We start from the raw sequence: 115343 nt of genomic DNA on the forward strand, positions 1-115343 counted from the left end.
CCGGCTGCATGTGCACGTCCGGCCACAGTTTGTCGTAGGCGCCCGTCTCGATCATGGTCATGTCGAACGGGCCGTACTTGTCGCCGATCTGTTTGAAACCGTCGAAATAGCCGGAGTCGCCGCTGAAAAACACGCGCACATCCGGAGCGTCGATGACCCACGAGGCCCACAGGGTTTGATTGCTGTCAAACAGGCCGCGCCCCGAGAAATGCTGCGACGGCGTGGCGACGAGTTTCACGCCGGCAATCGTCGTGCCTTGCCACCAGTCGAACTGCTGCACCTTTTCCTTCGGTACGCCCCATTCGACGATGGTATCGCCCACGCCCAGCGGCGCAACGAAATGTTCGGTCTTGGCGGCCAGTTGCAGCACGGCAGCATAGTCGAGGTGGTCGTAATGGTTGTGCGACAGGATGATGGCCTTGATCGGCGGCAAGTCGGCGATGCTGATGGGCGGCTGGTGGAAACGTTTCGGTCCCGCCCACTGCACCGGCGAGGCGCGCTCGGAAAACACGGGGTCGGTGAGGAAGAATTCGCCGTTAAGTTTCAGCAGCAGGGTCGAATGGCCGAGGCGAAACAGGCTGTTGTCGGGCGCGGCCAGCAGCTGCGCCCGGGTCAAGGCTTGCACGGGAACGGCCGCGGCCGGCACCGTGCTATCCGGTTTATCAAAGACAAATGTCCACAGCAGCTTGAGCGTCGCTGTCGTGCCCAGCTTGTACATTTCCACGGGATTGCGGAACTTGCCTTCGTGGCGTTGCGGTGATTCAGCGGGCGCGGCAGGCGTGGCGCGCAAGGTGCAAGAACTCATGATGATCAGGACTCCCAGAAAGAAGAGACGACGTGCGGCTCGGTGCAAGTGCATATATGGCCCGGCAAGGAATTAACAAGGATTAAATTACACTACACAGTGTAGTTCCTATTTCTGGCAAAGTAAACCAAGAGGTGTAAAATATTGTTTTCAAAGGAGATTTTCAGCCATGGCCGCACCGCAACGCCTCACCGACCGCAAGCGCGTCGCCATCGTCGATGCCGCCATCGCCGAGTTCCGCGACCACGGCTTTGATGCGACCAGCATGGACAGGATCGCTGCCTCGGCCGCCGTTTCCAAGCGCACCGTGTACAACCATTTCCCCAGCAAGGACGAGTTGTTCGCGGAAATCCTGCAGCGCATGTGGGAAAGCAGCGTGTCCCAGCCAGCCGTGCCCTATGTGGCGGACCAGCCGCTGCGCCCGCAGGTGCTGGCCCTGGTCGAGCAGAAAATGGAATTGCTGTGCGATCCCGCCTTCATCGACCTGGCGCGTGTGATCTTTGGCGAAACCATCCACTCGCCCGAGCGGGCGCAAGCCATGGTGGCGCGCCTGAATGAAAAGGAAACAGGTCTGAATATCTGGATCCGCGCGGCGCAGCAAGACGGGCGCATCAAGGCGGGCGAGACCCTGGAAGTGGCGCATCTGCTGATGTCGCCTTTAAAAACCTTTGCCTTCTGGCCGCAGATCACCATGGGTGAGCCCCTGCTGGGCCCGGCACGCCAGCGCAAAGTAGCGGAACTGGCCGTCGATATCTTCCTGTGCTATTACGGCGTGGCGAAACAGACGGCATAAACGGGCGGCAAGTGGGCGGACAGCGTCTGCCAGTGTTCGCCCTCATCGCCGGAATACCAGGCGCCGCCCGTCGTCGACGCCATCAATAAACTGCGCCCGTCGTCGGCCAGCGCCAGCCCGTGGCGGTAGATGAGGTCGTAGCAATGCCGCTGCGGCAGTCCATCGCGCAACACTTCGAAAGTTTTTCCGCCATCGCGCGTGCGCGTGACGGCCAGCGCGCCGTCGATGGGAATGCGCAGCACGTCCGCCTGCGCCGGCACGAACCAGGCCGTATCGCCATCACGCGGATGCACGGCCACGGCAAAGCCGAAATGCGACAGCGGCGCCGTCGTCACTTCCTGCCAGTGCCAGCCGGCATCGTCCGAACGCCAGATGCCGTTATGGTGCTGGCACCACAGCGCGTCCGGCGTACCGGCGCAGCGCACGATGCGGTGCGGGTCTTGCACGGCTTCGTTTTCATCGAGCTCGGGCGGCATGTAGTCGGCGCGCATGCCCGTCGCGCTCAAGGCCCAGCTGGCGCCGCCATCGAGCGTTTGCCACACGCCGCCGCAGGACACGCCGACCAGCACTGTATTGCTGTCGCGCGGGTCGACGCAAATGCTGTGGATGCCGGGTACGTCATAGCCGCCGCCAAACCACTGCGCCCGCTGCGGCACGTTCCACAGCGATTCCACCAGCTGCCAGCTCTCGCCGCGGTCGTTGGAGCGGAACAGGCCGCCAGGCAGGGTGCCCGCCCAGAGCACGCCGGGCTGATCCGCGCCGCCGGCCGCCAGCGACCAGATTTGCCGCAAAGTCCAGTCCACGGTATCGGTGCTGTCCTCGGGCTTGGCGGGGTAGGCGGGCACGGCGACTTCCTGCCACGCGCTGGCGCCCGCATCGAGCCGGTGCAGCTTGGCGCCGAAGTGGCCCAGGTTCAGGGCCGCGTACACGGCGCCATCGCGGCCATCGTGCAACAGCATGGAGACGGGATCGCCGGCAAACTGCACCAGCACCAGCTGCCAGGCACCGGCCGCATCGACATCGAATTGAAACAGCCCCTTGCGGGTGCCGAGATACGCGCGTTGCGGAACTGCTGTCATGGCGTCAACCTCCGGAAAGTGCCTGCAAGATATAGACCTGGCTGTCGGGCAGCAAGACGTCGTCGAGCACGCGCCGCTCGCGGCAGCGCACGCCATCGATGAAGATCACCACGTTCGGGCGCAAGGCGCCCTGCTCGTCGAGCACATAACCGCGCAGGCGCGGCTGCTGCGCAAACGCGGCATCGAGGGCGGCGCGCAGGCATGGCGCGGCCACGTCCACCGTGGGGACGTCCAGGAAGCGTGCCAGTTGTTGCGTAAAATGCAGATGCGCCATGCTGCCCTTCGACGTCGTCGGCCTCGACTCATTCTAGTCCGCTTTGCGACCAATACAATTAAAATAGCGGCAAGCACACAAGGAGGCCAGGCATGACGATTACCCCGGAAGAACTAGCGGTGCTGATGCAGGAAGTGGAGGTGGCCGATCCCATCGATTTTGCCGACCTGCCCTTCAACGAGCAGGAATTGCGCGGACTGATCGCCAACCACCTGTGCGAGATGGCCGACGCCATGGAAAGTTTCAGCCCGGAAGACCGCAACCTGGCCCTGCTGGCCGTGGCGGCCAAGCTGGTGCTGGAAAACCTCGTCTTGCACGTGCAGCTGCTGCGCCGCCACAGCTTGCCCGTGAGCGACAGCGTGGATGCGCTGCTGCAGCGGCTCAAAAGCCCGGGCAAGCCCTAGCCGCCGCGCGGCAAGCCGCTACTGCAGGTTGATGGCGGTCAAGACCATTCTACTGCCAGGCAAATCCGTGCTCTGGCGGATGTACAGCACGCCATGGCGCGACAGTGCCAGGCTGCCGCCCATGCGATAGGTCCAGACGGCCTTGCGGCTGGCCAGGTCGATCGCATAGGTATTGTTGCGCCCGCCAACAAACAACAGATTGCCGGTGACGATCAGATCGCCGCCAAAGTACTCATCGAGGGCCGTATCGAGGGGCCAGCGCCACAGGAGCGCGCCATCGCCGAGCTGGCGCGCTTCGAGCGACCGGCTGGCCTGGTTGCCCACGTACACGATGCCCTGCGCCACCACCGGCTGCGTGCTGAACTGCCCCCGCACCGTCCAGCGCACGGCGCGGCTATCCACGTCAACCAGGCTCAGACTGTTATCCGCCGCCTCGCCGGCCGGCGGTCGCTGATTGAGTACCAGCACGCTGCCCGCATCGGCCAGCACGGGCGCCTGGCGCAAGCTGCTCTTGTTCAAGCCGCCCAGCACCTGACCCGGCACCGCCACGCTGAAGCGGACCGTGCCATCGGTGATATTGAACGCCGTCAATGTCCCTGCCGCATGGCTGTACACCGTGCCCCCGCTGACGGCGGGGGTCCAGTCGTTGACGTTACCCAGCGTGGGCAAACCGAGGCTGGCAGACCAGCGCGTCTGGCCCGCCGCCGCATCGATGCCGCTGATATCGTTATTGCCGCCCACGTAGACATTGCCGCCAAAAAAGGTGGGCGCCGTCGCCAGGGAAACGCCCAGCAGTACGCCATTCGTATTCGGCGGACGCACGCCGAGCGGCGCACCGCCAGCGAGCGCATCGAAGACATACACGGTATCGCTGCCGGCCATGGCCAGCTTGCCGCCCGCAACGGCCGGCGCGCCCAGATAGCCATCCGACGTGAGCGACTGGGTCCAGCGCGCCTGGCTATCGCTCTCGCTGAGCGCCGTCACGGTCGAGGTGGTCACATATTTGGTGCTGCTGCCGTCCACCGGCGCGGCGGACTGCTGGCTGACATACACGAGGCCGTTGGCAGCCACCACGGGACTGCCGACGAAGCCGCGCGGGGAAGTGGGGCCCAGCCAGGTCCAGCGCCGCGTGAAGCGGCGGCTGTCGAGGGTGACCGGCACCAGGCCCGTATGCGCGGCATTGCCATTCACGCCTTCCCAGTCGCCCGCGCCGGGCAAGGCCTGCAGCGCGCCCATGCTGCCGGCGAGCGGCGCGACAGTGACCTTGTAATCCATGCTTTCCGTCTTGTAGAGGCCCACTGTGGCGGGCAGGGCCAGCTCGATCTTGCCCGTGTACACGCCCGGTGCCAGGTTCGGCAGCGCCTTGAACGTCAGCAGCCAGCTGCCATCGGCCTGCTTCTGGCGGTCAGCCATCTGCAGCACGCTAGCCGTGCCGCTGGCCGGTTGTTCATGCGGCTGGGGACGCGCATCGGTCACGCCATCGGCCAGGCGAACTGTCACGCGGATGTCATCGCAGGTGGCGCCGGGCTGGGCGGTGCAGCTGCCGCTCACTGCCGACAGGGTCATGCCGGGTTTTTCCTGCAAGCCAGGCGGCACGCCAACGCTACTGCCGGAACCGCCGCCACAGGCGGACAAGGTAGTCATGATAGCCAGCGGCAATGCGGCGGCCTGCCACAACGAAGGGAGTAATGTACGCATGCAATATCCATGTTGAGGTTTCATTTCCTCCCCAATGGAGGTGTGCTGGAAACCTGGACTGAATGTTATAGCATGAGAAACATTGTTAAAATCTAACAGATACTCACGGCGACGCCTTACTTGCGCACGGCCCGCGCCTGCACCGTGAGATCGCTTTCGGCCACGGCCACGCAGGGCAGGATGTAGCCGTCGAGCCGTTCATCGGGGCTGATGCCGGGCCAGTCCACAGTGTACCGCACTTGGCCCGCCGGCATGTGGCAGAGGCAGGTGCGGCACGTACCATTGCGGCAGGAACTGAGCAGGCGGATGCCGGCCAGCTCGGCGGCGGCCAGGATGGTCGTGCCCGCTTCGGCCGGGAATTGCCAGCCTTGCGGGACGATGGTGATGGTAAAGGGAGGCGCGCTCATGCCTCCAGTTTAACAGTCCGCCAGCGCGGTCCAGCTGGCGCCCGCCGCATGGCTGCGCAGCACGGCCTCCGCAAAGGCCAGGCCCGCCACGCCATCGGCCACCGTCGGCAGCCAGCTTGCTTCCCTGGGCGCGGGCAAGCCCGATTGCAACGCGCGAATGCGCAAAGCCGCATCCAGGTACAGCTGGGCAAACGCTTCCAGATACCCCTCCGGATGGCCGGCCGGCACGCGCGTGGCGTGGCGCGCGGCGGCGCTGTCGACCCGCCCCGGACGCAGCAGCTGGCGGTTGCCGCCCTGCGGCGTACACCACAATTCGTTCGGTTGTTCCTGGTCGAAGTCCAGCTGCGCCTTGCTGCCGAACAGGCGCAGACGCACCGTATTTTCGCAACCGGTCGCCACCTGGCTGGCCCACAACGTACCCTTGGCCCCATTCGCATAGCGCAGCATCACCTGCACGTGGTCGTCCAGGGTACGGTTCGGAACAAACGTCGATAGTTCCGCCAGCACGGCCTGAGGCGTCAATCCGCTGACGAATTGCGCCAGGTGATAGGCATGCAGCCCCACGTCGAGCAGGGTGCCGCCGGGGCCGGCTTTCTGCGGGTCGTTATGCCAGTTGCCTTCGTTCATGCCGCCCGCCGCAATCGCATCGGCCAGCCAATCCTGCGAATACTCGACTTGCACGAGGCGCAGCTCGCCGATCTCGCCCGCCTCGACCATCGCTTTCGCGTGGCGCAGCAGCGGGTAACCGCTGTAGGTATGCGTGAGTGCAAACAGCAAATTTTTACGTTGCGCCAGCGCCGCCAGCTTTTGCCCTTCCGCCAGAGAGATGCCCAGCGGCTTGTCGCAGATCACGTGGATGCCCGCTTCCATGAACGCCGTGGCGACGGGCGCGTGCAAATGGTTGGGCGTGACGATGGCCACGGCCTCGATGCCGTCCGCCCTGGCGGCCTCCGCCTGCGCCATGGCGCGGTAATCGCTGTAGCAGCGGTCCGGCGCCAAATGCAGCGCGGCGCCGCTGTCGCGCGCGCAGTCCGGGTCGGACGACAAGGCGCCCGCCACCAGTTCGTACTGGTCGTCGATGCGCGCCGCGATACGGTGCACGGCGCCAATGAAAGCGCCCTGCCCGCCCCCTACCATGCCCAGCCGTAAGCGTCGCTGCATGTCGTTTCCTTATTTCAAGCCAAGCAAGTGATGAATTTGATCCTGGTCAACAGCGCTGCCCGCGAAATCGTCGAACGCGTGCTCGGCCACGTGGATGATGTGTTCGCGGATGAAACGCGCCCCTTCGGCCGCCCCGTCCTCGGGATGCTTCAGGCAGCATTCCCACTCCAGCACGGCCCAGCCCGGGAAATCGTATTGCGCCATCTTGGAAAAGATCGCCTTGAAGTCGATCTGCCCGTCGCCCAGCGAGCGGAAGCGCCCGGCGCGGTCTTGCCAGTCGGCATAGCCGCCATACACGCCCTGGCGCCCGTTCGGCCTGAATTCCGCATCTTTTACATGGAAGGCCTTGATGCGCGCGTGATAGATGTCGATGAATGCCAGGTAATCGAGCTGCTGCAGCACGAAGTGGCTGGGGTCGTACAGAATCGACGCGCGCGGGTGGTCGTTGACGGCGGCAAGGAAGCGCTCGAAGGTCACGCCGTCATGCAAATCCTCGCCCGGATGCAGCTCATAGCAAAGGTCGACACCGGCGGCGTCGAACGCATCGAGGATAGGCAGCCAGCGTTTCGCCAGTTCCGCGAACGCCGTCTCCACCAGGCCGGCGGGCCGCTGCGGCCACGGATACAGATACGGCCACGCCAGCGCGCCGGAAAACGTCACATGCGCCTTGAGGCCCAGGCGCTGCGAAGCGCTGGCCGCCCACAGCAGTTGCTGCGTGGCCCAGGCCGTGCGGGCCGCGCTGTCGCCACGCACGTGTTCGGGCGCAAAGCCGTCGAACAGCGCATCGTAGGCGGGATGCACGGCGATCAGCTGGCCCTGCAAGTGCGTCGACAATTCCGTCACCTGCAAGCCGTGGCGCGCCAGCAGGGCTTTCACGTCGTCGCAGTACTGCTGGCTGCCGGCTGCTTGCTCCAGGTCGAACAGGCGCGGCGCCGTCGGCAGCTGCAAGCCCTTGTAACCGAGGCCGGCCGCCCATTGCGCCAGGTGCTCGAGCGAGTCGAACGGCGGCTCGTCGCCGAGAAACTGGGCCAGGAAAATGGCCGGGCCCTGGATGGTTTTCATATCAATGTCCTGTTAGATAAAGCCGGGGTCAGACCCTCAATGCCGCTAGCGCAAAGGTCATTGCTAACGGGCGAGGGGGTCTGACCCCAGAATTTAAAAAGGCGAGTTCGGAAAGTAGAATTGCTTGGCGTTCTCGCGCGTGATCAGCACCGATGGGATGATCGTGTTGGCCGGCAATTTATCACCTTTCAGGCGCGCTTCCGTCGTCAGCTTGATGGCGTCGTACATGAACTTGGGCGAGTACGACACGTCGGCCACGATCAGCGGGTCGGAACCGTCCATGATCTTTTTCACGGCGCCCTTCGCGCCCGCGCCGCCGAACACTTGCTTGATGTCCGTGCGCTTCGCTTGCGCGATGGCTTTCTGCACGCCGATGGCCATGTCGTCGTCCGCGGCCCAGACGGCGTCGATCTGCTTGAAGCGGGTCAGATAATCCTGCATGACCTTGAAGGCATCGTCGCGGTTCCAGTTGCCATACTTGGCGTCCAGGATCTTGATCTCGGGATGGCCCTTCATCACGGCGCTGAAGGCATCATAGCGCTCGTTGTCGAGAGTGGTCGGCATGCCGCGCAGCACGACGATATTGCCCTTGCCATTCAAGCTTTTCGCCAGGTATTCGGCCGGCAGCTTGCCGAAAGCCGTGTTGTCGCCCGCGATGTAGGCATCCTGCGACTGCGTGTTCGTCAAGCCACGGTCGACCACGGTCACGTAGACGCCCTTGTTTTTCACTTGCGCGACGGGCTGCGTCAGCGAGGCCGATTCGATGGGGAAGATCACCAGGGTGTTGATCTTGTTCACCGTCAACATGTCCTGCAACTGGTTCGCCTGCTCGGGCGCCGTGGCGGCCGTCTTGACGATGATTTTCAGCCCCGGATGGGCTTTTTCCAGTTCCGCCTTGGCCTGGTTCGCCCACCAGACGATGCCCGACGTAAAGCTGTGCGTGGCCGTGGGGATGGCCACGCCGACCACCAGCTTTTCCGCCGCCTGCGCGCTCGGCAGCGCCCACGCCTGCATCACCAGCACTGCCATCCCTGCTACCCCTGCTACCCGTCTAAAGCTCTTCATGCTGCTCTCCTCCAAGGTTGTGGGCGCCCGTTGGCTGCCCTTTCAGAACGCCGCTGTGTTTTTATTTGCGGCCTCGCTGCAGGAAGGCGACGGCGATGATCACCACGCCTTGCACTGCGGCATTCAGGTAGACACTGATGATGCTGGTCAAATTCAGGATGTTGCTGATCACGGACAAGAAGATGGCGCCGATCACGGTGCCGACGATGCGTCCCTCTCCCCCCTTCAGCGCGGTGCCACCGACGACGACGGCGGCGATCGCTTCGAGTTCCCACAGCAAGCCCGTCGTCGGCGTGGCCGAACCCAGCCGCGGCACGTACAGCACCGTGGCGATGCCCACACAGACGCCCAGCAGCATGTAGGTGGCAATCTTGACTCTATCGACATTGATGGCCGCATAGCGCGCCACTTGCTCATTGGAACCAATCGCCTGCACGTGGCGGCCAAAGGTCGTGCGGTTGAGGATGATGGCGCCGGCCGCGGCAACGAATAAAAAGATCCAGATCGGTATCGGCGCGCCCAGCACGCTCGTGTAGTAGACGGGGCTGTACAGCTCGGACAGGGTGGCGTCCAGGGTCAGCGCGCCGCCATCGGCCAAGTACGTCAGCACGGCGCGGAAGATGCCAAGCGTGCCCAGGGTCACGATGAACGGTTCGATATTGCCCTTGCTGATCAACAAGCCATGCATCAGGCCGAATCCGGCACCCAGGACCAGGGCCATGGCGATGCCCAGCACCAGCATGGTGATCGGCGCCAGGTCGCCGCCCGCGCCTTGCGCCAGCGCATTCATGAAATAGATCATGCAGCCGGCGATCAGGGCCGCCATGGAGCCGACCGATAAATCGATGCCGCCCGAGATAATCACGAAGGTCATGCCGACGGCGATGATGCCGATGAAGGCCGTGCGCGTGAGCACGTTCATCAGGTTGTCGAGGGTGGCGAAGTCGCCATTGAGCAAGGTGCCCGCGATGCACAGAGATAACAGGCCCAACACGGGGCCAAAGCCCTTGATGCGCGCGCCAAATTGGGCCAGGGGGGATACGCTCGTATCAGTGCGTGCCGGTTGCATGGGCAATCAACTCCTCTTCAGTCAGGTGGTCAGCAGACAGGGTGGCTTGCAAGGTGCCGGAGCGCATCACGGCGACCCGGTGGCACAGGCCAATCAATTCGATCAGTTCGGATGAAATCACGATCACGGCGCGCCCTTCGGCGGCCAGGCGGTGGATCAAAAAGTAAATGTCGCGCTTGGCGCCCACGTCCACGCCACGGCTGGGCTCGTCGAGCACGACGACCCGCGGGTCCGAATGCAGGTATTTCGCCAGCGCCAGCTTTTGCTGGTTGCCGCCGGACAGCATGCGCGCGCGGCTGTCGAGGTCACCCGTGCGGATATTGAAATCCCCGACGGCCTTGGCCAACGCCGCCTTTTCCCCGGCCACATCGAGCCACGGCCGTGCATAGCGCTCCATCGTCATCATCGTGAGGTTCTCGCGCAATCCCAGGTTCACATGCAGACCTTTTCCCTTGCGGTCTTCGCTCAGATAGGTCATGCCATGCTGCATGGCTTGCTTGGGGGTGCGGATGTCCACCGGCTGGCCATTGAGTTCGATCGTGCCCGCGCTGCGCGGACGCAAGCCCAGCAGCGCCTCGAACGATTCCGTGCGCCCCGCGCCCACCAGGCCCGCAAAGCCCAGCACTTCACCGGCGCGCACCTCGAACGACAGGTCCCTGGACCAGCCGGGCACGCACAAGCCCTCCACTTTCAGCAACACAGGAGCGTCTTTCGCCAACGCCACCTTGACCGGGAACATGTCCGACAATTCGCGCCCCACCATCAGGTTCGCCATCTGCTGGCGCGTGAGGCTGGCCGTCGGTTCGCGCGTGACGAAACGCCCGTCGCGCATGACGATGACCTCGTCCGTGTTGCGCTCGACTTCATCGAGCTTGTGGGAAATGTAGAGGATGGTCACGCCATCCGCTTTCAGCTGCGCCATCACGGTAAACAAACGCTGCGTTTCCGACGACGTCAGGGTGGCCGTCGGTTCATCCATGATCAGGAAGCGGGCGCGGCGCGACAGGGCCTTGGCGATTTCCACCAGCTGCTTCTCGGCGACGATGAGGTCGCGGATTTTCGTGTCGGGCGACACGTCCAGGCCCACCTGTTTCAGGTAGCGCGACGCTTCTTCCTTCATGGCGCTCTCGTCGAGCAGCCAGCCGCGCGTCTTTTCGTGGCCGAGGAACATGTTTTGCGCCACCGTCAGGTGTTCGGCCAGGTTGAATTCCTGGTGGATCAGTACGATGCCGGCGCTCTCCGCCGCGCGCGAACTGGCAAAGCGCTGGGGCTGGCCATCGATCAGCAGCTGGCCTTCGCTGACGGCTTCATAGCCGGCGAGGATTTTCATCAGGGTCGACTTGCCGGCACCATTTTCACCGAGCAAGCCATACACGCGCCCCGGCGACAGGTTGAAACTGACGCCATGCAAGACGCGCACGGGGCCGAAATCTTTGCAGACCCCCTCGAAACCGACGGCAACGCTCACTATGCACTCCCTCGCAGAATTAATTGGTGTTGCAGCAGCACGCCAGGCACACTGGCCGCCGGGTCCGCCAAACGTTGCAGCAGCAAGCGGGCCGCCGTCTCGCCCAGTTCGCGCATCGGCTGGGCAATCGTGGTCAAGCCCGGGGCGATCTGCGCGGCGATGGCGATATCGTCGAAGCCGATGACGGCCACGTCTTCGGGCACGCGTTTGTTCAGCTGGCGCAGCGCGCTCAGCACGCCAATGGCCAGGGTGTCGGACACGGCAAAGATGGCCGTCGGTGCATCGGGCTGCGCCATCATCCGCAAAGTGGCAGCCGTGCCCGCTTCGTAATCGAGGCTTTGCACCGTGTGCACCCACTGCGGCTGCACGGGCAAGCCGGCCGCCGCCAGGGCGTCCAGATAGCCTTGCTGGCGTTGCCGCGCGTACAGATAGCGCTCATCCGAATTGATCAGGCCGATGCGCGTATGGCCGCGTGACAGCAGATGCGCGACGGCGTCGGACGCGGCGCGGTGGTTGTCGATGCCGACATAGGGCACGGCCACGGCGGGGTCGAACTCGCAGCACGCCACCCACGGCAGGGTGACGGATTCATGCGACAGGGCATGCTGTACCGTGTCCGGATCGAGGCAGATGGCGCCATCGGCGCGGTGCATGCGCAGCAGGTCGAAATACGAGCGCTCGCGGCCCGCGTCGGCGCCCGTGTCGCACAGCAGCACGAAGTAGCCGTGTTCGCGCGCCACCGTATCGATGCCGCGCACGATCTGCGCATAGAACGGATTACCCACGTCAGGCACCATGGTGAGCAACATGCGGCTCTCGGCCGTGCGCAGGCTGCGCGCCAGGTGGTTCATGCGGTAGCCGAGCGCGGCGACGGAAGCGAGCACCTTGTCGCGCGTGGGCGCCCGCACTCCCGCCTGCTCATTCATCACGCGCGAGACGGTGGCCACCGACACGCCCGCATGCGCGGCGACGGCGCTGATGGAGACGGTTTCTGTCGGCAAAGGGGATGGGACGGCTGCAGGCATGGCGCTTTTCAACAAAATGTAATCGATTACATTTATAAGCCAGTCGCGCGCGCGATGCAAACATTATCGATGCTGCGGTGCGCAAAAAATGAGCAAAAAGCGGCCCTGTACGGGCCGTTGGAAAAGCTATTTCTGGGGCGGCAAGGCATTCTGCTGCACGGCAAAACCGGCGCGCACGGCGGAGAGGGCCGCCACCCACAAGATCAGCCCGGCACCGAGACAGCCGGCGGGATCGAGGGGGCCATGGCGCAGAGTCAGCGGATAACCGACGGCCCACACGCACAGGGCCATGCCGATGGCCAGGTGGCGGCGCGCCTTGAACAGCCAGGCCAGCGGAAAGAAATGCAGGCCCACGATCAAAATGACGGCAGGGATGAACCACGCCTGCAAGCCCATGTTTTTCAAGACGTTGCCGACGATGAAGATGGCGATCCATTGCCCGGCGTTGACGACATTGAACAGCCGGCCCACGCGCTTGGCCTGCGGCGATTGTTCCGCCGCCGCATGCGCGGCGCGGTGGCGCCGGAACTGGCGCCACGCCAGCATGAGCAGCAAGACGGTGATTGCGGCCACCGGCAGCAGCCTTAAGGGATGCGCGCCATACGTCTGCACGCACCAGCCGGCCACCCACAGGCCGCCGAACAGGGAAAAGAACATGGCGCCGATGGCGCTGCCGGCAAGGTTGGCGGGGGTTGATGGTGGCATGGTCATGGCAGCACTGGGTGAGTGAAAAAACTTACTGCATCATCGCGCAAAACGTCTCGGGATTGCCGTCAAGGATGACGCCGCTGGGCCAGCGGTGGCTGCGCTGCTGCGCGCGCAACAGCGAGGCGGCCAGGGCCGAGTCGCCATCGACCGCGTAGACGAAGACGGGCATGTTCAGGCTGGCCGCATCGCTGAGCAGATTCGGATTGGCGTCCAGGCTGCGCGCATCGACGTGCACACCCGTGGGCATGCCGATCTGCTGCTGCACGCGCTGCAGCCACGGCTTGTCGAGCTTGGGCGGGCGGGCATTTTTCGCGATATAGCGGCTGACCCGGTTCGTACCGGCCGCCTGCGCATTGCGCGCGTCAAACACGAGCAAGCCCAGGTAGCCCTGCGGATCGGCGCGGCGCGCGCACGCGAGGTTGTTCGGCACGCCCGACGTCAAGAACCAGTTGCCGTGCTTGATGTTCGCGCGCAACTGCCCCACCAGGGTGGCGATCGGTGCGCACGACGACACGACATCCTTGATTTCCGCGTTCAGGGTTTTACTTGGGAACGCCGTGGCCAGGTCGGCGACATCGCTGACGAACGGCGGCGTTTCCGCCGTGGCCACGCCACGGTTCTTCATGCTGGCGGCGCGCCAGTCGTCGGCCGTCAATTGTTTCACGGTACGGGGCGAACCCGTGTCGACGACTCTGCCCGTCAACAGGTCGTGGTGCACCACCCAGTTGCCGTCGCCGAGCAGCTGCAAATCCGTCTCGACGCCGTCCCAGGTGCCGAAATACGTGTTGCGCAGCGCGCTCAGCGAGTTTTCCGGCGCATTGCCGGCGCCACGGTGGGCGTGCACCTTCATGCCCAGGCAGTCGGCCTGGACAGCAGTGCTGGCCATGGAAAGCAGCAAGGCCAGCGCGGCCGCCTTATTTTTGTCCCGGATGATAGCCATAGTGAATTCCCTGCAAAACGTGGATGCGGATCGCTTCGTTGACGGGGTAGCTGTAGCCCTGCCCCACCGCCACGACGTGCGTGATATTGGCCAGCAAGCCCTTGCCGGCGATTTGCCAGCGCGTGCTGTCGTCGGCGGCCTGGCGGTTCCAGTCCAGCATCTGGCGGAACAGCTCGCTCTTCGTGACATTATTGTCCGAGAGGGTAAAGATACCCCAGGTTCCCAGGAAGGCGCCAGCCAGCACGCCCGTGGCGATCCAGGCGGAACGGCGGCTCAGCTGGCCATCGGCGCCCGCCTGCTCGCCGCGGCGCGCCGCCAGCACCAGCAAGCCCACCGTGGCGATCAGGTACAGCAATTTCGAGAAGTGGCCGATGGCGCCCAGCAAGGAGAAGAACAGGGCGACGGGCGGCACGATGGCCGCGCGCGCCGCTTCCTTGCCCTCTTCAAAGTACTTGCCGCCCACTTCGAAGTCGTTGCGGCTGGCGCGGTATTCCACGAGCTTTTCCGCCGTTTGGCGCGCGGCGAACTGGTCGAACAGACGGCTGAACTCGGCCGGGCTCGCATACGCGTCCTGCACCACGGCGCCTTTGGGCAAACGCAAGCCCTTGCTCGCTTCGCTGCCATCGCCGCCATCCGGCCCGTCGCGCAGCACGGCCTGGATGCCGGGGCGCGCCACGAAGGCGGCGAAGGACAAGCCCGGCGGAATGCGGTCGCCCTTGATATGCAAGCCCTTGCTGGCCGCTTCCGACGCATAGCGGCGCTTGACGGCGGCGCGGAAGCTCAATTGGTCGGCAGGGTGCCAGTTGGCCGACACGGGCACCTTTTTGCGCACATTGTTGACAACGGCCGCCTTGCGCCGCGTCGGCACGGAATGCGGCTGCCAGCCGTGGCGCGACAGGCTTTGCCGGTAATCGTTCCACGCCGTTTCCTGCTGCTGGCGCAAGCCCGCATCGTCGTCGGGAATGATGCCCGAATACAGTTTCCACTTGTCGTGCACTTCGCCAATCGCCTTCTGATACTTGTCATAGTAACCGGCCGCGCCGCCGGCGATCTTGCGGACATTAAAATTGATCAACTGTTCCTTGGCCGGCTCCATGCGCTCATCGAGGTGGCCCACCGAGACGGCCAGGAAGGGGAACAGCGCGAGGAAGGCCTTGCCCTCGGGCTTGGCAAACAGGGTGGCGTCATCGACCAGGCCCTGTAATTGCAGGCTGCCGCCCACCAGCGAGCGCTGCATCAGGGTCGTGTTGAAGGCCAGGCGGCGAAATTGCGCATCGCGCGTTTCGACCAGCACCGTGACCGTGGTCTTCAAAATGCCGAACACGACCGCCGCCGTGGCAACACAGCAAAAGATGATCTTTTTCCAGCTGGGGCCGCTGCCATTGTTCTTCAGGCGGCGGCGCCACATCAGTTGCAGCACCACCAGCGCGGCGGCGATGCCAGACAGGCTGCGGCCATAGAATTCCACGCCTTCCACGTCCTGCGGCTTGACGTCGCCGCCCACCACGTCGAGCAAACGGGCATTGAAGCCCAGCTCGAAGCACAAATACATGATCGTCAGGACGATCAGGATCAGGGTCTGCCGGATCTGCAGACTGCGCAAGCTCGCGGCCATCTTATTTCCTCAAATCGATGACGACGGGCTTGATCTCTTCTGCCTGGAAGATCATCGGCGCCGCCGGAGCAGCCGCTGCGGCACGCGGCGCGGGCAGGCTGATGGCGGCGGGCGTTGCCACCTTGGCTGCGGTTTCCTGGCGGCGCGGCTTGGCGCTGGCGCGGCTGCCCGTTTTCGGCGCGACGGCAGGCGCCGGGGCCGATGCCGGTGCTGGTGGCGCCGGGATCACGCGGCCGCTGTCGCTGCCGCTCCCAGGCAGGGTGGCGATGGCCGGGCCCGTGCCGCGCAAAGCGTCGTCGGCAAACGGCTGGGCGCGCGTATCGACGCCGGGCGGCACGGCCACGCTGGCGTTGAGCAGGCGGTTGTCCGTGTAGATCATGCGCGACAGGCGGTTGTAGTTGGGGAAGTCGATATTGAGCGATTTGCCATCGGCCGCCACGTCCACGCGGGGGCGGTCCTTGCAATTGCCGACCGTCCACTGCAGCACGTCCGTGCCCTGGAAAGCCAGCACTTCATAGCGGTAGGCGCAGCCGCGTTCCTGCGTTTCCACGATCACCACCGTGCGCTCGCCCACGTTTTCCACGCGCGCCACGCGGGCCGTGATGGCGTTGGCCAGCGGCACGACGCGAAACGCCTGCGACAGCTTGATCGAATACTTGCCTTGCGGATCCTTGCGCAAGGTCCCTTCCGTGCCGTCGCGCAGGCGGAAGGTGGAAATCGGCGTGCCGAACAGCTCGGCCGTATCGAGGCCCATCAACACGCCGCCACGGCCGTTCGGCGTCATGGCGCAGCCCGTCAACAGGACGCCGGCAGCCACGCCGGCGATCAATGTGCGCCAGTGCGCGGATGCAAAGTTCTTATACGTTGTCATGCTTGATAACTTTCTCTTATTTCTGGGTCAGGGATTGATGACGGCCAGCGGATTGCCCGGGCCTGGCGGCGGCAAGACTTTCTGACGGTTGCGCGACAGCACGGTGAAGGCGCCCAGGGTGTCCGGTCCCGCGACGATTTCCAGCTGCTCGCGCTGCAGCCAGGTGCGGATTTCCGCCTCCGTTGCCTCGGCGCGGAACAGCACGCGCGTGCGCACGCCCGTCTCGACGCCGCTGCCGCCGTTGCGGAACTCCGCATTGCCGACGACGGCGCCCTCTTTCGGCAGGAACAGCCACGCCGATTGCACCACCATCACGCTGGCGGCCACGGCCGTGACGAGCTTCAGCCAGCGGTTGGCATTGGCCGCCGTCACCGGCGTCTTCACCTGGGGCGCGGCGGCATCGGCCGAGGCGATCTGCAATTGCTGCAAGCCCTGGCGCAGCAGTTGCCGGTAAGCCACGCGGCCATCCTTGCCCAGCTCGCTCGACAGCGGTGTGCCGGTCAAGGCGTAATCATCGCCGGGCAAGGCCACGCGGGCGATCACGCCGGGCGCCGCGGTGGCGCCATTCGCGCGGCCATGCAGCTCCAGCCAGCGCGCCGCCTGCAGGCGCTCCTGGCTGAACACGCCCAGGCAGGCGCCCAGGTCCGTCACGGCCAGGGCCACCGGCATGTCGCACAGCACCAGGCCCGCGCGCGGGTCGGCGGGCGCATCGCGCTCCTCGACCACGAGGCCGCAGGCATCGGCATATGCCGTGTCCGGCGTGACGAGCCAGCCGCGCCAGCGCTGCCGCGTGCTGTCCCAGGCGTCGAGCAGCACGGCGCCAAAGCCGGGAAGGCGCGCCAGCAGGTGAATCTGCCCGCCGGCGATGGGCCGCGCGGCCAGCGGCGCCGCGTCGCTGCGGCGCGCAAAACGCTCCATCAAGTGTTCCGGCACGGCGATGCCGCGCCAGTCGGGGGTAGTGCCCGCCACGTCCCCCTCCAGCAATTCAGCGGAAGATGGAGGCGACGGCAGGCGCGCGGCAACGATGGCCAGCGAGGGCGTCAATGCGTTCATGCCGATGGCCTTTCATCAGTGTTCGGGTGGATGGGCGCGGGGTCCATGTGCAGGGATAACGCGGCCACGCACAAGATATCCAAAACTATTTGCGCCGCCTGCATATCGCGCGCGGCCAGGGCGTCCCCCACGCGCAGCTTGAGCAGGTTCAAGACCCAGCTGCCCAGTAAGGTGGCGCGGTGGGCCGGCTCGACGATCTGTCGCCCCGCGCTATTGGCCTCGCCCTTCTGCCTGTGCACCAGGCCTAATTTTCCGCCGTGGTAATGCGCGGAAGCGATCTGTTCGGCCAGTTCCTTGACGGGCATGCCGCCGCAGCCGCAATGGCGCAGCAGCAAGATCAAGTCGTGCGGCAAGGTGGTGATGAACACGTCGGCCGCGTCGCGCACTTGCTGCGGCGTGAGCTGGTAGTCGCGCAGCGGTTCCGCATACGCATCGGGCGCGCGCAGCTCGCAGCCTTCTTGCGCATCGGCATCTTCGTCATCGCGCTGCTTGCGCAACTGGTCGATGATGAAGCGCTTGAAGTACAAAAACAGGGCGCCGATGTGGTGGGGCGCGGCCTCGCTGTCGCCGTGCAGGACTTTTTCAATGAAGAACTGGTGGCGCAAGTCGGCCAGCGAGTCGCCCAGCGACGCCGCCTCGCGCGGACGGCACGGCGTCAGCGCGGCGATGACGCGCTGGTAAAACTCGCCGAGTTCGCCTTGTGTCAGCTGCTGGCGGCGGGTCCAGAAAGCATGAATCCGTTCAAATTGTTCCGATTGCAAAGCCGGTCCGATCGTGTGTTGGGCGGCACGCGCCACTGGCCGGCGACGATGCGCACCGTGCGCTGGCCAGACAAGAGAAACTTGTCAGTAAGGTAAAATGCATTTAAGCAATTTTCTCATATCACAGTAAAAATCGCTAACTTTTGTTACTTTCACGACAATTCCCGAGACGCCGATGCATCGCCTGATTCCCCTGTTTTTGAGCCTCATCTTTTTACTCTGCGGTAACGTCGTGCAGGCGGCCGTGGGCAACGCCGCCAGCGGCCCCGGCAAGCGCATCGCCCTGGTGATCGGCAATGCGGCCTATCCGCAGCCTCTATTGAATCCCGTGAACGATGCGCGCGCCATGGCCGAGCGCCTGCGCCGCCTGGGCTTTGACGTGCTGTTGCGCACGGACATCAATGCGCAACAGCTGCAAAAGGCCTCGGCCGAGTTTTCCACGCAGGCGCGCGGCGCCGATATCGCCCTCGTGTTTTACGCGGGCCACGGCGCGCAGGCGGGCGAAGCCAATTATGTGTTGCCGCTGGGCGCGAACATGAATGCATTGAGCGCGGCCGCCATCGCCGCGCAGGGCGTGTCCGTTTCCAGCCTGGCCGGTGATTTGCAGCGCACGGGCGCGCGCGGCGCCGTGCTGATCCTCGACGCTTGCCGCCAGGAATATACACGGGGCGGCGCCGTGGCGATTCCCGGCGGTGGCAACGCGGCCAGCCATGGCTTTGCTGATACGGCCGCGCCACGCGGCGTGGTGATCGCCTATTCGTCAGGTCCCGGCGCCCTGGCGCGCGACTTCTGGTCGCCCGATTCGCGCAACAGCCCCTACACAAGCGCCCTGCTCGACGCGCTCGATGCTCCGGGCTTGCCGATGAGCGATGTGTTTTCGCAAGTGGCGGCCAGGGTTGCCGCCATGACGCACGAGGTGCAAAAACCGCGCGTGTCGTTCGGCGAGACGTCGGCGCGCCTGGTGCTGAACATGGGCAGCGGCAAGGGCGTCAGCCAGGCAACGCCAGGCGTGCTGGCCGGTGCGCAAGGCCAGGGCGGCGTGCGCGCGCCTGCCCCAGCGGTGGCAAAGCCGGCCGCACCCGGCGTCAAGGTGTGGCCAGGCAATGTACTGCAAGACATCAACTATGAAATCCGCATGCAGATCGCGGCCCGTCCGTTTCCCCGCCAGCAACTGGAAAAACGCGCACGGGGCGGAGATTTAGTGGCGCTGACGGCCCTCGGCTATGGCATCGGCGGCGGTGACGCCGGCATCAAGCAGCCGAAGGCCGGCATGCAGTGGCTGGAAAAGGCGGCCGCGAAAGATTTTCCGATTGCCCAGACCTATCTGGCGGAATTGCTGATGGTCAAGGGCGATCCCGCTTCGCTGAAACGGGCGGGCGTGCTGCTGGACGCCGCCTCGCAGGCGGGCTACAGCCCCGCCCATGCGTATAAATTCGACCTGGCGCGGCGCACGGGCGCGCCGCCGCAGGATGCGGCCCGGCATTTGCAGGATGCTTTCATGGGCTTGATGAAGGATTACCAGGGCGCCGCCAAGGACATGATGCAGCCGCCAAAAAATAATTCAAAATAATTTTAGATTTCCCTGAACTGCCCCCGTTATCCGTGGGTACATGCAATAGAGCATGACAGTGACCAGGGAAATCTCATGCAACCATCGAGCACGGCAGCAACCATTACCACCGGCCAGCGTGGCCGCATCCTCGCCTACCAACCGAGCGGACAGGGTTCCGTCAGCGTGGCCGGCATTCAACATGCGTTCGACGTGGCCACGCACTGGCGCTCGGACGTGGCGCCCGCCATCAACGCCGTCGTCGACGTGCGCTTCGATGAGGCCGGCAGCCTCGCCACCGTCAGCGCCGTGGCAACGCAGCAACTGGCGCAGGAAGAGATGGCCGGCGCGGCGAAACTGGCGCGCGACAAAAGCCAGCAGCTGTGGGGCCAGGCCGTGTCCGCCCTGGGCATCAAGGTGCTGGCCAGCCTCGGCGTCCTGATCGCCGGCGCTTTTATCTTCAACACCATCGGCATCCGTTTGTTCGCTTCCGTCTCGCGCACCTACTGGCAATTGCTGGGCCTGTCCGCCGACAGCCTGGAAAGCTTTGCCCGCGATGGCGGCGGCGGTTTTACCTCGGCACAATTTTTCTTCCTGCTGGCCATTGCCGGATGCTGCGCCACCATGGTTAGCCGCCATCCGAAAGCGGCGCTGGGCAAGTGCGCGCCCCTGCTGTTCATCGTCATCCACAGCAGCGTGCTGTTCATCAAGATCAAGGGCGCCGTCAGCGACGCGGGCAGCGCCATGGGCGGCATCATGGGCACCCGCGCGGCCCGCATGGCCGAGCAGATGGCCAGCGAAATGCTGGGGCAAGTGTGGCAAGGCCTCTCGTTTGGCATCGGCTTTTACCTGGTGCTGGCCTCTTCCATCGTCCTGGCCGCTTACGGCGTCGGCGAATACAAACGTAAAACCATCGGCTAATTCACCTCTTACACATTCATTGAAGGAAATATCATGCAACGTACCCTCCCAGCCCTGCTCGCCATCGCCGTCCTGCTGTCCGCCTGCGGCAAGACCGAAACCGCCACACCGGCCGCCTCCGCTCCCGTCGCCGCGAATGTCGCCGACATGGCCGCCAAGGCGCAAGTGAAGGCGGCAGCAGCCAGCCTGCCGCAAGCGGACGCTGCCACGCCAACGTCCAGCTATGTCGACATCACGAGCGGCCACCAGCTGATGTACAGCTACCTCGCCCTGTCCGGCGTGCCGCCCGACTATGCGGCCGTGGCACAGCGCATTTCGCGCGAATATGCGGGCAGCAACGACGCCTTCCGCAAGCAGGAAGTGCTCGACGCCCTGAAACCGCAGATCGACGCCAAGGTCAATGAGGCCAAGGCGAAGCGCTACCTGCGCTACCAGATCAATGGCCAGGGCGCGCTGTCGCCGTACGCCATGGACAAGGCCGCCTTCCCCGCCAAGTTCGCCGACGCGGGCACGTATTACTACATGTACGACAACGGCGACTACAAGCTGGCGTTCACGAATGGCGACGGTTATTCGCTGCTGAAAGTGGACCAGGAGGCGGCGCGCAAGATCGAAGCGGCGCGCAGCGGCTACAAGGATTTCGCCATCGTCGTATATGCCTACGCCCAGGAAGCGGACATGGCCAGCAACCAGGTCAAGGCGCAGATCGTCAAGGTGGCGATCAAGCTGAATGGGGAAGAAATTCCCGTCAGTCAGGCACGGTAGAACGGGCTCGGTTACACTGTTCGCCACATTGCATCGGGATAGTGACATGGGCGAACAGACACTGGCGGAACAACATCTGGCAAACGGGCAAGGGCTGCAGCAGCAAGGCAAGCTGATCGAGGCGATCAACGCCTACCAGGCCGCGTATAAACTGAACCCGGCCCTGGCCGAAGCCCAGCATTTCCAGGGCCTGGCGATGCTGGAGCTGGGCCAGGGCGCCATCGGCCTGGGCTTGCTGAAACTGTCGCTCAAGCAGCAACCGGACAACGCCCTGTTCCATTACAACCTCGGTAACGTGCTGCGCGGCACGGACAGCGAGGCGGCGCTGGCTAGCTACGCCACGGCGGCGCGGCTGGCGCCGCACGAACATGATTTCGCCATCAGCCATGCGGAATTGCTGATGGGAAAACAGCGGCTGATGGAGACCATCGCCGAACTGGAACGGGCTCACGCCCTGCGTCCGCAGCGCTGGCAAACACTGCAGGGACTGGCCGAACTGTACTACCGCACGGGACAGCAGGAACTGGCGTTGGAACGCTACGCGCAAGGCCTGGCGCTGCATGCGCCACTGGCGCAAACGTGCCGCATCGGCTTTGCCAGCCCTGGCACGGAAAACACGGAACGGCTGACGGCGCCCGACGTGCCGGCAAGCTTGCACGATTTCCTGCGCGAAACGGACCTGCACATCCTCGACGATTTCCTGCCCGATCCCGCCGCCTGGCGCGTGCAAGCACTGGCGTTGCCGTTCGAGCAGCAGCGCTATGCGGGGCAAAACTATCCAGGCAGCCAGACGGCGGGCCAGCCCAGCCAGGCCATCATGGAGCGCATCGCCACGGCGCTGGGCCGCCCCATCCGTTTCATTTCACCCGACAACGGTTCCTACCGCCTCAGCTATGCGGACGCCATGGCGCGCACCGATATCCACGTGGACAACGAGACGGGCAATAATTTCAATTTCTATGCGGGCGTGCTGTACCTGAACCCGCCCGAGCAATGCCAGGGCGGCACCACCTTCTGGCGCCACCAGCCCAGTGGCTGGTACCGGCGATTACCCGAAGCGGACGTGAAAGCGGGCGGCTACGCCAGCTTCAAGGATTTCCAGAAACGCTGGCTGCCGAACAGTAAAGTGCAGAAATTCAACGACTTGCAGGAACAGCGCGACAGTTGGCAAGCCCTGCTGGAAGTGCCGATGCGCCACAACCGCCTGATCGTGTACAAGGGCCATTACTTTCACTCGATCAGCAATGTGTTTGGCGACACGCCGGAGAATGGGCGATTGGTGCAGTTGTTTTTCTTTGAAGTACCGGATTGAGTGTAAGGGCAATTGTCGGATTACGCCCTGCGGGCTAATCCGACCTACCATGTGGCGTAGGTCGGATTAGCGGAACGCGTAATCCGACAACACCAGCACAGCACTCAATACATATCCGCCGCCGTCGCCCGCACCGCCTTGAGCAACATATCCGCCCCCGGCGACAGCAAGTGGTCCTGCTGGCGAATAATCCCGAACGCATCCATCTTGCACGGCAGCTCGATGGGCAAGATGCTCAGCACGTTCAACGATTCGTAGTAGTGCGCCACTTCCGTCGGCATCACGTGCAGCGAGTCCGTCTGCTGCAGTAAGGACGTGATCAGGAGCAAGGCGGTCGTGTCGACCACGTCGACAGGCGGCTCCTGGCCCGCGCGGCGGAACATCATGTCGAAGCGGTGGCGCAGGATACTGCCTTGCGGCGGTAGAATCCACGGCTGGCCCGCCAAATCCTTCAATTGCAGATTCTTGCGCGACAGCAGCGGATGGCCATTGCGCGCCACGGCGCTGGCCGGCTCTTCCGTCAATTCCTCGTAGATGAGTCCCGCGCTGCTTTCCTTTTCCAGGATGCGCCCGATCATGAAGTCGAGGGTGCCGTGCTGCAGCATGTCCATCAGCGTATTGCTGTGCTCCAGGTGCACGCCGATGCGCATCAACGGTGCCTGCTGCTTGATGCGGGCAATCGCGCGCGGCAGCAAGGCCATGGCCGGCGTCATGATGACGCCCACCTCCACCTGGCCCGTGAGGCCCGACTTCAGGGCGACGATATCGTCATGCGCCAGGGACAGGCTCGTCAGGGCCATGCGCGCGTGGCGTATCATCGTCTCGCCGTAGATGGTCGGCTCCATGCCGCGTGGCAACCTGTCAAACAGGCGCACGTCCAGCATCTCTTCCAGGTCCTTGATTTGCTTGGACGCGGCCGGCTGCGTCATGTGCAATTCTTCCGCCGCGCGGTGGATGTTGCGCTGCTCATCAAGGGCGATCAACAGCAGCAATTGCCGCGTCTTCAGGCGGGCTCGCAAGAACCAGTTGGGGTTGAGGGTATCCATGAATAAATCATATCATGATCGATATCAGTTTTAATTCAATATCGATGTTATAGATATCGGTATGTCTCCTTTTTATACTTGGTCAACAAGCGTTCACAATGCCTTGCAGGCGGCGCTCGGGTTGGCGGCCGGGCCAGCCGTTTGCTGGATGAATTCGATGGTGCCGTCCGGCTTGTATTTCAGCTCTTCCACGGCCACGGAACGCCGGTATTCTCCGCCGCCGGGCAACTTGTCGTTGTGATAGAAGATGTAGGACTTGCCGTTGAACTCGATGATGGCCTGGTGAATGGTTTTCACGACGGCATTCTTGTCCATGATGGTGCCGCGGAAATGCCAGGGCCCCGTCGGTGTCGGCCCCGTCGAATACGCCGTCTCCTCGGGGAAATTGCGCGAGTACGACAAATAATACGTACCCGCATGCTTGTGCATATAGGCCGCTTCCGTGAACGCATCCATGCCGAAGGTCAGAATCGGGCCGTCCAGCTCCGTCATATTGGCTTTGAGCTTGGCGTATTTCAAGACCGTGTTGCCCCAGTAAATGTAGGCCTGGCCATCCGTGTCGATAAAGACGGCCGGGTCGATATCGTCCCAGGGAATGGCCGTCTGCTTCGTCATGTCGTTCGTGACCAGGGCGCTGCCGCGCGCATCGACGAACGGCCCGGTCGGGCTGTCGGAGACGGCCACGCCGATGGCTTTGCCGGGAATGGTTTTATGGTCGACGGTCGAATAGAAATAGTATTTATTGCCGCGCTTGACGATGTCACCTGCCCACGCATCCTTGCCAGCCCAGGCGAAGGTGGAAAAGCGCACGGGCGAGCCGTGATCCGTCCAGTTCGCCATGTCGCACGAGGAATACACGCGCCACTCGTGCATGCGGTAATCCGTATCCGTGGCGCTCGCTTCATCATGGCCCACGTACAAATACACCCTGCCATTGTCGACCAGCACGGCCGGGTCGCCCGTGTAGATATCCTTGACGATGGGGTTGGCAGCCTGTGCGACGAATGGGGCGCAGGCGAGCGCCGCCGCCATGCCGATGGCTGCGGCAAGTTTATTCTTGTGAAACATGGTATTAACTCCGATTGGTATTTTTCTGGCCCATGGCCATCAGTCTTTGCACGACGCAAAAGACGAACAGCAAGCCGCCGATGACGATCTTGGTCCACCACGAGCTGAGCGTGCCGTCGAAGGCGATCAAGGTCTGGATGGTGCCGAGCACGAGCACGCCCGACAGCGCGCCCGCCACATAGCCGTAGCCGCCGCTGAGCAGGGTGCCGCCGATGACGACGGCGGCAATCGCGTCCAGTTCCGTGCCTTGCGCATGCAAGCCATAGCCGGACAGCATGTAGAACGAAAACAGCACGCCGCCGAGCGCGGCGCAAAAGCCGCTGAAGGCATAGATAAAGACCTTGGTGCGGCCCACAGGCAGCCCCATCATCAGGGCCGACTGTTCATTGCCGCCGATCGCATACACGGCGCGGCCGAACGGCGTGGCGTGCGCCAGCCAGATGGCCAAGAGCAACGTGATCACGGCGATCACGACGCCTGGCGAAACGAAACCGCCGAGAAACTGCAATTGCGTCTGCGACATGGCCACGAACAGCGGATCATCGATGGTGATCGAGTTGATGCTGATCAAATAGCACAGCCCGCGCGCCAGAAACATGCCGGCCAGGGTGACGATGAACGGCTGCAATTTGAAATAATGGATCAGCGCGCCCATGCTGGCGCCAAATACCGTGCCCAGTGCCAGCACCGTGACGATCACCAAGAGCGGCGGCCAGTGCGCCACGTTGAGCAGCCAGGCGGCGATCATGGTCGACAGGGCCAGCACGGAACCGACGGACAGATCGATGCCGCCGGAAACGATGACGAAGGTCATGCCGACGGCGATCACCAGCAAAAAGGCGTTATCAATCAACAGGTTAAAGATCACTTGCGTCGACAGCAGGCCCGGATAGGCGGCGCCGCCGAGGCCCAGCATCACCACCAGCAGCAAGACCGTGACGAGCGAGGTGAAATACGGGGTGTGCAGCAAACCCTTCATGCTTTTCTCCGATGCAGCAATTGCTTGAATTCCGACGATTGCGACAGGCAGACGAGGAAAACGACGACCGACTTGACGACCATGTTCACTTCCGGCGGCACGCCCAGCGAATAGATCGTGTAGGTCAGGGTCTGGATGATGAGGGCGCCGATCATGCTGCCCACGAGACTGAACTTGCCGCCAGCCAAGGACGTACCGCCCAGGGTCACGGCCAGGATGGCGTCGAGTTCCAGCATCAGGCCTGCATTGTTCGCGTCGGCGCTCTTGATGTTCGAGCTGATCATCAGCCCCGACAGGCCCGCGCAGGCGGCGCAAAACACGTAGACGAAAAAGATCAGCGTCGCCGTCTTGATGCCGGCCAGGCGCGCGGCGACGGGGTTGATGCCGACGGCCTGGATGAACAGGCCCAGGGCCGTCTTGCGCATCAGCACGGCCGTGATGATGAACACGGCAGCGACGAGGAACAGCGAGAACGGCAAGCCAAACAGGTAACCGCTGCCGATGAAAAAGAACGGTTGATAATAGACGGTGACGATCTGCCCATCCGTCAGCAATTGCGCCAGGCCACGCCCCGCCACCATCAGTATCAATGTCGCGACGATGGGTTGCAAGCCGAGTCCCGCCACCAACACGCCATTCCAGGCGCCGCACAACAAGGCGGCGCCCAGGGCGGCCGCCAGGGCCCAGCCCATCGGGATATTGCTCACGTAGGTCGGCACGCCGTTGTCCATCACCATGGTGCCGCCGATCAGCATGGCGGCCACGGTGCCGGACAGGGCCACGACGGCGCCCACGGAAATATCGATGCCGCGCGTGGCGATGACCAGGGTCATGCCCAGGGCCGCCAGCATCAGCGGGGCGGCACGGTTGACGATGTCAATCACGCTGCCGTACAGGTGGCCGTCGCGCACTTCCAGGTGGAAAAAGCCGGGGATGGCAAAGAAGGCCACCAGTAACAGCAGCAACAGCGCGGCCAGGGGCCGGCTCAAGGGGTGGTGCAGAACGGTATGCAAGGCGGACGTACCCGTAGTGGAAGCCGGACGCGCCAGGGGCGCGTTCGATGGCGTGGATAAACTCATGTGGCGTCTCCGGCGATCACTTGCAGCACGGAGCTGTCGTCGAGCTCGCCGCGCGCATAGTCGCCGCAAGCTTTGCGGTCGCGCATGACGAGAATACGGTCGCTGCAGCGCAGCACTTCCGGCAGCTCCGACGAGATGAACAGGATGGCCATGCCCTTGCGGCACAGCTTGCTCACATAGCTCATGATTTCCTGCTTGGCGCGCACGTCGATGCCGCGCGTCGGTTCATCGAGAATCAGCATGGCCGGCGACGTCACCAGCCAGCGCGCCAGCAAGGCTTTTTGCTGATTGCCGCCCGACAGGCTGCCGATCGGCGTTTCGATGCTGGCCGTCTTGATGCCGAGCGCCTTCACATACTCGTCGGCCAGCGCCTGCTGGCGTTTGAACGGGATGGCGCGCAGCAAGCCAGTGCGGGCCTGCAAGGCCAGGATGATGTTTTCACGCACGGACAGCGACAAAATCGCCCCCTCGTGCTTGCGGTCTTCCGAGCAAAAGCCGATGTCCTGGGCGATCGCGTCGCGCGGCACGTTGAACTGGCGTATCTTGCCCTGCATGACGATGCTGCCGGAATCGGCCTTGTCGGCGCCGAACAGCAAACGCGCCAGTTCCGTGCGGCCCGAACCGAGCAAGCCGGCCAGACCCAGCAATTCGCCCTGGCGGATGTGGAAATCCATGGGCAGCAGGGCGCCCTTGCGGCCCAGTCCCTGCGCTTCGAGCACAGTCGGACCGAAGCTGACGGCGCCCGCTGCCTGCGCCATATCCAGCGTTTGCTCCTGCGTGTCGGCCGCCACGCCGATCATTTTATTGACCAGCGCCAGGCGCGACAGTTCGCTGCATGCATATTCGCCCTCGCGCTCGCCATTGCGCATGACGGTGATGCGGTCGGAAATGGCGTAGGTCTGGTCGAGGAAGTGGGTCACAAACAGAATCGCCATGCCTTGCTCGCGCAGGCGGCGCAGCACGGAAAACAGCAGATTGACTTCCGCCTCGTCCAGGCTGGACGTGGGTTCATCGAGGATCAGCACGCGGGCCGAAATGTTCAGTGCGCGCGAAATGGCCACCATTTGCTGGATGGCCAGCGGAAAGCTGGACAATTGCGCCGTGACATCGATATCGATCTGTAATTGCTGCAGCAAGGCACGCGCCTGCTGCTGCATGGAACGCCAGTCGATGGCCCCGAAGCGGCGCGGGTAGCGGCCAATAAAGATGTTTTCCGCCACCGACAGGTTCGGGCACAGATTGACTTCCTGGTACACGGTGCTGATGCCGAGCAACTGCGCGTCCGACGTGGATGCGGGGGCGATGGGCTTGCCTTCAAACAGAATCTGGCCGCTGTCGGGCGTGTAGACGCCCGTCAGCACCTTGATCAGCGTCGATTTCCCGGCGCCGTTCTGCCCCATCAAGGTGTGCACTTCGCCCGGATACAGGCGCAGGGCAACGTCGCTGAGGGCTTTGACGCCAGGAAAGGACTTGCTGATGCCGCGCAACTCCAGCAAGGGAGCTGGCGCGGCGTTGTGTTGCGCTTGCGTATTCATCATGCGGCAAGCTTAGTACTTACGGTTCGGGAATTCCTTGGCGGCCACCTCGGCAGGGAACACGCCTTCCACCGTCGTGATGCGCGCTGGCACGGGCTTGCCGGCCACCACGTCGCGGGCGATCGACATCAATTGCGGGCCCAGCAGCGGGCTGCATTCGACGGTGACGTTCAGTTTGCCGGCGATCATGGCTTCGAACGCGCCTTTGACGCCATCGATCGAGATGATGATGATGTCCTTGCCCGGTTTCATGCCCGCTTCTTCGATGGCCTGGATGGCGCCGATGGCCATGTCGTCATTGTGCGCGTACAGCACGTTGATCTTCTTGCCTTCGGCCTTCAGGAACGCTTCCATCACTTCCTTGCCCTTGGCGCGCGTAAAGTCGCCCGTTTGCGAACGGATGATCTTCAGCTTGGGATTCTTGCCGATGACTTCCTGGAAGCCTTCCTTGCGGTCGATGGCCGGCGCGGAGCCGACCGTGCCTTGCAGCTCGACGATGTTCAGTTGCGCGTCCGGGGTTTTCTTGGCGTGCTCGAGCAGCCATTGGCCGGCGCGGCGGCCTTCTTCCACGAAATCGGAACCGATGAAGGTCACGTACAGCGATTTGTCGGTGACATTGACGGCGCGGTCCGTCAGGATGACGGGAATCTTGGCAGCCTTGGCTTCGCGCAGGACCGTATCCCAGCCGGACTCAACGACCGGCGAGAAGGCGATCACGTCGACCTTTTGCGCGATGAACGAGCGCAGGGCCTTGACCTGGTTTTCCTGTTTTTGCTGCGCATCGGCAAATTTCAGCGTGACGCCATCTTTCTTGGCCGCATCCTTGATGGAGACGGTATTGGCGGTGCGCCATTCGCTTTCGGCGCCCACCTGCGAAAAGCCCATGACGAGGGGCTTGGCGGCAAAGGCGGAAGAAGTAGCGGACAGTGCCAACAACATGGCGCTGGCGAGGAGTGTGCGGCGTGTCAATTTCATTCTTGTCTCCAGTTTTTTTTGGAATACCATCACAGCCGGATGCCGGATGGGCGGTTTTTTATGAACCCATGGTAGGAGAAAGCAACATAGCCATCCAATCAATTCTTTTTCGCTTGTGATATCGATTTGCGTATCACCTGCCGCCCATCCCCTGGCCTGCTTACCGTTTGGCGGCCGGCAATTGCCGGCTTTGATAGCGGTTCAAGTCGCGCGCGTCGACTTGCGGCCAGCCATCCTTGTCCCATGTCATGGGCAGGATCTTGAGCTTCTGCAAATAATTGTCCGCCGTTTCATAGGCGTGCAGCACCAGATAATCCTTGCCGTCAAACGTATAGGCGCTGTTGTGGCCGAGGCCTTGCCAGTCCTTGTCGCCTTTCAGCAGCACCGTGCCGCCGCCCTGCGCCATGTCGCGGCCATCCTTGTCCAGATACGGACCCGTCACGCTTTTTGAGCGTCCCACGGCCAGGTGATACGTGCTTTTTTCTTTCTGGCAGCACAAGCCCCAGGAAACGAAGAGGAAGTAATCGTTGCCGTGTTGGAAGATGAACGGTGCCTCGATTTCCTCGGGCGCAGGCTTGAATTCGCCTGCGCGTGGCGGCAGGGGTACGCGGCGCGCCAGCGAGTGCCACTCTTGCGGTTCCGCAATGTGGGTCCAGTCCGGCGTCAGTTTCACCAGCTTGATGCCATTCCAGAAGGAGCCGAACGACATCCACAGCGTGCCCTTGGCATCGGTAATGATGTTCGAATCGATGGCATTCCACTCGTCGCGCTCGGGCACCGATTGCAGCAGCATGCCCTGGTCGACCCAGCGGTAGTCGGGCGAGCGGGGATTCAAGGTGGTGTTGACGGTCACGCCGATGCCGGACGTGTTCTTGCCGAAGCCGGACACCGAGTAGTACAGGTAATATTTTCCGTCGTGAAATTGCACGTCGGGCGCCCAGATATGGTCGTCAAAGCTGGGAGCAGCTGTTTTTGCCCAGGTAGGCTGGCCGGCGAAGACACGCCCTTCCGGTTGCCAGTCAACCATGTTTTTCGAACTGTAGAAGGTGATGCCGGGGCCCGTGCTGTACAAATAATACGTGTCGCCTTCCTTGGCCATCACGGGGTCGTGCACGCTGACCTGGGCCGCGTGCGCGGCAGCCATGATCGCCAGGGTGCTCAGGATGGCGGCCATGCCGCGTGTCAATGTGTGCATCGTCTTCTCCAAAATGGTCAGCCGGCCCGTCATGCGGGCCGGCCTGATGAGTGACAGGTGAGCGACAGCTTAGTCGACGGCCACCACCACCACGGCCTTGGCAGGCACCGACACGGTCAGCTTGCCGCCTTGCGCCTGGGCATTAAACGCCACCGGCTGCACGGCTTGCGGTTGCGCAAAGCTGTTGACGGCATCCATCTTGCCCGCGGTCAGCATGCGGCCCGTCACGCTGGCCACTTGCTTGCCGGCCAATGCCACGCTCACGTCGACCGCCTTGTGCGGGTTCGTGTTGACCAGCGACAGATACACCTTGCCATCCTTGCCGCGCGCGGCCGAGGCGCTCACTTCCGGAATACTGACCTTGCCCAGGCTGTACTTGCCATTGCCCTGGATGGCGACCGGCAGGGACGTGGCATCCTGGAACGGCACGTACATTTCAAATGCGTGATACGTAGGCGTGAGGAAATATTTGTCCTTGTCGGTGATGATCATCGCCTGCAGCACATTGACCATTTGCGCGATATTCGTCATGCGCACGCGGTCCGCGTGGGCGTGGAAAATATTGAAGTTCAGGGCGGCGACCAAGGCGTCGCGCAAGCTGTTTTGCTGGAACAGGAAACCGGTGTTGGTGCCCGGCTCCACGTCGTACCAGGTGCCCCATTCATCGACGTACAAGCCCGTCTTTTTCGAGGGATCGTTCTTGTCGATGGCGGCGATATTGTTCTTGATCAAGCTATCGATGCGCAGGGTGCGGCTCAGGGTGGAAATCCACTCATTTTCGCCAAAGCCCGTGGCGGCGCCCTTCTTTTCCCAGACGCCCGTCGGCACCGTGTAGTAGTGGAAACTGATGGCGTCCATCATGTTCGGCTTGATTTCGCGGCTCAGGGTGCTGGACCAGCTGATGTCGTCGTCATTGCCGCCGCTGGCGATGAATTTCGGGCGTGCGCTTTCCGGCGTCTTCATGAAGGTGTGATAGTGCTTGTACAGGTCGGCATAGTACTGCGGGCGCATATTGCCGCCGCAACCCCAGGCTTCATTGCCGATGCCAAAGTAATCGACTTTATACGGCTGGGCGCGGCCATTCTTGCGGCGCAGCTCGGCCAGGGTCGATTTGCTGTCCGACGTCATGTATTCGAGCCATTCGGACATTTCCTGCGGCGTGCCGGAACCGAGGTTGCCGTTGATGTAGGTCTGCGCGCCCAAAAGCTCGGCCAGGTCGAAGAATTCGTGCGTGCCGACGGCGTTCGATTCTTCCACGCCGCCCCAGTTGGTGTTGACCTTGGTCGGGCGCTTGTCACGCGCGCCGATGCCGTCCTTCCAGTGGTATTCATCGGCAAAACAGCCGCCCGGCCAGCGGACCAGGGGCACGTGCAACTGTTTCAGCGCGCCCAGCACGTCGTTGCGCCAGCCCTTGGTATTCGGAATGGAAGACTCCGGCCCCACCCACATGCCTTCATAGATACCGGTACCCAGATGCTCGGCGAACTGGCCGTACACGTTCTTGTTGATCACGGAACCGGGCTTGGCCACGTCGATGGTGACCTTGACGGGCGCGGCAAAGGCGCTGCCGACGGCCATGGCCAGGCTGAGGGCCACGATGCTGGTATGGATGAGTTTCATGCTGTCTCCTGTTTTTTAGTGAAAAGCAAGGGCCGGGATCAACCCGGCAATATGGAATGGCGATGCCTCTCCTGCCGCGGGGTTGGGGCGGCAAGAGCGGTGTTTCAAGATTGGAGGGCCGGTCAGTACCGGCGCGGATTAAGCGATGCGCTAAGGCTTAGATCCAGCCAGCATCCACAATGAATTCCTGACTGGAGCACATCGCGCCGTCATCGGAGGCAAGGAACAGCACCATGGCGGCGATGTCCTGTGGCATCAACTTGCTTGGCAAGCATTGGCTTTTCTTGATTTCCACTTCAGCCGCGTCGTCGACCCACAGGTCGATCTGGCGCTGCGTCATGACCCAGCCCGGTGTGACGGTGTTGACGCGGATATTGTGGGCGCCAAAGTCGCGCGCCAGGCCCCGCGTGAGGCCCACGACGGCGGCCTTGGTGGTGGCATACACAGGGTAGCCGCCCGACTTCATGTGCCAGGAAATCGAGCTGACGTTGATGATGGAACCGCCGCCCTTGCGCTTCATGCCCTCGAAGACGGCCTGGCACGTGAAGAACATGGGACGCTGATTGATCGCAATGCGCTCGTTCCAGTATTCCAGGGTGACGTCCTGCGCCTGGTGGCGCTGGTCGTTGGCGGCATTGTTGACGAGGATATCGAAGTCGCCCAGCTTGTCGGCCAGTTCGGCCATGACGACTTGCAATGATGGGATATCCGTGATGTCGCAATGGCGGAAAATGGGCGCCGTCAGGCCAGCTTCGGCCAGGCGGCGGCACAGGGCCTCGCTCGCTTCCACGGCGATATCGACAAACGCCACCAGTGCGCCCTGAGCGGCAAATTCCGCCACCAAAGATTCGCCGATGCCGCTGCCGCCACCCGTGATGAACACGCGCTTGCCCTGCAAGCTGCCATATTTCGCCAATTGCTTCATCTTGTCTCCGCCTGTGTATTTTTATTTTTTGTGATTAAAGTTTGCCCAGCACGCCATCGTGACGACGCCAGATCCCCAGCGGATTATCGTCGCGCAGCGACTCCGGCAGCAAGTCTTGCGGCAGGTTCTGGTAGGACACGGGACGCAGGAAGCGGTTGATGGCCGCCGTGCCGACCGAGGTGCTGCGGCCATCCGACGTGGCCGGGAACGGGCCGCCGTGCACCATGGCCGTCGACACTTCCACGCCCGTCGGGAAACCGTTGGCCAGGATGCGGCCCACGCGGCGTTCCAGCACGGGCAGCAGGCGGCGCGCATCGTCCACGTCGCCGGCATCGATTTGCAGGGTGGCCGTCAGCTGGCCTTCCAGGCTTTCCGTGATCGCCAGCAATTGCTCGATGTCGCGGCAGGCGACCAGCAGGGAAGCGGGACCGAAGACTTCGTCGCGCAGATCGTGCTTGGCCAAAAACGCTTCGCCCGAAGTCACGAACAGGGCGGCGGCACCCTTGCCTTCGTCGCCCGTGTTTTGCACCAGCGGCGTCACGTCGGCATGCTGCGCCAGTGCGGCGACGCCCTTGGCATAGCTGCTGGCTATGCCAGCCGTCAACATGGTGGCGGCAGGCGCCGGCGCCAGCGCTTCGGCGGCAGCGGCGGCAAACGCCGTAAAGTCAGGGCCTTCCAGGCCCAGCACGAGGCCGGGATTGGTGCAGAACTGGCCCACGCCCATCGTCAGCGAGGCCGCAAAACCGCTTGCAATCGCCGCGCCACGGGCAGCCAGCGCTTGCGGCAACACGAAGACGGGATTGATGCTGCTCATTTCCGCATACACGGGTATCGGTTGCGCACGTTCCGCCGCCACCTTCATCAAGGCGATGCCGCCCGAACGCGAACCCGTAAAGCCGACGGCCTGGATGGCGGGATGCGCCACCAGGGTCTGGCCGATGCCATTGCCCGTGCCTGTCAGCAAGGCGAACACGCCGGCCGGCAGCTTGCAGATGGCAATCGCTTTCACGATCGCGCGCGCCACCAGCTCCGACGTGCCCGGATGGGCCGAATGGGCTTTCAGGACGACGGGACAGCCTGCAGCCAGGGCCGAGGCCGTATCGCCGCCGGCCACCGAGAAGGCCAGCGGGAAATTACTGGCCGCAAACACGGCAACAGGGCCCAGGCCGATCATGCGCAAACGCAAATCGGGACGCGGCGGCGTGCGTTCCGGCAAAGCCGAATCGATGCGCGCATCCGTCCACGATCCTTCGCGCAGCAAGCCGGCGAACAATTTCAATTGACCCACCGTGCGACCACGTTCGCCTTCCAGGCGCGCGCGCGGCAAGCCGCTTTCCGTCATGGCGCGCACGATCAGGTCGTCGCCCAGCTCGAGGATTTGCGCGGCGATGGTGTCGAGAAAATCGGCGCGTTCCGCGTCGCTGGTGGCGCGGAAAGGGTCGAATGCGGCTTGGGCCAGGCGGCACGCCGCGTCGATTTGCGCGGCATCGACCATGTGGAAAGCGGGCGCGATGTGGGCGCGCGCGGCCGGGTCCCACGCTTCGAAAGAGCCGCCATTGCCCTTGACGGCGACGCCGCCGATCAATGCATCACCGGTGATATTGAAACTCATAATGTGCTCACTTTCGCAAATTCGGTTGGGAAGACATCGAGGCGGTTGCGCAAGGCAGGGCCAAAGGCCGGCGCTTCGATTTCAAAGGTTTCGCCAGGCGCCACGCTCACGCCATCGGCAAAGCTTAACGTTGCCGTGCCAAAGAAGTGTACGTGCACGTCGCCAGGGCGCTTGAACAGCGGATATTTGAAGTGATGATGTTCCAGGTTGGCGATCGTGTGCGACATATTCTCTTCGCCGCTGACGAACGCTTTTTCCCAGCGTACATTGCCAGCCGCGTCCAGCACACGCGAAGTACCGGCGATATGCGCGGGCAATTCGCCCACCAGCAGGGCCGGGCCCACGCTGCAGGCGCGCAGTTTCGAGTGGGCCAGGTACAGATAGTTCTGGCGCTCCGTGATGTGGTCCGAGAATTCATTGCCGATGGCGTAGCCGACGCGGTAGGGCTGGCCATCGTCGCCGATCACATACAGGCCGGCGATTTCCGGCTCTTCGCCGCCATCGAGGGCAAAGTCCGGCATGCGCAGCGGCTGGCCGCCGGCGCGCACAATGGAGCCGTCGCCTTTATAGAACCATTCGGGCTGGGCGCCGGCCGTACCGTCAGCCGGCTTGCCGCCTTCCACGCCCAGGCGGAACATTTTCATCGAATCGCTCAAGGATTCCGCGTCGCCGCCGATCTTCTTGTGCATGGCGTCGCGCGCGCCGGCGCTGCCCAAATGGGTCAGGCCCGTGCCCGTCACGTAGCAGTGCGCTTCATCGGCGTGGTCGAGCGGCGGCAGCACACGTCCGGCAGCGGCCACGTCCGCATAGGAATGCGTGGTGTTGCCGACAGTGGCGTTGACCAGGTCCGCCAGGCTGACTTTCTTTCGGATGGCGTCTTGCGCCAGCGCATACGTCGTGTTGTAGCCTTCGATGACGCGGATGACGTCGTCTTGCAGCAGGCCGACGAGGCGGCCGCCGTGTTCATTCGTAAATTGCAGCAACAGCATGGGATTCTCCGCTTAGTGTGAGTGGCGCGGCACGGCGGAACCGCGATTGCCGACCAGGAAGTCGAAATCGCAGCCTTCATCGGCCTGCAACACGTGTTCGATGTACAGCTGCTGGTAGCCGCTCTTCGGCCCGGGCGCGCTGCCCAGTTCGCGGGCCGCCAGGCGCTCGGCGATTTCCGCGTCGCTGATGTCGATGTTCAAGCTGCCGTTGTGGCAGTCGAGGGCGATCATGTCGCCGTCGCGCACGATGCCCAGCGGGCCGCCGGCCATCGCTTCCGGCGCCACGTGCAGGACGACGGTACCGTAGGCTGTGCCGCTCATGCGCGCATCCGAGATACGCACCATGTCGGTGATGCCTTGCGCCAGCAGTTTCGGCGGCAAGCCCATGTTGCCCACTTCCGCCATGCCAGGATAGCCTTTCGGGCCGCAGTTCTTCATGACCAGCACGGAGTTCGCGTCGACATCGAGATCCGGATCAACGATGCGCGCCTTGTAATGTTCAAAATCCTCAAACACGACGGCCTTGCCGCGGTGCTGCATCAGGTGTGGCGAGGCGGCCGACGGTTTCAACACGGCGCCGCGTGGCGCCAGATTGCCGCGCAACACGCAAATGCCGCCATCGGCCAGCAAGGGGTTATCCAAGGTGCGCACCACCTCGTCGTTGTAGATCGGCGCTTCGACGCAGTTGTCCCACAGCGACTTGCCGTTGACGGTCAGCGCATTCTTGTGCGGCAGCAGATCGCCCTCGCCCAGGCGGCGGATGACGGCCGGCAAGCCGCCCGCATAATAAAACTCTTCCATCAGGAAACGGCCCGACGGCAGCAAGTCGACGATGGTCGGCGTGCCGCGGCCTACCTTGGTCCAGTCTTCCAGCTCCAAAGGCACGCCGATGCGGCCGGCAATCGCTTTCAGGTGGATCACGGCATTGGTCGAGCCACCGATGGCGGCGTTGACCTTGATGGCGTTTTCAAACGCTTCGCGCGTCAGCACTTTCGACAGGCGCAGGTCTTCGTGCACCATTTCGACGATGCGGATGCCCGACATGTGGGCCAGCACGTAGCGGCGCGAATCGACGGCGGGGATGGCCGCGTTGTGCGGCAGGGACGTGCCCAGCGCTTCAGCCATGCTGGCCATCGTCGAAGCCGTGCCCATGGTGTTACAGGTACCGGCCGAGCGCGACATGCCCGATTCGGCCGACATGAACTGGTGCAAGGTGATCGATCCCGCCTTCATCTGCTCGTGCAACTGCCATACGGCCGTGCCGGAACCGATGTCCTTGCCATTGAGCTTGCCGTTCAGCATGGGGCCGCCGCTGACGACGATGGTCGGGATGTCGACGCTGGCAGCGCCCATCAGCAGCGCCGGCGTCGTCTTGTCGCAGCCGACCAGCAGCACGACGGCGTCCATCGGATTGCCGCGGATCGATTCTTCCACGTCCATCGACGCCAGGTTGCGCGTCAGCATGGCCGTCGGGCGCAAATTCGATTCGCCATTCGAGAAGACAGGGAATTCCACTGGGAAACCGCCCGCTTCCAGGATGCCGCGCTTGACGTGCTCGGCCAATTGGCGGAAATGCGCGTTGCAAGGGGTCAGTTCGGACCAGGTATTGCAGATGCCGATGATGGGCTTGCCGTGAAACTCGTGGTCAGGTATGCCCTGGTTTTTCATCCAGCTGCGGTACATGAAGCCGTTCTTGTCCTGCGAGCCGAACCACTCGGCAGAGCGCAGGGCAACCTTCTTTTTTGTCTCAGACATGCCATTCTCCTGGTTGTGCCATGCCGGATCTAATGTCGTCGGCCCGGGCAGCGATGTTGGAATACTAAAGAATCCTGCCATGCCTTTCCAATCAATTTTTAATGCGTTCCGATATCGAAAACGATATCCATCAGCACTAATGAAAACGCCCTGCGCGCGCGTGGCGGCAGGGCGTGAAAGGTTTTTGGGGTCTGCAACGATTATTCTGCGGAAAACCGATAGACCGTTTCCGTCTGATACACCTCGCCCGGGCGCAAAATGGTATTCGGGAAGTGCGGCTGGTTCGGCGAATCCGGGAAATGCTGGGTTTCCAGGCATAGCGCGCCGCGGTAGCGGATGGCGCCCTGCTTGCCCTGCTGGCTGCCGTCGAGGAAATTGCCCGAATAAAACTGGATGCCCGGCTCCTGCGTGTATACCTGCATCGCCCTGCCCGATTGCGGCTCGCGCACGGTGGCGGCCAGGTTCAGTCTGTCCCCCGGCTTTTGATTCAGCACAAAGTTATGGTCGTAGCCGCGGCCGATGCGCAGCTGCTCATGCGGCAGAGCTATGCTGCTGCCGATGACGGTGCTCTGGCGCAAGTCGAACGGCGTGCCGGACACATCTGCCAATTCGCCCGAGGGGATCGACCCCGCGTCCACGGGCAGGTAGCGGTCCGCGTTGATGGACAACTCGTGGCCGAGGATATCGCCGTGCCCCGCCAAATTGAAATAGCTGTGGTTGGTCAAGTTGACCGGCGTGGCTTGGTCCGTCACGGCGTGATAGCGCAGGCTCAGCGCGTTATCGTTGTCCAGTTCGTACACGACGGTGACATCCAGCTTGCCCGGGTAGCCGTCTTCGCCGTGCGGGCTGCTGCGCGTGAACGTGATACCGGCGGCGTCATCCCTGGTGAACGGCGCGGCTTGCCACATGACCTGGTGAAAACCCTGGTTTCCGCCATGCAAGTGATTGGGCGGGTTGTTGACGGCCAACTGGTAATCCTTGCCGTCCAGACTGAACCGTCCCTCGGCGATGCGGTTGCCGAAGCGGCCGATGACAGCGCCCAGGAAAGCGCTGTTGTGCAGATACGGCTCGATGCGGTCGAAACCGAGTACCACGTCGGCAAAGCTGCCGTCGCGGTCCGGCACGTGGAGTTCGCTGATGATGGCGCCAAAGTCGAGCACCTTGACTTGCATGCCCTGGCGGTTCGTCAGGGTAAATACGCTGACGTGCTGGCCATCGGGCAGGATGCCGAACGGCAACTGCGTCACTGAAACAGAATCAACTGGGGTCATGGCGTCGGGTCCAGGTTTTACAGGGTCGATGAGCGGCCAAACACGGGCATGCCTTGCGCATCCCAGCGCAACGGTTTGACAAACGTGTGGCGGTCCGGGTTCCACAAAGGGTCGCCAACGATTTCCGTGTAGGTGCGGGCATGGTACACCAGCAATACGCCGTCGCCATCGCCGGCCGTCGTGAAGCTGTTGTGGCCGGGACCGTAAATGCCGTGCTCGTAGCAGGTGGCAAACACGGGCTCGGGCGACTTGGTCCACGAGAACGGATCGAGCAGGTCGGCGGAGTCGTCGGCCCACAGCAAGCCCATCGCATAGTTTTCATCGGTGGCGCTGGCCGAATAGCTGATGAAGATCTTGCCGTTACGCTTCAGCACGGACGGCCCCTCATTGACCCAGAAGCCGCGGATTTCCCAGTCGAATTCCGGTTTGCTCAGCATCACGGGCGGACCGGCCAGCTGCCACGGCGTGGCCATCGGCGCGATGTACAGGTTCGAATTGCCCTCGATGGCGACATCTTTCTGCGCCCACAGGTAGTACAGCACACCGTCGTGCTCGAACGTGGTGGCGTCCAGGCAGAAGGTGTCGATGCCCGTGTCGATCTGGCCCATGAATTCCCATTCGCCAATCAAAGGATTGGCGTTCGTATTGCGGATCGCATACATGCGGTGCTGGAACAACTTATGTTTGATCTCGCGGCTTGGCGCGGCGGCGAAGTACACATACCATGCGCCCTGGTTGAAGTGCAATTCCGGCGCCCACACCAGTTCGCTGTACGGGCCCGTTTCCGGCTTGTGCCACACGTCGACCGTTTGCGCGTCGGCCAGGCCGGCGATGCTGTCGGCGCGGCGCAGTTCAATGCGGTCGTACTGGGGCACGGACGCCGTAAAGTAATAATAGCCGTCGCTGTGACGGTAGATATGCGGGTCGGCGCGCTGTTCGATCAGCGGTTTCAAGACGTCTGCCATGTTGCTTGCTCCATTCAATTATTCTTACGCAGCCACGTAGCCGCGCTTGTGCATTTCCGACTTCACGCCGCTGTAGTACGTATCGCTGATGCGGTACTTGAACATCAGCAAGCCCATCAGCAAGTGGAAAAAGCCGGGGATGATCGACAGCATCAGGGCGATACCGTTCAGGGCGAATTGCGTTTGCTCATGGTTGGGCTGGTAGTCGAAATACGCGAGCAACACGCCCACCAGACCGCCCGCCACCGCCATGCCCGCCTTCTGGCAGACGGAGATGCCGCCAAAGGCGAAGCCCGAGACGCGCTTGCCCGTTTTCACTTGACCGTAATCGATGGTTTCCGCGATGGCCGACCAGAACACGGGCGCGTGCAAGTCCACGACAAAGGACAGCAGGAAATACAGGGCAAAGGCCAGCACGGTGTCGCTCGGCTTCACAAAGAAATAGATGGCCAGGCTGATCAGGGCGACCCCGATCTGCGTGTAGCGGAACAGTTTTACCTTGCAATAAAATTTGGTGATCCAGGTCGAGGCGATCATGGCCAGGATGGCGGCCACCACGCCCGTCGTGAGGAAGGCGGCCACGGTTTCCGTGCTGCCGCCCAGATAGTATTTCGCGTAATAAATGGCGACGGAACCGCGCACCACGTAGCCGATGGTGCCCGTGACGCACACGCCGCACAGCACCAGCCACTGGTCGTTCTGCAGCAGCACTTTCAACTGCGCAATCAGCGATTGCTTTTCCACCACGTGCACGACGCGCTCGGTGGTGGAGAAATAGCAGAACAGGAAAAGGGCCACGCCCATGACGGCCATCACGGCCATGGCCGCCTGGTAGCCGACGGCCGGGTTGCCGCCGCCCCAGCGCTGCGACAGGATTGGCACGACGATGGTCACCATGAAGGCGCCGATCTTGGCGAAGAACAGGCGGTAGCCGTTGGCCGACAGGCGGTCCTGCGGGTCGCTGGTCAGTCCGCTGATCAGGGAGATATACGGAATGCCCACGCCGGCCGTCATGATGGTCATCAGGATATACGTCGAGTATGCCCAGATCAGCTTGGCGTCATAGTGCCACTCGGGCGTGCTGAAGACAAAGAAGACGCTGACGCCATACGGCACGGCCAGCCACAGCAGATATGGACGGTAGCGGCCCGAGGCAAAGCTGTAGCGGTCGGTGATCTGGCCCATGACCAGGTCGGCAATGGCGCCGATGACTTTCACGGCCACGAACAGCAGGGCCAGGTCGGTGGTTTTCAAGCCATAGATATCGGTATAGAAAAAGGTGATGATCAACATCATCGACGAAATGACGACATTGAGCGCCATGTCGCCGGCGCCGAAGCCGACCTTTTCAACGGTAGATAATTTTTGCGTCTCCATGCTTTCCGTCCATTCTTTTTATGATGAATCGTGCGTGACTGCCCAACTGACAGGGGCGTTGCCGGCCGAAACCATGGCAACGCCCTTGATTTTTTACTGTGCGACCAAGTTACATTTTCCAGCGTAAAGAAAGACCCACTGTGCGGTCATAGCGGCGCGTGTCGCGCGGATACACGCCCGCAGTGTTCCAGTAATCCTTGAACTTGGTGTCGAGCAAGTTATTCCCATCGAGGGTCACGGTGAACTGGTCGTTGATCTTGTACGACAGCGAACCGTCAAGCTGGGCCGTCGGCGCCACTTTCAAGTCCAGGCCGGGGCCACCCTGGTTGTAGCTGTCGATGAATTTCGAGCGCCAGTTGTAGGCCAGGCGGCCCGACCACGCGTCTTTTTCGTACAGCACGACTAGGTTGTAGGCATAGCGCGACACGCCCGTGATGGCATGGCTGCCCGTCTCGTCATCGGTAGTGCCGCTCATGTAGGTGCCGTTCGCTTGCAAGCCCAGGCCGCTCAACAGGCCTGGCAAGCCGTCATAAAACTGCTGGTAGCCAATTTCCAGGCCTTGCAGCTTGCCGGCGGCCGTGTTGTAAGGACGATCCACGTCATAGGTCTTGCCGGCGATGGTTTCGCTGGAAATGCGTTGCTGGATATAACCGTCGAACTTGTGGTGGAACACGGTAGCCGTGACGGAACCGGCGGGCGCGAAATACCATTCCAGTGCCGCGTCAACATTGTCGCCCGTGACTGGTTTCAGATTCGGATTGCCGCCCGCGCCCGTCGCCTTCACCGTTTCCGTCGAGTTGACCAGGGCCACGCCCGGGTTCAACTGGGAAAAGCCGGGGCGGCTGATGGTGCGGCCCGCAGCGAAACGGCCGACCAGGTCCGAGCGCAGCTTGATTTTCAGGGCCACGCTCGGCAGCACATCGGTACTGGCCGTGTCGCTGATGACAGGCGTGTAGACGCCATCTTGCGAACTGTTGCCTTGCAAGCTTTGTTCGGTGCGCACGACGCGCACGCCCAGGGTGCCATCGACGGGGTAGGCGCCCAGCTTGAAGGCAACCTTGGCCTTGGTATAGATCGAGTACGTCTTTTCCGTATCCTTGAAGAACGAGCCCGGGTCCATTGCCCGCGCCGCGCTGCTGCCCGTGACGGCTTCGCGGATGGTGCCCGTGTTATTGAGCAGGAAGCTGGCGCACGGCGTGTACCACTGCTTCAAGCCATAGTCGGGGCCGCCGCTGGACATCGGTTCCGACAGACAATTGAGGCCCGGAATCGACGTCACACTCTGGCGGCCGAACGGAAACGCGGCGCCGGACACGTCCGGTGCTTCCGCATTGCCCTCGAAACTCTTGATCGATTCGGCTTCGCGCTTCACGCCGCGCAGGCCGACGCTGATTTCCTTGAAGATGCCCCCCGCGCTCGGCGTGTACGCCAGGTCGGCGCGCACGTCGTTCGAGCTGCCCTGGTCACGGCCGTAGCGGTCGAAGAAACCCTTCAGATAGTAGTTCGACGGGTCTTGCAAATCGCTGCCCGTGTAGTCCACGTGCAAGGTGCCGTTCTGGTTGGTATTGATGCGGGCATTCGGCACGACAGTGATGGCGTCGAGAATCGGGTTGCGCCAGGCATACGTGCTTTTGGTGCTGGCCACTTCCGATGTGAAACGCCATTCCGGATTGATATCCCACAAGCCGCCCACGGCAAATTGATGCGTCTTCGTCTCGTTCTTGTTCGCCTGCGTCGACATGATGGTGTTGACGTTGGTGGACGTGAGCGTTTGCAGCTGGTTGGTGCCGGGAATTTTTGTAGCCGACACGGGCGTGCCCCACCACGGCAAGCCGACAAAGTAATCGGACTCGGCATCGAGCAGGAAGCGCGTGGCCATGCCTTCCGCGTACAGCTCGACGTCGGCGTTCGGGCGCCATTGCAGCACGGCATTGGCGGTGGTGCGGCGGCGGTCGCCCTTGATCGGCAGCAAGCCCACCTGGTCCGGCCCCGTCAAACCGGGCGACAGGAAACTTTTATCCACGGGCGCCGTATTGAACGCGCGCTCCTCATGGTAACGATGCTGCTGCTGCGACAAGCCCAGCAGCGCGCCCACTTCGCCGATGCCCGTCTTCCAGCGGTTCGACAGCATGCCGCTGATGTTCGGGTCGGTGGCCTTGGATTTGTCGCTGTAGACGGCGCGCGTATTCACGCTGGCCGTGAAATCCTTGAAATCGAACGGACGATTGGTGCGCACGTCGATGATGCCGGCCACGCCGCCTTCGACCTGGTCCGCACCCTGCGATTTATAGACGTCGACGCGCTGCAGCATGGTGGCGGGAATGTCGGCCAGGTTGACGTAGCGGCCCGTGGTGGTAAACAGCTCGCGGCCGTTGAGCAGGGTCGTGACATCGCGCAAGCCGCGGATCATGACGGCGCTCGCCTCGCCCGAATCACGGCGGATCTGGATGCCGGAAATGCGCGCCAGGGTTTCGGCCACGTTGTTATCGGGGAATTTACCGATATCGTCGGCCACGATGGAATCGATGACCTGGTCCGAGCGCATCTTGATCTGCTGGGAATTCTGGGCCGAACGGCGCACGCCGCTGACGGTCACGACCGACACTTCCGCCGCCGGCTCGGCACCGGCATCGGCCGCCACCGCATCCTGCGTCCACACCGAAGCCGTGCTCAGCAAGCCAATACCGGCCAGTGCCGCAACGGCTGCCTTCAAGGTGAATGGACGAGGGGAAGTGGCCGCGAGCGGACCGGTGGCGTTGCGCATCATGAATCTCCAGATATTGTATTGATATTTTTTGTATCGCTTGCATGTCGTTCGCATGCTCGGCGTTTATCTTAGGGGCTGGGCGATAATCTCTCCAATCAATTTTTCCACTGTTTCGATATCAATATTGATATCAGCGGCTGAGGGACTTTGGAGGTTGTAAACAGACAACGGCAGGGGCGTCAGGGACGTTTCAGGCAGGGCGGTGCCTGAAAAAAGCAGTTCAAGCCTCAGGAAAACGCAGGCAGGTATTTCAAGGGTGGCGGAGCGGTGGAGCGGAGGCTAGAGCAAGGCAATCGCGGAACGCAGCAACTTGCCCAGTTGCGGCAAGCCTTGCGCTTCGTAGGTGGCAATCAGTTCGGCGGCGGATCTGGGCGGTTTTCGCAAGCGTGCCCGGTTTTCCTTGACGACACTGAGCATGCGTATCGGCGCCAGTTCATACTGCGCTACCAAAAAATCATCGGGGTGCAAGACTTCAATATTGTGCCCTCGCATGATCGCGTCCGGGAAGTCTTTGAGATTGAATGTGACGACGGCGTCCGCATGTCCCACGATGGCTGCCGCCAGCACGTGCCGGTCGTCGGCATCGGGCAAGACCAAGGCATCAATCAGGTATTCGTACGACTCGATCAGGCCGTCCTCCACTGCCTCGGCCATCAGTACGCTGGTGCGTGCCAACGCCGAAGGGTCGAGATCAGGCCGCTTAAGCAGCAAGTTGCGTTGCCACTCCTCCTGTATCTGCGCTGTCCAGCGTGCGCTGAAGATACCGTCCGCCGCCAAACTCAGCAATAGATCACGCAAGGGTGCCGGATACAGCACACAGGCATCGAGGACGGCGGTGTAACGGTAGTATCCGGCCATCAGTACCCCAGTTCAAGCTCCTGGGCCTGATCTGCCAAGGCCTGCAAAGCCTGTTGCGAACGCCGTTTGCGCTCATCCTTGTACTGCACCACATCCTCAAAGCGCAGCCGGCGGTGCGTACCCACCTTATGATGGGGAATCTTCCCAGCCTCGAGCAGGCGCACCAGATAGGGCCGCGACATATTCAAATACATCGCCGCTTCCTGCGTCGTCACATCATGTTCCTTCGGCATGACCGTCACGGCCTTACCTTGCGCCAGGGTGCCCAGGACATCGGCAAACAGACGCAATACATTCGGCGGCAAGCGCAGCAAGGGGGCGTCGCCCAAGTCTTGCGCGCCCTCTTCCAGAACGGCAATCTGCACGGCACGCGAATGATCCAGCGCACTGACCAGGCAGCGCTGCGCCGCTTTCGCCAGTTCCAGGTCTTCTTTATTTTCCAGACGATCGATTACATTCGACATGGCATTCCTCCCTGCTTTCCATTCAAGCTTACGAACCAAACGCAATAAACGCAACCAAAATAGTATAACAATTTGTGCAGAGACAAGCACAGGGCTACCCATCAACTGCGAACAGAGGGGGAATAATTGAGGGAAACGACGGGGGGACATCTTGGTGCGGCTGGCGGGGATCGAACCCACGACCCTTGGCTTCGGAGGCCAATACTCTATCCACTGAGCTACAGCCGCGTAGGGGGAATTTCTGAAGTGATGCGAAGGATACCGTTTTTCTTTACCTACGTCTACGGAAACTGTCGTATCGCTGGCAATTGCATGTCACTGCTCAATTTTTGTGCCTATAATTGTGGGTTTCATAAAGGTTTACATCCAAGCATGTAAAAATGCTACCTTACACGGCCATCAGTTTCAAATCTGGACTAAGGACATCATGAGCGACGCACATAACGAACAACAATCAGCGATCAAAACGCCTAAACAATTGCTTGCCGCCGTAGCTGGCTTCTTCCTCGTCACCGTCATCGGCATCATCCTGCTGGTACAGTTCGTCACGGCGCAAAAACTGACGGGCGCCGGTACGGACAGCCAGTCGCCGGAAGCCATTGCCGAGCGCTTGAGTCCGGTTGCCAATGCTGGCTTTACCTTCAAGGATGCCAGCGGTCCGAAAGTGCTGCAAAGCGGCGAAGCCGTCTACACGGCGACCTGCGTGGCTTGCCATGGCGCCGGCGTGGCCGGTGCACCGAAATTTGGCGACGTGGGCGGCTGGTCTGCCCGCCTGGCCCAGGGCTACGATACGGTCCTGAAACACGCCATCGAAGGCTTGCGCGCGATGCCGGCCAAGGGCGGCAATCCGGACCTCGACGATGTGGAAGTGGCGCGCGCCGTTGTCTACATCGCCAACGCGTCGGGCGGCAAGTTCAAGGAACCGGAAGTGCCGGCACCGGCCGCGGCCGCTGATGGCGCTGCTCCTGCAGCCGAGCCTGCCAAATAATTCAGCCAGCGCGCTGAACCAGGAACCGCCCGGATGGGCGGTTTTTTTTCGCCTGCGCATAAGCAGGCGATTTGTCGGATTACGCGTTTCGCTAATCCGACCTACGCGACGTTCGCGACGGACATGAAAAAGCCGCCCGGCTTTGCACGGGGCGGCTCGATGCTAGCGCGTTGGCACTGCTGTTACCACATGATGACGCGGTCTTTCGGCGGCAGATACATCTTGTCGCCCGGTTTCACGTCGAAGGCTTGATAGAAGCCGGGCTGGTTGCGCATGGTGCCGTTGGCGCGGAACTGGCCTGGCGAGTGCGGGTCCGTTTTCAGCAAGACCAGTTGCTGCGCTTCACGCATCTTCATGCGCCATACCTGGGCAAAGCCCGCGTAGAAGCGCTGTTCACCCGTGAAACCGTCGATGACGGGGGCTTTCTTGCCGTTCAGCGACAATTTGTATGCTTTGTACGCGATTGCCACGCCGGAATTGTCGGCGATGTTCTCGCCCAGGGTCAGTTCGCCGTTGACGAAGTGGCCTTTCACCGGGCTGAAGCCGTTGTACTGCGCCACCAGCTGCTTGGTTTTCTTGGCGAAGTTTTTATGGTCAGCCTTGGTCCACCAGTCGCGCAAATTGCCGTCGCCGTCGTACTGGGCGCCCTGGTCGTCGAAGCCGTGGCTGATTTCATGGCCGATCACGCCGCCGATGGCGCCATAGTTGACGGCATCGTCCGCGTTGGCGTCGAAGAACGGTGCTTGCAGGATGGCGGCCGGGAAGACGATTTCGTTCAGCTCAGGATTGTAATAAGCGTTCACGGTCTGCGGCGTCATGCCCCACTCGTCGCGGTCGATCGGCTGGCCCAGCTTGTTCAGCTCGCGGTTGTAGTTGAGCAGGTGCGAACGCTGGATGTTGCCGATCAAGTCGTCCGGCGCCACCGTCAGGCCCGAGTAATCGCGCCATTTGTTCGGATAGCCGATCTTGGTGGTGAACTTGGCCAGCTTGATTTGCGCCTGTTTCTTGGTGACGGGGCTCATCCAGTCGAGCTTGTCGATGCTTTGCTTGTAGGCCGTCATCAGGTTTTTCACCAGCGCTTCCATGCGCACCTTGCGCTCGGCCGGGAAATACTGCTCCACGTACAGCTGGCCCACGGCTTCACCCAGCGCGCCTTCGACGGCGCCCACGCCGCGTTTCCAGCGCGGACGCATTTCCGTCACGCCCGTCAGGGTAGTGCCATAAAACGCGAAGTTTTCATCGACATACGCTTTCGGCAGGTAGCCGGCGTTCGCGTGCAGCAAATGCCACTGGAAGTATGCTTTCCACGTTTCCAGCGGCGTCTTGTTGGCGATCTCGGCAAAACCCTTCAGGTAGCTGGGCTGGCTGACGATCACATAATTGACCTTGCCGGCGATACCCGTGTCCTTCAGGTAGCGGGCCCAGTCGTAGCCTGGCGCCACGCTGGCCAGTTTCGCCAGTTCCACCTTGTTGTAGGTTTTGACGGGGTCGCGGTTCTGCACATTGCTCCATTGCGCCTTGGCCAGTTCCGTTTCCAGCGCCAGGATAGCCTTGGCATTGGCGGCCGCGTTCGCGTCGCCAGCCAAACTGAGCATTTTTTCCACGTGGGCCAGGTATTTGGCGCGCGTATCGGCCTTGCCTTCTTCCAGGTAGTAATCGCGGTCAGGCAAGCCCAGGCCGCTTTGCACGATGTCGGCCACGTATTTGGTGGAATCCTTGGCGTCCTGGTGGATGCCGAAGTCGTAAGGCGAGGTCACGCCCAGCTTGCTGAAATGGGCGATCACGGCCGGCAATTCCGCCTTATCCTGCAGCGCGGCGATCTTCGCCAGCTCCGCGTTCAAGGGCGTCAGGCCCAGGCTTTCCAGCTTGGCTTCATCCATGAAGCTGTTATAGAAATCACCGATTTTCTGGGCATTCGAACCGGCCGCGCGTGCCTTGTCGGCGGCAGCGCCTTCGACGATGCCGCGCAGCTGCGTTTGCGTATCGTCGGCCAGCTTGGCAAAACTGCCCCAGCTTGACTTGTCGGCAGGAATGACAGTTTCCGCCAGCCATTTGCCGTTCAGGTGCTGGAACAGGTCGTCCTGCGCGCGCACGGCAGGGTCGACGTATTCGACGGCGATGCCCGACGTCAGCGCCGCAGCGGCGACGGCCGTGGCGGGAGCGGCGGCGGCTTTCTTGGCACTATCAGCGGCGCCAGCCATGCCGGACACGCCGGCCAGCAAACTCAGGGTCAAAGCACTTAACAAATAACGATTCACGGTTGTCCTCTATATTATATTGTGTGGAATATAAGGGTCAGAAGGCCCAAGGCTTCTGGCCCGGTTTTTGACTGTAGCATACCGGCCGAAATGACAGAAAAAACTTTGGCCAGAATGCAAAAAAGACCACGCAAGTGGTCTTTTTTGTTGTGACAAGATAACGTTTACATGGGTACGGCGTTTACCAGATGATCACGCGGTTTTCCGGCGCGACATACATCTTGTCGCCCGGTTTCACGCCAAACGCTTCATAAAAACCTGGCTGGTTGACCATGGTGCCATTGGCGCGGTACTGGCCCGGCGAATGGGGATCGGTCTTGATCTGCACGATCTGCTGCGCTTCGCGCATCTTGCTGCGCCACACTTGGCCAAAGCCCATGTAGAAGCGCTGGTCGCCCGTCAAACCGTCCAGCACGGGCGCCGGCTTGCCGCCCAGCGAGATTTTATAGGCTTTATAGGCGATCGCCACGCCCGAGTTGTCGGCGATGTTTTCGCCCAGTGTCAGCGCACCGTTGACGTGGTAGCCAGGCAATGGGCTGTAGCCGTCGTACTGCTTGGTCAGCGCGTCGGCCTTGGCCGCAAAATTCTTGCGGTCGGCCGGGGTCCACCAGTCGCGCAGGTTGCCGTCGCCATCGGACTGGCTGCCCTTGTCGTCGAAGCCATGGCTGATTTCATGGCCGATGACGGCGCCGATGGCGCCATAGTTGACGGCGTCGTCCGCGTTGGCGTCAAAGAACGGTGGCTGCAGGATCGAGGCGGGGAAGACGATTTCATTCATCGTCGAGCTGTAATAGGCGTTCACCGTTTGCGGCGTCATGCCCCACTCTTCGCGGTCGATCGGCTTGCCCAGCTTGGCCACCTGGCGCGCGGAGCCGAAGTTGGCGGCGCGCATCATGTTGCCCACCAGGTCGCCCTGGACGATTTGCAGCTTCGTGTAATCGCGCCATTTGTTCGGATACGCGATTTTCGGCGTGAACTTGGCCAGCTTGGCTTGCGCTTCCTTCTTGGTCTCCGGGCTCATCCAGTCCAGGGTGTCGATGCTGTCCTTGTAGGCGGCCAGCACGTTTTTCACCAGTTCCTGCATGTGCGCCTTGCGCTCTGCCGGAAAATATTGCGCGACATACAGCTTGCCGACGGCTTCGCCCAGCACGCCTTCGACGGCGCCCACGCCACGCTTCCAGCGCGGCTGGTTTTCCTTCACGCCACTGAGTACCGTGCCGTAGAAGGCAAAGCTTTCATCGACGAAGTTTTTCGACAGGTAGCTGGCATAGCTGCGCAGCAACTGCCATTCGAAATACGCTTTCACGGTGTCCAGGTCGCTTGATGCCAGCACCTTGTTGTAGCCGGCCAGGTAGCTTGGCTGGTTGACGATGACGTAATCGACCTTGTTGGCGATACCGAGCGCGGCCAGGCCCGACTTCAGGTCGTAGCCCGGGGTCAGGTCGTTCAGCTTATTGATATCGGTCTTGTTGTAGCGTTTGACGGGATCGCGGTTCTCGACCTTGGTCCATTGCACTTCGGCCAGGGCCGTTTCCAGCGCAACGACCGCCTTGGCGCGCGCGGCAGCGTTCTTGTCGCCGGCCATGGCCAGCATTTTTTCCACGTGCGCCTGGTATTTTTCCTTGACGCCAGCCTGCTTGGCTTCCAGGTAATAGTCGCGGTCAGGCATGCCCAAGCCGCTTTGGCTTACATATGCCGCATATTTCGTCGAGGCACGCGCATCCTGGCTCACGTAGACGGCATAGGGAGTCGACACGCCCGTCTGGCTCAGGTGGGCGATCAGGGCCGGCACGCCCTTCTTGTCGCGCAGCGAACGGATGCGGTTCAGTTCGCCGGCCAGCGGCTTCGTGCCCAGCGCATCGAGCTTGGCTTCATCCATGTAGCTGGCGTACAGGTCGCTGATTTTCTGTGCTTCGGAACCGGCCTTCTTGTTTTTGTCCTGTTGCGTCGCTTCGATGATGCCGCGCAATTGCGGCGTCGTGTCATCGCGCAGCTTGGCGAACGAACCCCAGCTCGACTTGTCGGCAGGGATCTCGGCCGTCGCCAGCCACTTGCCGTTCAAATGGGTAAAGAAATCGTCCTGCACGCGCACGGCGGGGTCGATGTACTGCACATCGATGCCGGAAACGACGCCAGCGGCGGCAGGCGCGGCGCTTGGGGCCACGGTCGGGGCGGCAGCGGCGGATACGGGTTCGGCGGCATGGGCAAACGCAGCCAACAGGGTCAGGGTCAGACTGCTCAAGAGATAGCGATTCACGAATTGTCCTTATGGGGCATGTCAAAAAGACCGGGCAGATAGCTGCGGGCGGATAGCCCGCCGCGCCAGGCGCTGCAGGAATGTAGCACGCGCCGCTCAGTTCGGCCAAGCTCAAGGGGCGTTCATTGTCCAGTCCGGCGAGCATGGCGTGGGCTGGAACAGCGCATGCAGCGTTTATCCATACAGATAAAGCAGGTCGTCGATCAGCGCCAGTTCCTGTTGCGTGAACTGCGTGTTGTTGAACTGCCCGATAGCTTCGAGCACACCTCTAATCGGCACTTGCCGTGACGGATCCTGAACGATGTCGATCAGCAGGCCGACATCAGGATACCGCCCCCTCAGATACTTTTCGATCAGCGCTTTGAGCGAGACTCGTGCCTGCAAATCAGTTAACATTTTTTATCTGCTGGGAAGAAAGAAGCTCCAGTCTAAATGAGCCGGAGCCCGCGGATAAAAAAAAGCCTGCGTCCGCGGACGCAGGCAAAACCACTTCGGGTCGAGAATGCGAGTCCACTATAGGGCCGCCGCACACGCTTTTTTTCGACTCTTACAAATGCTTACTCCCCTCAAGACTCCCTATACATCGCATACAAAACCGCAACATATGGCAAGCTGGCAGCCCCGTTTTCGCGCGTAGACTGGGTCCAGGCACGCTTTTTCCACGGCCGGCCCACGCCGGCAGAGATTCAGGTCTATACTTTCAACAAAGCGCCGCTCCACGGGGACTGGCGCTTGTGCAAGACACGCTAGCTGCAAAGGTGCAATGATGGGCAAACTCAAAAATACCGGCTTGATCGGCCTGGGCGTGGTGGCCGGCGTCGCCGTGTCGCTGCAATTTTCCGCCATGGCGCAAAAGACCGTCGAGCCGCCCCTGCCGCTGGAAGAGCTGCGACAGCTGGCCGACGTGTTTGGCCTGATCAAGTCCGATTACGTCGAGCCAGTGGAAGACAAGAAACTGCTGGAAGACGCCATTTCCGGCATGGTTGCCTCGCTCGACCCCCATTCCGCCTACCTGGACAAGAAAGCCTACGCCGAGCTGCGCGAAGGCTCCGAAGGCAAGTTCGTCGGCCTCGGCATTGAAATTGGCCTCAGCGAAGACGGCTACATCAAGATCGTCTCGCCCATCGAGGATTCGCCCGCCTACCGCGCCGGCATCAAGGCCGGCGACCTGATCACCCGCCTCGATGGCCAGCCCGTGAAAGGCGTCAGCCTCGACGACAACGTCAAGCGCATGCGCGGCGAACCGGGCACCAAGGTGTCGCTGACCATTGCCCGCAAGGATGAACCGCAGCCGCTGGCCTTCACCATCACGCGCGAGGAAATCCATCAAAAAAGCGTGAAGGCGAAGATGGTCGAGCCGGGCTACGCCTGGCTGCGCGTATCGCAATTCCAGGAACCGACCGTCGACGACATGGCCGCGCAGATCACGGCGCTATATCAACAAGATCCGAACATCAAGGGCATGGTGCTGGACCTGCGCAACGATCCGGGCGGCGTGCTGCAGGGCGCCATCGGCGTCTCGGCCGCCTTCCTGCCGAAGGACGCGGCCATCGTCTCGACCAACGGCCAGCTGCCGGACTCGAAACAGGTGTTCTACGGCCGCGCCGAATACTATACCTTCCGCTCGGAAGGCGATGCGCTGGCGAAATTGCCCGCCGCCATCAAGAAAGTGCCGCTCGTAGTGCTGGTCAACACGGGGTCGGCCTCGGCCTCGGAAATCGTCGCCGGCGCCCTGCAGGATTACAAGCGCGCCACCATCATCGGCACGCAAACCTTCGGCAAGGGTTCCGTGCAAACCATCCGCCAGCTGACCGCCGACACGGCCGTCAAGCTGACGACGGCCCGCTACTATACGCCGAACGGCCGCTCGATCCAGGCCAAGGGCATCGTGCCCGACCTGCTGGTCGATGAAAATGCGGACGGCGACGGCTTGAACGGCTTGCGCATCCGCGAAGCGGACCTGACCAAGCATCTGAGCAACGACCGCGACAAGGAAAGCGCCAAGGCGGCCCCCGTCAACGACGAGATGGAAGAGCAATTGCGCATCATCGCGCTGGAAAAGACTCGCAAGCCGCTGGAATTTGGCAGCAAGGACGATTTCCAGTTGCACCAGGCGCTGAACCACCTGAAGGGCTTGCCGGTGCAGCTGGCCAAGGCCGAACCGGTGGTGGTGCAAGCCGACGTCAAGAAAGAACAGAAGAAGTAAGCAGTTTGGGGTCAGACCCGGCGGGGCTGCCCCCATCACACGCAATACCCCCAGCACCGCTCCACGCGACAAAAATCAATCTTCCGCCACACATCGCCCTGCCCCGCAACACGAAACTCTCTACAGTCGAGCCTGTTTGTGTAAAATTTGCTTCACTTATCGGCGCCACGTCGATTGCCAAATTTGAAAGTTTAACCATGAAACAAGTCGTCATCAGCGGTACCGGACTGTACACGCCGCCATTTTCGATCTCCAACGAAGAGCTGGTCACCTGCTTCAATGCCTACGCGGAAAAGTTCAATGCCGACAACGCCGACGCGATCACCGCGGGCACGGTGACGGCGCTGGACCTGTCGAGCGTGGCCTTCATCGAAAAGGCGTCCGGCATCAAGTCGCGCTTCGTGATGGAAAAGGAAGGCATCCTCGATCCGGCGCGCATGGTCTCGCGCATCCCGGAACGGGGCGATGACGAACTGTCCCTGCAGGCGGAAATGGCGGTCGCCGCCGCGCGCGACGCGCTGGCGCGCGCCGGCCGCACGCCAGCCGATATCGACATGGTGCTGGTCGCTTGCAGCAACATGCAGCGCGCCTACCCGGCCATGGCCGTGGAAGTGCAGGATGCGCTGGGCATCGATGGTTATGGTTTTGACATGAACGTGGCGTGCTCGTCGGCCACCTTCGGCATCCAGCAAGCCGTGGCCGCCGTGCAAAGCGGCCAGGCGCGCGCCGTGCTGGTCCTGAATCCCGAAATCACCAGCGGCCACCTGAACTGGCGCGACCGCGACAGTCATTTCATTTTCGGCGACGCCTGCACCGCCATCATCGTCGAAGCGAAAGACACGGCCGTGTCCCAGCACCAGTTCGAGATCATCGGCACGGAACTCAAAACGCGTTTCTCGAACGCCATCCGCAACAATTTTGGCTTCCTCAACCGTTTTGACGAGTCCGGCGTGGGCCAGGCCGATAAATTGTTCCGCCAGCAAGGCCGCAAGGTTTTCAAGGAAGTGTGCCCGATGGCCGCCGAGATGATCAAGGCGACCCTGGCCAAGGCCGGCGTGGAAGTGGCGCAAGTCTCCCGCTACTGGCTGCACCAGGCCAACCTGAACATGAACTTGCTGATCGCGCGCCTGATCCTGGGCCGCGACGCGGAAACCAATGAGGCGCCCGTGATCCTCGACACCTACGCCAACACCTCGTCGGCCGGTTCCATCATCGCCTTCCATAAATATCAGGATGACATGGCGGCAGGCAGCACCGGCGTCATCTGCTCGTTCGGCGCCGGCTATTCCATCGGCTGCGTGGTCGTGCGCAAGCTCTGAGCGCATGGGTGTAACATCGCCTGACTCCTGAATTAGGCGATGTTCAAGGTGGATAGGCATGCGTTCGTGGCCACCTGGACGAAGATATAGCACAGGTTTTTTGCAATAAAGCCGCAGGAAATTTTCCGGCAGGGGCTTTGATGCGTTTATACTTGGTCGCTGAGCAACATCTTTTTCTACCCGCACGTCCCCATAAGGAACCCCACACGCATGCCCCATGACATCAGCCTGATCACCACCATCGCCGCCGCCCTCGGGTTTGGCCTCATCTTCGGCTTCATCGCCGCGCGCCTGAAACTGCCGGCACTGGTCGGCTATCTGGCCGCCGGCATCATCATCGGACCGGCCACGCCCGGTTTTGTGGCGGATGCGGAAATAGCGGGACAATTGGCGGAAATCGGGGTGATGCTGATGATGTTCGGTGTCGGCCTGCACTTTTCCATCGAAGATTTATGGGACGTGCGCAAGATCGCGCTACCCGGCGCCATCCTGCAGATCGGCGTCGCCACGGCGATGGGCATGGGCCTGGCCCACTGGTGGGGCTGGACCCTCGGTGGCGGGCTGATCTTCGGCCTGGCCCTGTCCGTGGCCAGTACCGTGGTGCTGCTGCGCGCGCTGGAAGAGCGGGGCATCCTCGACTCGCTCAATGGCCGCATCGCCGTCGGCTGGCTGGTGGTAGAAGACCTCGTCACTGTGCTCGTGCTCGTGCTGCTGCCGGCGTTTGCCGGCGCGCTGGGCGGCAAGGTCGCCCCTGGCGCCGAATCCGTCAGCCTGTGGCAGACCCTGGCCGTGACCCTGGGCCAAGTGGCCGGTTTCATCATCTTCATGCTGGTCGTCGGCCGCAAGCTGTTCCCGTGGATACTGTGGCAAGTGGCGCGCACCGGCTCGCGTGAACTGTTTACCCTGTGCGTGATCGCGGCCGCCGTCGGCATCGCCTATGCTTCCACCAAGCTGTTCGGCGTGTCGTTCGCGCTGGGCGCCTTCTTCGCCGGCATGGTGCTGCGCGAGTCCGAACTCAGTCACCGCGCCGCGGAAGAATCCTTGCCCCTGCGCGACGCGTTCGCCGTGCTGTTCTTCGTTTCCGTCGGCATGCTGTTCGAGCCGAACATCCTCATCGACAAGCCCCTGCAAGTGCTGGCCGTGTGCGCCATCATTATCTTCGGCAAATCAATCGCCGCCTTTTTGCTCGTGATGGCGCTACGCTATCCGCCGAAGACGGCCATCATCGTCTCGGCCAGCCTGGCGCAGATCGGCGAGTTCTCGTTCATCCTGGCCGCGCTGGGCCTGTCCCTGGGCCTGATGCCGCAGGAAGGCCAAAGCCTGATCCTGGCCGGCGCCATCCTGTCGATCGCCCTCAACCCGCTCGTCTTCAGCATGGCCAAGCCGCTGCTGCGCGTGATGAACAACAGCGATTTCGCGCGCAAGTTCGAACGCACGACCGACCCGCTGGCCGAGCTGCCGATGACGGTGCCGCAAGAAAAACTGTCGGGCCAGATCGTCCTCGTCGGCTATGGCCGCGTAGGCCGGCGCATCGCCGCCGCCCTGATGGAGCGGGGCATCCACTTTGTCGTGGCCGAGGAAAACCGCGAAATCGTCGACCAGCTGCGCAAGCAGGGCATTCCGGCCGTGGCCGGCAATGCGGGCGAACCGGCCGTGCTGATCCAGGCGCACATCACGCACGCCACCATGCTCGTCATCGCCACGCCGGACACCTTCCACGTGCGTGCCATGATCGAGACGGCGCGCGCGCTGAACCCCGCCATCCTGACGGTGGTGCGCACGCACAGCGAAGAAGAGGCGGAATTGCTGCGCGCGGAAAACGCGGGCAAAGTCTTCATTGGCGAGCACGAGCTGGCCAATGGCATGGCCGAGCACGTGCTGCAAAGTTTTGAGACGGCGAAGAAGGGGCATGGCGGGCATTAAGCCAGCGCCCTTTCCGTCCAGCAAGCCTGCCCGCTACCCAGCCGGCAGGCTTTCTTTTTACAGGCTGGCGGCCAGCTCCGCCCCTTCCCGTATCGCCCGCTTGGCATCGAGTTCCGCCGCCAGCGCGGCGCCGCCGATTTTATGGAAACGCGGACCTTCCGACGCCAGCGGCTTGCCATCCTTGTCGGTTGGCGGCATGAGTTCCGTGAGACTATCCTGCCCCGCGCAGATGACCACGTTGTCCACCGCCAGCAGGCGCTGCTCGCCGCCCACGGTGATATGCAAGCCCTGCTCGTCGATCTTGTCGTAGCTCACGCCAGCCAGCATGGCCACGCCGTTTCTCGCCAGCGCCGCGCGGTGCACCCAGCCCGACGTCTTGCCCAGCCCCGCGCCCACTTTCGACGTCTTGCGCTGCAACAGGAAGATTTGCCGCACAGGATGGGGCGCCACGGGCGGCACCAGGCCGCCGCCGGTCGCCGCGTTCAGGTCCACGCCCCACTCGCCCGCCCAAGTGGCCACGGCTTGCGGCAGCGGATGCGCCGGGTCGTGCAGCAGATACTCTCCCACGTCGAAACCGATGCCGCCCGCGCCGATGATGGCCACGCGCGCGCCCACGGGCTTCTTGGCTTGCAGCACATCGAGGTACGACAGCACCTTCGGATGGTCGATGCCGGGAATGGCCGGCAAGCGCACCTTGATGCCGGTGGCGACGATGACGTCGTCATAGCCGCCGGCCAGCAATTGCTCGCGCGTGATGCGCTGGCCCAGGCGCAGCTTGACGTCCAGCAGCGCCAGGCGGCGCGCAAAATAACGTATGGTTTCCGTAAATTCTTCCTTGCCGGGAATTTGCATGGCCACCTTGAACTGGCCACCCACGCTGTCGCTGCTGTCGAACAGGGTCACCGTATGCCCGCATTCGGCCGCCACGCAGGCGGCCGACAGGCCGGCCGGGCCCGCGCCGACGACAGCCACCTTGCGCGGCACGGCCTTTTTCGCGTACACGAGTTCCGTTTCATGGCAGGCGCGCGGGTTGACCAGGCAGCTGGCGCGCTTGTTGGCGAACGTGTGGTCGAGGCAGGCCTGGTTGCAGCCGATGCAGGTATTGATTTCGTCGGCGCGTCCCGACGCCGCCTTGGCGACAAAATCAGGGTCGGCCAGGAAGGGGCGCGCCATCGACACCAAGTCGCAGTCGCCCCGCTCGAGGATGGCGTTGGCTTCGTGCGGCATGTTGATGCGGTTCGACGCCACCACGGGAATCGTCACTTCGCGGCGCAGCCGGCCCGCCACGGAAGCAAACGCGGCGCGCGGCACCGAGGTGACGATGGTGGGAACACGCGCTTCATGCCAGCCGAAGCCGGTATTCAAAATCGTCACGCCCGCGTGCTCGAGCGCCTTGGCCACCGTCACCACGTCATCCCAGGTATTGCCGCCTTCGACCAGGTCGAGCAAGGAATGACGGTACATGATGATGAAGCTGGGGCCGACGGCGGCACGGATGCGGCGCACGATGTCCACGGGCAGGCGCATGCGGTTCTCGATCGTGCCTCCCCAGCGGTCCTGGCGCAGATTCGTGCGCGCGCACAGGAACTGGTTCAATAAATATCCTTCGCTGCCCATCACTTCGATGCCGTCATAGCCCGCCTTTTGCGCCAGGCGCGCGCAGCGCACATAGTCGCAGATCGTGCGTTCGATGCCACGCTCGCTCAAGGGACGGGGACGGAATGGCGAGATCGGCGATTTCTTGGCCGACGCCGAGACGACGAACGGCTGATAGCCATAGCGGCCCGCATGCAGGATCTGCATGACGATCTTGCCGCCCTCCTCGTGCACGGCGCGCGTCACCTTGCGGTGGTTCGGCACGTCGCCGAGGAAATTGAGGGTGCCGCCAAACGGCAGCAGCCAGCCTTGGCGGTTCGGCGAGATGCCGCCCGTGACGATCAGCCCCACGCCGCCGCGCGCCCGTTCGCGGTAAAAGGCGGCCAGCTTGCCATAATGATAAAATCGGTCTTCCAGGCCCGTGTGCATGGACCCCATGATGACTCGGTTGCGCAAGGTGGTAAAACCCAGGTGGAGCGGGGCCAGCAGATGGGGATAGGCAGTCATGGTGATCGGTCCGGTAGAAGTGGTTGCAGGCCGTACGGTAGCAAGCATTGCCGATCGCCGCAGCGACTTTCTCTAGACCGGGAGTTCTAAATCGCCCGGCGCAGCGGCCGGCGATGGGTACAGCTTGTGCCGGGCGGTACTTTCCCGTAGGCTAGCTGGCATGAAGCGACTCTTCCTCTGCCTGCTGATGCTGTGCGCCGTCCCCGCTACCGCGCTGGCACAGGCGATACGCCTGGACAAGCTCAAGGTCGAGGTCAAGCGCATCGAGGTCGACGGGCAGCGCATGTATGAAGTCGATGCCAGCGCCAGCGTGCAGGCGCCGCCGGCCTCCGTGTGGAAGACCCTGACCACTTACGAGCGCATGAGTGAATTCGTGCCCGACCTCAGCTCCTGCCGCGTGCTGTCGCGCAACGGCAATGAAGTCATCATCGAGCAGCAGGGCATGGCGCGCTTCCTGTTCATGAACCACCCCATCCACCTGGTGGTGCGGGCCACGGAAACGCCGTTGACGTCCATCGACATCGCCCTGATCTCCGGCGACATGCGGCACTACGAATCGCGCTGGAATTTGTATCCCGTGCCCGAGACGGGCGGCACGCGCATCGTCTTTTCCAGCCGGCTGATGCCGGGCTTCTATGTGCCCGGCATGCTGGGCACGACCATGATACGCGGCGATATCGAGCGCATGATGGCCGCCGTGCTGGCCCGCATCGACAGCCAGTACGCTGACAAATCCAGCTGAATTACGCCAAGTAGGTATCGCGGTCGCGGATTTCCGCGAAATTTTCCAGGCTGCCCAGCTTCACCGTGACGGGATTCAGGCTCGCCTGCGGCTGCATCGAGCGCCAGGCGAACAGCCATTCCTGCTCGGGCGCTTCGGCGCGCGTCTTGGTAAAGGCGGCGCCCAGGGCGGCGCGCTGGCCGTATTCGACCAGGCCATCGATGCCTGCCCAGCTGGGCAAGGTGCGCTGCACGGCGCGGTGCAGGCGTTCGCCGAATTCTTCCGTATTGTGGATGATCAAACAAGCGTCGGCCGGAGCGAACAGGTCGAACAGTTGCTTGTCCCACACTTGCGAAAAGCTCAGGGTCAAACAATTGCCCGCAGGCGCCAGGCGAAACTGGCCCAGGCTCAACGCCAGCTCGAGTTCGCTGCGCTGGCCGTAGCGGTGCAGGGTGGGGGGACGTTTGTAATCGTGCATGCTGGACTCGTTCTTCAATAGTAGGGTAAACCGGCGCGCCGCTTAACGTGGCGGGCGGATATGGCGCCGGATGCGCTGGGCCGTCGCGGCCAGATAAATTTCGCGCAGTAAATAAATAAAACAGCCGATCAGGCAAATCACGGCCAGCACAAAGAAGGCCGCGATGTATCTGTCCAGGGTCAGGTTCAGAATATCGCCCAAAAACAGCATGGCGATGATGACGCAGACGAAGAAACCGCACGCCGTGCTCAGCGAAATCGAGTAATTGATCAGATGGGTACGCCGATACAGGGTATCTAGCTCATCCATATAGAAATCGTTGTAGCCGATGTCGAGCCGGTCTTCCAGCACGCGCGTGCGGTCGATGATGCGGCCCAGGCGGTTGGTCAGCACCACCAGCATAGTGCCGATACCGGTCAACAGGAAAACCGGCGCAATCGCCAGCTGGATGATATGGCCGATGTCGCCGATCTGTATGTTCATGGATAAAAAGTCGTGGGTTCACACCGGCGCCCGACCGTGGCGCCAGCACAGGCCATAGTGTAGCAGGTGGCGCACGCCGGCTGGCCGCTTTGCCAACCGGCATGTTGCAAGATCATGCGAAGCCGCGTCCCGGTACGAAGCGCTCGGTGGCGCGTACCAGCGCCGAAGCGATGCCGTGCTCGAGCGCGCCATGGCCCGCGTCCGGTATCATTTCCAGCTGCGCGCCCGGCCATGCCTGCTGCAGGCGGTAGGCCGACAGCGGCGGACAGATGGCGTCGTAGCGTCCTTGCACGATGACGGCCGGCAAATGCGCGATGCGCCCCATGTTGCGGATCAGCTGGTCTTCCTCGAAGAAACCGAGATTGGCCATGTAATGCGATTCAAGCCGGCCCACGCCCAGGTCCAGCGCATCGTTCGGCGCATCTTCCGGCTGCGGCATCAGGTAGACGCGGCGCCCTTCGAAGCGGCTCCAGGCGCGCGCGGCCGGCCAGTACACGTTTGGATCGCTGCTGAGGATGCGTTGCACATAGGCCGCCAGCAGGTCGCCCCGCTCTTCCGGCGGTATCGGCGCGGCAAATTCCGCGTACAGTTCCGGATAGAACCAGCGCACGCCCTCGATGAACCAGTCGATTTCCGCCTGCGTGCACAGGAAAATGCCGCGCAGTACGAAACCGAGGCAGGCTGCGGGATGCGCCTGGCCATACGCCAGCGCCAGGGTCGAGCCCCACGAGCCGCCAAACACCAGCCATTGGTCGATGCCGAACTGGGCGCGCAGGCGTTCGATGTCCTCGATCAGCAACTGCGTCGTGTTGTTGCGCCATTCGCCCAGCGGCGTGGACTTGCCCGCGCCGCGCTGGTCGAACAGGATCACGCGGTAGCGCTGCGGATCGAAGAAGCGGCGGTGCTGCGGCGACAGGCCCGCGCCGGGGCCGCCATGCAGGAACAGCACGGGAATGCCGTCGGGATTGCCGCACTCTTCCCAATAAATGGTGTGGATGTCATCGACCGCCAGCATGCCGTGCCGGTTCGGCGACAGGGCGGGAAACAAAGGAGACAGGGAATCGGGCATGGCGGTCCTTGGAGTGGCGGTCAGGGCGCCAGGCACGAGTCCTGGCAACTGTTCCAATTATAGTGCGCGCCCGGCGCCTCAGGCCAGCAGCAAAGGCAGGCGGTTCGACGACTTGATTTCGCGCATCGACAGGCTGGACTGGATTTCCGCCACGCCAGGCAAGCGGCGCAGCACGGTCGAGACGAATTCGCCATACGCTTCCAGGTCGCGCGCCACCACTTGCAGGAAATAATCGGCTTCGCCCGCCACGTTGTGGCAGGACAGAATTTCGGGAATCGTCGCGATGGCTTGTTCGAACTGCGACGGCTGCTCGCCGCCATGGTTGGCGAACACGACCCGTACGAACGCGACCAGGCCGATGCCCAGCTTCTTGCGGTTGAGCAAAGCCTGGTAGCCGGTAATAAAACCTTCCTCTTCCAGGCGGCGCAGACGGCGCCAGACGGGGGTTTCGCTCAGTTTCAAGCGCTCGGCCAGGCGCGCATTCGACAGCCTTCCTTCATCCTGCAACAGCCTGAGTATCTGCAAATCGGTGGCGTCGAGGCTAACTTCTGAAATTTTCATCTAATTTTTGTTTTTATACGAGTGGAATCTACCCGAATACTAGGGCATGCAGGGCAGGAAAAGCAAGCACATTTCATCGCCGCAAGAACATAATGGGGCCCGGCGAGCAGGCTGCACCGTGCGCATGCTCCCGCTTTTCTTTTCGACTGGCCCATGTCCGATTCTACCTTCCTGATGTACTTGCTGGCACTGGCTGGCGCCTTTTTATTACCGGGCCCCGACATGGCGCTGGTGCTGGCGACGGGCGCCGCGCGCGGCGTGGCCACGGCACTGGTGACGGCCGTGGGCATCGCCGGCGCGCGCGCCGTCCACGTGGCGCTGTCGGGCGCGGGCCTGGCGGCATTGATGGTGACGCATCCGCAAGCCTTGCAGTGGGTCAAATGGGCGGGCGCCGCCTACCTGCTGTACCTGGCGCTGCGCTTGCTGCAGTCGGCCCTGTCGAGCAAAACGGCGCAGGAAGAAGCGGCACCCGCCACGGCGCACAGCGCCCGCGCCAGCCTGATGCGCGGCTTCCTGACGAATCTGCTCAATCCGAAGGCACTGCTGTTTTGCAGCATGTTCCTGCCGCAATTCGTCGCCGGCAGCGAGCAGGTCGGCATGCAATACCTGCGCCTGGGCGCCGTCCTGGTGCTGATGGGCCTGTTGTTCGACGCCATCTACGCCGTGCTGGCCGCACGCCTGGCGCGCCGCCTGCGCGGCAAGCCTTCGCCCTATGGCAAGTTCGTGCTGCCGTCCGTCTTCGTGCTGCTGGCCGGACGGCTGGTGCTGGGCTGAACTGCTTTAGCGTCGGCAAAGAAGGCAGGATAATCGTTCAGCAGGCTGCGCTCGAGGTCGTTGACCTTGCGAAATTGCCGCAGCGACGGCGCCATGGCCCGGCCCGCATCCCAGCTGCGCCAGGCATTCGGCGCATCGAACTGCGCCAGCAGGGCGTCGCCCAGATCCTGATACACGGCCGCCATCTGCGGCTTTGCCTGCAGCACTTGCAGATACAAGGCCGTCGCTTCCGGCCATTGTCCCAGCTTGGCGCGCAAATTCCCCTCGAACAAGGCCAGGACGGGCTGCTCCAGCCCCGTTTGCTTCCTCAATTCCTGCACGGTGGCCAGCGCGTCCGCGATGCCCTCCTTGTCCTTGGCCTGCAATCCCCGCGTCAAATCGTGGATGGGCAGGCACTCCTGCATGGCCCGTTGTTGCTGAAGCGACAGTTTTTCGACCAGCGCGCCCGTGGAAAAATGGTCTTCCAACATGGTCAAGAAAGCCTCGAAGGGCTTTTCCGCGGCAAAGAGCTTTTCCGCTTCGGCGCGCAGCGCGGGATGCGCCTGGGGGCTCAACGGCGGCAACAGCGCCGCCTGCGCCAGCACCCGTTCGAGCGGCGGCGCGTCGGCCGCCAGCGGACGGGGCCGGTAGGCAGCCAGCGAATAGGTGGCGGGCGCCCCCGCCGTCATGGCGCTGATGCGGAAATGGCGCGCGACCTTGCCGCCCACCTCCTCGTAGTGCAAGGTGAATGCGGCGGGAATGCGCTGGCCATCGGCCAGCAGCTTCAATACCAGCGGATGGCCGCCCCAGCTGTAGCGCAAGTACTGGGCAAACGCCGTCGCGTCGTCGCCGCTGACAGGGCTGCCGGCAATGCCCAGGCGCAGCAGGGGCTGTTCGTCAAGCGACCACAGCACGGCGCCGTCGAGCAGCTGGGGCTGCAGCGCGCCGCGCCGCTTGTTGTCCAGCACCGACAAAGCTTGCTCCTCATACACGGGCAGCGTTGCGTGCTGCTCAAGGCCGCCCGCCTTCAACATGCCGGCGATCCCCTGCCGGTGGCGCAGCTCGAAGACGCGAAAACCCGCCACGTCGAACAGCGAATACGTGTCGTAGGTGGACGTCGCCATATCGATGACGTGGCGCCGGCGCGTGGCAAAGTCCAACACGGACAAGGCCTTGCCATCGCGCACGCTCAGGTACTGTTCGCCCAGCACGACATCGCTTTCCTGCGTAGTGCGCGCGGGCAGGCTGGTTTTCACGCCGGGCTTGTTGACGCGCTCGGTAGTCACCGTGACGTGGAACGCGACGCTGGCCTGGGCCGCGCTGGCGCCCAGGAAAAGGATGGCGGCCACGCTGGCGCGGCGCAAGGCGGAAACAAGGGTCATGGAAATGATGCAGTGGAGAAATGCTGATTTTAAGGCAAATCCGGCCATCCCCTTGTTTTGCTGGCAAGCATAAAAAAAGACAGCCGAAGCTGTCTTTCTGTTTTACCTCAACAACGATTACGACATGTGCTGGCCGCCGTTGATGGAAATGTTGGCGCCCGTGACGAACGCCGCTTCATCAGAAGCCAGGTAAGCGACCAGGCCGGCCACTTCTTCCGGCTTGCCCAGGCGCGCCATCGGAATTTGCGGGATGATTTTGCTGTCGAGCACTTCCTGTGGAATCGCCATGACCATCTTGGTGCCGATGTACCCTGGCGAGATGGTGTTGACGGTGACGTTCTTGCGCGCCACTTCCAGCGCCAGCGACTTGGTGAAACCATGCATGCCGGCTTTCGCGGCCGAATAGTTGGTCTGGCCGAAGGCGCCCTTCTGGCCGTTGACGGACGAGATATTGATGATACGACCCCAGCCGCGTTCCACCATGCCGTCGCAGACGGGCTTGGTCATGTTGAAGACGGAATCGAGGTTGGTGCTCATCACGGCGTCCCAGTTCGGCTTGTCCATCTTCTTGAACGTCATGTCGCGCGTGATGCCGGCGTTATTCACCAGCACGTCGACAGGACCGATTTCCGCTTCCACGGCCGCCACGCAGGCAGCCGCCGAATCGTAGTCGGCCACGTCGCACGGATACGCCTTGAAGTCATAGCCCATGTCCTTCGTCGTCGCCAGCCATTCCGCGACCTTCGGATTGCCTGGGGAATATGTGGTCACCACGCGATAGCCGAGCGCCGCCAGCTTGAAACACACCGCTTCGCCCAGACCGCCCATGCCACCAGTTACCAATGCAACTCTTGCCATTTTCATCCCCTCAGTGTCGTTCTATTGCTAGAAAGTTAATTATTTAGTGAAAGTAGTCCACAACCGTTGAACCACAGCGCCGTACCGCACCGTATCCAAGCGTAGCGAGCGGCGATGATTTGTGGCTAAGAAGCGCAACCGTGCTCTAGCACGGTGAGCATCGCAGGCCGCAAAGCGCGCCGCGCAGTAGCTTGGGTGCGGTGCCAGCTACTTAATCCCGCTCGATCGCTAAAGCAACGCCCATGCCGCCGCCGATGCACAGTGCTGCCAGGCCTTTCTTGGCGTCGCGGCGTATCATTTCGTGGATCAGGGTGACCAGGATGCGCGCGCCGGACGCGCCGATCGGGTGGCCGATGGCGATCGCGCCGCCGTTCACGTTGATCTTGCTCGTATCCCAGCCCATTTCCTTGTTGACGGCAATCGCTTGCGCGGCAAACGCTTCGTTGATTTCCATCAGGTCCAGCTCTTCATGCGTCCAGCCGGCTTTTTTCAGGCACAGACGCGATGCGGAGACGGGGCCCATGCCCATGACGGCAGGGTCCAGGCCCGACGATGCATAAGCCTTGATGCGTGCCAGCGGCTTCAAGCCCAGTTCTTTCGCTTGCGAAGCGGACATCATGATGACGGCGGCGGCGCCGTCATTCAGGCCCGAGGCATTGCCAGCCGTGACAGTACCGTCCTTGGCAAACGCGGGGCGCAGGCCAGACAGCGATTCCAGGGTCGAACCGGGCTTGATGTATTCATCGCTGTCAAAGACGACGGTACCTTTTTTGTTGGCGATTTCCAGCGGCAGGATTTCATCCTTGAACTTGCCCGCTTTTTGCGCCGCTTCGGCCTTCAGTTGCGACTGCAGCGCGAATTCATCCTGCTCGGCGCGCGTTACTTCGTATTTCTTGGCGACGTTTTCCGCCGTGATGCCCATGTGGTACTGGTTGTACACGTCCCACAGGCCGTCGACGATCATGGTGTCGATCATCTTGAAGTCGCCCATGCGGAAACCGTCGCGCGAGCCGTTCATCGCGTGCGGCGACGCGCTCATGTTTTCCTGGCCGCCGGCGATGATGATGTTGGCGTCGCCGCACTTGATCGCTTGCGCCGCCAGGTGCGTGGCCTTCAGGCCGCTGCCGCAAACCTTGTTGATGGTAAATGCCGGGATGGCGCTGGGCAGGCCAGCCTTGATGACGGCCTGGCGCGCGGCGTTCTGGCCGACGGCGGCCGTCAGCACCTGGCCCAGGATCGCTTCGCCGATCAGGTTCGGGTCGATGCCGGTTTGTGCCATCAAGCCCTTGATTACATGCGCGCCCAGTTCGGACGCAGGAATCTTGGCCAGGCTGCCACCGAATTTGCCGACTGCGGTACGGCCAGCGGCCACGATTACGACATCATCCATTTATTTCTCCGATATGCAGGCCACGAGGGCCAAGGTCAAGGTGTTAATAGAATCCAATGAGAATCCGGGAAGACACAGCAAGCTGCGTTTCATTCTAGCGCGGCATGCGCCGCAGTTCCAGCGCCGCACCGCAGGCGGCGGCGATGACAGCCTGCTTGCGGTGGCGGCGGGCGGCCAGGCGCGGCGGATAGCCGCTGCCGGGCCGCAAAACGCTTACGCCTGGCGCGCAGGACGCGTGTTTTTATTTTTATCATACCCTTCATCTGCGCTGCCGAAAGTGGTTTTTAGAAAATTATTGAAGGGAATAATCAGGGGTACGGGGGTTTGCTTTACCACCTGCAACAGCTCGCCAAATTTTTGACGCGATGCAGCAAACTCACCCTTTGTCACAGTCTCGAATTTCTCCTGGGTTTCTTGGGCAACATCCTTTGCCTGGCGGCCATATGCACCGATGCGTTCGATGGCCAGTTGCGACTGCGTGCGCGACAGTTGCAGCAGCGCTTGCGGGTCCTTCACGGACAGCAGCTGATTGCCCGCCACCGTAGCGGCGGCCAGCGCTGCGCGGGCCGCATCGAGCTGCAAGTCCAGCACGCTGGCGCCGCTGTCGACGGCGGCCTGGGCATACGCTTGCGCGCTGATCAACTGCGCTTCCACCACGGCCTTGCCGGCCAGTGCCCATTGTTCGGAAAATGAAAACATGTCGTTCCTCCCCAAAGAGTAGGCAGCGCCATGTTGCGCCGCACAGTGCTCAACTGTAAGCGGTGGTTCATTGCTGAACCTTGATATTTATCAAGCTTTGCTGTTGGTTTGTTTCCAACTCAACGTTGATCAAGACAACAACTTGATACCATCGAGCGAGGCCGCGCACTGCTCGCGTATCACGCTGACGAAATCGCGCACATACGCCTTGTCCTGCAGATGGTCGGGCACGGAGACATACAGGTCGCTCCACAGGCCATGCTCGCCCACCGGGCGCGCCACCACATAATCGTAATCGACGTAATTCTTGATGGCCCAGTTCGGCAAGGCGGCGATGCCGCGCCGGCTCGCCACCAGTTGCAGCACGGCGACCGTCAATTCGGCCGTGCGGCGCTCGAACTGGATGCCGGCCGGCCGCAGCACTTCGCGGATCAGGTCGATGCGCTCTTCCGGTACGGGATAGGTAATCAAGGTCTCGCCCGTAAAGTCGGCCGCCGCCAGCCGGCGCTGCGCCTGCAGCCGGTGCTTCTGCGCCATCACCACCAGCATTTCAAAGCGGAACAGGGGAAACACGGTGAAATCGGGGCCATACGGCGAACCGATGACCAGGTCCGCCTCGCCCGAACGCAGCAAGTCGGCCGGTTCGCTGTGAAAGCCGGAAACAAGATCGATTTCCACTTCCGGCCAGCGCTGGCGGAACGCATCCATCACGGGCATCAGCCAGTCGAAGCAGGTATGGCATTCGAGCGCCACGCGCAGCTGTCCCTGGTCGCCCTGCGACAGGCGCGCCACGTCGCGCTCGGCCAGTTCAATCTCGGGCAGCAGCTTGTCGGCCAGCTCCAGCAGCCGGCTGCCCGTGGCCGTAAAGGCGATCGGCATCGACTTGCGCTCGAACAGGGGCGCCTTGTAGCGCTCTTCGAGCAAACGGATCTGGTGCGACAGGGCCGACTGGGTCAGGTTGAGCAGCTGCGCGGCGCGCACCAGGCTGCCGGACGAACGCAGGGCACTCAGGGTGCGCAGGTGGCGGATTTCTAGCATCGGGAAATTGGTGGCTGTACGTGAATTATTTTCATGTTATTCGTCAAAATGTTTCGTTTTGATTATAGACCAAGTTGCCGCACACTCTAGCGCATTCACATTAAATCTCGATGACATCATGACCATTCGTACCCACATTCTTGGCTTTCCCCGTATCGGCGCCGCGCGCGAACTGAAACTGGCACTGGAAAGCCACTGGCGCGGCGAGCTGACCGAGGCGGCGCTGGAAGCGACGGGCCAGCAATTGCGCGCGCGCCACTGGGCGCTGCAGCGCGACGCCGGTCTCGACTACGTCACCGTGGGCGACTTCGCCTTCTACGACCAGGTGGCCAACCATATCCAGCTGCTGGGCTGCGAACCGCCCCGTTTCAGCTTTGCGCCAGAGCAGTCGCCGCTGTCGCGCTATTTCACGATGGCGCGCGGTGAAGAAACGCATGCGGAGCACGCGGACTGCGGCCACGCGCACCCTGCACACGCCGCAGGCACTGCCGCGCTGGAAATGACCAAGTGGTTTGACACCAATTACCATTATCTGGTGCCCGAATTGTCGCCGCAGACCCGGTTTTCTCTCGCTTGCGAGCGCTTGCTGGCGGAAGTGGCCGAGGCGCAGGCGCTGGGCCATCAGGTCAAGGCGGCCCTGATCGGCCCCCTCACCTTCCTCTGGCTGGGCAAGGAAAAGACACACGGCTTCGACCGCCTGTCCCTGCTGGAACAATTGCTGCCCGTCTACGGCGCCCTGCTCGACCGCCTGAAACAGCAAGGCGTGGCGTGGGTGCAGGTCGACGAACCGATCCTGGGCCTGGACTTGCCCACCGCGTGGCGCAGCGCTTTCGAGAGCGCGTACTGGCAACTGAACCAGGTAGGTATCAATATCCTGCTGGCCACGTATTTCTCGCCGCTGGAAGAAAACCTCAGCCTCGCCTGCCGCCTGCCCGTGGCCGGCCTGCACGTGGACGGCATCCGCGCGCCGCATGAACTGGTCAGCGTGACAGATTGGCTGCCCGCGCATAAAGTCTTGTCGATCGGCATCGTCGACGGGCGCAACATCTGGCGCACCGACCTTGACGCGGCCCTGGCCGTGCTGCAGCCGCTGGTGGCCAAGCGCAACGGCAAGCTGTGGCTGGCGCCGTCGTGCTCCTTGCTGCACGTGCCGTTCAGCCTGGAAGCAGAAACAGAGCTCGACGGTGAAATCCGGACCTGGCTGGCGTTCGCCACGGAAAAACTGGCGGAGATCGCCATCCTCAAGGGCGCGCTCGCAGGCCATCCTGATGACAGCGCACTGGCCGTTTCCCGTCAGGCCATTGCCAGCCGCCGCGCCAGCGCCCGCGTGCATCGTCCGCAAGTGGCGCAGCGCCTGCAAGCGCTCACGCCCACCGTGGACCGCCGCGATTCCAGCTTCCCGCTGCGCCAGGCCGTGCAACGCGCGCGTTTCCAGCTGCCCGACTTCCCGACGACAACCATCGGCTCCTTCCCGCAGACGACGGCCATCCGCGCCGCCCGCGCGAGTTTCAAGCGCGGCGAACTGGCCATCGCCGATTACGAACAGCAGATGCGCGCCGAAATCGCCCACGCCGTGGGCCGCCAGGAAGCACTGGGCCTGGACGTGCTCGTGCATGGCGAAGCGGAACGCAACGACATGGTCGAATACTTCGGCGAGCAACTGGACGGTTTTATCTTCACGCGTCACGGCTGGGTGCAATCGTACGGCTCGCGCTGCGTCAAGCCGCCCGTCATCTATGGCGACGTGCAGCGCCCGGCCGCCATGACGGTGGCCTGGACGGTGCACGCGCAAAGCCTGACGCATAAACCGGTGAAGGGCATGCTGACGGGGCCGGTGACGATCTTGCAATGGTCGTTCGTGCGCGACGACCAGCCGCGCGCCACCACGGCGCTGCAGATCGCCCTGGCCATCCGCGACGAGGTGGCCGACCTGGAAACGGCCGGCATCGGCATCATCCAGATCGACGAGCCGGCCATCCGCGAAGGCTTGCCGCTGCGCCGCGGCCAGTGGGATACTTACCTGGCCTGGGCCACGCGCGCCTTCCGCATCGCCGCGTCCGTCGTCAGCGACGCGACGCAGATCCACACCCACATGTGCTATGCCGAGTTCAATGACATCCTGCCGCAGATCGCCGCCATGGACGCCGACGTGATCACGATAGAGACGAGCCGCTCGGACATGGAACTGCTGACGGGCTTTGGCCAATTTCAATATCCGAACGAAATCGGCCCCGGTGTGTACGACATCCACTCGCCGCGCATCCCCTCGACACCCGACATGGTGGCATTGCTGCAAAAAGCCAGCGCCGTGATTCCAGCGGCCCATTTATGGGTCAACCCGGACTGCGGCCTCAAAACGCGGGGCTGGGTGGAAACGGAAGCGGCTTTAAAGAATATGGTCGCGGCGGCGCGGCAGATGCGCGCGACTGCATGACATAAGCCGACCCAGGCCGCATGCAGGGCTGCTTTCAGGGCGGCGCACCGGTTTTCCGGGGCGCCGTCCGTTTTTTTTGACATGAAGTAGGTGTTGCCCTGCGGAATAGCATGCGCCAGGCCCCTGACGCCGATTTTTTTGCAGTAGAATGCAAGAAATTTACTGCTCCCATTGTTGCCGTACGGAACATCTGGCCTGCCGCAGTTTCACTTTGATAAATGTTTATGTCCAAAAGCCCGTCGCAGAAGCCTATCGAAATCAAGATTTCCACCGTCGTTGCTGTCTCCGCCATCATGCATAGCGCCGATACACAGGCCCTCGATGCCGCCTTGCGCGACATGACGGGAGGCGTGGCCGACTTTTTCGAGGACGACCTGGCCGTGCTGGACGTGGCGGCCTTGCCGCCCGGCAGCGTGCCCATCGACTGGGCCGCCCTGGTGGCCCTGCTGAAGAAATACCGTTTGAATGCCGTGGCCGTGCGCAATGCGCCGGCCGACATGCATGACGCCATCCTCGCGCAAGGCTTGAGCCTCGACAGCGGCAAGACGCGCGACGATGCGCCGCCCAAGGATGGCCCCAAGGATACGCCCACGGCGGCGGCCCAGTCGGGCGCCGACGCCCAAGTGATGGTGATCGACACGCCCGTGCGGGCCGGCCAGCGCATTTATGCGCGCGGCTGCGACCTGATCATCACCGCTGTCGTCAACAATGGCGCCGAAATCATCGCCGACGGCAGCATCCACGTGTACTCCTCGCTGTACGGCCGCGCGCTGGCCGGCGCCTCGGGCAATCCCCAGGCGCGCATCTTCGCGCTGGCGATGGAACCGGAACTGGTCTCGATCGCCGGCGTGTACCGCACGTTCGAGGATGGTTTCCCCGCAGAAATGGCGCGCGGACCCGCGCAAATTCGTTTGGCTGGAGACAGAATCGATATACACTCTGTCAATCCGGTCACTCCCGTGAACCGCTCTTAAGCTGCACAATTCAAGAGATATCTGAAAAGGATTATTTGTGGCAAGAATTATTGTTGTGACGTCCGGCAAGGGCGGTGTCGGCAAGACGACCTCTAGCGCCAGTTTTTCCACTGGCCTGGCCATGCGCGGCCACAAGACAGCCGTGCTCGACTTCGACGTAGGCCTGCGTAACCTCGACCTGATCATGGGTTGCGAGCGCCGCGTCGTCTACGACCTGATCAATGTGATCAATAAAGAGGCCACCCTGAACCAGGCCCTGATCAAGGACAAGCACTGCGACAACCTGTTCATCCTGCCCGCATCGCAAACGCGCGACAAGGATGCCTTGTCGGAAGAAGGCGTGGAACGCGTGTTGAACGACCTGATCAACATGGGTTTCGAGTTCATCATCTGCGATTCGCCGGCCGGTATCGAGCATGGCGCGCTGATGGCGCTGACGTTCGCCGACGAAGCCATCATCGTCACCAACCCGGAAGTGTCGTCTGTGCGCGATTCGGACCGCATCCTCGGCATCCTGCAAGCCAAGTCGCGCCGCGCGCAGACGGGCGGCGAGCCGGTCAAGGAACATTTGCTGATCACCCGCTACTCGCCGAAACGCGTGGAATCGGATGAAATGCTGTCCTACCAGGACGTGCAGGAAATCCTGCGCATCCCGCTGGTGGGCATCATTCCGGAGTCGGAGCAAGTGCTGGCCGCCTCGAACCAGGGCAACCCGGCCATCCATTTCACGGGCACGGACGTGGCGCAAGCCTATGAAGACGTGGTCTCGCGTTTCCTCGGCGAAGAAGTCGAGTTGCGCTTTACCAACTATGAAAAGCCTGGATTACTCCAGCGCATTTTTGGGGCGAAGTGATATGGCCTTGCTTTCTTTCCTCTTCCCCCCCAAGCCGAAGACGGCCACCGCGGCCAAGGAACGCCTGCAGATCATCATCGCCCGCGAACGCAGCGGACGCGATGGTCCGGACTTCCTGCCCGCCCTGCACAAGGAATTGATCGCCGTCATTTCCAAGTACACCAAGGTCAACGCCGACGACATCAAGATCTCGCTGGACCGCCAGGGCAACCTGGAGGTGCTCGACGTCAACGTGGTGCTGCCGGACGCGTAATATTTAATCCGGCCTGACCGCGAGCAATTCCTGCGCCACCGCGGCGCAGGCGTTTACGTGCTGGTTGCCGATCTGGCGGAACACGGCGTAGCCGATGGCTGCCGCCACCGCCTGGCCGGCAAACGGCACGAAGCGCGCCACCTGCTTGGTGGCAATCTTGACGCCACTGCGCTTGAGCAGGTGGAGGATCAGTTCGCGCGACACCAGCTTTCCTACCAGCATGCCACCCATGCCCACCGCCGCGCGGTAGGCCATCATCTTGAACTGCGGGTTCAGGCGCTCGATCTGCTCGGGCGTCAGGCCGAATTCGTGGTTGATATCGTTGATCAGCATGGAAAACAGGCCCACGTCGGACATCAGGTCGACGCCGGGAATGGGAATGGCCGAGGCGCCCGCCGACATCATCGCGCGCCGCTGCACCAGGCGCCGGCAACGCTCGCGCACTTGCTCGATTTCCGCACGACTGGCCGGTATCAGTGTCCAATCGGTAGTGCTCTTGTCTGGCATGGCCGCTTCTCCACAGTAGGGGGTAGATGAACAAGTGTAACGTAAAGGCTCCGCCCTCCGATTTCACTGGACACAGTTGCAATCTCTGTTATATTTCACTTGAGCATTCCTTAACATTACGATAAGCAGAGCAGACCGTCTGTTTGTTGCTACACACTCCAGCCAATTATGCGAATTGCCGTACTCGATAGCGATCATAGCCAGGCAGAAATGATCTGCCAGGTGCTCACCGCCGCCGGCCACGCTTGCCACGAGTTTCAGAGTGGTAAGGAAATGCTGGGGCAACTGCGCAAGGACAGTTGCGACATGCTCATCCTCGACTGGCATGTGAGCGATCTGGACGGTGCGGAAGTCTTGCGCCGTGCCCGGGAAAAACTGGCGCCGAAGGCGCCCGTGTTGTTTATGACCAACAGTTCCGGCGAAGATGATGTGGTGGCGGGCATGACGGCCGGCGCCGACGATTACATGATCAAGCCCCTGCGGCGCAGCGAACTGACCTTGCGCACCCAGGCGCTGTTGCGCGTGGCCTATCCGGCCCAGAATGGCGCCGAGTACTTGCAATTCGGGTCCTACACGTTTGAAACCCGCCCCGGCCGCCTGCTGCGCGATGGCGAAGTACTCGACGTGACGCACAAGGAATTCGCCCTGGCGCTGCTGTTTTTCCGCAACCTGGGCCGTCCCCTGTCGCGCGCCTATATCCACGAAGCCGTGTGGCAGCGCGACACGGCCCTGCCTTCGCGCACCATGGATACCCACGTCTCGCGCGTGCGCAACAAGCTGCAGCTGAAACCGGAACACGGCTACCGGCTCGTGCCCGTCTACAGCTACGGTTATCGCCTGGAAAAACTGGGCGGCTGAATGGCGGCAACGGCTGACCTGCTCAAAGCGCGGGCACAAAGCGCTATAATGTCGGCATAAGTCACCCCAACAGCCCTGAAATGCAACTGCTCGCCGTCGGCCTCAACCATACCACCGCCCCAGTGTCGCTTCGCGAACAGCTGGCGTTTGCGCCTGAGCACTTGGGTTCGGCGGTGATGGCGGCGCGTACCTGGTTCCAGCGCATCGACTTGCGCGACAACGACGAAGCGGCCATCCTGTCGACGTGCAACCGCACCGAGCTGTATGCGGCCAGCCATGTGCCCAATCCGCTCGACGCGGGCGCGCATTTCCTGGCCGACTACCACCAGCTCAATTACAGCGAGCTGCGCCCGCACTTGTATATGCTGCCGCAGCACGATGCCGTGCGCCACACCTTCCGCGTCGCCTCCGGGCTCGATTCGATGGTGCTGGGCGAAACGCAGATCCTCGGGCAGATCAAGGACGCCATCCGCACGGCCGACGAGGCGGGCGGCCTGGGCACGTATCTGCACCAGTTGTTCCAGCGCAGCTTTTCGGTGGCCAAGGAAGTGCGCAGCAGCACGGAAATCGGCGCCCACAGCGTGTCCATGGCGGCCGCCGCCGTGCGCCTGTCGCAGCGCATCTTCGACAAGATCGCCGAGCAGAACGTGCTGTTCATCGGCGCCGGCGAAATGATCGAATTGTGCGCCACGCACTTTGCGGCGCAAAACCCGAAAAGCATCACCATTGCCAACCGCACCATGGAACGGGGCGAGGAACTGGCGCACCGCTTCAACGGCAAGGCCATCCGCCTGGCGGACTTGCCGGAGCAGCTGCACCAGTTCGACATCGTCATCTCGTGCACGGCGTCATCGTTGCCCCTGCTGGGCCTGGGCCTGGTCGAGCGCGCCATCAAGGCACGCCGCCACAAGCCCATGTTCATGGTCGACCTGGCCGTGCCGCGCGATATCGAAGCGGAAGTGGGCCGTTTGAACGACGTCTTCCTGTACACGGTCGACGACCTGGGCAAGGTCGTGCAAACGGGCCTGGAAAGCCGGCAAGCGGCCGTGGCACAAGCCGAAGCCATCATCGAGACGCGCGTGCAATCGTTCATGAGCTGGGTCGACGACCGCGCCATGGTGCCCGTCATCCAGCATTTGCATGAAAACAGCGAATCATTGCGCCTGATGGAAGTGGAACGGGCGCGCAAGATGCTGGCCAAGGGCGCCGACATCGATGCCGTCCTCGAAGCGCTGTCGAAAGGCTTGACGGCCAAGTTCCTGCACGGCCCGCAGCAGGCGCTGCACCACGCGCAAGGCGACGAGCGCAAGCAACTGGTCACCCTGCTGCCGAAACTGTTCCGCCCCCGCCGTTAGCGCAGCCCCGCTGGCCGCCCGCGCGCGGCCACCCCTGCCCGCCTGCCGTAGTTGCAGAACCTGCACCATCCCTACACTCTTTACCGCGAATCGCTATGAAACCATCCATGCTGGCCAAACTCGATCAACTGGCGAACCGCCTGGTCGAACTCGACGAACTGCTGATGCACCCGGACGCCACGTCGAACATGGACAGCTACCGCAAGATGACGCGCGAGCACGCCGAACTGGGCCCGCTGGTGGCCCTGTACCGCTCCTACCAGGAAGCGGGCAACGATATTACGACGGCGCAAGAGATGCTCGGCGATCCGGACATGAAGGAATTCGCCCAGGAAGAAATCGAAGCGGCGAAAACCACCATGGCGCGCCTGGAACGCGAACTGCAGACCATGCTGCTGCCGAAGGACGTCAATGACGAGCGCAATATCTTCCTGGAAATTCGCGCCGGCACGGGCGGCGACGAATCGGCCCTGTTCGCCGGCGATTTATTACGCATGTACACGCGCTTTGCCGAGCGCAACCGCTGGCAGGTGGAACTCGTGTCCTCGTCCGATTCCGACCTCGGCGGCTACCGCGAAGTGATCGTGCGCGTGGTGGGCAATGGCGCGTATTCGAAACTGAAATTCGAATCGGGCGGCCACCGCGTGCAGCGCGTGCCGGCCACGGAAACGCAGGGACGCATCCACACGTCGGCCTGCACGGTGGCCGTGATGCCGGAAGCCGATGAAGTCGAAGACGTCAACATCAACCCGGCCGACTTGCGCATCGACACCTACCGCGCCTCGGGTGCCGGCGGACAGCACATCAACAAGACGGATTCGGCCGTGCGCATCACCCACTTGCCGACCGGCATTGTGGTCGAATGCCAGGATGACCGCAGCCAGCACAAGAACAAGGCGCAAGCGATGAAGGTGCTGGCCGCGCGCATCAAGGACGTGCAGTTGCGCGAACAGCAGTCGAAGGAAGCGGCCACGCGCAAGAGCCTGATCGGCTCGGGCGACCGCAGCGAGCGCATCCGTACGTACAATTTCCCGCAAGGCCGGCTGACGGACCACCGCATCAACCTGACGTTATATAAACTCGACTTCATCATGGATGGGGATTTGACGGAGTTGACGAATGCGCTGGCGGCCGAGCATCAGGCGGAATTGCTGGCGGCACTCGGTGACTAAACGCTGACGCCGCTGTGTCGGCTTACGCTGCGCTAAGCCGACCTACGCCAACCTACGCCGCGATTTGTAGGTCGGCTTGGCGCGCAGCGCGTAAGCCGACAGCTTTAAGTAGCGGCTAAGCAATAAAAATCGGCCCTTGTGCGAAAATGACCAGCTCGATTCCATCCACCTCACCGTGTCGCCCATGAAAAATTCACGCACCGTCCTCCTGTTGACCGCCGCCCTGTGTTTCCTGATGCTGGGCGTGGCCATGTATTTGCAGCATGCCATGAACATGGCGCCGTGCCCGCTGTGCGTGATCCAGCGCTACCTGTTCCTCGCCATCGGCATCGCCTGCCTGGCCGGCGCGGTGGCCAACCGGCCGAAAATCGGCGCCAGCGTCGGCTTGCTGGCAGCCCTGGGCGGCCTGGGCGTGGGCGCCAAGCATTTGTACGTGCTGGCCAACCCCGGCTTCTCGTGCGGCATCGATCCGGTGGAAACGGCGCTGAACAAGGTCTTCACGGCCGAACTCATGCCCTTCATGTTTGAATCGTACGGCGCCTGCGAAAGCGCCGGCGAGCCGTTTTTCGGCCTGTCGATCCCGCAATGGGCATTCGCCTGGTTCGCCATCTTCGCCATCGCCATGCTGTGGACCTTGCTGCGCCGTCAGAAATAATTGAAAGCACCATGCCAGAAACCTTGATTCCCGCCGGCAGCACTGTCGGCGCCCTGCAAATCCGCCCGCTGCTCGACCCGCTCGATAACCGCATTTTGCTCGGCCACGCGCTGGGCCTGTCGCGCGTGAGCCTGATCACGCAATCGGAGCGTGTACTCACTCCCAACGAAACGGAACGGCTGTCGAACTTGCTGGCGCGCCGCCTGCAGGGCGAGCCCATCGCCTATATCGTCGGCCAGCGTGAATTTTTCGGCCTGCCGTTCGAAGTCAACGACGCCGTGCTGATCCCCCGCCCCGACACGGAAGTGCTGGTGGAACTGGCGCTAGAGCGCCTGCCACCGGGCGGACGGGTGCTCGACATGGGCACGGGCAGCGGCGCCATCGCCGTTGCGCTCGCGCACACGCGGCCCGACGCCGTCGTCACGGCCCTGGACGTGAGCAGCGCGGCGCTGGCCGTGGCGCGCCGCAACGCCAGCGCCAACGGCGTCAACATCACCTTCATGGCCAGCGACTGGTTCGAAGCGCTGGGCACGGAAAAATTCGACCTGATCGTCTCGAATCCCCCCTACATCGCCAGCGGCGACCGCCACCTGGCCGAAGGCGATCTGCGCTTCGAACCGACGGGCGCGCTGACCGATCACGCGGACGGCTTGTCGGCCCTGCGCACCATCGTTTCCGGCGCCGCGCGCCACCTGGCTTCAGGCGCCTGGCTGCTGATGGAGCACGGCTACGACCAGGCGGCATCCGTGCGCGGCTTGCTGGCCGACGCCGGCTACAACAAAGTGCAAAGCTGGCGCGACCTGGCCGGCATCGAACGGGTCAGCGGCGCCCGCCTGGGCTGACGGCCGCCACCTGCGCAAAGCTTGACCCGGCAGCGCGCCAGATCCCCCCGCAGTTTGTTAAACTATCAAGCGAATTCCTGACCGAAGCGCCGTTCCCGTTGCCCGGGACGGACGCTGGCGACGCGGCGTTTTTTGGGCCGGCGCCGACGCATTTGCCAAAATTCGGTTAATCTCAGCACAAATTATTTATATGCTGCACAAGAAAGGAAGCTCAAATTGCCCAACCTGTTGACTCGCCGCCTGGCATTGCTGACCGAAGATGCCAACCGCGCGCTGCTGGGCGGCTTGCGCGGCATCGAACGTGAAACCCTGCGCGTCGACCACGCCGGCCATCTGGCTTCCACGCCCCATCCCGCCGCTCTGGGCTCGGCGCTGACGCACCCTGAAATCACCACCGACTACGCCGAGGCGCTGCTCGAATTCATCACCCCGGCCGAAGCCGACATCGGCGTCACGCTCGACAAGCTCGACACCGTGCACCGCCACGCCTACAGCCGCCTCGGCGACGAGTTGCTGTGGAGCCAGTCGATGCCATGCCAGCTGCCGCCCGAAGCGGAGATCGAGATCGCCAACTACGGCACCTCGAACATGGGCATGCTCAAGCACGTCTACCGGCGCGGCCTGGCCTTGCGTTACGGCAAAGCCATGCAATGCATCGCCGGCATCCATTACAACTACTCGCTCGACGAGCAGCTGTGGCAAGTGCTGGCCAGCAATCCGGACACCAGCGCCAGCGCCACGCAAGCGGCAGCCACGCCGAAAGACGTGCAGTCGGAAAGCTATCTGGCAACGATCCGCAATTTCCGCCGCTACAGCTGGCTCCTGATGTACCTGTTCGGCGCTTCGCCGGCCCTGTCCGCCGGTTTCCTGCGCGGCCGCGCGCACAAGCTCGACACCTTGTCCGACGACACCCTGTTCCTGCCGTACGCCACCAGCCTGCGCATGAGCGACCTCGGCTACCAGAACGATGCCCAGTCGGGCCTGCGTCCGCACGAAAACAGCCTGGAAGACTACGTCAACGCGCTCACGCACGCCGTCAACGACCCGTATCCGCCATATGCGGCGCTGGGCACCAAGAAGGATGGCGAGTGGATTCAGCTGTCCACCAACGTGCTGCAGATCGAAAATGAATACTATTCGACCATCCGCCCGAAGCGCGTGATCCGCACGGGCGAGCGCCCGATCCAGGCTCTGTGCCTGCGCGGCGTGCAATACATCGAAGTGCGCTGCATGGACGTCGACCCGTTCGAACCGGTCGGCATCAGCCTGGAAACGGGCCGTTTCCTCGACGCGTTCCTGCTGTTCTGCGCGCTCGACGACAGCGGTCCCATCTCGGCCGAGCAAAGCGCCTGCTACACGAACAATTTCGCCCGCACCGTCAAGGAAGGCCGCAAGCCGGGCTTGACCCTGCGCCGCGACGGCGAGGAGATCACCCTGCAGGCCTGGGGCGAGGAATTGCTGGCACGCATCGCCCCCGTGGCAGCGCTGCTCGACTCTCGCCATGGCGGCACGCAGCACGCGGACAGTCTGGCGGCGCAAGCCGTCAAACTGGCCAACCCCGATGCGACGCCATCGGCGAAGGTATTGGCCGAGCTGCGCGCCAACGGCGGCTCGTTTGCCGCCTTCGGCCTGCAGCAAAGCGAACGCCATGCGGCGTTTTTCCGCGCGCATCCGCCCATACCCGAGCAAAGTGCGTATTTCGACGCGATGGCCGCCAGCTCGCTGGCCGAGCAGCGCGCCATGGAAGCGGCACCGGCCGGCAGCTTCGACGATTTCGTCGCCGCCTACCGCGCCAGCACCCTGTGCTCGCACACCTGATCCTGCCCGACTTTTCGCCTGGCGCCCCATGCTGACCTTCTACAATGAATTGCACGGCCAGCACCGGGGCCGCTTCGAGATGTTTCGCGGGACCATGGTGCCCTGCTTCGAGACGCCCGAACGGGCCGACATGGTGGTGGCCGAGCTGGGACGGCGCAACCTGGGCCGCATCGTCACGCCGCACGGCGTGCCGCTGACGTCGTTAGAGCGCATCCACACGCCCCGTTACCTGCATTTTTTGCGCCACGCCTGGCATGACTGGCTGGCGCTCGACCCCGACAACGCGGGCAAGGATGCACTGCCATCCGTGTGGCCCGTGCGCACCTTGCGCAGCGATATCGAACCGGACGACTTCACGGCCAAGCTGGGCCTGTACTCGATGGACAATGGCACGCCGCTGACGGCCGGCACGTGGACGGCGGCCAAGACGGGCGCCGACTGCGCCGTCAACGCGGCCCACGCGCTGCGCCTGGGCGAGCGCGCCACGTTCGCCCTCACGCGCCCACCGGGCCACCACGCGGGCAGCGACTTTTTTGGCGGCTACTGTTTTCTGAACAACGCGGCCCTGGCCGCACAGCATTTGCTCGACGATGGCGCCCGCAAGGTCGCCATCCTCGATATCGACTACCACCACGGCAACGGCACGCAAAGCATCTTTTACCAGCGCGACGACGTGCTGTTCGCCTCCATCCACGCCGACCCGCGCAATGAGTATCCGTTTTATCTGGGCCACGCCGACGAGACGGGCAGCGGCGCGGGGCTCGGCTACAACGTCAACCTGCCGCTGCCGGCCGGCAGCACCACGGCCAGCTGGTTCGCCGCGCTGGAAACGGCCTGCCTGCGCATCAATATGTACGCGCCCGACGCGCTGGTGGTCTCGCTCGGTGTCGACACCTTCGCCGGCGACCCGCTGTCGCACTTCGCCCTGCAAAGCGGCGACTACCTGCGCGTGGGCGAGCGCCTGGCCCACCTGAACCTGCCCACCGCCTTCATCCTCGAAGGCGGCTATGCGGTGAAGGAAATCGGCATCAATGTCGTCAATGTGCTGGAAGGTTTTGAGACGGCGGAGTAATTCTGGGGTCAGCCCCCCGTCCACGTTGACGGTGAGCCTGGCGTTAGCGGTGTTGAGGGTCTGACCCCGGCTTTAGCAGCTCTACATATTCCGGAACAAGGCCATGAACGGCTGGCTCACGGCCAGCGTTTCCGGCCGTGTCTTCAGGCGCAAGGCGCCGCGTCCCACCTCGTCGCGCGTCACCGACGCCACCATCTTCATGTTGACGATGGTGGAGCGGTGGATCTGCTTGAAGATGGCCGGGTCGAGCACGTCGAGCAGTTCGCGGATCGGCTTGCGCAGCAGCGCCTCGCCGTCCGCCGTCATGACGGCCGTGTACTTGGTGTCGGATTGAAAATAGGCGATGTCTTCCACCATGATCAGCCGCGTATCCTTGCCGCTGCTGGCCGTCAGCCACACCAGCGGCGGCGACTTGGCGGCCGCCGGCAAGGCGCGGCTCAATTGCTGCAGCAAGCCGGCCAGCGCGCCGTCGCCCGCCCGGGCCTTGCCGGCCCGCGCCTGCACGCGCTGCAGGGTCGCTTGCAGGCGCTCGCGTCCGATCGGTTTCAACAGATAATCGACGGCGCCCTTGTCGAAGGCATCGATCGCGTACTGGTCGAAGGCCGTGACGAACACCACCTGCGTGGCGGGACTCGCTTCAAGCGCGCCGGCCGCCACTTCCAGCCCCGTCAGGCCCGGCATGCGGATGTCGAGGAAGGCGACGTCGGGCTTGTGCGTGGCGATGGCCTCGAGTGCCGTGCCGCCGTCGTCGCAGGCGGCGACGATGCGCAAGTAGGGCCACTCTTCGGCCAGCAGGGCCACGAGCGCATCGCGCAGCAGGGTTTCATCTTCGGCGATGATGCAAGTCATCTCAGGCTGATGCATACGACACTCCTTGCGCCGTGCTGTCCGGCACCGTGATGGTGGCCGTCACGCCATCGGGGAAATTGGCGACGATGGCAAACGCGGCGGCGTTGCCGTAGGTCAGGCGCAGGCGTTCGCGCACATTGCGCAGGCCGATGCCCGTGCCGGCGCCGTCGTCGCTGAATCCCTTGCCATCGTCGGCCACCGTGACGATCACCGTGCCATCGCCGCTGCGCGCCATGATCCAGATGGTACCGCCGCCGCTTTTCGGCTCCAGGCCATGCTTGATGGCGTTTTCCACCAGGGTTTGCAGCATCATCGGCGGCAGCTCCACCTGGCGCAGGTATTGCGGCACTTCGATCTGCAGGTTCAAACGCCCGCCCATGCGGATTTTCAAAATATCGAGATAGGCGCGCGCCCGTTCCAGCTCCGTGCCCAGGGTCGACATCGCTTGCTCCGTGCGTGGCAGCGAGTGGCGCAGGTACAAAATCAGGTTGCCCAGCATTTCATCGGCGCGCACGGGGTCGCTGCGCGTGAGCAGCTGCGCGCTGGCCAGGGTGTTGTACAGGAAGTGCGGCTCAACCTGCGCATGCAGCAGGCTCAGCTTGGCCACCGTGAGTTCCTTTTCCGTCACCGTCTGGCGCGCCTCGGCCTGCTCGCCGCGCCGGCGCTGCGCCACGCGGCGCGTCATCGCCCGCGTCACCGCTTCCGCGTTTTCCAGGTTGCTGCCATGGTCGACGAGGAACCAGTCGGTCCAGGCATTGCGCGCCGGTTCGCAGATCAGGGTCACGCTGCCCGCCTCGCCATTCGGCGTGACGGTGGCGAGGATCTGGTTCGGCCGCGGCTCGAGGAAACCGAGCACGCGCATGCGGGGCAAGCCCGTGTGCGTGTACGGCGCCGGGCGGCGCACTCTAGCCTGCACTTGCAGGCTGTCGCGCGCGCTTTCGACCACTTCGCTGCCCGGCAGTTCGCGGATGGCCGCGTCGATCATGTCGAACGCCTCGCCCGCCTCGAACGGGATCTCGATCTGGCGCCGCTGGCGGCTCGACAGGGTGCCGGCATTGACGGTGCCGGCGATCAAGCGCACGCGCCGCACGTGCGAAAACGCATTCGTGATGACGGCGCTGGCCAGCAGCGCGCCGACGATGACAAAGAAGCCTTCCGTATTCCCGAAGATATAGCGCAGGAAGTTCTCGACCAGGATCGCCGTGGCGATGATGTACGTGAGCATCGTGGCCACGGTGATGCGCAGGATAAAGAAGAGGCTAGTCATGATTTTTCCTTGGTATTGAAGTGGGCCAAGCATAACCATCGGTGCGCGCGGCGGTGGCCATTATGCGATGGAAGGGCAATACTGGCGACAAAGGCATCAAAATAAAGTATCAGTCCACGCCATCCCAAAATAAAATCGCTTGCAATTAAATAGCGCACGATATATATTGTGTACATGGACGCCGGCAAGTGCTTCTGCAGACGGAGATCCTGGGGCGACAGCCCACGAAACAAGTAGTACACTATTTAGTAGCCACCTATTTATTTACCTAAAGGAACCATCATGTCGATCAAACAAGTCCTGTACCGCGCTCAAGCCACCGCCACCGGAGGCCGCGAAGGCCGTGCCGTGTCGTCCGACAACGTGCTGGACGTCAAACTGACCACGCCAAAAGAACTGGGCGGCAATGGCGCCGTCGGCACCAATCCGGAACAACTGTTCGCCGCCGGCTACTCGGCCTGCTTCATCGGCGCCATGAAATTCGTCGGCGGTCGCGACAAGATCGCCGTGCCAGCGGACCTGTCCATCGAAGGCAACGTCGGCATCGGCGCCATCGAAACGGGCTTCGGCATCGAAGTGGAATTGAAAATCTCGCTGCCAGGCATGGAACGCGCCGCCGCCGAAGCGCTGGTCGCCGCCGCCCACATCGTGTGCCCGTACTCGAACGCCACGCGCGGCAACATCGACGTCACCTTGACGATCGTGTAATCTCCGCTGCATGCACTCTACCTCCCCGGACGCGCCACTTGGCGCGGCCGGGGATTTTTGCTTTAGCGCAGCGCCTGCAGCAGCTTGTCCGCCAGGGCCGGTGCCGAGGCGGGATTCTGCCCCGTGATCAGTTCGCGGTCGACCACGACGTTGCTGGTCCACGGAGTCTGGTTCTGCACATACTGCGCGCCGGCCGCCTGCAAGCCCGACTGCGGATAGAACTTCATCGTCCCGCCCTTCAGCGCGCCTTGCGCCGCCAGTTCTTCCTGATTGCTGATCACCGTCATGCGGTAGCCGCTGTAGATCCAGTCCGCCGGCATGGGCGGCGTGCGTCCCGCTTCCAGCGCGGCCGCAAACGCTGCCGCCTGCGGCAAAGCCGACAGCAAGGCGATGGGGCCATGGCACAGCAGCGCCGTCGGCTTGCCGTCCGCATGGAACTGGCGCAGCAAGGCGCCCAGGCTGGCATCCTTCAACAGATCCTGCATCGGCGCGTGGCCGCCCGGCACCAGCACGGCCGCGTAGTGGCCATAACCGATCTGCTCCACGCGCTTCAGGCTGATCACGGGCGAGCGGCCCGGCACCGTCAGCGCCAGCTGGTCCAGCAGTGCCTTGTGCGCCGCGTGCGCGGTGGCGTCGCCGCCAAAGTAATCGACCGTATCCGAGCTCGCGTCCAGGGTGGGCGCCTTGCCCTGCGGCGTGGCGAACGTCACCGTGTGGCCCGCGTCGAGCAGCTTCTTCACGGGCTGCATCAATTCATTCAGATAAAAACCCGTCGGGAAGACCTTGCCGTCGCGCAGCTCGAGGTGATTGGCGTCCGACAGCACGACGAGGACATCGGCCGCCTGAGCGGTGGAAAAGGCGGCGAGCAACAGGCTGCTGATCAGTAATTTTTTCATGGTGTGGCCTTTCTGTAGAGAGGTCACCAGCATATTCCGAATCAAAATACGGAAAAATGATGAATAATGCACAGCACTGATGCAGAATAAGACCGAATAGAAGCGCCGAATAGGAATGAAATGGACAAATTGCAGGCGATGCAGCTGTTTCGCCGCGTGGCCGAGCTGGGCAGCTTTCGCCGCGCCGCCGACGAACTGGACCTGTCGGCTTCGTATGTGAGCCGGCGCATCGGCCAGCTGGAGCAGGAACTGGGCGGACGCCTGATGACGCGCACCACGCGCCAATTGGCGCTGACGGAAACGGGCGCCGCCTACCTCGAGCACTGCCGCAAGCTGCTCGACGAGCTGGCGCAGGCGGAAGACATGGTGGCACACTCGACGGCGCACGTGACGGGCCGCCTGCGCATCAACGCGCCGCTGACCTTGGGCGTGGGCGAATTGGCCGAGGGCCTGGCCGATTTCATGGCCGACTGGCCCGCGCTGCGCCTGGACGTCGACCTGAAGGATGAATATGTCGATCTGGCGGCCGCCAACTACGACCTGGGCTTTCGCGTCACCACCGCGCTCAACGATTCGAGCTACGTGGCGCGCCATATCCACGACTACCGCCTGCACATCTGCTGCGCGCCCGCCTATCTGGAACGCCACGGCCCCGTGCGGGAAGCCACGGACCTGACGCGCCAGCGCTGCTTCATCTACAGCCACGCGCTGTTCGGCAGCCGCTGGCCGCTGCGCCATGCGGGACCGCACAGCGACATCGAAGTGCCGAACTGGGTCCGCACGAACAACACGCTGTTCATGCGCAGCCTGATCCTGCGCGGCCTGGGCATCGGCATCCTGCCCACCTTTGTCTGCCGCGAGGAACTGGCCAGCGGCGCCCTGGTCGAGCTGTTTCCGGACATTGAGCGGCCCAGCCTGGCGCTGTTCGCCATCTATCCATCGCGCCAGCTGGTGGCGCCCCGCGTGACGCGCTGCATCGAGCACCTAAAGCACTGGTATGCGCAGCGCTATCCCACGCCGGCCGCGTGAAGCCGGTAAAATCACGCCACTCTCAATCAAGGATGACCCATGATCAGCTGGCAATGGAACACGTTCGACGAACTCGGCCCCCACGATTTGTACCAGGTGCTGGCTCTGCGCCAGCGCGTGTTCGTCATCGAACAGCAGTGCATTTACCCGGACCTGGACGGCCATGACCAGCAAGCCATGCATTTGCTGGGCTGGCAAACGGTCGATGGCCAGCGCCGTCTGGCCGCCTACCTGCGCGTGCTGGCACCGGGCGCCAAGTATGTGGAAATGTCGCTGGGCCGCGTGCTGACGGCGCCCGAGGCACGCACCACGGGCGCCGGCAAACAGCTATTAACGGAAGGCATCGCCCGCGCCGTACGCCAGCATCCTGGCCACGCCATCCGCATCGGCGCACAGCAGTACCTGGAGCGCTTCTACCAGTCGTTCGGCTTTGTCACCGTCAGCGCGCCGTACGACGAAGACGGCATACAGCACGTCGACATGCTGCGCGCGGTGGAGCAAGCGGCATGACGACGGCCCTGATTTCCTGGAGCGGCGGCAAGGATTCCTGCCTGGCCCTGTGGCGCGCGCGCAACGCCGGCATGGACGTGCCGCTGTTGATCACGGCCATGGATGAAGATGGCCGCAAATCGCGCTCGCACGGCGTGCCGCCCGAGCTGCTCGCCGCGCAGGCGGCCAGCCTGGGCGCGCGCCTGCAGCGCTATCACGCCAGCTGGGCCAGCTACGAAGAGCAATTCATCGCCATGCTGCGCGCGGCCAAGGCCGAGGGCATCGATCACGCGCTGTTTGGCGACATCGACCTGCAGCCGCACCGCGACTGGGAAGAAAAAGTCTGCGCGGTCGCCGGCCTGACGGCGCACCTGCCCCTGTGGGGCGGGGATCGCCGCGCGCTGGTCGACGAATTTCTCGCCGCCGGCTTCAAGGCCATCGTCGTGTGCATCAATGGCCGGCACCTGCCGCGCGCATTTTGCGGACGCGAGTTCGACGCTTCCTTCCTCGCCGACCTGCCGCCCGGCGTCGACGCCTGCGGCGAAAACGGCGAATTCCACACCTTCGTCTACGACGGTCCCGCCTTCAGCGCACCGGTGGCGCTGCGCCGCACGCAAGTGCTGCAATATGACGCGCCGGCCAATCTGGGCGGCGCCACGTATTACTTCCAGGAGCTGGCCCCGCCCGAGGCGTAAAGGGCCCGCCAAAGCAAAAAGGGCGATTCCGTGGAATCGCCCTTTTGTTTGCTGCCCTGCGCGTGCCTACTTTTTCGTCACGCTCACCAGCTTGATCTCGAACAGCAAGCCGGCATAGCCAGGAATCTTCGGCGCGCTGCCCGCCTTGCCATAACCGAGGTCATACGGAATGGCCAGCACGCGCGTGCCGCCGACCTTCATGCCGACCAGGCCGCGGTCCCAGCCCAGGATGACCTGGCCGATACCGAGAGGGAAACTAAAACCGGCGCCGGTCTGGTTCGCATCGAACTGCACGCCCTTGTTGCCCGGCTTGCTTGCGTCATACAGCCAGCCCGTGTAAGTCACCAGCAGGGTGTCGCCCGCTGCCGCTGCCGTACCGGTGCCGACCACCGGATCGGTAATGGTCAGTTCTTTCACTTGCGTATTCGGGTCGAGCACGACCGGCTTCTCGGTGTTGGCAGCAGCACCGCAAGCGGTCAGGGCCACGGCACAAGCGAGGGTGGCGATCATTTGAAATACCGATTTCATGGTTTCCCTTTAAATATTGGTGTGTGGCTGAGGCCCGTACGGTGCGGACCGGTGCGAGCAGCAGTTTAACAGGAGTCGCGCAGCCAATTTGTAAGCAGACGTAAGCGCGGCGGAAGATTACGCAACAATACAACATTGCCAAAATAACCATTCCGCCCCATTGTCACGTCTAGATTTCCACCTGCGTGCCCAGTTCGATCACCCGGTTGCTCGGGATCTGATAGTAGTCGGCCGCCGTGCGCGCATTGCGCGACATGGTGACGAACAGGTGCTCGCGCCATGGCATCATGCCGGCGCCCGGCGTCGAAATGATGGTCTGGCGCGCGATGAAGAACGACGTTTCCATCATCTCGAAATCCAGTCCCTGCTGCGCGCACTGGGCCAGCGCGGACGGAATGTCCGGTTCATCCTTGAAGCCGTAATGCACATTGACCTGGTAGCACTGGTGGCCCAGGTCCACCACGCGCACGCGCTCCGATGGCGCCACCCACGGCTCTTCATGCATGAAGACGGTGAGGAAAATGACGCGCTCATGCAACACCTTGTTGTGCAGCAAGTTATGCAGCAGCGCATGCGGCACGCCATCCGTTTCGCCGCGCAGGAAGATGGCCGTGCCCGGCACGCGCAGCGGCGGCGCGATGAACAGCGACGAAAGGAAATCGTCGAGCGGAATCGCATGCTTTTCCAGATTCTGGAACACCAGCTGGCGGCCGCGCTTCCAGGTCAGCATGACGATGAACAAAATCGAGCCCAGCAGCAGCGGGAACCAGCCGCCATGGAACAGTTTCAGGGCAGTTGCCGACACCAGGTTGACGTCGATGATCAGGAAAAAGCCCGTGGCGGCCCAGCACAGGGCCAGGTTCATCTTCCAGCGGTAGCGGATGACGAAGAACGTCAGGATCGTGGTCGACAGCATGGTGGCCGTGACGGCGATACCGTAGGCGGCGGCCAGGTTTTCCGAAGAACCGAAGCCGATGACGGCCAGCAGCACCACGGCCAGTTGCAGCCAGTTCACGGCGGGGATGTAGATCTGCCCGATTTCGCTTTCCGACGTGTGGCGCACGCGCATGCGCGGCAAGAAGCCCAGCGCGATCGCCTGCTTGGTCATCGAGAAGGTGCCGGAAATGGTTGCCTGCGAGGCGATCACGGTGGCCATGGTCGACAGGATCACCAGCGGGTACACGCTCCACGCGCCCAGTTGCTGGTAAAACGGATTCGTGACGGCTTCCGGATGCGCGAGCAGCAAGCCGCCCTGCCCCAGGTAATTCAGCGCCAGCGCGGGAAAGGCGATCAGGAACCAGGCCAGGCGGATCGGCTTCTTGCCGAAGTGGCCCATGTCGGCGTACAGCGCCTCGGCGCCCGTCAGCGCCAGCACCACGGCGCCCAGGGCAACGAAGGCAACGAAGCCGTTATTCATCAGGAAGGTCGCCGCGTGCAGGGGATTGAGCGCGGCCAGGATGGCTGGCGACTTGATGATGTTGACCACGCCCATGCCGGCCAGCGCGGCAAACCACAGCACCATGATGGGGGCAAAATAACGGCCGATGCCGGCCGTGCCGTGCGATTGCACCGAGTACAGCGCCACCAGCACGACAATCGTCAGCGGTACCACGTACGGACTGAAGGCGGGCGTGGCCACTTCCAGGCCTTCGATGGCCGACAGCACGGAAATGGCCGGCGTGATCACGCTGTCGCCATAGAACAGCGTGGCGCCGAAGACGCCGATCACCATCAGCGGGAAATGCCAGCGCGACAGGCGGCTGACGGACGACAGCACCAATGCCATCAGGGCCATGATGCCGCCCTCGCCGCGGTTATCGGCGCGCAGCACCAGGGTCACGTACTTGAGCGAGACGATCAGGGTCAGGCCCCAGAAGATCAGCGAGACGATGCCCAGCAAGTTCTCGGGCGACAGCATCAGGCCGTGGGCCGGGTCGAAGACGGTCTTCAAGGTGTACAGCGGACTGGTACCGATATCGCCGTAAACGATGCCGACGGCCGCCAGGGTCAGGCCAGCCAGGCCGCTTTTTTTATGTTCCGACGTCAAGATTGCACCCGTTTTTGTTTTGTTGCATCGCACAATATGATAGGTATTAGCAAATAGCAAGAGTATTTTTGCATGGTTCCGCAGCTGCCCCAAAGTCGTGGTTTTGTGCCGCTCCGCCTTGCTGCGCGGGCTTGCGGCCATTGATTTGTTGCCATTCTACGCCTCGCCAGCGGCGCCGGGCAGCCCCCGATGTTTTCAGCCATAATGACAGACTGTCTACTCTCCTGCGAAGCCCATCATGAATCCAGGCATGTTGTACGCCTCCCTCGCCTTCCTGTGCTGGGGCCTGTTCCCCTTGTACTTTCATGCCATCGGCGAGATCGCGCCGCAGGAGATCCTGGCGCACCGCATGGTCTGGTCGCTATTGTTCCTCGGTATCGTGCTGACCGTGCGCCGGCAGTGGAGCTGGCTGGGCAGCCTGAAAGCGCAACCCAGGGTCGTGGCCAGTTTCGTCGCCAGTGCGTTTTTGCTCTCGGCCAACTGGTTCATCTATATCTGGGCCGTCAACAACGGCCACGTGGTCGACGCCAGCCTCGGCTACTTCATTACGCCCCTGATCAATGTCATGCTGGGCTTTCTGCTGCTGCACGAACGCCTGCGCCGCCTGCAGTGGCTGGCCATCGGCCTGGCCGCCTGCGGCGTGGCCTGGCTCACCTGGCAGGCGGGGCAAGTGCCCTGGATCGCCCTGCTGCTGGCGGCCTCGTTCGGCGGCTATGGCTTGCTGCGCAAAACGGCCGCGCTGGGCGCGCTGGAAGGCCTGTCGTTCGAAACATTGATTCTGTTCCCCCTGGCGCTGGCCTACATGCTGTGGCTGGCCTGGCATGGCCAGAGCGGCTTCGTCAATACAGATTCCACCGCCACGCGCGCGCTGCTGCTGGCGTCCGGCCCCATCACGGCCATTCCCCTGCTGCTGTTTGCCGCCGGCGCACGCCGCCTGCCGCTGGCCGTGCTGGGGCTATTGCAATACATCGCGCCCACGGGCCAGCTCCTGATCGGCGTGTGGGTCTTCCATGAATCGTTCACGCCCGAGCGCATGCTGGGCTTCCTCGTCATCTGGACGGCGCTGGGCCTGTATGCGGCCGAAGGCCTGTGGAGCAGCCGCCGCGCGCGCGTGGCCGCCTGACCGGCCCGTTCCGTCAGCGCACAGCGCTGGCCGGAAGCGGGCGTTTACCGTATCCTGTCCGTCTTTGTATATCACCCGAGATTTCTAATGGCAAATTACGTCTACACCATGAATCGCGTGGGCAAAATCGTCCCGCCCAAGCGCCAGATTCTGAAAGATATTTCCCTCTCCTTCTTCCCAGGCGCGAAGATCGGCGTGCTGGGCCTGAACGGCTCCGGCAAATCGACCCTGCTGAAAATCATGGCAGGCATCGACACCGACATCCAGGGCGAAGCCGTGCCGATGCCGGGCCTGAACATCGGCTATCTGCCGCAGGAACCGCAGCTGGACCCGGCAAAAACCGTGCGCCAGGAAGTGGAATCGGGCCTGGGCGAAGTGTTTGAAGCGCAAGCCAAGCTGGAAGCCGTGTACGCCGCATATGCCGAGGAAGACGCCGATTTCGACGCCCTGGCCACGGAACAGGCACGCCTGGAAGCGATCATCTCGACTTCCGACGGCGGCAATTTGAATCTGCAGCTGGAAATGGCCGCCGACGCACTGCGCCTGCCGCCATGGGACGCCACCATCGGCGTGCTGTCCGGCGGTGAAAAGCGCCGTGTGGCGCTGTGCAAGCTGCTGCTGTCGAAACCCGACATGCTGCTGCTCGACGAACCGACCAACCATCTGGACGCGGAATCGGTCGACTGGCTGGAACAATTCCTGCTGCGCTTCCCCGGCACCGTGGTGGCCATCACCCATGACCGCTACTTCCTCGACAACGCGGCAGAGTGGATTCTGGAGCTGGACCGCGGCCACGGCATTCCATGGAAGGGTAACTACTCGACCTGGCTGGACCAGAAGCAAGCCCGCCTGAAGCAGGAAGAGGCAACGGAATCGGCGCGCCAGAAAGCGCTGCAGAAGGAATTGGAATGGTCGCGCCAGAACCCGAAAGCGCGCCAGGCCAAATCGAAAGCCCGCCTGGCCCGCTTCAACGAGCTGTCCGAGCACGAATACCAGAAGCGCAACGAAACGCAGGAAATCTTCATTCCCGTGGCAGAACGCCTGGGCAATGAAGTCATCGAGTTCAAGAACGTGTCGAAAGCGTTCGGCGACCGCTTGCTGATCGATAACCTGAGCTTCACCGTGCCGCCAGGCGCCATCGTCGGCATCATCGGCCCCAACGGCGCCGGTAAATCGACCCTGTTCAAGATGATCACCGGCAAGGAAACGCCGGACAGCGGCGAAGTGGCCATCGGCCAGACGGCGCGCGTGTCCATCGTCGACCAGAACCGCGATAGTCTCGCTGACAACAAATCCGTGTTCGAAGACGTGTCCGGCGGCGCCGACATGCTGACCGTGGGCCGCTTCGAAATGCCGTCGCGCGCCTACCTGGGCCGCTTCAACTTCAAGGGCTCGGACCAGCAAAAGCAAGTGGGCAACCTGTCCGGCGGTGAACGCGGCCGTCTGCACCTGGCGAAAACCCTCTTAATGGGCGGCAACGTCCTGCTGCTCGATGAACCGTCGAACGATCTGGACGTGGAAACCTTGCGCGCGCTGGAAGACGCCCTGCTGGAATTTGCCGGCAGCGTCATGGTCATTTCCCATGACCGCTGGTTCCTCGACCGTATCGCCACGCACATCCTGGCGTTCGAAGGCAACTCGCAAGTCACCTTCTTCGACGGCAACTATCAAGAGTACGAAGCCGACAAGAAGAAACGCCTGGGCGAAGAAGGCGCGAAGCCAAAACGTATCCGCTACAAGCCTTTGACCACGTAATTTCGGTCTGGCCATGCAAAAAGGCAGTTACCTCGTGGTAACTGCCTTTTTTTTCAGCAAACTTCCAGGTGATTAGAAGTTGTAGCGTGCGCCTAAAGCGAGGCCGGTAGCCTTGCGGCCCTGGTCGGCGCTCTTGCCGAAGTGTTCCACTTCCGCCGTCAGCGAGACTTTCTCGTTGATCGCGTACTGGGCGCCGACGGAAGCGTACACGCCCGTCTTGTCGTTGCCGCTGATGCCGGTCGACAGGCCCGTGCCGCTCAAGCTATTCTTGACCTTGGCCACGCCAAGCTTGCCAAACACGCCGACCTTGTCGGTCACGGGCATGGTGGCCTTGCCGGCCAGGTAGTAGCCGTGCGAATCGCTTTTCACGGAACCGTTGCCGGCGCCGGTGACATAGCTGTAATCCTTGCTGCCGAAATCGGCATAGCCACCTTCGACCGCCCAGGTCTTATCGAAATCGTAACCGGCGAAGATCTTGGCGCCAGCCTTGTAGCCGCTGTGATTATCGGCGCTGGTGGCGCCAGGAATGTCGAAGTTATAACGGTTTCTCGTGACGCCGGCACCCACATAGGCGCCCTCGGCGTGTGCGGCGCTCATGCCGGTCAGTGCGGTAACGGAAGCGATCATTGCAAACAGGATTTTCTTCTTCATCATGTTCTCTCTCTTAATTGGTGGATGTTCCTAGATTCATGCCTGGATTCGCAGTTCAGCGAAGTGCGATGAGGACACAATAACAGCCGAAAAAAGCTACGTCTTTCACCATTCCGTAAGAACTGTGACAAGATGTAAGCCGAGATTCCAAACTGACAATAACCGTAAAATGCGCACCGTTGAGCGAACTTAAGATAGACTTAAGGACATTATCGATTTTCAGTCAGAGGAGAAGTGCATGCATAAACGCCAGTTTCTCGCCGCCGCCATGGCCGGCGCGGCCCTGCCCGCCATCACCCGGGCGGCGCCCGCCAGCCTGCGCGGCCCGGCCTTGCTGACCATCACGGGCAGCATCGACAAGCCGAACCGCGGTCCGTTCGACGCCGTGCGCGACCAGATGATGCACAAGCAAAAGATCAGTTTTGAGCGGGCGCGGGCATTCGACTTTGCGGCGCTGGCGAACTTGCCGGCGCGCACAATCCACCCCACCCTGGAATACGACGGCAAGGCGCATGCCCTGCGCGGACCATTGCTGGTCGATGTATTGAAGGCGGCGGGTGCCCCCGAGGAAGGTGAGATTCGCTTGCTGCTGCGCGCCGTCGATGGCTATGCGGCGGCGCTGACCATGGCGCAGGCGCGCGCGCAGCGTTTTATTGTCGCCACCCACCTGGACGGGCAGGCGATGGCGCTGGGCGGGCTGGGGCCGCTATGGGCGATCCACGATGCGGACCGCATCGCGGCCGTGGCGGCGCTGCCCCTGACCGAACGTTTTGCCAGCTGCCCTTGGGCGCTGTATCACATCGGCGTGGAGACAGGCTGACGCGGTTGAGGCAGATTAAGCGTAGGCTTCCGCCATCGACATCACCCGTGGGGAGATCGTGATGCCATGCTCTTCGAACAGCGCCGTGATGGCCGCCACGTTCTGCGTGCACTCCTCGGTTTTCCAGCCCTTGAAGATATCCGTGCCATCCTTCTGGAAATGCAGGTCCAGCACTTTGCCCCCATCCTTGTGCAGGTAGGGCGAGCTATAGGTGTTCTCGAAGCCCAACGCCTTCAATTGCCCCAGCAAGGCTGATGGCGGATGGTCGGGATCGGTGGCGAGAAAAATGCCGAAGGTCTTGCCAGGCGGCTTGGCGGCGATGTCGACCTCGTAGATGCCGGGGGCCTTGCTGACGGACGTACTCTTTAAAAATAACATGCAACACTCCCTGCGCGTAATATCCTGCGCCTGAAACGGGCGGCAAGACAGGGGCGGTGCGCAATGATTCCCCTCATCAAATCTTATTGCTAATTGGCATCTTTGTCGACAAATCGGCACTTTTATTTGGTAAGTCGTGGTTATCTTGTCGCGTTCGCCAGGGTAAATTATCAATAAAACCAGTTATCATTGCGCCAATACCTGCCCTGCTGCATACTTTTGGCTTGCGTCACGATAGCCTTCCCGCCGGCCACTCCCCCCGTCTCCATGCGTCTTCTGTCGATCAAATACCGCCTGCTCATCCTCCTGACCCTGATCCTGGGGGCGGGCTTCATGGCGACCAGCCTGGCCAGCTACCTGGCCTCGCGCCAAGCCATCGAACACGGCATCGCCGACCAGACCCTGCCGCTGACGGGCGACAATATTTATTCGGAAATCCAAAAGGACATGCTGCGCCCCGTCTTCATCTCGTCGCTAATGGCGCACGACACCTTCGTGCGCGACTGGATACTGGCCGGCGAAAACAAGCCGGAACAGATCGTGCGCTACCTGGCCGAGGTCAAGAAGAAATACGGTGCCATCACCAGCTTTCTCGTCTCGGACAAGAGCAGCAAATATTATTACGCGGAAGGCACCTTGAAATCCATCAGCCCGCAAGAGACGCGCGACATCTGGTACTACCGCGTGCGCGCCATGGACAAGACCGATTATGAAACGAACGTCGATATCGACATGGCCAACCGCGACAGCATGACCATCTTCATCAACCACCGCGTGGTTGACTACGACGGCCGGTTCATCGGCGCCACCGGCATCGGCCTGACCCTGGACACCATGAGCCACATCATCGACCGCTATCAGGCGCGCTTCCACCGCAACATCTATTTTGTCGATGCCGCCGGCACGCTGGTATTGGCGGGCAAGACCATGCGCAACGGGCGCGGCAACATCCGCAGCCTGCCCGGCGTGCGCGCCATTGCCGGGCAGATCATCAACCACCGCAGCGAACCGACGCATCTGTCGTACCAGCTGGGCCGCGCGGAAATCCTCGTCAATTCGCGTTTCATTCCCGAACTGGGCTGGTACCTGGTGGTCGAGCAGAATGTCAGCGACGAAGTCCAGTCGCTGCAGCGCGTGTTCATCTTCAACCTGGCCATCAGCTTTGGCGTCACCCTGCTGGTACTGGGGCTGACCTTGCTGACGGTGAACCGCTACCAGCGCCGCATCGAGCGCATCGCCTCCACGGATGCGCTGACCGGGCTATTGAACCGCCAATCGCTGGAATTGCTGTTCCAGCGCGCCATGCTCCTGTCCAGACGCAACGAGCAGCCGATGTCGGCCATCCTCTTCGACATCGATTTCTTCAAGCGCGTCAACGATACCCACGGCCACCTGTGGGGCGACAAGGTCATCCGTGGCGTGGCCGACGTGGCGCGCGCCACCGTGCGCGAAAGCGACGTCATCACGCGCTGGGGCGGCGAGGAATATTTGGTACTGCTGAATAACTGCAGCCTGGCGCAAGCGGCGGAAGTGGCGGAAAACCTGCGCGCCGCCATCGAAGGCCACGATTTCGGCCTGCCCGCGCCGCAGCTACCCGTAACGATCAGCCTGGGCGTGGCCGAGTACCGGCCGGAGGAAAGCGAATCGGCCTTCTTTTCACGTGCCGACAGCGCCTTGTACCAGGCCAAGCATCACGGCCGCAACGGCGTGCACGCGGCCTGAGTCATCCACCGCGCTTGCGCCTGGCCAGGTCCTGCGTGGGCGCCACCAGCGCCCGGTACAGCTCGCCCGTGGTGGCATCCCAGCTTTGCACGGCCAGCTGCTGGCGTTGCACGGTGGCCGAATCACCGCGTGCGATGGGGCCGGACAGCGCCGGCGCGGCGCCCAGGCGGAATACATTGGCCACCGCTTCCGTCACCAGCGGCTGCGCCAGTTCGCGCGCCACCGGCTCGGGAATGCCGGCCGCCTGATACGCGCGCAAGGCCGCGTCGAGCACCGTCACCAGGTAATTGCTGGCGAAGACGGCGGCGGCGTGATACAGGGTCTTGGCGGCCGGATCGATGGGCACGGGGCGCGCGCCGATGGCATTCAAGGCCGGCGTGAGGAAGGCCAGCGCCAGCGGGTCGCCTTCGACGCCGCAAAACGTGCCGTCAAAGGTGGCGGCCACCTGTGCCGGGTCGGCAAAGCTGCGGATCGGGTGGGCGCTGGCGACGAACGCGCCGGCCTGCGTGGCCGCCAGCAGCACGTCCGAGGCCAGCGCGCCGCTGCAGTGAAACACGATGGCGCCCGCCTGGCGTCCCTCGGCCACCAGCGCCGCGCATGCCGGGCCGATCTGGTCGTCGGAGACGGCCAGCATGGTGACGTCGGCGTGGCGCAAGGCAGCATAGCTGTCGACGGGCGTACCGGCGCCGATGAAAGCGACGGCCGCTTGCGCCGAGGCCATCGACCGCGTCAGCACATCCTGCACGAGGATTTTTCCACCATGCGTCCCCTCGGTTTGCGCAAACAGCCTGCCCAGCACGCGGCCCACGTGGCCGGCGCCGATGATATTGAGTGTGACGTTCATGATGATTTTCTAAAAGCTCGATCCCGGCTGGCGCAAAAATTCCAGCTCTTGCGGCGTGGACGCGCGGCCGAGGATGGCGTTACGGTGCGGGAAGCGGCCAAAGCGGGCGATGACTTCCTGGTGGCGCTCGGCGTAGTCGAGCATGCCGTCAAAACCGGGCTGCGCCTGCGACAGCAGCTGGAACAGCTCGACGGCGCGCGCCTGCATGGCCAGGTCTTCCGCGTGTTCGAACGGCAGGTAGGCAAAAGCGCGCAGCATCGGCGGCAGTTGTCCATCCTGCCCCGCTTGCGTCAAGGCGATGGCCAGCGCCAGCGCCTGAGCGTCGCCGGCAAAGGCGCGCGGCGTGCCGCGATACACATTGCGCGTGAACTGGTCGAGCACGATGAGGCGCGCCAGCGCGCCGTGCGGCGTCGCATCCCATTCGCGCAGGCCGCCGTCGATGGCGGTATCGATCAGCGCGCCGAAACGCGCGCGTATCTGCGCGTCGAAAGCATCATCCTTGCGGAACCATTCCGCGCGCGATTGGCCATAGTATGGGTTATCCGGCGGCAGGAACCAGAAATCGAGTACCTCTTGGGCCTGTGCATCCATGTCCATCCTCTCAGCATCCATGTCAATTGCGGGCATGCGACAGCTGGAAGCCGGCGATGCCTTCGAAGGCGGCCAGTTCGGCCGACATGGCCGACAGGCTGGCGCCCGTGTTCTTGCCATGCGCGATGGCGACAAAGCGCCATTCCTGCATGCCTTCGTTGCTGCCGATGGTCAGCGAGCCGCCGGCAATGTCGTAGCCGCGCTTGGCGGCCATGCGCCGCAGCGCATCTTCACGGGGAATGAATCCTTGCTTGAAGCGCATGGTGATGGCCACGGCGTGGCGCGACGGCAGCCAGTTCTCCAATTTTGACAGAAAAATCATCGCCATCGCGCACAAAAAGGCCAGGCCCATGGCCGACAGATAAAAGCCGATGCCGACCATGATGCCGATCACGGACGAAGCCCAGATCGACGCGGCCGTCGTCAGGCCGCTGATATTGAACCCCTCGCGCATGATGACGCCGGCGCCGAGGAAACCCACGCCCGTGACGATGCCCTGGATCACGCGCGTGGGGTCGCTGCCGACGATGGCGCCATGGCCGCCGTACCAGAACTCGGGATAGCCGCCCAGCACCGTCAGCGCCGCCGAGGCCATGCAGACAAGGCTGTAGGTGCGCATGCCCGCCGCGCGCCCGTGATACGAACGCTCGTAACCCACCAGCAAGCCCAGCAGCAGCGCGCCCAGCAGGTTCAGCAGGATCACGCCATTCGTCGCCAGCTCGGCCGGCGACCAGTAGGCGCGCAGGAAGTCGATGGTCGGCATTTAGGGCTTTTTCGTCAGCTGCTTTTCAAACGCCACATCAAGCTTGCTGACGCGGCGCGCCTTTTGCGGTCCCAGACCATTGACGAAGGCGACAAAGGCATCGAGTTCCAGCGGCGGGCACAAAGGCGGCAAGCCGGGGCCTTCGGTGAGGAAAAACAGTTCATCGCCCGTGCGCGCCATCGTGTAGAGGCGGTTGCCGGTGCGTTCCTTGAGCCGTTCGATGGCGGAGGTGGCGCGGGTCGAGCGCATCAGATGGCTCCCGTGCGCTGTTCCAGCCACGCCAGCGCACCGCCAGCCAAGTGCGGCGCCAGGCGCGCGCGCACGGTGGCGTGATAGTCGTTGAGCCAGGCCGCCTCGTCATCGCGCAACAGCGAGCGTTCCACGCAGCGCGTGTCGATCGGGCACAGGGTCAAGGTCTCAAAACGCAGGAATTCGCCGAACTGCGTCGTTTCCGCAGGAACGTTGAGGACCAGGTTCTCGATGCGGATGCCCCACTGGCCAGGGCGGTAGATGCCCGGTTCGATGGACGTGATCATGCCCGCTTCCATGGCCGTCTGCGGCTCCGGCATGGTGGACTGCGAAATCGATTGCGGTCCTTCATGCACGTTGAGGAAAAATCCCACGCCGTGGCCCGTGCCATGGCCAAAGTCGATGCCTTCGGCCCACAGCGGTGCGCGCGCAATCGAGTCAAGCATGGGCGACTTCACGCCGCGCGGGAACTGCGCGCGCGACAGGGCGATCATGCTGCGCAAGACCAGGGTGAAATCGCGCTTGTGCTCGGCCGTGATCGTGCCGACGGGGACGACGCGCGTGATGTCCGTCGTGCCGCCCCAATACTGGCCGCCCGAGTCGATCAGCAGCAAGCCGTCGCCTTCGATGGTGGCGGCCGAATCCGCATGCGCGTGGTAATGCATGATGGCGCCATGCGCATTGAAGCCGGCGATGGTGCCGAAGCTGGGGCTGACAAAACCGGCGCGGCGGGCGCGGGCGGCCGTCAGGTGCTCGTCGACGCCGATTTCCGTCATCGGCGCGCGCTGCGGGTCGGCCAGGGTAGCGTCCAGCCAGCTGAAAAATTCGCACAGGGCGGCGCCGTCCTGCTCCATGGCGGCGCGCACGTGGGCCGTTTCGCCGTCCGTCTTGCGCGACTTGGCCAAGGTGGTCGGATTGATGGCTTCCACCACGCGCACGCCCTCGGCCACGGCCTGGCGCGTGCCGAACGTGATGCGGCGCGGATCGAGCAGCAAGGTGGCGCCGGCCGGCAAGGCGGCCAGTGCGGCGGCTGTGCGGTCATACGCGCCCACGTCCACGCCCTCGCTCTCCAGGGTGGCGCGCAGGGCGGCCGGCAGCTTGCCTTCGGCGACGAACAGCGTGGCGCGCTCCGGTCCCACCAGCGCATGCGCGAGGAAGACGGGGTTGTAATTGACGTCGGCGCCGCGCAGGTTGAACAGGTAGGCGATATCGTCGAGGGTGGAAATCACATGGTGGCTGGCGCCGTGGACGGTCATGCTGGCGCGCAGGGCCGCCAGTTTTTGCGTACGCGACAGCGACGGATAGGCGGCCGCATGCTCAACGACGGGCGCGGCGGGCATGGCCGGACGATCGGGCCAGACGGCTTGCAGCACGTCGGTGTCCGTGCGCAGGGTCACTTGCTCACCCAGCGCCTGCTGCAGCAATCGCGCATTGGCCAGGCCCAGCACGGCGCCGTCGACGGCGACAGTCTGCCCCGGCCGCATGGTCTCGCCCAGCCAGTCGATATACAGCACGCTGGCGCCGGACGGGATTTTCTTGAGGACGATGCCGCTGCCGGCCAGCTCGTCTTCCGCCTGCTCCCAGTAGCGGCCATCGGTCCACACGCCAGCGACATCCTGCGTCACGACCAGGGTGCCGACGGAACCCGTAAAGCCCGACAGCCACTCGCGGCCCTGCCAGCGGGCCGGCAGGTACTCGGACAAATGCGGATCGGCCGATGGCACGATCAGGGCATCGATATGCTGCGCGCGCATGGCGCTGCGCAGCAAGGTCAAACGGGAGGCGGGATTACTGTGAACGGATGTCTGCATGGCGGCGAAAAGGTGCTGTGCTGGGAAGCGATCATGATACTCCGATTGCCGGCAATGCAGTACTCACGCAGCCTCAGGTCCAGGATCAGATCAGGATGCGGGGGTCATCTTCAACGCTTGAGCAGCTGGCCGGCGAGGCCGACGATTTTTTCCAGCAGCGCCTCATCGTGCGGCAGCCAGGGTACGGCGCCCAGCTTGTTCCCCTTCGCAAGCACCTCGGTCGCCACTTCGGCGCCGTCCAGCGTGACCCGGCCGGTGACCAGATGAATCGCATGCCTGCCTACCGTCAGGTGACGCGGTTCGAGCGCCATGCGCCCGGCTTCGATCTGCTGCGCAAATACCTGACGCAGCACGGTGCGCCGCATGCCCGCCATCGGCCCCGGTGCCAGATTGGCCAGGTAAAACAGGCGCTCTTCGCGCTGCGCGCTTTGCTCTTCTTCCACCAGCGCCAGGGCGCTGGCACTGACCAGCAGGTCCACCGCGCGGCACGCTTCCGAATACGCCACCGGCGCCATCGGCATCATCTGCGCGGGCGCCAGCCCGTTTGACGTGCAGGCGCCGCCCGCGCCTGGATACACGCGTCCCCCGAGGCGCAGCAATACGCGCCAGGCGCCGAACTGGCGCGACAAGCCTTCATCGTCATCCAGCCGCCAGCCTTCGCGGCGGGCCAGTCCCAGCAAGGTAGGCAGCGACAACTGGTAGCCGGCAAATGGGGCGCTGCCGTCGCCGGACGGTGCATATATTTCACGATACACCTGGCGCAGCGGCTGGCGCACGCGCCGCTGCGCGAGCAGCGCCTGCCAGGCGGCGCGCTGCTCGCCGCTGCCGTGCAGGGGATGCCACAGGCCGATGTCGCCTTGCTCAGGCAATTGCACTGGCTGCCCCTGCGCATCGATGGCGCCCATCCCGTCGAGCATGAAAGCCTGGCCGTCGCCCGTGCGCCAGACCAGCGCGCGCGCCACTGTCTCGATATCGGCATCGTCGCGCAAGGCGCGCCATTGGTCCAGACCAAACCACACCTCGCTGGCGTAGCCCGCTTCCAGGCGGCGCGCCAGCATGGCCTGGCGCCGCTTGCCCATGGGGCCGGGCATGCCGATCCTCCAGGCGATATCGGGCCGCTCGGCCAGCGCCCGTTCGGCCGGTTTCAGATTGCGTTCCAGCTTCTTGCGGATGCCCGCATGGCGCACCTGCGCCAGCGCCGTGCGCAGGGCCAGCAAGCTTTCGGGCGTGGGGATGGTTTCCACCGCATGGCCCAGCGCCATCGCCAGCGACTGCGATGGCGCGCTTTTTGCCGCGCCGGGCGCCACGCATGCCAAAGGCAGCAAGACGGCGATCACGGGCCGGAACCAGGCATCATCGCGATAGGCGGCGACCCGCGCGGCGCGCGCCAGCACCGGAGAGTCTGCCGTGGCAAAGGCGGCATCGGCTGCATACGGCACGCTGCCGTCATGGATGGCGGCGATATGGCGCGCCGCCTGTTCCAGTATCGTGCGCGCAAAATCGACATACGCCGCATCGTCGGCCAGCACCTCGGCGGGATCCGCCTCGCCGATACTGTCGCGGTTCCAGAAGCTGCTATGGGGCGAGCCGGCCAGCGCCAGCAGGGACGCTTGCGCCAGCTGCGGCAGCAGTGCCAATTCCTGCAAGGTCAATGGCATCGGATAACGGGCGTGGCGCTCCTCCATCAGCTGCGCAAATTGGACAGGGGTGTCGTCACCCGCCAGGCGCGCCAGCAGCCAGGCCTGGTAGGGCCGCTCGGCCCAGCCCGAGGTTTCGCCGAGAATGCGCCGCGCCTGCGCCGCCGTGCCTGCCGGTGCCTCGCCCTGCAGGCAGGCCAGGCAGCCGATGACATACTCCCATTCCCCGTTGTACTCAGCGGCCGCGTCGAGTGCGTCGAGGAACACGGCGCCAGCCAGCTGCGGCGCCAGTCCGGCCTCAGTCACCTGTTCCAGCAGCGTGCGCGCCAGATTCAACCGCGCAATATCATCATGGCCGAAGCGCGCCGCGCGGTGCAACGCCCCCCAGATGGCGCCCAGTTCCTCCGGTGTCCAGTCGTTGAAATCGACCGGCGGCCCCGTGAAACGCGCATGGTCGACGGCAGCACCCTCGAGGCGTGCACGCAGCGCTGCGGCACGGCTGGAGACTTCAGTCTCCATCATCGGCCTCGTAGCGGCGCAAGCCTTCCAGGTCCAGCACGCGGATGCCGCCGTAATCGAGGCGCAATAACCCCTTTTTTTCCAGCACCTGCAAGGCCTGGTTGGCGCGCTGGCGCGAGGAACCGGACAGCAGGCCGATTTCTTCCTGCGACAGTTGCACCAGGGTGTCCACGCTCGGGTACAGATGCGAATGGAACATCGACGCCAGGCAGCGCGCCACACGCGTGTTCAGGTCGAGCAGGCGCTCGTTTTCCATCATGCCGATGAACTGGCCCAGGCGCTCGTTGAGCTGCATCAGCAGGAAGCGCGTGAATGGCAGGCTTGTCTCCAGCAGCCAGTGGAAGGTGCTGGCAGGCAGGCGCGCCACGCGCGTGTCGCGCACGGCGATGGTGTCGTATTTGCGCATCTCGCGCTTGAGCAGCGAACCTTCGCCAAACCAGCTGCCCGGTGACAAGCCCGTAAACGTCATGGCCTTGCCGGAAGCGGAAAAATTATTCATCTTGACCATGCCGCTGATGACGCCGATCCAGTTGTCCACCGGCTCGCCCTTGCGGCAGACAAAGCCGCCTTTCGGCACGAAAGTCTCGAACACATCGGCCTCGACCCGGGCCATTTGCACGGGGTCGAGCAATTGCGCCCAGTGGGCCGCGCGCACGGCATCCTTGAGGCTGATATCAGGATTGATCATTGTGCGATGCACCATCGAAAAGTGGGTAAATGTCCCCGAAAAGACAACTTGGCAAACTAACGCAAGCTACTATCATTGCACAAACGCCTTACACATAAAAAACACAGAGCGCCATCCAACGAGGTGGGGCCTGAGACAAGCAACAGGGAGACACTGGTGCAAACGAATACCACAGCAGCAATGCCGACTTTTCCGCGGCGCTTATTGCAACACGGGACAGTACGATCCGACAAGCCCGCCTTTCGCGAAAAATACCTGGGCATCTGGCAAACCTGGACCTGGTCCGAGGTGAACGAGGAAGTGCGCGCGCTGGCCTGCGGCCTGGCCGCCATCGGCTTCCAGCGCGGCATGAACTTGGCCATCATCGGCGACAACCGTCCCCGCCTGTACTGGGCCATGCTGGCCGCGCAAAGCCTGGGCGGCGTGCCCGTGCCACTGTACCAGGACGCGCCGGCCGCCGACATGGCCTATGTGCTGCAGGATGCGGAAATCCGCTACGCCATCGTCGAAGACCAGGAACAGGTCGACAAGCTGCTCGAACTCAAGGCCCTGTATCCGCACGTCGCCCACATCGCCTATGACGATGAACGGGGCATGCGCCATTACCGCCAGCCGGAGCTGACGTCCTTTGCCGCCCTGCAGACGCTGGGCCGGGCCTATGACCGCGAACATCCGGGCTTTTTCGACGCCGCCGTGGCAGCGGGCCAAGGCAGCGACTCGGCCGTGATCCTGTACACCTCGGGCACCACGGGCAAACCGAAGGGCGTGTGCCAGAGCCATACGGCTCTGCTGGCAGCCGGCGAAGGCGGCGTCGCCTTCGACAAGCTGACCGACAATGAAGACATCCTGTCCTACCTGCCCATGGCGTGGGTCGGCGACTGCCTGTTCTCGCTGGCGCAAGCCATGGTGGCCGGCTTCACCGTCAACTGCCCCGAATCGGGCGACACGGTGATGATCGACATGCGCGAAATCGGCCCCACCTGCTACTTTGCACCGCCGCGCGTGTTCGAGAACATGCTCACCAGCGTGATGATACGCATGGAAGACGCGAGCAGCATCAAGCGCCACATGTTCAGCCATTTCATGGACGTGGCCAAGCGCTGCGGCGCGCAGATTTTGGACGGCAAGCCCGTGCCGCTGGCGGACCGTCTCAGCTACAAGCTGGGCGACCTGCTCGTCTACGGCCCCCTGAAAAACGTGCTGGGACTTTCGCGCGTGCGCGTCGCCTACACGGCCGGCGCCGCCATCGGCCCCGACCTGTTCCGCTTCTACCGCTCCATCGGCGTCAACCTCAAGCAGCTGTACGGCTCGACCGAAACCTGCGCCTATGTGTGTCTGCAACCGGACGGCAATATCAAGTTCGACAGCGTCGGCTTGCCCGCGCCGGGCGTGGAAGTCAAGCTGGCGGCGAATGGCGAAGTGCTGGTCAAGTCGCCCGCCACCATGAGCGGCTACTTCAAGCGTCCCGACGCCACGGCCGAAGTGATCGACGATCACGGCTACTTCCATACGGGCGACGCGGGCGTGTTCGACAGCGAAGGCCATCTGAAGATCATCGACCGCGCGGCCGACGTGGGCAAGATGAATTGCGGCGCCATGTTCGCGCCCAACTACATCGAAAACAAGCTCAAGTTCTTCCCCTTCATCAAGGAAGTGGTGGCCTTCGGCCATGCGCGCGACCAGGTGTGCGCCTTCATCAACATCGACATCGAAGCGGTGGGCAACTGGTCCGAGCGGCGCGGCATCGCCTACTCCGGCTACACGGACCTGGCGGCGCGCGCCGAAACCTATGGCTTGATCCGCGACTGCATCGAGCAGGTGAACGCGGAACTGGCGGCCGATCCGCTGATGGACCGCACGCAGGTGCACCGCTTCCTCGTGCTGCACAAGGAACTCGACCCGGACGACGACGAGCTGACGCGCACGCGCAAGGTGCGCCGCAAATTCATCGCCGAAAAGTACGCGGTGCTCATTTCTGCCCTGTATGAAGGCAAGACAACGCAATACATCGAGACCCAGGTGAAATTCGAGGACGGCCGCACCGGTTCGACCAGCGCCGACCTGCAGATCTGGGACAGCAAAACGTACCGGCCCCAAGGCCTGGCCGCATGATGGAGCACAGCACGATGCAAATGAACGAACCCGACGCCCATTTCGGCACGGCCCGCAAGGCGGGCCCCGTGATCCTCGACCTGAAGAACATCTCGCTGTCGTTCGGCGGCGTGAAAGCGCTGACCGACATCTCGTTCGACGTGAAACAACATGAAATCCGCGCCATCATCGGCCCGAACGGCGCCGGCAAAAGCTCGATGCTGAACGTGATCAACGGCGTGTACCGCCCGCAGCAGGGGGAAATCATCTACCGCGGCGAGCACCGGCGCGGCATGGACTGCTATGCGGCCGCCAAATCCGGCATCGCGCGCACCTTCCAGAACATCGCCCTGTTCAAGGGCATGACGGTGCTCGACAACATCATGACGGGGCGTAACCTCAAGATGAAGTCGAATTTCCTGCTGCAAGCCCTGTACTGGGGCCCGGCGCGGCGCGAGGAAATCGAGCATCGCAAGAAGGCAGAAGAGATCATCGACTTCCTGGAAATCCAGGCCATCCGCAAGACGCCCGTGGGGCGCCTGCCCTACGGCCTGCAAAAGCGGGTGGAACTGGGCCGCGCGCTGGTGGCCGAACCGGAAATTTTGCTGCTCGATGAACCGATGGCCGGCATGAACGTGGAAGAAAAGCAGGACATGTGCCGCTTCATCCTCGACGTCAACGACCAGCTGGGCACGACCATCGTGCTGATCGAGCACGACATGGGCGTGGTGATGGATATCTCCGACCGGGTGGTGGTGCTCGACTACGGCAAGAAGATCGGCGACGGCACGCCCGACGAGGTGCGCAGCAACCAGGATGTCATCAACGCGTATTTGGGTGTCGCGCACTAGCTCCAGACAAGGAATAGCAATGAATATCAATTTTTTCTTTGAAGTGCTGATCGGCGGCCTGTTGTCGGGCGTCATGTACGCGCTGGTGGCGATCGGCTTCGTCCTGATCTACAAGGCGTCGGGCGTGTTCAACTTCGCGCAGGGAGCGATGGTGTTTTTCGCCGCCCTCACCTGCGTCGGCATCATGGACAAGTTCGGCCTGTCGCTGTGGCTGGCCATCCCGCTGACGATGGTGACCATGATCGTGCTGGGCATGGCGATTGAAAAAGTCGTATTGCGCCCCCTCGTCAACCAGCCCGAAATCACACTGTTCATGGCCACCATCGGCCTGACCTTCTTCATCGAAGGCCTGGCGCAGCTGATGTGGGGCTCGCAGGTGCACAAGCTGGACCTGCCCATCGAAGACGTGCCGATGCCCTTCCTGATGGACCATTTCAACATCATCATCTCGCAGTTCGACGTGGTGGCGGCCGGCATCTGCGCGCTGCTGGTGATCTGCCTGGCCTTGCTGTTCTCGAAAACCAAGGTGGGCCGCGCCCTGCGCGCCGTCGCCGACGACCATCAGGCGGCGCTGGCGGTCGGTATTCCGCTGCAGCGCATCTGGGCCGTCGTGTGGGGCGTGGCGGGCCTGGTGGCCATGGTAGCCGGCTTGCTGTGGGGTGCGCGCAACGGGGTGCAGTTCGCCCTCACCTTCATCGCCTTGAAAGCGCTGCCGGTGCTGATCCTCGGCGGCTTTACATCGGTGCCGGGCGCCATCGTCGGTGGCCTGATCATTGGCGCGTCGGAAAAGCTGGCCGAAGTCTACCTCGGCCCCATGGTGGGCGGCGGCATCGAAGGCTGGTTCCCGTATGTGCTGGCCCTGCTGTTCCTGCTGGTGCGTCCGGAAGGCCTGTTCGGCGAGAAGATCATCCGACGAATATAAGGCCCCAAGAGCAACGTAGGTCGGATTAGCCGAAGGCGTAATCCGACAAACACCCCAACAGCCAGTAAAGGACACGCCATGATTTACCGTGAAGCAGGACAATTCAAGACCAGCTACCAGGCTGACAACCAGATTTTCCCGATCCGGCAAGACCGCCTTGCGCTGACGGCCACGCTGCTCGTCGCCGTCTTCCTCCTGCCGTATTTCGCCTCGCCCTACATGCTGTCGGCGATCCTGATCCCCTTCCTGATCTTTGCCCTGGCAGCGCTGGGCCTGAACATCCTGACCGGTTACGCGGGCCAGCTGTCGCTGGGCACGGCCGCCTTCATGGCCGTGGGCGCCTTTGCCTCGTATAACTTCATGGCCCGCCTGCCTGGCTTGCCGCTGCTCGTGTCCTTCATCCTTGGCGGTCTGTGCGCGGCCATGGTGGGCATCGCCTTCGGCCTGCCGTCCTTGCGCATCCGCGGCTTTTATTTGGCCGCCTCCACCCTGGCGACGCAGTTCTTTGTCGTCTGGTGCCTGACCAAGATCCCGTATCTGACCAACTACAGCTCCTCTGGCGTGATCACGGTGCAGAAGATGACCATCCTCGGCTACCAGTTCGACACGCCGCAAAGCAAATACCTGCTGGTACTGGCGATTGTCGCCGGCATGGCGCTGCTGGCCAAGAACATGATCCGCTCGAACGTGGGCCGCTCGTGGATGGCCGTGCGGGACATGGACATGGCGGCCGAAGTGATCGGTTTCAGACTGATGCGTACGAAACTGCTGGCGTTTGCCGTCAGCTCCTTCTACTGCGGCGTGGCCGGCGCCCTGTATGCGTATGCCTACCTGGGCACGGTCGAACCGGAAGCATACAACCTGGACCTGTCCTTCCGCATCCTGTTCATGATCATCATCGGCGGCGTCGGTTCGATTCTCGGTTCCTTCCTCGGCGCGGCCTTCATCGTGCTGCTGCCCGTCTTCCTGAACACCATCGCGCACGGCCTGGCATTGCCGACCAGCGTGGCTTCGAACCTGGAACTGATGGTGTTCGGCGCGCTGATCATTTTCTTCCTGATCGTCGAGCCGCACGGCCTGGCCAGGCTGTGGCAGATCGCAAAGGAAAAGCTGCGACTCTGGCCCTTCCCCCATTAAGTTTTTGCAGTCGATGTCGGTTCACTTGAATACCAAATAAAACAAGAGGAGACACACAATGAAACACATCAAATCGCTCATGCTGGCCGCCGCCATCGCCAGTGCCGCACTCACCATGGCCGGCAGCGCGCAAGCGCAGGACAAGGAACAGTACATCGCCCTGCCGTCCTATCGCGTGGGTCCTTACGCGGCCGGCGGCTCCGGTTTCTACGGCGGCATCATCGATTACTTCAACCTGGTCAACCAGGCCGGCGGCGTCAATGGCGTGAAAATCAGCTGGGAAGAATGCGAAACCGAATACAACCCGTCGCGCGGCGTCGAATGCTATGAACGCCTGAAAACCAAGCAGGGCGGCGCCACCCTGGTCGAAACCCTGTCCACGGGCGTCGCCTACGGCATCCTCGACCGCGTGGCACAGGACAAGATTCCCATGACGATGATCGGCTACGGCCGCTCGGACGCCGCCAACGGCAAGGTCTTCCCGTATGTGTATCCGCTGATCTCCAGCTACTGGAGCCAGGCCGCCGCCATGATCAAGTACCTGGGCGACAAGGATGGCGGCATGGACAAGCTGAAAGGCAAGAAGATCGTCCACCTGTACCACGATTCTGCCTTCGGCAAGGAGCCGCTGCCCGTGCTCGAAGCGCTGTCGAAACAGTACGGCTTCGAGCTGGTGAAAATTCCCGTCGCGCCGCCAGGCAGCGAACAGCAATCGCAATGGCTGCAAATCCGCCAGGCCAAGCCGGACCACGTGATCCTGTGGGGCTGGGGCGTGATGAATTCCGTTGCCATCAAGACGGCGCAGCGCAACGGCTTCCCGCGCGACAAAATGCTGGGCGTCTGGTGGGCCGGCTCCGAGGAAGACACGATTCCATCGGGCGACGCGGCCAAGGGCTACACGGCGATGACGTTCAATACCCCGGGCAACTACCCCGTGCTCGACGACATCCGCAAGAAACTCTACGCGTCCGGCAAGGGCAACCTGTCCGACCAGTCGCGCATCGGCTCCGTCTACCACATGCGCGGCGTGACGGCCGGCATCCTGTGGGTGGAAGCGATCCGCGTGGCGCAGGAAAAATTCGGCAAGGGCAAACCGATCACGGGCGAGCAGATGCGCTGGGGCCTGGAAAACCTGAACGTCGACGATGCGCGCCAGAAGGCCGTCGGTGCGCTGGGCATGTTCCCCACCGTGAAAACCAGCTGCGACGACCATGAGGGTTCGGGCGCCGTCAAAGTGCAGCAGTGGGATGGCAAGAAGTGGACCGCCATCACGCCGAAATGGATCGTCGGCGACAAGGCCCTGGTGCGCAAGCTGGTCGAGGAATCGTCGGGCAAGTACGCCGAAGAGAAAAAGATCACGCCGGCGTGCATGAAGTAAGCGGCTTTCGGGGTGGTGTCGGATTACGGCCTGCGGCCTAATCCGACCTACGCCGCATCCACGTAGGTCGGATTAGCGTAGCGTAATCCGACAAGCACCAACATCACATGAAAACGAAGCAGCCATGACACCCACTGCCACGCAAACACCAGACACCGCGCCGCCCTACCTGTCGGTCAACAACATCGAAGTCATCTATGACCACGTGATCCTGGTCCTGAAGGGCGTGTCGCTGCAAGTCCCGCAGGGCAAGATCGTGGCGCTGCTGGGCGCCAACGGCGCCGGCAAGTCGACCACCCTGAAAACCATCTCGACCCTGCTGCGCGGCGAACGGGGCGACGTCACCAAGGGCGAAGTCCAGTTCAAGGGCGAGCGTGTGGACCAATTGACGCCGAATGAACTGGTCAAGCGGGGCCTGTCGCAAGTGATGGAAGGGCGCCACTGTTTCGGCCACCTGACTATCGAGGAAAACCTCTTGACCGGCGCCTACACGCGCAGCCTGTCGCGCGGCGAACTGAAAGACGCGCTGGACAAGGTCTACCACTACTTCCCGCGCCTGAAAACGCGGCGCAGCAGCCAGGCCGGCTACACCTCGGGTGGCGAGCAGCAGATGTGCGCCATCGGCCGCGCGCTGATGGCCAAGCCGTCGATGATTTTATTGGACGAGCCCTCGATGGGCATCGCACCGCAGATCGTCGAAGAGATCTTCGGCATCGTCAAGGATTTGAACCACAAGGAAAACGTCTCTTTCCTGCTGGCCGAACAGAACACCAACGTGGCGCTGCGCTACGCCGACTTCGGCTACATCCTGGAAAACGGCAGAGTCGTGATGGAAGGGCAAGCGCAGGAACTGGCCAGCAACGAAGACGTCAAAGAGTTTTACCTGGGCGTGTCCAGCGCCGGGCGCAAGAGCTTCCGCGACATGAAGTTCTACCGCCGCCGCAAGCGCTGGCTGGCCTGATATCGGAGCTGCCGTCATGGACCTGGAACGGGCGAAGCAAGTGTGCCGCGGCTTTCCCGGCGCAACAGAAGACATCAAATGGAGCAACGTGCTGGCGTTTTCTGTCGGTGGCCGCCTGTTCGCGCTATGCGGCGCGGAAGCGCACAGCACGCGCGGCATGAGCTTCAAGGTCGATGCGGAGCGCTTCCTGGAACTGACGGACCGTCCCGGTTTTCGCCCGGCGCCCTACCTGGCGCGGGCCAAATGGATACTCGTCGCCAGTCCCGACGCCCTCGACGACGACGAAATGGCCGCCCTGCTGCACCGCTCATACAGCCTGATTTTTGCGGGGCTGACGAAAAAAATGCAACGTGACATTGGAGAATCCGCAACATGACCGATACGCTCGACAGTCTGGAAGCACGCGCCCCCGAAGCGCGCGAACGCGAATTGATGGCCGGCCTGCCGCAGCTGATCGCGCGCGCGCAACAGGCGCCGGGCTGGGCCCGCATCCTCGATGGCGTCAACGCGGCCGACATCACCAGCCGCGCCGCGCTGGCGCAGCTGCCCGTCACGCGCAAGTCCGACCTCAAGCAATTGCAGCACGGCGCGCTGCCGTTCGGCGGCTTGAACACGACGCCGAAGAACGCCCTGTCGCGCGTCTTCGTTTCGCCCGGTCCCATCTTCGATCCGGAAGGCCGCGGCCCCGACTGGTGGCGCTTCGCGCGGCCCATGTATGCGGCCGGCGTGCGCGCCGGCGGCTTGCTGCAGAACTGCTTTTCGTATCACTTCACGCCGGCCGCCTTCATGGTCGAAGGGGGCGCCGCGCGCATCGGCTGCACCGTCATCCCGGCCGGCATCGGCCAGACGGAAATGCAGGTGCAGGCGATGGTCGACCTGAAGCCGGATACGTATATCGGCACGCCGTCGTTCCTGAAACTGATCATCGAAAAAGCGCGCGAAATGGGCGCCGACATCAGCAGCGTCACCAAGGCCGTGATGGGCGCCGAAGCCTTGCCCGAATCCCTGCGCAGCTGGTTTGCCGCGAACGGCGTGCCGCACGTGTTCCAGACCTATGCTTCGGCCGATATCGGCAGCATCGCCTATGAGACGGCCAGCAATGGCAAGCTCAATCCGGGCATGGTCGTTGACGAAAACATACTGCTGGAAATCGTCCATCCGGGCAGCGGCATTCCCGTCGCGCCGGGTGAAGTGGGCGAAGTCGTCGTCACCGTCTTCAATGCCGACTATCCGCTGATCCGCTTTGCCACGGGCGATCTGTCGGCCGTGCTGGTCAATACGCCGGAGTCGCCGTGCGGGCGCACGAATACGCGCATCAAAGGCTGGATGGGACGCGCCGATCAAACCACCAAGGTGCGCGCCATGTTCGTGCATCCGTCGCAAGTGCATGAAATCGCGCGCCGCCACCCGCAAATCAAGAAGGCGCGGCTGGTGGTGTCTGGCCGCATGGCCAACGACGAGATGGCGTTGCATTGCGAAGTCGACAATCCCCATGACGCCAGCGGCACCGAGGCCATCATCGGCTCGATCCGCGAACTGACCAAGCTGCGCGGCGACGTGGTGCTGGTGGCCGTGGGCAGCCTGGCGCAGGATGGGAAAATAATCGACGACGTGCGCGATTACAGCTAGGCGTAGCGCACGGATGGCGTTTGCGGGATAATACCCGCATTCATCATCAGCCCCATTCATCGCCATGCAAGAGTCCATGCAAGAATTTCATCACAATCGTGCCCGTGACCTGATCAAGAACGCGGAACTGCTGTTCGACCAAGACGCCGTGCAGGCGTCGATCACACGCATGGCCGATGTGCTCAACACGCGCTTCAACGCCGAGGACTCAAAAGAGTTCCCGCTGGTGCTGGGCGTGATGGGCGGCGCCGTCGTGTTTACGGGCAGCCTGCTGCCGCAACTGAGCTTTCCGCTCGAATTCGACTACATCCACGTGAGCCGCTACGGCGACGACGACAAGGGTGGCGAAGTGGTATGGAAAGTCATCCCCCGCTCGAACGTGGCGGGCCGCACCGTCATCGTGCTCGACGATATTCTCGACGAAGGCGAAACCCTGGCGCACGTCAAGCAGCGCTTGCTGGACATGGGTGCTTCGGAAGTCATCCTGGCCGTGTTCGCGGACAAGGCCATCGGCAAGAAGAAGCCCGTACAAGCCGACATCGTCGGCCTGGTCATCCCGAACCGTTTCGTCGTCGGCTTCGGCATGGATGCGTATGGCTACTGGCGCAACCTGCCGGGGCTGTGGGCCATCAAGCCTGAGGATTTGAAGCAGGAGTGATGGAGGTGTTGTCGGATTACGCACTGCGCGCTAATCCGACCTACCAGTGCCCGGTGACGTAATCCGACACCGCCATCATAGGTCGTAGGTCGGATTAGCGGCGGCACGCCGCGTAATCCGACACCATCACCATCGCAACAACGATTACAGCTTCAACCGCGCGCGCGCCGCATCGTATTCGGCTTTCAGGCGCGCCACCATCTCTTCCACGCTCGGCACGTCATCCATCAAGCCCACGCCCTGGCCCGCGCCCCAGATGTCGCGCCAGGCCTTGGCGCTGCCCGAGCCGAAATTCATCGCGCTCTTGTCCGCTTCAGGCAGGGCTTCCGGATCGAGTCCGGCCGCTTCGATCGATTTTTTCAGGTAATTGCCGTGCACGCCAGTAAACAGGTTCGTGTAGACGATGTCCGCCGCGCTGGAATCGACGATGGCGTCGCGGTAGCCGTCGCTGACGTTCGATTCCTTGGTCGCCAGCCAGCGCGAGCCGATGTAGGCAAAGTCGGCGCCCATCGCTTGCGCGGCCAGTACGGCGTCACCCGTGGCGATGGAGCCGGACAGGGCCAGCGGACCGTCGAAGAATTTGCGCACTTCGCCCACCAGCGCGAACGGCGACAGGGTGCCCGCGTGGCCGCCGGCGCCGCTGGCCACCAGGATCAAGCCATCGACACCGGCTTCCAGCGCCTTTTTCGCGTGGCGGATCGAGATCACGTCATGCAGCACGATGCCGCCATAGCTGTGGATGGCGTCGAGCATTTCCTTGGGCGGAGCGCGCAGCGAGGAAATGATGATGGGGATCTGGTGTTTGACGCACACTTCCACGTCATGCGCGAGGCGGTCGTTCGACTGGTGCACGATCTGGTTGACGGCGATCGGCCCGACTTTTTTATCGGGATTGGCGGCCTGGAAGGCGGCCAGTTCGGCCTGCAGCTCCGTGAGCCACGTGTCGAGCAATTCGGCGGGACGCGCGTTCAGGGCCGGGAAGGAACCGACGATGCCGGCCTTGCACTGCGCCGCGACGAGGGCCGGGCCGCTGGCGATGAACATCGGCGACGCGATAACGGGTAAGGAGAGGTTTTGCAACGCAACAGGCAATGCCATGGCGGACTCGCTGGAAAGTTGATCGGGATGAGAAACACACTGAGCTTGATTATAGTTCAGAAAAAGTACGATCGTGCTGAATTTATCACGCCTACTTCTCAACCCTCGTTAAGCAAGTACTCACCCTCGACGCGCGCCGCCGTGGCCCGCATCAACTGGGAAACAGCCCACTCGGCCAGCGCGGCCGCCTCCTGGCGCAGGAAGCGCCGGTTCGCCTCTTCGAAGACGGGCATGCCGCGCAGCAGGGCCGGTATCTCGGCGAGGGCGATGCGCTGGCGTTCCAGCAGCAGGAATTTGAGCAGCACTTTCACGGCGTTCTGCGCATTGCGCACGGGATCGGACGACAGGTAATCGAGGCGCGAATACGCGCGCTGCAAGGCGCCGTCCGTATCCTGGAACGGCCGCCCGTGGCCGGGGATCACCACGCGCACGTCCAGGCCGGCGATCAGGTCCAGGGTGGCGCGCGCTTCCAGAAAGCCGGAGCCGCCATCGAGTTCGGGGAAGATCACGCCAAAGCCGTTTTCCCACAGCGCGTCGGCGGAGATCAGGATGCCCTCGTCGGCGCAGTAAAAAATCAGCGAGTGCGGATCATGGCCCGGCGCACCCAGCGCTTGCCAGCGCATGCCGGCCAAGGTCAACGTGTCGCCGGGCGAGACGGTGGCGTCAAAGCCGAAGCGCGGACATTGCTGGCCCGTTGCCTGGAAACTCAGGGCATCGACATCCCAGGCGCGCACCTTGTCCGCTTCCGACACGGGAATGGCCGTATGGCAGCCGTATTCCTCTTGCAGCAGCGCGTTGCCGCCGCAATGGTCGGAGTGCAGGTGGGTGTTGAACAGGCGGTCCAGCGGACGGCCGGCAAGGCTATGGCGCAGCAGGGCCAGGGTTTGCGGCGCATGCGTGACATAGCCGCTGTCGATCAGGGCCGTGTCGTCCCGGCCCAGGAACAGGATGTTGTTCGACGACAGCCAGCCGCGCTCGAACACCTGCATGGCATCGGGGAACAGCGCTGGCGATCGCGGCATGGCTTCCTCAGTAGTCGGGCTCGAAATCGAGCAAGGATTCGCGTCCTGGCAATTCGGCCCACACGGCGCGCTTGAAGTCGTCGTCGGCCTTGCTCCAGGCGATGATCTCGTCGAGCGTGCGCAAACAGCCTTCGCACAAGCCGCTGTTGCGGTTCATCTTGCACAGGCTGACGCAGGGCGACGGTACCGGCGACGGCAAGGGAAGCGGAACGGCTGGCGGAGGTGGGTTGGCGACCATCATGGAGCGGCATCGGTAAACGTGAAGGCTTTCATTATGCCGCGAAACGGCGCCGACGAGTCGGCGGCGTCGGCATGCAATATTTCTGTGGATATATTTTCCAGAGTAAAAATGATCAAAAACGCATCTTCGGGAAATTTATTTTGCGCTGCATTCTCACTCTGCGGGTGCCCGTCCTACAACACGATCAGGCCAGATCCTGCTTGACTTGAGATATTACACAACTATACTACCATCCATACAGATGGCAAATGGATGCCACGTGGAGTTTATGGAGAGATATGGCCAAGCAAGACAGCAAGCCCAAAATTGGGGAATCCGAAAAAATCACGATCAACCTCGGCTTGATCGACCTGGGGCAGATCGATCTGCTGGTCCAGGAGGGATTTTATTCCAACCGCACGGATCTGATCCGTACGGCCATACGCAACCAACTGGGTACGCACGCCGACGTGGTGAAACAAACCGTCGCCCGTAAAAGCCTGGTATTGGGCATGCAGCATTACTCGCGCGCCGACCTGGAGGCGATCCAGGCAGCCGGCCAGCGCCTGCAGATACAGGTGCTGGGACTGGCCAGCATCGCCAGCGACGTCTCCGTGGAACTGGCACTGGCCACCATCGAGTCGATTTTCGTATTAGGTGCCCTGCACGCCAGCACCGTCGTCAAGACGGCGCTCGCAGGGCGAATTCACTAGCGTATTGGTTCGCGGCGATGACCCGGCCGATGCGCTGCAC

Annotated in this window: 107 protein-coding genes and 1 tRNA gene (1 of these 108 cut by a window edge); 41 read left to right on the forward strand and 67 right to left on the reverse strand. The window is 62.8% G+C overall.

The window, feature by feature from the left end:
- Positions 1-805 carry the 5' portion of an MBL fold metallo-hydrolase gene (locus KO538_RS12825; protein ID WP_219328512.1) on the reverse strand. The gene continues 239 nt to the left of window position 1, outside the view, so 805 of the gene's 1044 nt are visible here — the first part of the coding sequence; it begins with the start codon at positions 803-805; the stop codon falls past the left edge of the window.
- A 169-nt stretch (positions 806-974) separates the two neighbouring features.
- On the opposite strand from KO538_RS12825, the gene KO538_RS12830 reads away from it, so the two are divergent.
- Positions 975-1598: a TetR/AcrR family transcriptional regulator gene (locus tag KO538_RS12830; RefSeq protein WP_219328513.1), complete on the forward strand. Its 624-nt coding sequence runs from the start codon at positions 975-977 to the stop codon at positions 1596-1598.
- Here the strand turns inward: KO538_RS12830 and KO538_RS12835 are convergent.
- Entirely contained in the window at positions 1571-2677 is a 1107-nt protein-coding gene (locus tag KO538_RS12835) for an exo-alpha-sialidase (protein WP_219328514.1), read from the reverse strand. The genes KO538_RS12830 and KO538_RS12835 overlap by 28 nt on opposite strands.
- 4 nt (positions 2678-2681) lie before the next feature.
- Positions 2682-2951, reverse strand: a complete 270-nt coding sequence (locus KO538_RS12840) for a MoaD/ThiS family protein (protein ID WP_219328515.1) — start codon at positions 2949-2951, stop codon at positions 2682-2684.
- A 92-nt stretch (positions 2952-3043) separates the two neighbouring features.
- On the opposite strand from KO538_RS12840, the gene KO538_RS12845 reads away from it, so the two are divergent.
- Positions 3044-3355, forward strand: coding sequence for a hypothetical protein (locus KO538_RS12845; protein ID WP_219328516.1), 312 nt, complete (start codon positions 3044-3046; stop codon positions 3353-3355).
- Between the two features lie 18 nt (positions 3356-3373).
- Here the strand turns inward: KO538_RS12845 and KO538_RS12850 are convergent, their stop codons facing one another.
- The 14 genes from KO538_RS12850 to KO538_RS12915 form a co-directional block, all read right to left on the reverse strand.
- Entirely contained in the window at positions 3374-5053 is a 1680-nt protein-coding gene (locus KO538_RS12850) for a PQQ-binding-like beta-propeller repeat protein (protein WP_219328517.1), read from the reverse strand.
- Positions 5054-5169: 116 nt separating this feature from the next.
- Entirely contained in the window at positions 5170-5460 is a 291-nt protein-coding gene (locus tag KO538_RS12855) for a 2Fe-2S iron-sulfur cluster-binding protein (RefSeq protein WP_072455873.1), read from the reverse strand.
- 9 nt (positions 5461-5469) lie between these two features.
- Positions 5470-6621 carry a Gfo/Idh/MocA family protein gene (locus KO538_RS12860; RefSeq protein WP_257620329.1) on the reverse strand — a complete coding sequence of 384 codons (1152 nt, stop codon included), beginning with the start codon at positions 6619-6621 and terminating at the stop codon, positions 5470-5472.
- Between the two features lie 9 nt (positions 6622-6630).
- Positions 6631-7683, reverse strand: coding sequence for a sugar phosphate isomerase/epimerase (locus tag KO538_RS12865; RefSeq protein WP_219328518.1), 1053 nt, complete (start codon positions 7681-7683; stop codon positions 6631-6633).
- 93 nt (positions 7684-7776) lie between these two features.
- Positions 7777-8712, reverse strand: a complete 936-nt coding sequence (locus tag KO538_RS12870) for a substrate-binding domain-containing protein (protein ID WP_223278972.1) — start codon at positions 8710-8712, stop codon at positions 7777-7779.
- Between the two features lie 97 nt (positions 8713-8809).
- Positions 8810-9817 carry an ABC transporter permease gene (locus KO538_RS12875; RefSeq protein ID WP_219328520.1) on the reverse strand — a complete coding sequence of 336 codons (1008 nt, stop codon included), beginning with the start codon at positions 9815-9817 and terminating at the stop codon, positions 8810-8812.
- Positions 9798-11285: a sugar ABC transporter ATP-binding protein gene (locus KO538_RS12880; protein WP_219328521.1), complete on the reverse strand. Its 1488-nt coding sequence runs from the start codon at positions 11283-11285 to the stop codon at positions 9798-9800. The genes KO538_RS12875 and KO538_RS12880 overlap by 20 nt, the downstream gene beginning before the upstream one ends.
- Positions 11285-12310: a LacI family DNA-binding transcriptional regulator gene (locus KO538_RS12885; RefSeq protein WP_083292894.1), complete on the reverse strand. Its 1026-nt coding sequence runs from the start codon at positions 12308-12310 to the stop codon at positions 11285-11287. Before KO538_RS12885 ends, KO538_RS12880 begins: the two co-directional genes overlap by 1 nt.
- 126 nt (positions 12311-12436) lie before the next feature.
- Positions 12437-13015 (reverse strand): hypothetical protein, encoded by a 579-nt coding sequence (locus tag KO538_RS12890; RefSeq protein ID WP_219328522.1) that lies wholly within the window; start codon positions 13013-13015, stop codon positions 12437-12439.
- A gap of 31 nt (positions 13016-13046) precedes the next feature.
- On the reverse strand, positions 13047-13958 hold the full coding sequence (locus KO538_RS12895) for a glycerophosphodiester phosphodiesterase (protein WP_219328523.1): 912 nt from the start codon (positions 13956-13958) through the stop codon (positions 13047-13049).
- Positions 13933-15573, reverse strand: coding sequence for a hypothetical protein (locus KO538_RS12900; RefSeq protein WP_257620330.1), 1641 nt, complete (start codon positions 15571-15573; stop codon positions 13933-13935). Before KO538_RS12900 ends, KO538_RS12895 begins: the two co-directional genes overlap by 26 nt.
- Position 15574: 1 nt before the next feature.
- Entirely contained in the window at positions 15575-16444 is an 870-nt protein-coding gene (locus tag KO538_RS12905; RefSeq protein WP_219328524.1) for a hypothetical protein, read from the reverse strand.
- Positions 16445-16471: 27 nt separating this feature from the next.
- Positions 16472-17497, reverse strand: coding sequence for a hypothetical protein (locus KO538_RS12910; RefSeq protein ID WP_219328525.1), 1026 nt, complete (start codon positions 17495-17497; stop codon positions 16472-16474).
- The gene (locus KO538_RS12915) at positions 17494-18258 is read right to left on the reverse strand and encodes a hypothetical protein (protein ID WP_152546476.1); all 765 of its coding nucleotides are present in this window, start codon (positions 18256-18258) and stop codon (positions 17494-17496) included. Before KO538_RS12915 ends, KO538_RS12910 begins: the two co-directional genes overlap by 4 nt.
- Before the next feature lie 175 nt (positions 18259-18433).
- Here KO538_RS12915 and KO538_RS12920 point away from each other — a divergent pair, with 175 nt between their 5' ends.
- From KO538_RS12920 to KO538_RS12940, 4 genes are all read left to right on the forward strand, one after another.
- Complete coding sequence (locus KO538_RS12920; protein ID WP_219328526.1) at positions 18434-19828, forward strand: caspase family protein; 1395 nt, start codon at positions 18434-18436, stop codon at positions 19826-19828.
- A 75-nt stretch (positions 19829-19903) separates the two neighbouring features.
- Positions 19904-20728, forward strand: a complete 825-nt coding sequence (locus KO538_RS12925) for a hypothetical protein (RefSeq protein ID WP_219328527.1) — start codon at positions 19904-19906, stop codon at positions 20726-20728.
- 33 nt (positions 20729-20761) lie between these two features.
- Positions 20762-21493: a hypothetical protein gene (locus KO538_RS12935; RefSeq protein WP_257620331.1), complete on the forward strand. Its 732-nt coding sequence runs from the start codon at positions 20762-20764 to the stop codon at positions 21491-21493.
- Between the two features lie 46 nt (positions 21494-21539).
- Entirely contained in the window at positions 21540-22805 is a 1266-nt protein-coding gene (locus KO538_RS12940; RefSeq protein ID WP_219328529.1) for a DUF6445 family protein, read from the forward strand.
- A 104-nt stretch (positions 22806-22909) separates the two neighbouring features.
- Here the strand turns inward: KO538_RS12940 and KO538_RS12945 are convergent, their stop codons facing one another.
- The 19 genes from KO538_RS12945 to KO538_RS13035 all read right to left on the reverse strand — a co-directional run bounded on the left by KO538_RS12945 (position 22910) and on the right by KO538_RS13035 (position 45513).
- Entirely contained in the window at positions 22910-23851 is a 942-nt protein-coding gene (locus tag KO538_RS12945; protein ID WP_034752932.1) for a LysR family transcriptional regulator, read from the reverse strand.
- 93 nt (positions 23852-23944) lie between these two features.
- On the reverse strand, positions 23945-24919 hold the full coding sequence (locus KO538_RS12950) for a glycoside hydrolase family 43 protein (protein ID WP_219328530.1): 975 nt from the start codon (positions 24917-24919) through the stop codon (positions 23945-23947).
- A gap of 4 nt (positions 24920-24923) precedes the next feature.
- Positions 24924-25898 carry a galactofuranose ABC transporter, permease protein YjfF gene (yjfF, locus tag KO538_RS12955; protein ID WP_035823670.1) on the reverse strand — a complete coding sequence of 325 codons (975 nt, stop codon included), beginning with the start codon at positions 25896-25898 and terminating at the stop codon, positions 24924-24926.
- Complete coding sequence (locus KO538_RS12960) at positions 25895-26977, reverse strand: ABC transporter permease (RefSeq protein ID WP_070304473.1); 1083 nt, start codon at positions 26975-26977, stop codon at positions 25895-25897. The genes yjfF and KO538_RS12960 overlap by 4 nt, the downstream gene beginning before the upstream one ends.
- On the reverse strand, positions 26974-28515 hold the full coding sequence (locus tag KO538_RS12965; RefSeq protein WP_219328531.1) for a sugar ABC transporter ATP-binding protein: 1542 nt from the start codon (positions 28513-28515) through the stop codon (positions 26974-26976). Before KO538_RS12965 ends, KO538_RS12960 begins: the two co-directional genes overlap by 4 nt.
- 9 nt (positions 28516-28524) lie before the next feature.
- Positions 28525-29487 carry an ABC transporter substrate-binding protein gene (locus KO538_RS12970; protein ID WP_034752929.1) on the reverse strand — a complete coding sequence of 321 codons (963 nt, stop codon included), beginning with the start codon at positions 29485-29487 and terminating at the stop codon, positions 28525-28527.
- Between the two features lie 160 nt (positions 29488-29647).
- The gene (locus KO538_RS12975) at positions 29648-30682 is read right to left on the reverse strand and encodes an arabinan endo-1,5-alpha-L-arabinosidase (RefSeq protein WP_257620332.1); all 1035 of its coding nucleotides are present in this window, start codon (positions 30680-30682) and stop codon (positions 29648-29650) included.
- A gap of 69 nt (positions 30683-30751) precedes the next feature.
- Entirely contained in the window at positions 30752-32302 is a 1551-nt protein-coding gene (locus tag KO538_RS12980; protein ID WP_219328532.1) for an alpha-N-arabinofuranosidase, read from the reverse strand.
- Between the two features lie 157 nt (positions 32303-32459).
- The gene (locus KO538_RS12985; protein WP_219328533.1) at positions 32460-33227 is read right to left on the reverse strand and encodes an SDR family NAD(P)-dependent oxidoreductase; all 768 of its coding nucleotides are present in this window, start codon (positions 33225-33227) and stop codon (positions 32460-32462) included.
- Positions 33228-33261: 34 nt separating this feature from the next.
- The gene (locus KO538_RS12990; protein ID WP_219328534.1) at positions 33262-34839 is read right to left on the reverse strand and encodes an aldehyde dehydrogenase (NADP(+)); all 1578 of its coding nucleotides are present in this window, start codon (positions 34837-34839) and stop codon (positions 33262-33264) included.
- Positions 34836-35828 carry an AraD1 family protein gene (araD1, locus tag KO538_RS12995; RefSeq protein WP_219328535.1) on the reverse strand — a complete coding sequence of 331 codons (993 nt, stop codon included), beginning with the start codon at positions 35826-35828 and terminating at the stop codon, positions 34836-34838. The genes KO538_RS12990 and araD1 overlap by 4 nt, the downstream gene beginning before the upstream one ends.
- Positions 35829-35840: 12 nt before the next feature.
- Positions 35841-37583 (reverse strand): IlvD/Edd family dehydratase, encoded by a 1743-nt coding sequence (locus tag KO538_RS13000; protein ID WP_034752921.1) that lies wholly within the window; start codon positions 37581-37583, stop codon positions 35841-35843.
- Positions 37584-37783: 200 nt separating this feature from the next.
- Entirely contained in the window at positions 37784-38854 is a 1071-nt protein-coding gene (locus tag KO538_RS13005) for an aldose epimerase family protein (protein ID WP_219328536.1), read from the reverse strand.
- A gap of 17 nt (positions 38855-38871) precedes the next feature.
- Positions 38872-39819, reverse strand: a complete 948-nt coding sequence (locus KO538_RS13010; protein ID WP_219328537.1) for a family 43 glycosylhydrolase — start codon at positions 39817-39819, stop codon at positions 38872-38874.
- 24 nt (positions 39820-39843) lie between these two features.
- Complete coding sequence (locus tag KO538_RS13015) at positions 39844-41196, reverse strand: MFS transporter (RefSeq protein ID WP_219328538.1); 1353 nt, start codon at positions 41194-41196, stop codon at positions 39844-39846.
- A gap of 109 nt (positions 41197-41305) precedes the next feature.
- The gene (locus KO538_RS13020) at positions 41306-43963 is read right to left on the reverse strand and encodes a TonB-dependent receptor (RefSeq protein WP_219328539.1); all 2658 of its coding nucleotides are present in this window, start codon (positions 43961-43963) and stop codon (positions 41306-41308) included.
- A 279-nt stretch (positions 43964-44242) separates the two neighbouring features.
- Positions 44243-44821, reverse strand: a complete 579-nt coding sequence (locus KO538_RS13025; protein ID WP_034752913.1) for a PIN domain-containing protein — start codon at positions 44819-44821, stop codon at positions 44243-44245.
- Positions 44821-45465, reverse strand: coding sequence for a helix-turn-helix domain-containing protein (locus KO538_RS29655; protein ID WP_219328540.1), 645 nt, complete (start codon positions 45463-45465; stop codon positions 44821-44823). The genes KO538_RS13025 and KO538_RS29655 overlap by 1 nt, the downstream gene beginning before the upstream one ends.
- Positions 45438-45513 (reverse strand) — tRNA-Arg (locus KO538_RS13035). The genes KO538_RS29655 and KO538_RS13035 overlap by 28 nt, the downstream gene beginning before the upstream one ends.
- 199 nt (positions 45514-45712) lie before the next feature.
- Between KO538_RS13035 and KO538_RS13040 the strand changes: the two genes are divergently transcribed.
- Positions 45713-46273: a cytochrome c5 family protein gene (locus KO538_RS13040; RefSeq protein WP_072455912.1), complete on the forward strand. Its 561-nt coding sequence runs from the start codon at positions 45713-45715 to the stop codon at positions 46271-46273.
- A 182-nt stretch (positions 46274-46455) separates the two neighbouring features.
- Here the strand turns inward: KO538_RS13040 and KO538_RS13045 are convergent, their stop codons facing one another.
- The 3 genes from KO538_RS13045 to KO538_RS13055 all read right to left on the reverse strand — a co-directional run bounded on the left by KO538_RS13045 (position 46456) and on the right by KO538_RS13055 (position 51184).
- Positions 46456-48531: a M13 family metallopeptidase gene (locus tag KO538_RS13045; protein WP_128140944.1), complete on the reverse strand. Its 2076-nt coding sequence runs from the start codon at positions 48529-48531 to the stop codon at positions 46456-46458.
- Between the two features lie 181 nt (positions 48532-48712).
- The gene (locus KO538_RS13050; RefSeq protein ID WP_219328541.1) at positions 48713-50788 is read right to left on the reverse strand and encodes a M13-type metalloendopeptidase; all 2076 of its coding nucleotides are present in this window, start codon (positions 50786-50788) and stop codon (positions 48713-48715) included.
- Between the two features lie 174 nt (positions 50789-50962).
- Positions 50963-51184: a hypothetical protein gene (locus KO538_RS13055; RefSeq protein ID WP_072455918.1), complete on the reverse strand. Its 222-nt coding sequence runs from the start codon at positions 51182-51184 to the stop codon at positions 50963-50965.
- A gap of 367 nt (positions 51185-51551) precedes the next feature.
- On the opposite strand from KO538_RS13055, the gene KO538_RS13060 reads away from it, so the two are divergent.
- From KO538_RS13060 to ybaL, 3 genes are all read left to right on the forward strand, one after another.
- Complete coding sequence (locus KO538_RS13060; protein WP_219328542.1) at positions 51552-52994, forward strand: S41 family peptidase; 1443 nt, start codon at positions 51552-51554, stop codon at positions 52992-52994.
- 197 nt (positions 52995-53191) lie between these two features.
- Positions 53192-54313: a beta-ketoacyl-ACP synthase III gene (locus KO538_RS13065; RefSeq protein WP_219328543.1), complete on the forward strand. Its 1122-nt coding sequence runs from the start codon at positions 53192-53194 to the stop codon at positions 54311-54313.
- Positions 54314-54523: 210 nt separating this feature from the next.
- Positions 54524-56236, forward strand: a complete 1713-nt coding sequence (gene ybaL, locus KO538_RS13070; RefSeq protein ID WP_034752902.1) for a YbaL family putative K(+) efflux transporter — start codon at positions 54524-54526, stop codon at positions 56234-56236.
- 57 nt (positions 56237-56293) lie between these two features.
- Here ybaL and KO538_RS13075 read toward each other — a convergent pair whose 3' ends face one another.
- On the reverse strand, positions 56294-58339 hold the full coding sequence (locus tag KO538_RS13075) for an NADPH-dependent 2,4-dienoyl-CoA reductase (protein WP_219328544.1): 2046 nt from the start codon (positions 58337-58339) through the stop codon (positions 56294-56296).
- Positions 58340-58499: 160 nt separating this feature from the next.
- Between KO538_RS13075 and KO538_RS13080 the strand changes: the two genes are divergently transcribed.
- Positions 58500-59081: an SRPBCC family protein gene (locus tag KO538_RS13080; RefSeq protein ID WP_254671738.1), complete on the forward strand. Its 582-nt coding sequence runs from the start codon at positions 58500-58502 to the stop codon at positions 59079-59081.
- Between the two features lies 1 nt (position 59082).
- On the opposite strand, the gene KO538_RS13085 is transcribed toward KO538_RS13080, so the two are convergent.
- The 4 genes from KO538_RS13085 to KO538_RS13100 form a co-directional block, all read right to left on the reverse strand.
- Entirely contained in the window at positions 59083-59538 is a 456-nt protein-coding gene (locus KO538_RS13085; RefSeq protein WP_034752899.1) for a hypothetical protein, read from the reverse strand.
- Positions 59539-59580: 42 nt separating this feature from the next.
- Positions 59581-60021, reverse strand: coding sequence for a DUF2721 domain-containing protein (locus tag KO538_RS13090; protein WP_034752898.1), 441 nt, complete (start codon positions 60019-60021; stop codon positions 59581-59583).
- Between the two features lie 112 nt (positions 60022-60133).
- Positions 60134-61090: a prolyl aminopeptidase gene (gene pip / locus KO538_RS13095; protein WP_219328545.1), complete on the reverse strand. Its 957-nt coding sequence runs from the start codon at positions 61088-61090 to the stop codon at positions 60134-60136.
- 78 nt (positions 61091-61168) lie between these two features.
- A complete protein-coding gene (locus KO538_RS13100) occupies positions 61169-61651 on the reverse strand; it encodes an Lrp/AsnC family transcriptional regulator (protein WP_034752896.1) in 483 nt (160 codons plus the stop codon).
- Between the two features lie 153 nt (positions 61652-61804).
- On the opposite strand from KO538_RS13100, the gene KO538_RS13105 reads away from it, so the two are divergent.
- Positions 61805-62425, forward strand: a complete 621-nt coding sequence (locus tag KO538_RS13105) for a LysE family translocator (protein WP_257620333.1) — start codon at positions 61805-61807, stop codon at positions 62423-62425.
- On the opposite strand, the gene KO538_RS13110 is transcribed toward KO538_RS13105, so the two are convergent.
- From KO538_RS13110 to KO538_RS13130, 5 genes are all read right to left on the reverse strand, one after another.
- On the reverse strand, positions 62362-63786 hold the full coding sequence (locus tag KO538_RS13110; RefSeq protein ID WP_219328546.1) for a hypothetical protein: 1425 nt from the start codon (positions 63784-63786) through the stop codon (positions 62362-62364). The two genes, KO538_RS13105 and KO538_RS13110, sit on opposite strands and share 64 nt — an antisense overlap.
- A 117-nt stretch (positions 63787-63903) precedes the next feature.
- A complete protein-coding gene (gene phbB / locus KO538_RS13115) occupies positions 63904-64644 on the reverse strand; it encodes an acetoacetyl-CoA reductase (protein ID WP_034752894.1) in 741 nt (246 codons plus the stop codon).
- Positions 64645-64855: 211 nt separating this feature from the next.
- Complete coding sequence (locus KO538_RS13120; RefSeq protein WP_034752893.1) at positions 64856-66034, reverse strand: acetyl-CoA C-acetyltransferase; 1179 nt, start codon at positions 66032-66034, stop codon at positions 64856-64858.
- Between the two features lie 213 nt (positions 66035-66247).
- Positions 66248-66733, reverse strand: coding sequence for a TIGR01841 family phasin (gene phaP / locus KO538_RS13125; protein ID WP_051991330.1), 486 nt, complete (start codon positions 66731-66733; stop codon positions 66248-66250).
- Between the two features lie 129 nt (positions 66734-66862).
- Positions 66863-67771 carry a LysR family transcriptional regulator gene (locus KO538_RS13130; RefSeq protein WP_219328547.1) on the reverse strand — a complete coding sequence of 303 codons (909 nt, stop codon included), beginning with the start codon at positions 67769-67771 and terminating at the stop codon, positions 66863-66865.
- A 118-nt stretch (positions 67772-67889) separates the two neighbouring features.
- Between KO538_RS13130 and metE the strand changes: the two genes are divergently transcribed.
- The 4 genes from metE (at position 67890) to minE (ending at position 72285) form a co-directional block, all read left to right on the forward strand.
- Positions 67890-70205 carry a 5-methyltetrahydropteroyltriglutamate--homocysteine S-methyltransferase gene (gene metE, locus KO538_RS13135; protein WP_219328548.1) on the forward strand — a complete coding sequence of 772 codons (2316 nt, stop codon included), beginning with the start codon at positions 67890-67892 and terminating at the stop codon, positions 70203-70205.
- Between the two features lie 224 nt (positions 70206-70429).
- A complete protein-coding gene (minC, locus tag KO538_RS13140) occupies positions 70430-71179 on the forward strand; it encodes a septum site-determining protein MinC (protein WP_086137425.1) in 750 nt (249 codons plus the stop codon).
- A gap of 37 nt (positions 71180-71216) precedes the next feature.
- Positions 71217-72032: a septum site-determining protein MinD gene (gene minD, locus KO538_RS13145; RefSeq protein ID WP_034752889.1), complete on the forward strand. Its 816-nt coding sequence runs from the start codon at positions 71217-71219 to the stop codon at positions 72030-72032.
- Between the two features lies 1 nt (position 72033).
- The gene (minE, locus tag KO538_RS13150) at positions 72034-72285 is read left to right on the forward strand and encodes a cell division topological specificity factor MinE (RefSeq protein WP_034752886.1); all 252 of its coding nucleotides are present in this window, start codon (positions 72034-72036) and stop codon (positions 72283-72285) included.
- A gap of 3 nt (positions 72286-72288) precedes the next feature.
- Here the strand turns inward: minE and KO538_RS13155 are convergent, their stop codons facing one another.
- A complete protein-coding gene (locus KO538_RS13155) occupies positions 72289-72792 on the reverse strand; it encodes a YcjF family protein (RefSeq protein WP_219328549.1) in 504 nt (167 codons plus the stop codon).
- 168 nt (positions 72793-72960) lie between these two features.
- Between KO538_RS13155 and KO538_RS13160 the strand changes: the two genes are divergently transcribed.
- The 7 genes from KO538_RS13160 to KO538_RS13190 all read left to right on the forward strand — a co-directional run bounded on the left by KO538_RS13160 (position 72961) and on the right by KO538_RS13190 (position 80564).
- The gene (locus KO538_RS13160; protein WP_219328550.1) at positions 72961-73650 is read left to right on the forward strand and encodes a response regulator transcription factor; all 690 of its coding nucleotides are present in this window, start codon (positions 72961-72963) and stop codon (positions 73648-73650) included.
- Positions 73651-73730: 80 nt separating this feature from the next.
- Positions 73731-75005 (forward strand): glutamyl-tRNA reductase, encoded by a 1275-nt coding sequence (hemA, locus tag KO538_RS13165; RefSeq protein WP_034752880.1) that lies wholly within the window; start codon positions 73731-73733, stop codon positions 75003-75005.
- Between the two features lie 95 nt (positions 75006-75100).
- A complete protein-coding gene (gene prfA, locus KO538_RS13170) occupies positions 75101-76177 on the forward strand; it encodes a peptide chain release factor 1 (protein ID WP_034752877.1) in 1077 nt (358 codons plus the stop codon).
- Between the two features lie 184 nt (positions 76178-76361).
- A complete protein-coding gene (locus tag KO538_RS13175; RefSeq protein WP_034753580.1) occupies positions 76362-76832 on the forward strand; it encodes a disulfide bond formation protein B in 471 nt (156 codons plus the stop codon).
- A gap of 11 nt (positions 76833-76843) precedes the next feature.
- Positions 76844-77674, forward strand: coding sequence for a peptide chain release factor N(5)-glutamine methyltransferase (gene prmC, locus KO538_RS13180; protein WP_046681907.1), 831 nt, complete (start codon positions 76844-76846; stop codon positions 77672-77674).
- Between the two features lie 216 nt (positions 77675-77890).
- Complete coding sequence (gshA, locus tag KO538_RS13185) at positions 77891-79492, forward strand: glutamate--cysteine ligase (protein WP_219328551.1); 1602 nt, start codon at positions 77891-77893, stop codon at positions 79490-79492.
- A 28-nt stretch (positions 79493-79520) separates the two neighbouring features.
- Entirely contained in the window at positions 79521-80564 is a 1044-nt protein-coding gene (locus tag KO538_RS13190; protein WP_058049326.1) for a histone deacetylase family protein, read from the forward strand.
- A gap of 81 nt (positions 80565-80645) precedes the next feature.
- Here KO538_RS13190 and KO538_RS13195 read toward each other — a convergent pair whose 3' ends face one another.
- Positions 80646-81428, reverse strand: coding sequence for a LytTR family DNA-binding domain-containing protein (locus tag KO538_RS13195; RefSeq protein ID WP_219328552.1), 783 nt, complete (start codon positions 81426-81428; stop codon positions 80646-80648).
- Positions 81415-82680: a histidine kinase gene (locus KO538_RS13200; RefSeq protein ID WP_219328553.1), complete on the reverse strand. Its 1266-nt coding sequence runs from the start codon at positions 82678-82680 to the stop codon at positions 81415-81417. Before KO538_RS13200 ends, KO538_RS13195 begins: the two co-directional genes overlap by 14 nt.
- A 282-nt stretch (positions 82681-82962) precedes the next feature.
- Here KO538_RS13200 and KO538_RS13205 point away from each other — a divergent pair, with 282 nt between their 5' ends.
- Entirely contained in the window at positions 82963-83388 is a 426-nt protein-coding gene (locus KO538_RS13205) for an organic hydroperoxide resistance protein (protein ID WP_034752862.1), read from the forward strand.
- 62 nt (positions 83389-83450) lie between these two features.
- On the opposite strand, the gene KO538_RS13210 is transcribed toward KO538_RS13205, so the two are convergent.
- The gene (locus tag KO538_RS13210) at positions 83451-84284 is read right to left on the reverse strand and encodes a type 1 glutamine amidotransferase domain-containing protein (RefSeq protein WP_257620335.1); all 834 of its coding nucleotides are present in this window, start codon (positions 84282-84284) and stop codon (positions 83451-83453) included.
- 120 nt (positions 84285-84404) lie between these two features.
- Here KO538_RS13210 and KO538_RS13215 point away from each other — a divergent pair, with 120 nt between their 5' ends.
- Genes KO538_RS13215 through KO538_RS13225 form a run of 3 tightly spaced genes read left to right on the forward strand, consistent with a single transcriptional unit; the run spans position 84405 to position 86497 of the window.
- Positions 84405-85313, forward strand: coding sequence for a LysR family transcriptional regulator (locus KO538_RS13215; protein WP_219328555.1), 909 nt, complete (start codon positions 84405-84407; stop codon positions 85311-85313).
- Positions 85314-85352: 39 nt separating this feature from the next.
- Entirely contained in the window at positions 85353-85823 is a 471-nt protein-coding gene (locus KO538_RS13220) for a GNAT family N-acetyltransferase (RefSeq protein ID WP_219328556.1), read from the forward strand.
- Positions 85820-86497: a diphthine--ammonia ligase gene (locus KO538_RS13225; RefSeq protein ID WP_219328557.1), complete on the forward strand. Its 678-nt coding sequence runs from the start codon at positions 85820-85822 to the stop codon at positions 86495-86497. Before KO538_RS13220 ends, KO538_RS13225 begins: the two co-directional genes overlap by 4 nt.
- A 66-nt stretch (positions 86498-86563) precedes the next feature.
- On the opposite strand, the gene KO538_RS13230 is transcribed toward KO538_RS13225, so the two are convergent.
- The gene (locus KO538_RS13230) at positions 86564-87025 is read right to left on the reverse strand and encodes an FKBP-type peptidyl-prolyl cis-trans isomerase (RefSeq protein ID WP_034752853.1); all 462 of its coding nucleotides are present in this window, start codon (positions 87023-87025) and stop codon (positions 86564-86566) included.
- Positions 87026-87194: 169 nt separating this feature from the next.
- A complete protein-coding gene (locus KO538_RS13235; RefSeq protein WP_034753579.1) occupies positions 87195-89072 on the reverse strand; it encodes a potassium transporter Kup in 1878 nt (625 codons plus the stop codon).
- A gap of 238 nt (positions 89073-89310) precedes the next feature.
- Between KO538_RS13235 and rarD the strand changes: the two genes are divergently transcribed.
- Together rarD and ettA are read left to right on the forward strand one after the other, a co-directional pair.
- Positions 89311-90195, forward strand: a complete 885-nt coding sequence (rarD, locus tag KO538_RS13240) for an EamA family transporter RarD (RefSeq protein WP_219328558.1) — start codon at positions 89311-89313, stop codon at positions 90193-90195.
- An 87-nt stretch (positions 90196-90282) separates the two neighbouring features.
- A complete protein-coding gene (gene ettA, locus KO538_RS13245; RefSeq protein ID WP_034752850.1) occupies positions 90283-91950 on the forward strand; it encodes an energy-dependent translational throttle protein EttA in 1668 nt (555 codons plus the stop codon).
- 72 nt (positions 91951-92022) lie between these two features.
- On the opposite strand, the gene KO538_RS13250 is transcribed toward ettA, so the two are convergent.
- Entirely contained in the window at positions 92023-92604 is a 582-nt protein-coding gene (locus tag KO538_RS13250) for a porin family protein (RefSeq protein ID WP_219328559.1), read from the reverse strand.
- 235 nt (positions 92605-92839) lie between these two features.
- Here KO538_RS13250 and KO538_RS13255 point away from each other — a divergent pair, with 235 nt between their 5' ends.
- Positions 92840-93421 (forward strand): molybdopterin-dependent oxidoreductase, encoded by a 582-nt coding sequence (locus KO538_RS13255; RefSeq protein ID WP_219328560.1) that lies wholly within the window; start codon positions 92840-92842, stop codon positions 93419-93421.
- 15 nt (positions 93422-93436) lie between these two features.
- On the opposite strand, the gene KO538_RS13260 is transcribed toward KO538_RS13255, so the two are convergent.
- A complete protein-coding gene (locus tag KO538_RS13260) occupies positions 93437-93799 on the reverse strand; it encodes a hypothetical protein (RefSeq protein WP_034752842.1) in 363 nt (120 codons plus the stop codon).
- A gap of 267 nt (positions 93800-94066) precedes the next feature.
- On the opposite strand from KO538_RS13260, the gene KO538_RS13265 reads away from it, so the two are divergent.
- Entirely contained in the window at positions 94067-95521 is a 1455-nt protein-coding gene (locus tag KO538_RS13265; RefSeq protein ID WP_219328561.1) for a sensor domain-containing diguanylate cyclase, read from the forward strand.
- Position 95522: 1 nt separating this feature from the next.
- Here the strand turns inward: KO538_RS13265 and KO538_RS13270 are convergent, their stop codons facing one another.
- The 7 genes from KO538_RS13270 to KO538_RS13300 all read right to left on the reverse strand — a co-directional run bounded on the left by KO538_RS13270 (position 95523) and on the right by KO538_RS13300 (position 102623).
- Complete coding sequence (locus tag KO538_RS13270) at positions 95523-96365, reverse strand: Rossmann-like and DUF2520 domain-containing protein (RefSeq protein WP_219328562.1); 843 nt, start codon at positions 96363-96365, stop codon at positions 95523-95525.
- A gap of 9 nt (positions 96366-96374) precedes the next feature.
- On the reverse strand, positions 96375-96962 hold the full coding sequence (locus KO538_RS13275; RefSeq protein ID WP_219328679.1) for a DUF924 family protein: 588 nt from the start codon (positions 96960-96962) through the stop codon (positions 96375-96377).
- A 16-nt stretch (positions 96963-96978) separates the two neighbouring features.
- Positions 96979-97719, reverse strand: a complete 741-nt coding sequence (locus KO538_RS13280; protein ID WP_034752834.1) for an MgtC/SapB family protein — start codon at positions 97717-97719, stop codon at positions 96979-96981.
- Complete coding sequence (locus tag KO538_RS13285; protein WP_034752831.1) at positions 97720-97968, reverse strand: hypothetical protein; 249 nt, start codon at positions 97966-97968, stop codon at positions 97720-97722.
- Positions 97968-99779 (reverse strand): aminopeptidase P family protein, encoded by a 1812-nt coding sequence (locus KO538_RS13290; protein ID WP_219328563.1) that lies wholly within the window; start codon positions 99777-99779, stop codon positions 97968-97970. The genes KO538_RS13285 and KO538_RS13290 overlap by 1 nt, the downstream gene beginning before the upstream one ends.
- Before the next feature lie 110 nt (positions 99780-99889).
- Positions 99890-101938, reverse strand: coding sequence for a DUF4132 domain-containing protein (locus KO538_RS13295; RefSeq protein ID WP_219328564.1), 2049 nt, complete (start codon positions 101936-101938; stop codon positions 99890-99892).
- Positions 101925-102623: a Crp/Fnr family transcriptional regulator gene (locus KO538_RS13300; RefSeq protein WP_034752824.1), complete on the reverse strand. Its 699-nt coding sequence runs from the start codon at positions 102621-102623 to the stop codon at positions 101925-101927. The genes KO538_RS13295 and KO538_RS13300 overlap by 14 nt, the downstream gene beginning before the upstream one ends.
- Positions 102624-102803: 180 nt before the next feature.
- Between KO538_RS13300 and KO538_RS13305 the strand changes: the two genes are divergently transcribed.
- The 9 genes from KO538_RS13305 to KO538_RS13345 all read left to right on the forward strand — a co-directional run bounded on the left by KO538_RS13305 (position 102804) and on the right by KO538_RS13345 (position 112250).
- Positions 102804-104735 (forward strand): AMP-binding protein, encoded by a 1932-nt coding sequence (locus tag KO538_RS13305; protein ID WP_219328565.1) that lies wholly within the window; start codon positions 102804-102806, stop codon positions 104733-104735.
- 14 nt (positions 104736-104749) lie between these two features.
- Positions 104750-105565 carry an ABC transporter ATP-binding protein gene (locus KO538_RS13310; protein ID WP_034753577.1) on the forward strand — a complete coding sequence of 272 codons (816 nt, stop codon included), beginning with the start codon at positions 104750-104752 and terminating at the stop codon, positions 105563-105565.
- A gap of 25 nt (positions 105566-105590) precedes the next feature.
- A complete protein-coding gene (locus tag KO538_RS13315; protein WP_175444594.1) occupies positions 105591-106487 on the forward strand; it encodes a branched-chain amino acid ABC transporter permease in 897 nt (298 codons plus the stop codon).
- A gap of 78 nt (positions 106488-106565) precedes the next feature.
- Positions 106566-107624, forward strand: coding sequence for a branched-chain amino acid ABC transporter permease (locus KO538_RS13320; protein WP_034752817.1), 1059 nt, complete (start codon positions 106566-106568; stop codon positions 107622-107624).
- Between the two features lie 58 nt (positions 107625-107682).
- Positions 107683-109002 carry an ABC transporter substrate-binding protein gene (locus tag KO538_RS13325; protein WP_034752814.1) on the forward strand — a complete coding sequence of 440 codons (1320 nt, stop codon included), beginning with the start codon at positions 107683-107685 and terminating at the stop codon, positions 109000-109002.
- Positions 109003-109126: 124 nt separating this feature from the next.
- Positions 109127-109963 carry an ABC transporter ATP-binding protein gene (locus KO538_RS13330; protein WP_058049338.1) on the forward strand — a complete coding sequence of 279 codons (837 nt, stop codon included), beginning with the start codon at positions 109127-109129 and terminating at the stop codon, positions 109961-109963.
- A gap of 16 nt (positions 109964-109979) precedes the next feature.
- Entirely contained in the window at positions 109980-110339 is a 360-nt protein-coding gene (locus KO538_RS13335; RefSeq protein WP_139091325.1) for an MmcQ/YjbR family DNA-binding protein, read from the forward strand.
- The gene (locus tag KO538_RS13340; RefSeq protein ID WP_139091324.1) at positions 110336-111592 is read left to right on the forward strand and encodes a phenylacetate--CoA ligase family protein; all 1257 of its coding nucleotides are present in this window, start codon (positions 110336-110338) and stop codon (positions 111590-111592) included. The genes KO538_RS13335 and KO538_RS13340 overlap by 4 nt, the downstream gene beginning before the upstream one ends.
- Before the next feature lie 76 nt (positions 111593-111668).
- A complete protein-coding gene (locus tag KO538_RS13345) occupies positions 111669-112250 on the forward strand; it encodes a hypoxanthine-guanine phosphoribosyltransferase (protein ID WP_058049341.1) in 582 nt (193 codons plus the stop codon).
- A 144-nt stretch (positions 112251-112394) separates the two neighbouring features.
- On the opposite strand, the gene KO538_RS13350 is transcribed toward KO538_RS13345, so the two are convergent.
- The 3 genes from KO538_RS13350 to KO538_RS13360 form a co-directional block, all read right to left on the reverse strand.
- Positions 112395-113348 (reverse strand): nitronate monooxygenase family protein, encoded by a 954-nt coding sequence (locus KO538_RS13350; protein ID WP_034752807.1) that lies wholly within the window; start codon positions 113346-113348, stop codon positions 112395-112397.
- Positions 113349-113446: 98 nt separating this feature from the next.
- Positions 113447-114370 carry an MBL fold metallo-hydrolase gene (locus KO538_RS13355; protein ID WP_219328566.1) on the reverse strand — a complete coding sequence of 308 codons (924 nt, stop codon included), beginning with the start codon at positions 114368-114370 and terminating at the stop codon, positions 113447-113449.
- A gap of 7 nt (positions 114371-114377) precedes the next feature.
- The gene (locus KO538_RS13360) at positions 114378-114611 is read right to left on the reverse strand and encodes a DUF1289 domain-containing protein (protein WP_223278955.1); all 234 of its coding nucleotides are present in this window, start codon (positions 114609-114611) and stop codon (positions 114378-114380) included.
- A gap of 278 nt (positions 114612-114889) precedes the next feature.
- Between KO538_RS13360 and KO538_RS13365 the strand changes: the two genes are divergently transcribed.
- Positions 114890-115303, forward strand: a complete 414-nt coding sequence (locus KO538_RS13365; RefSeq protein ID WP_034752801.1) for a CopG family transcriptional regulator — start codon at positions 114890-114892, stop codon at positions 115301-115303.
- The last annotated feature ends 40 nt before the right edge of the window (positions 115304-115343 follow it).

Origin of the sequence: Janthinobacterium sp. NKUCC08_JDC, from assembly GCF_019345575.1 — a bacterium.
GTDB classification, from domain to species: Bacteria; Pseudomonadota; Gammaproteobacteria; order Burkholderiales; family Burkholderiaceae_D; genus Janthinobacterium; species Janthinobacterium aestuarii.

Bases quoted from the DNA above. Each gene is read 5' to 3' on its own strand.
- KO538_RS12830 (WP_219328513.1), top strand. From the start codon at position 975: ATGGCCGCACCGCAACGCCTCACCGACCGCAAGCGCGTCGCCATCGTC.
- KO538_RS12835 (WP_219328514.1), bottom strand. From the start codon at position 2,677: ATGACAGCAGTTCCGCAACGCGCGTATCTCGGCACCCGCAAGGGGCTG.
- KO538_RS12840 (WP_219328515.1), bottom strand. From the start codon at position 2,951: ATGGCGCATCTGCATTTTACGCAACAACTGGCACGCTTCCTGGACGTC.
- KO538_RS12845 (WP_219328516.1), top strand. From the start codon at position 3,044: ATGACGATTACCCCGGAAGAACTAGCGGTGCTGATGCAGGAAGTGGAG.
- KO538_RS12850 (WP_219328517.1), bottom strand. From the start codon at position 5,053: ATGCGTACATTACTCCCTTCGTTGTGGCAGGCCGCCGCATTGCCGCTG.
- KO538_RS12855 (WP_072455873.1), bottom strand. From the start codon at position 5,460: ATGAGCGCGCCTCCCTTTACCATCACCATCGTCCCGCAAGGCTGGCAA.
- KO538_RS12860 (WP_257620329.1), bottom strand. From the start codon at position 6,621: ATGCAGCGACGCTTACGGCTGGGCATGGTAGGGGGCGGGCAGGGCGCT.
- KO538_RS12865 (WP_219328518.1), bottom strand. From the start codon at position 7,683: ATGAAAACCATCCAGGGCCCGGCCATTTTCCTGGCCCAGTTTCTCGGC.
- KO538_RS12870 (WP_223278972.1), bottom strand. From the start codon at position 8,712: ATGGCAGTGCTGGTGATGCAGGCGTGGGCGCTGCCGAGCGCGCAGGCG.
- KO538_RS12875 (WP_219328520.1), bottom strand. From the start codon at position 9,817: ATGCAACCGGCACGCACTGATACGAGCGTATCCCCCCTGGCCCAATTT.
- KO538_RS12885 (WP_083292894.1), bottom strand. From the start codon at position 12,310: ATGCCTGCAGCCGTCCCATCCCCTTTGCCGACAGAAACCGTCTCCATC.
- KO538_RS12890 (WP_219328522.1), bottom strand. From the start codon at position 13,015: ATGCCACCATCAACCCCCGCCAACCTTGCCGGCAGCGCCATCGGCGCC.
- KO538_RS12895 (WP_219328523.1), bottom strand. From the start codon at position 13,958: ATGGCTATCATCCGGGACAAAAATAAGGCGGCCGCGCTGGCCTTGCTG.
- KO538_RS12900 (WP_257620330.1), bottom strand. From the start codon at position 15,573: ATGGCCGCGAGCTTGCGCAGTCTGCAGATCCGGCAGACCCTGATCCTG.
- KO538_RS12905 (WP_219328524.1), bottom strand. From the start codon at position 16,444: ATGACAACGTATAAGAACTTTGCATCCGCGCACTGGCGCACATTGATC.
- KO538_RS12910 (WP_219328525.1), bottom strand. From the start codon at position 17,497: ATGAACGCATTGACGCCCTCGCTGGCCATCGTTGCCGCGCGCCTGCCG.
- KO538_RS12920 (WP_219328526.1), top strand. From the start codon at position 18,434: ATGCATCGCCTGATTCCCCTGTTTTTGAGCCTCATCTTTTTACTCTGC.
- KO538_RS12925 (WP_219328527.1), top strand. From the start codon at position 19,904: ATGCAACCATCGAGCACGGCAGCAACCATTACCACCGGCCAGCGTGGC.
- KO538_RS12935 (WP_257620331.1), top strand. From the start codon at position 20,762: ATGCAACGTACCCTCCCAGCCCTGCTCGCCATCGCCGTCCTGCTGTCC.
- KO538_RS12940 (WP_219328529.1), top strand. From the start codon at position 21,540: ATGGGCGAACAGACACTGGCGGAACAACATCTGGCAAACGGGCAAGGG.
- KO538_RS12945 (WP_034752932.1), bottom strand. From the start codon at position 23,851: ATGGATACCCTCAACCCCAACTGGTTCTTGCGAGCCCGCCTGAAGACG.
- KO538_RS12950 (WP_219328530.1), bottom strand. From the start codon at position 24,919: ATGTTTCACAAGAATAAACTTGCCGCAGCCATCGGCATGGCGGCGGCG.
- yjfF (WP_035823670.1), bottom strand. From the start codon at position 25,898: ATGAAGGGTTTGCTGCACACCCCGTATTTCACCTCGCTCGTCACGGTC.
- KO538_RS12960 (WP_070304473.1), bottom strand. From the start codon at position 26,977: ATGAGTTTATCCACGCCATCGAACGCGCCCCTGGCGCGTCCGGCTTCC.
- KO538_RS12965 (WP_219328531.1), bottom strand. From the start codon at position 28,515: ATGATGAATACGCAAGCGCAACACAACGCCGCGCCAGCTCCCTTGCTG.
- KO538_RS12970 (WP_034752929.1), bottom strand. From the start codon at position 29,487: ATGAAATTGACACGCCGCACACTCCTCGCCAGCGCCATGTTGTTGGCA.
- KO538_RS12975 (WP_257620332.1), bottom strand. From the start codon at position 30,682: ATGCACACATTGACACGCGGCATGGCCGCCATCCTGAGCACCCTGGCG.
- KO538_RS12980 (WP_219328532.1), bottom strand. From the start codon at position 32,302: ATGAAACTCATCCATACCAGCATCGTGGCCCTCAGCCTGGCCATGGCC.
- KO538_RS12985 (WP_219328533.1), bottom strand. From the start codon at position 33,227: ATGAAGCAATTGGCGAAATATGGCAGCTTGCAGGGCAAGCGCGTGTTC.
- KO538_RS12990 (WP_219328534.1), bottom strand. From the start codon at position 34,839: ATGAGTTTCAATATCACCGGTGATGCATTGATCGGCGGCGTCGCCGTC.
- araD1 (WP_219328535.1), bottom strand. From the start codon at position 35,828: ATGCTGTTGCTGCAATTTACGAATGAACACGGCGGCCGCCTCGTCGGC.
- KO538_RS13000 (WP_034752921.1), bottom strand. From the start codon at position 37,583: ATGTCTGAGACAAAAAAGAAGGTTGCCCTGCGCTCTGCCGAGTGGTTC.
- KO538_RS13005 (WP_219328536.1), bottom strand. From the start codon at position 38,854: ATGACCCCAGTTGATTCTGTTTCAGTGACGCAGTTGCCGTTCGGCATC.
- KO538_RS13010 (WP_219328537.1), bottom strand. From the start codon at position 39,819: ATGGCAGACGTCTTGAAACCGCTGATCGAACAGCGCGCCGACCCGCAT.
- KO538_RS13015 (WP_219328538.1), bottom strand. From the start codon at position 41,196: ATGGAGACGCAAAAATTATCTACCGTTGAAAAGGTCGGCTTCGGCGCC.
- KO538_RS13020 (WP_219328539.1), bottom strand. From the start codon at position 43,963: ATGATGCGCAACGCCACCGGTCCGCTCGCGGCCACTTCCCCTCGTCCA.
- KO538_RS13025 (WP_034752913.1), bottom strand. From the start codon at position 44,821: ATGGCCGGATACTACCGTTACACCGCCGTCCTCGATGCCTGTGTGCTG.
- KO538_RS13040 (WP_072455912.1), top strand. From the start codon at position 45,713: ATGAGCGACGCACATAACGAACAACAATCAGCGATCAAAACGCCTAAA.
- KO538_RS13055 (WP_072455918.1), bottom strand. From the start codon at position 51,184: ATGTTAACTGATTTGCAGGCACGAGTCTCGCTCAAAGCGCTGATCGAA.
- KO538_RS13060 (WP_219328542.1), top strand. From the start codon at position 51,552: ATGATGGGCAAACTCAAAAATACCGGCTTGATCGGCCTGGGCGTGGTG.
- KO538_RS13065 (WP_219328543.1), top strand. From the start codon at position 53,192: ATGAAACAAGTCGTCATCAGCGGTACCGGACTGTACACGCCGCCATTT.
- ybaL (WP_034752902.1), top strand. From the start codon at position 54,524: ATGCCCCATGACATCAGCCTGATCACCACCATCGCCGCCGCCCTCGGG.
- KO538_RS13075 (WP_219328544.1), bottom strand. From the start codon at position 58,339: ATGACTGCCTATCCCCATCTGCTGGCCCCGCTCCACCTGGGTTTTACC.
- KO538_RS13080 (WP_254671738.1), top strand. From the start codon at position 58,500: ATGAAGCGACTCTTCCTCTGCCTGCTGATGCTGTGCGCCGTCCCCGCT.
- KO538_RS13085 (WP_034752899.1), bottom strand. From the start codon at position 59,538: ATGCACGATTACAAACGTCCCCCCACCCTGCACCGCTACGGCCAGCGC.
- KO538_RS13090 (WP_034752898.1), bottom strand. From the start codon at position 60,021: ATGAACATACAGATCGGCGACATCGGCCATATCATCCAGCTGGCGATT.
- pip (WP_219328545.1), bottom strand. From the start codon at position 61,090: ATGCCCGATTCCCTGTCTCCTTTGTTTCCCGCCCTGTCGCCGAACCGG.
- KO538_RS13100 (WP_034752896.1), bottom strand. From the start codon at position 61,651: ATGAAAATTTCAGAAGTTAGCCTCGACGCCACCGATTTGCAGATACTC.
- KO538_RS13105 (WP_257620333.1), top strand. From the start codon at position 61,805: ATGTCCGATTCTACCTTCCTGATGTACTTGCTGGCACTGGCTGGCGCC.
- KO538_RS13110 (WP_219328546.1), bottom strand. From the start codon at position 63,786: ATGACCCTTGTTTCCGCCTTGCGCCGCGCCAGCGTGGCCGCCATCCTT.
- phbB (WP_034752894.1), bottom strand. From the start codon at position 64,644: ATGGCAAGAGTTGCATTGGTAACTGGTGGCATGGGCGGTCTGGGCGAA.
- KO538_RS13120 (WP_034752893.1), bottom strand. From the start codon at position 66,034: ATGGATGATGTCGTAATCGTGGCCGCTGGCCGTACCGCAGTCGGCAAA.
- phaP (WP_051991330.1), bottom strand. From the start codon at position 66,733: ATGTTTTCATTTTCCGAACAATGGGCACTGGCCGGCAAGGCCGTGGTG.
- KO538_RS13130 (WP_219328547.1), bottom strand. From the start codon at position 67,771: ATGCTAGAAATCCGCCACCTGCGCACCCTGAGTGCCCTGCGTTCGTCC.
- metE (WP_219328548.1), top strand. From the start codon at position 67,890: ATGACCATTCGTACCCACATTCTTGGCTTTCCCCGTATCGGCGCCGCG.
- minC (WP_086137425.1), top strand. From the start codon at position 70,430: ATGTCCAAAAGCCCGTCGCAGAAGCCTATCGAAATCAAGATTTCCACC.
- minE (WP_034752886.1), top strand. From the start codon at position 72,034: ATGGCCTTGCTTTCTTTCCTCTTCCCCCCCAAGCCGAAGACGGCCACC.
- KO538_RS13155 (WP_219328549.1), bottom strand. From the start codon at position 72,792: ATGCCAGACAAGAGCACTACCGATTGGACACTGATACCGGCCAGTCGT.
- KO538_RS13160 (WP_219328550.1), top strand. From the start codon at position 72,961: ATGCGAATTGCCGTACTCGATAGCGATCATAGCCAGGCAGAAATGATC.
- hemA (WP_034752880.1), top strand. From the start codon at position 73,731: ATGCAACTGCTCGCCGTCGGCCTCAACCATACCACCGCCCCAGTGTCG.
- prfA (WP_034752877.1), top strand. From the start codon at position 75,101: ATGAAACCATCCATGCTGGCCAAACTCGATCAACTGGCGAACCGCCTG.
- KO538_RS13175 (WP_034753580.1), top strand. From the start codon at position 76,362: ATGAAAAATTCACGCACCGTCCTCCTGTTGACCGCCGCCCTGTGTTTC.
- prmC (WP_046681907.1), top strand. From the start codon at position 76,844: ATGCCAGAAACCTTGATTCCCGCCGGCAGCACTGTCGGCGCCCTGCAA.
- KO538_RS13190 (WP_058049326.1), top strand. From the start codon at position 79,521: ATGCTGACCTTCTACAATGAATTGCACGGCCAGCACCGGGGCCGCTTC.
- KO538_RS13195 (WP_219328552.1), bottom strand. From the start codon at position 81,428: ATGCATCAGCCTGAGATGACTTGCATCATCGCCGAAGATGAAACCCTG.
- KO538_RS13200 (WP_219328553.1), bottom strand. From the start codon at position 82,680: ATGACTAGCCTCTTCTTTATCCTGCGCATCACCGTGGCCACGATGCTC.
- KO538_RS13205 (WP_034752862.1), top strand. From the start codon at position 82,963: ATGTCGATCAAACAAGTCCTGTACCGCGCTCAAGCCACCGCCACCGGA.
- KO538_RS13210 (WP_257620335.1), bottom strand. From the start codon at position 84,284: ATGAAAAAATTACTGATCAGCAGCCTGTTGCTCGCCGCCTTTTCCACC.
- KO538_RS13215 (WP_219328555.1), top strand. From the start codon at position 84,405: ATGGACAAATTGCAGGCGATGCAGCTGTTTCGCCGCGTGGCCGAGCTG.
- KO538_RS13220 (WP_219328556.1), top strand. From the start codon at position 85,353: ATGATCAGCTGGCAATGGAACACGTTCGACGAACTCGGCCCCCACGAT.
- KO538_RS13225 (WP_219328557.1), top strand. From the start codon at position 85,820: ATGACGACGGCCCTGATTTCCTGGAGCGGCGGCAAGGATTCCTGCCTG.
- KO538_RS13230 (WP_034752853.1), bottom strand. From the start codon at position 87,025: ATGAAATCGGTATTTCAAATGATCGCCACCCTCGCTTGTGCCGTGGCC.
- rarD (WP_219328558.1), top strand. From the start codon at position 89,311: ATGAATCCAGGCATGTTGTACGCCTCCCTCGCCTTCCTGTGCTGGGGC.
- ettA (WP_034752850.1), top strand. From the start codon at position 90,283: ATGGCAAATTACGTCTACACCATGAATCGCGTGGGCAAAATCGTCCCG.
- KO538_RS13250 (WP_219328559.1), bottom strand. From the start codon at position 92,604: ATGATGAAGAAGAAAATCCTGTTTGCAATGATCGCTTCCGTTACCGCA.
- KO538_RS13255 (WP_219328560.1), top strand. From the start codon at position 92,840: ATGCATAAACGCCAGTTTCTCGCCGCCGCCATGGCCGGCGCGGCCCTG.
- KO538_RS13260 (WP_034752842.1), bottom strand. From the start codon at position 93,799: ATGTTATTTTTAAAGAGTACGTCCGTCAGCAAGGCCCCCGGCATCTAC.
- KO538_RS13265 (WP_219328561.1), top strand. From the start codon at position 94,067: ATGCGTCTTCTGTCGATCAAATACCGCCTGCTCATCCTCCTGACCCTG.
- KO538_RS13270 (WP_219328562.1), bottom strand. From the start codon at position 96,365: ATGAACGTCACACTCAATATCATCGGCGCCGGCCACGTGGGCCGCGTG.
- KO538_RS13275 (WP_219328679.1), bottom strand. From the start codon at position 96,962: ATGGACATGGATGCACAGGCCCAAGAGGTACTCGATTTCTGGTTCCTG.
- KO538_RS13280 (WP_034752834.1), bottom strand. From the start codon at position 97,719: ATGCCGACCATCGACTTCCTGCGCGCCTACTGGTCGCCGGCCGAGCTG.
- KO538_RS13285 (WP_034752831.1), bottom strand. From the start codon at position 97,968: ATGCGCTCGACCCGCGCCACCTCCGCCATCGAACGGCTCAAGGAACGC.
- KO538_RS13290 (WP_219328563.1), bottom strand. From the start codon at position 99,779: ATGCAGACATCCGTTCACAGTAATCCCGCCTCCCGTTTGACCTTGCTG.
- KO538_RS13295 (WP_219328564.1), bottom strand. From the start codon at position 101,938: ATGATGGAGACTGAAGTCTCCAGCCGTGCCGCAGCGCTGCGTGCACGC.
- KO538_RS13300 (WP_034752824.1), bottom strand. From the start codon at position 102,623: ATGATCAATCCTGATATCAGCCTCAAGGATGCCGTGCGCGCGGCCCAC.
- KO538_RS13305 (WP_219328565.1), top strand. From the start codon at position 102,804: ATGCCGACTTTTCCGCGGCGCTTATTGCAACACGGGACAGTACGATCC.
- KO538_RS13310 (WP_034753577.1), top strand. From the start codon at position 104,750: ATGCAAATGAACGAACCCGACGCCCATTTCGGCACGGCCCGCAAGGCG.
- KO538_RS13320 (WP_034752817.1), top strand. From the start codon at position 106,566: ATGATTTACCGTGAAGCAGGACAATTCAAGACCAGCTACCAGGCTGAC.
- KO538_RS13325 (WP_034752814.1), top strand. From the start codon at position 107,683: ATGAAACACATCAAATCGCTCATGCTGGCCGCCGCCATCGCCAGTGCC.
- KO538_RS13330 (WP_058049338.1), top strand. From the start codon at position 109,127: ATGACACCCACTGCCACGCAAACACCAGACACCGCGCCGCCCTACCTG.
- KO538_RS13335 (WP_139091325.1), top strand. From the start codon at position 109,980: ATGGACCTGGAACGGGCGAAGCAAGTGTGCCGCGGCTTTCCCGGCGCA.
- KO538_RS13340 (WP_139091324.1), top strand. From the start codon at position 110,336: ATGACCGATACGCTCGACAGTCTGGAAGCACGCGCCCCCGAAGCGCGC.
- KO538_RS13345 (WP_058049341.1), top strand. From the start codon at position 111,669: ATGCAAGAATTTCATCACAATCGTGCCCGTGACCTGATCAAGAACGCG.
- KO538_RS13350 (WP_034752807.1), bottom strand. From the start codon at position 113,348: ATGGCATTGCCTGTTGCGTTGCAAAACCTCTCCTTACCCGTTATCGCG.
- KO538_RS13355 (WP_219328566.1), bottom strand. From the start codon at position 114,370: ATGCCGCGATCGCCAGCGCTGTTCCCCGATGCCATGCAGGTGTTCGAG.
- KO538_RS13360 (WP_223278955.1), bottom strand. From the start codon at position 114,611: ATGATGGTCGCCAACCCACCTCCGCCAGCCGTTCCGCTTCCCTTGCCG.
- KO538_RS13365 (WP_034752801.1), top strand. From the start codon at position 114,890: ATGGCCAAGCAAGACAGCAAGCCCAAAATTGGGGAATCCGAAAAAATC.